The sequence below is a fragment of the Neobacillus sp. NPDC093182 genome, from assembly GCF_044754045.1.
Map to the genome: position 1 here is coordinate 283,027 of NZ_JBIVOI010000002.1, position 115,343 is coordinate 398,369.

Sequence of the window (115,343 nt, forward strand, 5' to 3'; positions counted from 1 at the left end):
CGCACCAGCTTTTCTTGCCTCGACTGTCTGAATAGATCCAAGATTCGGACTACCTAAGGCTTTTTCATTCTCGGCCTGTCCGAATCGTATATACTATTTTCCTAAAGAAAACCCTTGAAATAGCCGCCCGCCAAATGGCTGCAGAATATCATCAACCATTACGATAACCTTATTTTTATCTCCTGTTTTATAAAAAGTATCAAACGCGTCGACAAATTGATCTGCAAACTTTTCATCATGGTTTCTTAATGATCTTATTACCCATTTAGACGTGCCAATCCACTTTCGATTCGTCCTTAAGACAAATTCGCTAACTAATTCAGCAAGTGTATTGGCTATGAATATTTCTTCCGCCCGCAGTGTACAACCTATAAAATCATCAAACACATCGGTAATAAAATACCGCTTCATTCTTATCGTTTCGGCTGACCATTCTTCGGGACCCTTCTCTAATAAATCATTTGCTTCTTTTTTAATGTGCTCCATGATTCCACTATCTCGTAACACGATTCCTTCTGAAACCATTCTAGGCAAGGAAGGTCTTGCTCGTTCACAATCGCTTTTAAAAAACTCCTTATATGAGGTTAAGTTTTGTACAAAAACTTCTATATTCCAACCAAATTCATAGACTGACTCTCTATATGCAGATTTGAGATTACTGTCAAATATCACAATATCAAGGTCAGATGTTTCGGTGGCCTCACCTCGAACAATACTCCCTGCTAATAAAGCTCCATGACAATTCGGAAAATGATTCAAGGTAAACAGTTCCGCTGCTTCGTATGGACTGATTCTATTAATCTCCCTCACTCCAATTGCTTTATAGGTCTTTTTTAATAAAACTATATAAAATTCACAGATTCGAGATGAGTTATATCTCCTTCTAGTACAAGCTTAAAACCATTTTCATTCATTTCTACAATCGTAAGACTGGTATCATGTATATAGGGAGGGTCCCATAAGGCTTCGATTGGTGAATTCTTAAAAAATGAGTACAAACATTTAATTACTACAGAATGAGTAACAATTAATATATTTCCGGATTTATATTCTCTTCTTATTCGATTTAAAACCTGAATGGCTCTTGCACGTGTTTCTTCAAACGATTCGCCTCCATCAGTCGTAAATAGATGTGGGGTATTCCAGAATGACTCAAACTCTGATTGATACATTTCTTTAATGGATGAATGTGTTTTTCCTTCCCATTGCCCCAGTTTAATCTCCCTCAAATTCTCATCGTAAATGACAGGAATATCTCTTTCTCCCCGTATTAAGCTGGTAGTGGCCTTTGTCCTCCCGCTTGGACTTGAATAAATGGCAGTTAACTCTGTTTCTTTCAATCTTTCACCTAAACAAACCGCATTTTTTATACCGTTTTCTGTTAGATTTGAATCCAGCCAGCCTTGCATTCTTTTTTCAGTATTCCACTCTGTTTCACCGTGCCGTGTTATGTATAGCGTAATCATAGCAGTCTCCCTTTATTTGTTTAATTCACTAATTACTTCAATTAGTTTTCTCGTTGTCTCTTTTAACTTCATTTCATCCTCTATCATAATCTCATTATCTGAATAGAAATCGGCAAATGACTGACCTCTATATCTTGGTACCACGTGCATATGATAATGCGTTAATTCATTAAAAACCCCGCCATTTTGGCAGATGGTAATCCCATCCGGATTAAACAGTTTTTTAATTGCTTTTGATAGAAGAATAGAAGCCTTCATAATTGATTCCGCAGTATTTTCATCAAGTTCCTCAACATCATAAACATGCTTTTTTGGTAATATTAAAGTATGTCCTTCATTAAATGGCTCATGGTCTAGGAAACAACAAACATACTCATCTTCAAAGACAACATGAACAGGCAGATTTTTATTAGCCAAATTACATCCTAAGCATTCCATTTGAACACTACCTTTACATTCTAATAAGTTCACTTTAACAAAAAAAAGGCCGGCGCACTCGACCTTTATAAAATATTTTGAAGTGTTTCTAAAATATATAAAATAAATTGGTAAATCAGCGTGAATAGTTGTGACAAGAACTCAAACAAGGAATCAAACATAACATCCATCCTTCCATAACATCTTGTCTTATACTATGCATACAGGGACAAGTATGAAACGGATAAAAGTGTACTTTGTTACAATAGAAAAGAAATAATGCCCTGGCTGATACTAACAATAATAATACTTTGGCCGAAGCCGCTTACGATACCTGTTGTTAGCCTTAATCGATTATTACTCATTCGAACTTTCCTTTTTTGAGTCCAACCATCCAAAACCATCGGAAAATTTAATAATATCCCCAGCCATATTGGAAAATATAAATCCAAGACAAACAGTACAGGAAAGAATAAATACCCCAATAATATTCCCGTACACCTTGCGCATATTGGCATTGTATATCCTTTAATCGTTAGACTTCTAGACTTCATCCGGTGACAAGGCACAATGTCAATCAGCCGCTTTAGATTAATTACAATTTGGCCCACAATCACAATCCGGTCCCCCATCACAATCTGATTTACCGTTACAATCCGGTCCACAATCAAAAGTTGGACAGTCTGGCGTACAATCATATTTCTTTTTACGATATTTCTTTTTTCCATAATAAAACAGTATAAACAATAGTAATAAAATTCCTAGCACTGTGGTGATGATCCCAAAGACTAATTCGCCATTGATTAATAATGTGGTTCCGACCACAAATGAAATAAGCATTCCTGTCAATAAAAGAAAAAACATAATCCCACCTTTTTCTCTAGGAAGTTCTTTTATTCTTAAACATTATGAAACTAATAATAACTAATAGAAGTGGACCAATAACAAGATATTTAAAAACACCAGGGGTGGCTAAACAATATAAACTGAGTGGTAATGCCCCAATAGAACCAATCATAAGCAGTATCGGTTTCAAAGAAAGACTTGAGTAACATGTCAATAACATTGGCAGTAAGTACATGATCGTAAACGATGTAAATACATCTGTCTCCACGCTGGTATTGGTATATGGATTAAATAGCAATATAACACAGCAAAATAGAAAACTTCCAACCGATACAATAGTCCCTATTAACCTCAAAGACATCATCTATTCTCCCCCAAAAAACACAGCTAATTATTTATATTCCATTTATTTGTAAAAAAACCTTTTTCTAAGGAAAAGAAAAGAGAGCAGCAACGTTGTGCCACTCCCTTCGTTCATTAAAATTCGGGAAGTCGATCAAGATTGTTTTCTTTTATCCCATCCGGTTCGCTTCGAATAATATCTCTGCCGTATTTATGAAAAACATCAACGTGGGCAATCTGACCTGATTTAGCTTCCGTTAAAGCAGTGATATAATCCAGCTCTCTTCCTGAGCTTGTTTTGAAAGCGATGATGTCCCCATCATCATTTTTCCTCACAGCGACGAATTCCTCTTTTCCATCATGATTGCTTTGACTTGCCTCTACCTGGGCTTGCTGCTCACTTTGCTGCTTATATTCTTCATAGATTTTTTCATAATTCTTTTCTTCCATTTCATCCACCTCCGAACGTATGTTAGTATTTTGCTGTTAATGGTAAATAAATATTCAAAATACACAAAACTGACAAAAAAGGTCGTCCGTTTTCCTCTTTACTAGAGGTTTTCCTTCTAATCGGCAATAATAGTTTTATTAAAGTTTTTTCTTGGAGTGAAGAAGAATGATGAAACTCGATAAATTCCATGACCCGCGAAAAAACAGAGAACTGCTTTCAGCGATTACCGGGAAACATCTTAATATAGCAAAGGTCATAACAGAGACACAGCAACTTTTCCAGCAATGCATGAAGAATGAGCCTGTTCCTCAATTCAACAAGGCACCGATCACAGTTCCCTTTTCGAAAAAAATAATAGAGGGATTGTTTCGATTATTCGCCAAGCCCTATAGTATTTTGGAGCCTACACAGATTTACGTCGATTCTAAAGGAAACGTATACCCTGAGTGGAAACAGAATTTGGATGACGAGTACGAAAATTTATTGAGGAGGATTACTAGAGAGGTAAATATTGAAGATTATGGAGGGATTGGTGATGGAATAACAGATAACACAGCCGCTTTTCAAAGAGCCATTGGAAAGGGTTTAGTTAAAGTTAAAGTTCCTGAGGGCATTTTTATAACGAAAGGAATACACTTGCCATCTTGGACATATCTGGTTGGGGCTGGAAAAGGTAAAACCACAATTAAATTACATGTAACTGCTTCCAGAGGAACTCGATTAATTACCAATGCCAACCATTGGAAAGGAAACCATCATATAGTTATCGAGGGAATGAGTTTAGATTGGAATGTTGAAAGACTCAGCGTTGCGAAAAAAACAAGTACGTGGGGTAATCATTCCAGCTGTTTGACGTATGCGAATGTCACCTATGGGTGGGTAAAAGATGTTGAAGCAATTAATCCAGGTCTCCATTGCTTTGATATTTCCTCTACCTTATACAATTATGCCGGAGACGGATTTCGTGCCCAAGGTGGCAGCCAGTATGTTTGGCTCGATAATCTAAATGGGTATGGTTTTGGTGATGATGGAATTACTACCCATCATAGTGATTACATTTTTATTTCTAATTCTCATATGTGTGATCCTAGCGGCCGTGCCCATCAGAAGGGTTTTTCAAATTCAAATGGGTTCGAAATTGATGATGGTTCTAGGAATGTTCTATTAGTTAATAATTCATCAGCAAGGTGCTTTGGGGGCATAGAAATTAAGGGCCATCAAAACTCATCTGCTGCGTCTAATGTGCAAATAGTTGGACATATTTCTGTAAACGATAACCGTTCCTATAACTTCCGCCATATTGGACACCACAAAAGTACAGATACAGAGTCAAAGTCGGCATACAATATTACGGCTGTGAATCTTGCTGCGATTAGACCGATTTTTACAGATTTATATAAATACTCCACGCCTAGAGGCTTAGTGGTGTCAGCGTATAAAAATGTTGTTATCAACCACTTTACATTGATTGGCGACCCTGATTACGACTACAAAAGCAACCCTGTTATTGCGATACAATACCGTGCAAGGAATGTTGTCCTAAATAATCTTTCATTCAAAGGGTTTAAAAGTGCCAGTACAGATATTAAAATTTACGGAGGGGTAAATCGGGCTGATTCAGTTTTCATAAATAATGTTTCGGTGCATGATTCTGCACCGAAAATAATTGATATTGGTAAAGATGTTAAAGAAATACAGGTGAAAAAGTAATCAATCAAAAAAGCGTCAATTTATCTATGGCGCTTTCCTTCTTTATCCACTACAATTTCGTCCACCAGCTTTTCAGCCACTTTTCGATATAGGTTACTCATGTGTACGAGTGAAGAAATCATAAGTACCTGCTCGAGATAGGGCGAGTTCCGATCCTCCATTTTAGCTACTTCTTCATTTACATTTTTTACCCGTTCATTGATATCCTCATGGAAATCCGCAGCATTTTTTTGGGAGAGCGCTAAATAACTATTATAAAAAGAATCAATCTCTATATCCTCTTTCATAATCCTTTTATTCAGGCCATCCAGTGTTACCTGGATATCGTTAATGGAAAGAGCACCTTTTAGTTGGTAAATCAAACTGATTAAAATTAAATGCTCTTTGGAATACTTTTTATTTTTTATTGGGAAAATGAGCTTCCCCTTTGCATAATTATTGATCATGGTTTTTGTAAGAACCTTTTCCTCATCATTTCTCTTTGAGTCGGTAAATTTGTTTTCAAATAACTGAATCACCTGATCCATATACAAATCAATATTCGGTATTTCATCTAACGAAAGGTTTGTTTCCAGTCCAAGCTGTTCTAGTATTTCTTTCATTTTTTCCATCATAAAAACTCCGATCCAAGTGTTATCTGATTTACATTATATCGTAACAGTTATCAGTTGACTAGGTACTGTTTTACGAGTATTATTATAAGTAGTTATTAAAACTATATGTTGCGATAGGAGGGTTATACTTGAGTAATTACATTCGGGAACCAATTAATGGACTCACTCATTTAACAGGAGCACTTTTATCTTTTGTAGGACTTCTTGCGATGGTAATTAAGGTGTCGAGTACAGCCTCGTCCGCCATGGCGATTACGGCTGTGATTATTTTTGGCGTCAGCATGATTCTCCTTTATTCAGCTTCCGCCACCTACCATATGGTAATAGCTAAAGATCATGTTATTGCTTTTTTAAGACGACTTGACCACTCGATGATTTTTATTTTGATTGCAGGTACCTACACACCTTTTTGTTTTATCAGTTTAAATGGAACAACCGGTAATATCCTATTTTCAATCATTGCTGCCGTAGCATTAAGTGGCGTTGTATTTAAGATGGTCTGGTTTAATTGTCCCCGTTGGATTTCAACTGCATTATATCTTGTCATGGGCTGGATGATTGTATTTGTTTTCTCACCATTAGCAGGGAGCTTGGACCCGAAAGGTTTATTTTTATTAATACTAGGAGGAATTTTTTACACCATTGGCGGTGTCATATACGGAGCTAAGCCGAAATTCCTTCAATCCAAATACATGGGCTTTCATGAAATTTTCCACATCTTTATCATGCTTGGGAGTTTGTCTCACTTCTTATGTGTATTTTACTTTGTGATCTAAAATAGAAAAACGCCCCTGGAGGCGTTTTTTATTTTAGACTATGAGTTCTTCTTATTTTCTCTTGCAGCTTGTTTCCTTGCTTTTTTACTTAAACCTTGTTCTGCACCAAATTCCGTATCCGCTTTACTTCCACCCGTATGCGGCTGGTTACGATTGTTATTCTTATTGGTCACTGTTTTATTTCCTCCCTTTATGTAAAGTGGCTAGCAACAACATCTATATACTGCATAAAGTATCAGGAAATTATACCTAATTTTTCTTTATTTCTTTATCAGAAGAAAGCACAATATTGAGTCTGATGGACTATATCAACCTTTTTTAAAAAAAAGGTTATTTTTAAGAACCTAAGAAATTTGTTTGCAGTTCGGTTTCGATTACTTTATTCTCATAAGAAACTCGATATGCCTTGCTAGCTGGTCTTGAGCTGACAATGTTACTTATATCTTGTTCAATGAAATGAATAGCAACCCCATCATCTGCTGCAATTCCCGCCTGTATTTTCTTAGCTCCAATAAGATTATGATACGCTGGTCTTCTATCTGCTTCCCCGTCAAAATGAGGACAATTACTGCCTTTTAAGAAACCTAAGCAGTTCAGTGGCTCTAGACCTTCCCCGTAGGAGTCCGTTACACCTTCAATTTTTTTCCCTCCCGTTTTTCCTACTTCTCATTTATAAGATTGATAGATTGGAATTGTTTTAAAAATGGCAACTAAATCCATGTGGATTTAGTTGCCTTTATTACTCTTACCAATTTACGTTCGCGTCCGGTGCCTTGTCGGCTACAAGATTTAATTGAATGTTATACTCTAGATATGCCTTTAATCCAGAGAGTACCATTATGTACCCTCCCATAGAATCAATGGCTTGGGCGACCATTTCATCGCCGCTTCCAGAAAAGCCATAGTTTGTAATCGAAACAAAGGTTTCATTTTCTGTTCGAGAAGTAAATATCCACTCAACCTGGGTGCCATCGGTCCATTCTATCCTTATTACCTTGTTTTGCTCTAATTCCTTAACATATAATTCATCCCCCACACCATACATTTCCCAGTCCCACCTGACCGTTTTACCTTCTTCTAATCTTCCGCTGCTTTTGGTGAACCAAAATTTTGTAGTGATTTCAGGGTTGATGAAAGCTTCATATACTTCCTCAACTGGTTTGCGAATAAGCATTTCTGCTTTTACTATGGGTTTTTCGTTTAATGTTATCATGCTAAATACTCCTTTTTTCCCTTTATTCATGGCTTATTATCACCATGGTTTCTAATTCGATGGTTATTTAAAACTAATTTCTTTTATTACTTTTTCAGTTAATCGATTAGCAATTAATTTATATCCTGCAGGATTGGGATGTAAAGAATCACTGAAATAGGTACTTTTTGGTTTATCTTGAAATAGGTCAAGCGTGGCAACAAAGTAAGTTCTATCAAAATTACCTGCCACTTCGACGATCCCATTGTTCCAATCTTTTATGGTGTTTAGAATTTCCTTGCGATTCGAGTATTCTACATATGGCTGATATAAACCTAAAACAAAAATTGGAGCTGTGGAATTACCTTTTCTTATGTTTTCAAGGATGTTGTTAAGGTTTGTGGTGAATGTGACTTTACCCTCATTTATTTGTTTTAAATCAAGAGGATTAAATTGATAATTGGCACTCTTTCTAAAATCATTCGTACCGATATAAAGAATAATACAATTTGCCTTTTTTATTTGCTCGGTGATTTTTTTATTTTGCATTTGTTCGAGAACTTTTTCTGTAGAATACCTTGGTATGGCAAAGTTACTCACCTTGATAGGAGTCTTATGTACTTCTTTCAATTTCACTTTAACTCCTTCTATATATCCCTTTTTTGCAGGATCCCCTACTCCATGCGTGATGGAATCACCGAGGGCTACAAGGTTAATGACCTTTGTACTGGCTGAAGAACTACGAATACCGGTATAGGTGCCAAACAGGACCAAAATAATACAAAATAAAAAGATATAATTTTTCATAATAATACTCCCAGTTGTGTTGACTTATTTAGGAGTTTTCCCAGTGACACCGAGACTCATGTAGTATCCGTGAGTTTAACTCCAAGTAATGTTAATTCTTTAAAGGCATGTAGGCTGAAGGATTTAACTCTTCACTTTCAATCACTATAGCAGTTAATCCATTTTCTGATTTTGTTTCGTGCCATTCGTCTTTTTCCCAAAATACAGCGTCTCCAGGCTGTACCTTGAAATATTCTTTCTGATCAATAGAAACCAACCCTTCTCCCTTTAAGATTAACAATAGTTGAGGTCCTGCTGCCTGGTGATAACCTATTAAGCCATTTTCTCCTAAATGCATACAGCCTATGGAAGCAGCTTTATTTGTTTGAATGATTCTCGACATAATAAAATTTGAATTAAACATTGAAATGCTCTTACCACTTTCTTTATTAAAACTAAAAAATTTCATTGCGGTATGTACCCCCAAAAACAATTTATATCTCCTACAATATTCAAGAAATTTATGTAATAATCCTCTAGAAATAATGATATCAAAATAAAAAAGGAGCTCCTTTTTATCGCGGAGCACCTCTTCTATGCTTTTACTACATCTATAATTCTGTCCATTCCACATGGACACTGTCTACGGATGGTGAACTCCTTTTAGGTGTCACCTTGGTGACAGGCACCACATTATATTAATTATAAATTAGTCCTCGTCTTTTATGTCGAGGTCTTCGGGGATGGGTTCGTTTAGGATATCTTCGATTAGGTGTTTGTATTTTTCGATTTGTTTTAGATGAGTGTTGAATTGTTCTTTGTTAATGATCCAATTTTCGCCGTCATGGATGGCGCGGATTTTTTTTTGTTTGATTAGGTCTTCTATTGTTGATTCCGGCATTGCTAAATATTCTGCTGTTTCTTTAATGGTTAGATACATATTGTTCAATCCTCGTCCGTAAAGGTGATTTTATTAACTATTCTTCCCGCTCTTCCTTTTGTGGTGACTGCCTGCGACAGTGAGTTTAAGATCGCTTCCTCTGCTGCTTCTGCTGCACCCGTAAATAATTGATTCATCAGGGGATGATCTTCACGTAGCTGGAGCCTTTTTTCCGTCAGTTCATCGGTAAAATGTTCAGACTTGTGAGCTGTTGAAAAGGCGATGACGATATCACCGCTGCCGTGGCTAAAATGACTGCCTGTTCTGCCTAAACCAATGCCACAGCGTTTTGAAATACGCAGCAGCTGCCTATCGCTTAACGGGGCATCTGTTGCCAGCACAATGATAATAGAGCCATCTGCAGGATCCGAAAGCCCCTTCACTTTTGAATAGCGAAACTTCTGGTGCTCCTCCTTTTTACCAAAGTTGGTTAGGACTAAGCACCCGATTGTGTACTCCCCAATCATACGAGAGGAAGAGCCAATTCCGCCTTTATATCCAAAGCAGATCATCCCTTTTCCAGCCCCGACAGCACCTTCCTCTGCCTGGTGATCCGAAGCATTCCTAATTGCTTCAAAAGCATGCTCAGGTTTAACTGGAAATTTCCGTATCGAATTCAAATAACTATCATTACATTCTCCAACTACTATATTAATCGTACCTGTTGTTTCACCTATTTCAGGATTTTCAGCCAGCATATATTCTAAAGTCCCTTGAGTGACAGCAGGTACAGCAAACGTATTGGTTAACATAATCGGTGATTCAAGCTGGCCTAACTCATTTACTTGAACAAGCCCGGTTGTTTTTCCAAAACCATTTATGACATAACTTGCAGCGGTCACTTTTTGTCTAAAAACATTCCCACGATGAGGCAGCACCGCTGTAACACCCGTACAGGCATATTCTTGTCCGGCTCCATCAAGAGGATAATCAAGCGTTACATGACCTACCATTACACCCTCAACATCCGTAATACAATTTTTATGTCCAGTTGGCAGCACACCAACCGTTATTCCTGTCTGTCTAACCTTCATCCTAACACTCCCGGCCGATGGTTAAGAAAGTTTTGATAAGCAAAACCTCTCACCTCATCCTCTTTGAAATGCTTCAATAATTCGTTAATGAGATTCTGCGTTTTTGAGGCGTCCTCTAGATCAGTAATAAATGTCCCAATCCCATCAAAATCAGACCCTAATCCGATATGGTTTACACCGCCTAATGAGCAGAAATGATCAATATGCCTTATTAGATCAGCAATTGTTACCTCTCCTGCTTCTTTTACAAATGGAGGAAAATAAACAACATGGATCATGGCGTTCCTTTTAAACATTGCTTTTGCCTGTTCATCCGTTAAATTACGCAGGTGATGACAAAGAGTTCGTGAATTGGAGTGGCTTGCAATGGGATACTTGGCTAGTTCAATGACCTCCCAAATCCCTTTATCACTAAGATGAGATATATCAGTCAAAATTTGATGTTCATTATTAAACTTCACGATCTCTTTTCCAAGCAGCGTAAGCCCGCCTCCCCGCGGTTCCCCTGCACCATCAGCTGCTAAATTCGCATTGTTCCATGTCAATCCAACTGAACGAACACCCAGCTGATAAAGAATATGCAGCTTTGTTAAATCATTGCCGATGGCATCGACTCCCTCAAGAGTCAGCATCGCGCCAATTTGACCGATATTAATTTTTTCAAAATCTGACCAATCTTTGATATGGACCATATCAGGATTTTTCCCGAGCACTTCCTTATAAAAATAATCAATTTGTACAAGCGCCTCTTGAAATTTCTGGTCTGAGGAAAGATCCGGCTCAATGAAAATGGCAAAACATTGAACCTTGACTTGCCCTTTATGTAACCTTTTTTTATTCGTCTGTAATTCTTTTGCGTCAGCAAAACGCAGCGAACCTTTACCTTCGGACAGTTTAAGTAATGCGTCACAATGCAGATCAATTAATTTCATAGTTTGCCGACTCCTTTTTTAAAAATTTTATCATATATTATAATGCAAGGTTAACTAAGGAACCAGTAAAAATAACATTTAGAATATTAAAAATTACCTATGAATAATAGTAAATAAATAGTAGAATTTATGTATAAACTACATCAATGGAGGTGAATTTACCTATGATAAATGAACCAATTCATTATGATGGAAGTATTCAAAATAATGAAACTTCCGCTAGTAATTCTACAGTAAATGAGCAATTCACATTAACTGACGAAATGCGTGCAAATATTAGTGGAAACCCTTACTTTAGCGAAAATAATAACTAAAAAATAAAAGGAGTTTGCAAAAAAGCAAATTCCTTTTATTTTGGTTTATATCCGTTTTTGTATCTGCATATATTCCTATTCATTGCACAAACTAGAATGGAGGCTAGATACAGAAAGGATTGATACGAACGTGACAAAAGTATTGTACATAACAGCTCATCCTCATGATGATACTCAGTCTTATAGTATGGCAGTAGGAAAAGCATTTATTGACACTTACAAAGAAGTGAATCCTGATCATGAAATTATTAATGTGGATCTTTACAAAGTAGATGTTCCTCAGATTGATGTTGATGTCTTCAGCGGTTGGGGGAAACTTCGATCAGGTACGGAGTTTGAACAGCTATCAACCGAAGAAAAAACAAAGGTTGGCAGACTTTCTGAGATTTGTGAGCAATTTATTTCTGCAGATAAATATATTTTTGTAACACCATTATGGAATTTTTCCTTCCCTCCAGTTATGAAAGCTTACGTGGATGCCGTATCCGTTGCAGGTAAAACATTTAAATATACCGAAAAAGGTCCAGTTGGTCTGTTAACGGACAAGAAAGCTTTACATATCCAAGCACGTGGAGGCATTTATTCAGAAGGTCCAGCTGCTGCAATGGAAATGGGACACCGATATCTTGAGATCATTATGCAATTCTATGGAGTCCCATCTTTTGAAGGTTTATTTGTTGAGGGGCATAATGCAATGCCTGATAAAGCACAAGAAATCAAGGAAAACGCCATTGCGCGGGCTAAAGATTTAGCACATACCTTTTAATGACAAAGAGCCAACACCATACGTTGGCTCTTTGAACTTCCTAGGATTTTTTACGTGTTGTTTTCAAGTTTACGTGCCAACCGTTTTTTCCAGCTTAGTATTTTCGTAAAAAAACCGGTTCTTTCCCCAAGATTTTTTTCCTGATGAGTTCGTGGGTTACACTTTGAATACGTTCTATAGCCTGTGTAGAGTTTGCAAGTGCCCTCAGTGCAAATCCCGGAACCGCCAGCATGGAGACACCGATTCTGACTCCGGTCAGAGGCTCAAAAAGGGCATAGAGTTCTTCTAAAAATGCTTTATTCACCCGCTCATCAATAATAATCATCGTGCCGAAATGGGTATATCCCTCCATATACCCTATTCCTGTTATATCCTCATCTGGTTCTAGTTTGATATGATCAAATAAAACAAGCTGCTGTTCCAAATAGACTTCCATCCTCGATTGAAGTAAGTCATAGCGAAATAAAGTACCATCTGGGGACCAGCCCGGTGTAAAAATATCGCAGCTAACCAGGGAAGCACCTTTGTCCATTTGAACAATCGTTTTCTGCTTAAAGCATGCATGCTGATAGGCGATAACAGGGTCTGGGAGATATTCTAAGAGACTTCCCTTCTTCAAATGAATGTCCATCTCTTGGATAGCTGGTCTTGTCCTGGTTTTATAAATTTTCGTGGAGGATTGCGTTGTTAACAATACCTCCGCACCCTCTTCTAAAACAATAGAAATCTTATAAGTATCCCCGTCAACATAGCCTCCGCCAGGATTCATCATGTACCCATACGCCTCTCCGCTCGAAGTCAGATATACTGGCCTGGTTATTTTAAAAGCTCCCTCTGTATATGTTTCTTTAAAAATCGTTTTATCTTTTTTCCGCGCTGCTGCTAGTCTTAAATATCCTGTTGGAGTAATCACTTACCCCAATCCTGCCAATAAAGCATTTTTCTTGAGCCAATCTACGACGAGATCTAGCCCTGTATCTGTTTTCAAATTAGTAAAGATATACGGCTTCTTCCCCCTTGCTGCCTTTGTATCTTTCTCCATCACCTCGAGGCTTGCCCCGACATATGGTGCTAAATCGATCTTGTTGATAATAAATAAATCAGATTTGATCATTCCTTGTCCGCCTTTACGCGGTATTTTTTCTCCTTGGGCAACGTCAATGATATAAATTGAAAAATCAACAAGTTCCGGACTAAAGGTCGCAGCTAAGTTATCTCCACCGCTTTCAACAAAAATCATTGAAAGGTCTGGGTGATTTGCTTTTAGTTCCTCAATAGCAGCAAAATTCATCGATGCATCCTCTCGTATCGCAGTATGTGGACATCCGCCAGTCTCTACCCCAATAATTCGATCTGCTGAAAGAACACTATTTTTCATCAAAAACTGCGCATCTTCTTTTGTATAGATATCATTGGTTACCACTGCCATCTTAAATTCATCATTTAAGTATCTCGTTAATCGCTCGACCAGCATCGTTTTTCCTGCTCCAACTGGTCCGCCAATTCCAATCCGTACCGGCTCCATTGTCTTTACCTTCTTTCTTTCTAATAATTAGGACATAAACAAACGGACATGCAGCTTTTCATGGCGCATTTGTGCAATCTCAATTCCAGGCGCTACGGCTCCAAGATCGTCTATCTCTAAGGCTTGGATCCTCTTAACTGTCTTGAGTAACAATGGATGTATTTCTAATAGAATCCTTTGACCCGCAGTTTGACCAAGCGGGATTCCTCGAACACCATTCTGAACCAGAGTGCCAATTGTAGAATATAGGAAAGTTAAAATTGCTCGATTTCTATCAATCTTTAAAAAATCGCAGATAATCATAAAAGCAATGGCAGGATGTCCAAAAGCTTCTTTTTTTCGAATTTTTCTCAAATAGTCTTCTAATAAAGGGATGGAATAGAGATCAATTCCGATAACCACTAGCCTCTCTCCAATCCGACGGTTCGCCTGCCGGGTTTCTTCCGGCATATTCTGTACAAACAATTTTCGATCGAGGTTCCATATCTCAGGAGCATTTTGATTCATTAATGCCTCAAGGGTTAAGCGACAGGCTAACCCATCCGTATAGGCTAGTTGTTTTTCCAAATAAATCCTGATCCATTCAAAAAATGTTTCTTTATTATGGATCCTTTCATCCTGGATGTAGGTTTCTAATCCAAAGGAGTGAGAAAAAGCTCCCGAGGGAAAATTTGAATCCCCTAATTGGAGTATGCTTAAAAGCTGACTATCCATGACTGTGACCGATATGTCGAAATGCCTTTTTTACTTTTCTTTCTTCCCTTGTATAAGGAATCTCTAATTGAATGAGCAGTTCTTCAACAAGATAATCGTATTGAACGAGCATTACCTCTTCTTCAAACTGTGCCGGCAGATGACGATTCCCCAATTGATGAGCGATTTCACCCATTTGTTTCATGCTTGAAGGACGGAGCACAAGTAGATCATCACTTGTTACACTAACGATAATCATGTTTCGTTCGTCCATGTATAAAATATCCCCATCCACCAAATCCTTTGGATCCGCTAAGCGGATCCCCACTTCATTTCCATGGTCTGTTGTCACCCGCTGGATTCGTTTTACCAAGTCATCGCTTGATAAATAAACTCTTTCTATATGTCTGCCAGCTGACGAAATATCGTCGGCATTTCCAACGATTTCAGTAATAATCATAGCTTCAATCCCCCTAAAATAAGAAATAACGCTGTGCCATCGGCAGTACTTCTGCTGGTTCACAGGTCACCAGTTCTCCATCCACGATGACTTCATACGTTTGCGGATCCACTTCAATTTGCGGCATTTCAGCATTAAGCTTCATATCCTGTTTAGAAAGTTGACGGATTCCATGTGCGGGCTTGATTTGTTTTTGTAACTCCAATTTTTCATGAACACCAAGATCAATTGCCGCTTTTGACAAAAAGGTAATACATGTTGAATATTTTGCTTTTCCAAAGGATGCAAACATTGGACGGTACAAGACAGGCTGAGGAGTAGGAATTGAAGCATTTGGGTCTCCCATCAAACTGTGAGCGATCATGCCGCCTTTAATGACAATTTCAGGCTTAACTCCAAAAAAAGCTGGATTCCAAATCACCAAGTCAGCCAATTTTCCGACCTCAATGGAACCAACTTCATCGGCAATCCCATGGGTAATCGCTGGGTTAATCGTATACTTGGCGATATATCGTTTCACACGAAAGTTATCTCCTATACTTTTATCCTCCGGTAGCTTCCCTCTTTGCTTTCTCATTTTATCCGCAGTCTGCCAGGTCCTTGTAATCACCTCACCGACACGACCCATTGCCTGCGAATCTGAACTAATCATGCTGAATACACCCATGTCATGGAGAATATCCTCTGCCGCGATGGTTTCTTTACGGATACGCGAGTCAGCAAAAGCGATATCCTCTGGTACATCAGGGTCTAAATGATGACAAACCATAAGCATATCCAAATGCTCGTCTAATGTATTTTTTGTATAAGGACGTGTTGGATTGGTAGAGGAAGGAAGTATATAAGGGTAGCTGGCGACCTTAATAATATCAGGGGCATGTCCTCCCCCTGCCCCTTCAGTATGGTAGGTATGTATGACCCTGCCATTAATGGCAGCCAGCGTATCCTCCACAAACCCGCCTTCATTTAAAGTATCGGTATGGATGGCAACTTGGACATCGAATTGATCAGCAACCTGTAAGCAGTGATCAATGGCTGAGGCGGTCGTCCCCCAGTCTTCATGGAGCTTAAGCCCAATGACACCAGCATTTACCTGCTCGATTAACGGCGCTTCCGATGAGGAATTTCCCTTTCCTAAAAATCCAAGATTCATCGGAAACTCTTCTGCAGCTTCCAGCATTCGATGAATATTCCACTCACCTGGAGTACAAGTGGTCGCATTGGTACCCGTAGCAGGGCCAGTGCCTCCTCCAATCATAGTTGTGATCCCGGAGGATAGAGCTGTTTCAATTTGCTGAGGACTGATGAAATGGATATGGGCATCAATACCTCCAGCAGTGACAATCATTCCTTCACCTGCGATGACCTCTGTGGAAGCCCCAATGACCATATCCACCCCTTCCATAAGTAGTGGATTACCGCTTTTTCCAATACCCGCAATCCTTCCATCTCGAATCCCAATATCAGCTTTATAAATCCCTGAATAATCAACAATAATGGCATTGGTAATGACTACATCGAGTGCCCCGCCCGCTCTTGCAACAAGTGGATGCTGCCCCATCCCATCACGAATCACTTTACCGCCGCCAAATTTCACTTCATCCCCATAAGTGGTAAAATCCTTCTCAATTTCAATAAATAAATCGGTGTCCGCCAGACGAATGGCGTCCCCTATAGTGGGACCAAACATATCTGCGTATTGCTTTCTTGACATTCGGAAACTCATGCCGGGTCCCCCTTACTTTGGTCTAACGGGCCATCTGTTTTATTATTTAGACCATAAACTTCACGCTTACCCGCAAATGGAACCAACTCTACCTCTTTTGCATCCCCCGGTTCAAATCGGACAGCCGTGCCCGCCGGAATATTTAAGTGTTTTCCAAATGCTTCCGAGCGTTCTAATTGCAGAGAGCCATTCACTTCGAAAAAATGAAAATGGGACCCTACTTGTACAGGACGGTCCCCTTTATTTAGTACCCGCACCTTTGAAACTGGTCTACCCTGATTACATACAATGGGCTCTTGTTTTAGTACGTATTCTCCAGGAATCATTCCATTCTCCGCCTTTACTATTAAACTAGCATTTACCGAATCGGTTCATGGACGGTTATCAGCTTAGTCCCATCTGGAAATGTAGCCTCAACCTGAATATCCCGAATCATTTCCGGTATTCCTTCCATCACGTCCTCAGTGGATAAGATCGTTGTCCCTTCAGTCATTAACTGGGCGACGGTTTTACCATCTCTTGCGCCCTCCATAATTTCATAGGTAATAAGGGCAATCGCTTCAGGGTAATTTAATTTCAATCCACGTTCTTTTCTACGCCTTGCCAAGTCGGCAGCTACGACGATCATTAATTTTTCCTGCTCACGCTGGGTCAATTTCATGGATTTCCTCCCGCTAATAAATCATAAAGAGTACAGGCAATTATTTTGGTAGCAGCCTGTAAATCTGAAAGGCGGATGTTTTCATCTGCCCGATGCCCATTCGCCTCTTCTAACACTTTTGGCCCCACCCCAAACATAATCGTAGGAATTCCTGCAGCATAGAAGTGGCGGGCATCTGTATAGAGTGGTACTCCGTGAACAGGCAGCTCACCTTCCTCTTTCAAAATCGATTGCCAGTTTGTGGCCAAGACTTGAACTAGTGGCGTATTTTCTGGAGTTGGTCCAAAACTTTTAGCATGAAGGATTTTCTTAATTTCAATTTTGATACCTGGGATGTCTGATACAGCTTGCTGAACAAGTTTCCTAAACTCAGCCTCTACGGCAACAACGTCTTCTTCAGGAATTAATCGTCGATCCACCCTAATTGTACATTCATCTGGTACAACATTCGTATTGATTCCGCCTGAAATCAGCCCTACATTCAATGTCGGAAAGTCAATGCCTGGTATCGATGATTTTTTTTCTGCGAGTATTTTACGATAATCATACAAGACCTGTAAGATCTTAGTTGTCGCCTCAATCGCATCGATTCCGGTATGCGGAAGGGCCGCATGTGCTGACTTTCCTGTTGTTTTTATTTCAAAATGTAAACAGCCATTATGAGCGTTGACAGCCGAATAGGTGAATCCCGCAACAATTGCTTGATCAGGCTTGATATAACCTTGGTCCATTAACCGCTTTGGACCTATTTCTCCTCCGGTTTCTTCATCAAACGTAAATGCCAGGTCCACCCTGCCGGATAGACGTTCTTTGACCTGTTTTAAAGCAAGCACTGCATAGGTATAAGCAGCAATATCAGACTTTGACACAGCGACTCCTCGCCCATACATTTTCCCATCCACAATTTCTCCTCCGTATGGGTCGACACTCCACCCTAAACCTGGCGGAACCACATCTCCGTGCGCATTTAACACAATATTTGTCCCTTCATCAAAGAATGTGGGGGCAAGGACGTTAGCCATACTAATCATCCCATTTTCTATAACACTTTCTTCGTCTACTTCGAGAAGAGATACATTTTCAAACCCAAGCTCGGAAAGCTGTTTTTCTAAAACTCTGGCTATCGGTAAACAATCACCAGCGGGATTATCCGATGGAGTTTGCACTAATTTTTTCAAAAAAGCGATTAGTTCTTCCTCATGGTCCTGTATCCACTGCACAATCTTTGCTTTATCCTCATTCATCGTAATCACTCCTCATTGGTTGTGTACGCTAATTGATGTAATAATTGTATGAGTACCTCCAGACCCGTTTCTAAGTCCTTTGTTGAAGTATACTCGAGTGGAGAATGGCTAATTCCACCCTGGCTGGGAACGAATATGATTGTTGTAGGACAAATTCGTGCAAACAGCTGGGCGTCATGACCTGCACCGCTATTCATCCAATGGAAGGGAATATTGCTCTTAGTGCAAATACTTTGTACAACTTCATTAAGTGTTCGATCCATCTGGGCTGGCTGAACTTCGTGCCACATCTCAACCTTTATATCCAAATCGTGTTTTTTAGCATGGGTTTTAAACATTTCGGTCAATTGCTGACAAAAAGAACTTAAAACTGATTCGTTTGGATGCCGGGCGTCTACAGTAAACTGAACTTGATTAGGAATTACATTAGGTACATTGGGTTCGACAAAAAGCTGACCCACACTTGTTACAAGATCTTCATCGTATACCTTTACACTTTCGTATAAGTCATGAATCATGTTTACCGCCCCATGAAGAGCATCTCTTCTCCATTTCATTGATGTGGTACCAACATGATTCGATTCACCATTTACCGTAATACGAAACCGTTTTTGCCCGACAATGGCCTTGACAATGCCAATTGATTTTTCTACTTTTTCAAGGGTGGGTCCTTGTTCGATATGTAGTTCAATAAACGTTTGGATATCATCCCGGACCCTGTAGTCAGAAAGACCAAATCCTGCTGCCATCATAGCTGTCTCGAAGCTTATACCCTCTGAATCATTGATATCACTAATATCTTTAAATGAATAAATCCCCGTCATCATACCTGAACCCCAGAGAGCGAGCGGAAAGCGGCTTCCTTCCTCTTCGCAAAAAGAAACCACTTCAAGGTTTATGGCTGGGGCACCATATTTCTTTTTTAAAAAGTCTAATGCCATTATTCCTGCAATAATTCCATATGCACCATCGTATTTACCGCCTGATTTAACGGTGTCAACATGTGACCCAATTAAAATAGTCTGGGCATTTGGATTGGCTGAAGGCAATCTCCCAAATACGTTTCCAATAGAATCATAATTTGTTAATAGCCCAGCTTTCTCCATCCATCCCTTTAAGGCTTGCTGGGCTTCTTTCCAAGGCTGGGAATAAAGTGTTCGGGTTACACCTCCATCTGGCTCTCCCCCAAATGAAGCTAACCACTCAATTGCCTCTTCTAGATTAATGGGAAATTGACCCATAAACTCACTTCCTTGGCTGTATATACTGACCATACTTATCTCGGGTTACCCCTGTTTGATGATCATAAATTACTTTTCCTCGTAAAATCGTTTTCTTTACTTTTAACAGAAATATTCTATTTTCATAGGGGGAATATTGATTTCGAAAGGCAATCGATTGCTGATCCGCTATCGTTGTTTCATCTAATGAAATCAAGGCTAAATCCGCCTCCAATCCCGGTTGAATTCTTCCTTTCCTTCCCGATAATCCAAACCGATCAGCAACATTAGCAGTGCCTAGAGGAAGTATGTCTTTAAGTGGAATTTTCCTTTTCAATGCTTCATCGAGTAAGGCAAGCCAGGTAAATTGTACTCCTTGGATTCCACCCCATGCTTCCCAAATGGAATCAGTGTCTTTCATGGAATAGAGACAGGGCGAATGATCGGAACCAATGGTATCAATCCAGCCGTTAGAAATACATTCCCACAGTCCTTCTACTTCTTCCCTCGACCGAAGCGGCGGGGCACACTTAAGGATGGCACCAGCTTTAAGGAAATCTTCTTCATCAAAAATTAAATAATGAGGACAGGTTTCTACTGTAACGTTTATTCCACTTTTCTTTGCTTGTTGAATGAGTTTAATTACTCTCTCTGAACTAATATGAACGAAGTGGACCGATGTACCATATTTTGCAGCTGCCTCTAACGCGTAACTAACCGCCTGTTCTTCCGCTGATATCGGCCTGCTGGCTAGAAAGGCTTTACGCTCGTTGATACCAGTTTGTTTTTTATAAAAAGTAGTAAGGTTATTAATCTCTTCCTCCCATTCTGCATGCAAAGCGAGGATTTTATTTTGTTCTGCTGCTATTTTCATAGCAAGCTTTAATTGGCCGGGTGAAACAAAGGGAAAATCATCGATACCGCTCTCCGACATAAATGCCTTCCAAGCGATAATTCCTTCACTCATTTGGGATAATTCTCCCTGTTGACTTAATGAATTCCCTGTCATCCCTCCCCACAATGCATAATCAACATAAGATTTGGAGGTTAAATACTCTCTTTTATTGTGTAAATTTCTCACGGTTGTTACAGATGGAGAGCAATTGAGCGGCATATCGAAAATCGTTGTCGTTCCTCCAATAGCTGCAGCACAGCTCCCAGTTTCAATTCCTTCCCATTCTGTCCGGCCAGGATCATTAAAATGAACATGTGCGTCGATAAATCCAGGAACCACTAAGCACCCGCTTGCATCTATGAAATTGACATTGTTTTCTTTCATTGGTTCAGGTTCGCACTCGTAGAGAGTATCAATCTTGCCATCTTTAATTCTTATACTTGTATACCGAAACCCTTCTTCTGTATAAACATACCCGTTTTTCACCCAAAGTTCAGTTGTCATTTTCCCTCCTAACTCCCTCTGTAGGTACTGTACCCTCCTGGTGATATCAAAAGCGGCACATGATAATGGGAAGCCGGTTCAGAAATACCAAATCTTACGGGAACACAATCAAGGAACGAGGGATCTTCTACGACTGCTTCGCGACTTCGGTAATAGTCTCCTACATAAAAATGAAGTTCATAGATTCCTTTTTTCATATTGTCCCCTTCCAAAAGGGGTTGGTTTAATCTGCCATCTTCATTTGTATAAGTAGATTGGATGGCTTCTTTCTCTTTATTTCGGCCAACACGTAATAACTCCACTAACACACCGCTGGCTGGCTTTCCTATGCTAAGGTCAAGGACATGTGTTGTCAGCTTCCCTGTCATTTACTTGGTTCCTCTGCAGGATTTAGATCATCACGGTTCATTGAAAAACATTGGAAACCATAAGGGGGACGAGGTTCAGTAAATACTTTCCCTTCTTGTGAGGCAGGAATTTCATCTAAAATCGTTTCCCAGGTACGGTTATTCGATTCGAAACGTACCTCTACTAACTGTGGAAAACGTTCTAGGATTCTAATACCGATTCGGTAAATGAGATTTTGAATGGATGGAGAGTTTTCTTCATGAAAGACGGTGTACGCAATATCTCTTACCTGTTCTGCGGCCACATAGCCATCCGATGTATTTCCCCTGCCGTCCTCAAGATCGTTATATCGCCAATCAATATTTAAAAAGATAAACAGCGGGCGATCAAAGGATTCCGGCAATGTCGTATATTCATCCTTCACATAGCCGTAAAACGAACTGCCCTTTACCTTGATAAGCTTAAGACCCTTTAAACTGCTTAGCTGATTGGTGGTGATAATTTCATCTTTTTCACGTTTTACTTCAATGGCGGCTCCAGCCTGTTCGTTTAATGAATAGCGAAACACTAATGGGCTTGGTTCAAAGCTGCCATCTGTGGGGACAGGAAGCTCTTCAAAGGAAATCTGTTCACCTGAGATAGTAATGCCTGTCATGTGTGAATACGTCTCAAGAAAGCGGTGTGCGACAAATTCAAGAAACCCTTCCTGGGTGGCTCCCTGGTAATCTCCTGCATGCTTAAGGATGAAATTTTTCATTGAATCCGTTGCAACAACTAGAGTGTTATCACCATCTTTAAATGAGGAAAAAAACGCTTCACCTTCAACGGCCACTTTCACATTCATGCCAAAAAGAATGTTATTTCGACCTGAGAAGGTGGATTCGGGAATGTTTCGAATTCCGGTTAACGGCTTAGCGTAGGTCCGATAAACCCATACATCCGCTTTCCCGTAGCTCATCGATCTTTTCATATTGTATTAGCCTCCTTTTGTCATTTTAAAAGGCTTTAAATTAAGTCATGGTTACCACTTTTTTTAATTTTTTTGGATTTCGGTAATCATGAGTGCTTCATGGTTACCACTTTTTCAATTTTTATCGGATTTCGGTCATCATGAGCCCTTCATGGTTACCACTTTTTCAATTTTTCTCGGATTTCGGTCATCATGGATTCTTTACTCTCTGAAAATATCATTCAATCGAAACCCAGCGATTTTGTAAACTTCATGTAAGGCGATGTTATATTCTTCTTCGTACGAATTATGAACCCTCTGCTTCATGGCAGATAATATCGTTTCCTTGCTTTGCCCTTTTACGGCCATGATGAAAGGGAATTTGAATTTATTTACATAGCTTTGATTAAGAGAAACAAACTCCTCAAATTCCTCTTTTGAGAGCTTATCAAGCCCTGCTCCAGCTTGCTCCTTTTGGGAAACCTCGGACATTTGTAATCTTGTTCCTAAATCAGGATGTGCACGAAGCAATGCTAACTGCATAGATTCGTCGGCATTTTGGACAATGTTAATCATCGTTTGTAAGAGGGACTTATTTGACTCAAAGGGCCTATTCTCCCATGCCAAGGAAGCCACCCACGGAGAGTGTTCAAACACCCAGCCCACTTTTTCAATAAATTCCTCCTTGTTCATTTGATTTATTTCCTCCATAGCTTCACCTCTCTTCCTCCAGCTGGTCAACCATTCTGCTGGCTTGCTGTTAAAACTATATATATTTTTTAGACCCCCTAAAAATACCCACCTGTTCTATCTCTAATTTTATCCAGCTTCATAAATGGCTCGGCTGCTGTCAGCTATCGGTGGCATACAAACTCGTCCTGCCAATTTTTCACTATAATATCGAAATGTCGAAATAGTCTCTACAAAAGTGTCATATAATCTAACAAGTTTTTTTATCGTCCCAGCCAAAAATAGTGTGTAAACAAACCTGACATGAAGGAAGAAATTCTATGTATGTTATAGAATAATGAATTCCAAGTTAAATGGAACATTAACCATTTCGTGCTAATCACCAGCTTAATATGAATAAAAATATATCAAAGAATGGAGAGGTTACATGTCAGAAATTCATTTTATGCAAAAAGCAATTGAGGAAGCGCTCAATAATGTCCTAACCAATCACGGCGGGCCGTTTGGAGCCATCGTGGTGAAGGATGGAAAAATAATCGGGGTTGGCCGTAATGAAGTAACATCCTCCAATGATCCAACAGCACACGCAGAGGTCCAAGCTATTCGCGCAGCCTGCAGCTATTTAAAAGATTTTCAACTGACGGATTGCGAAATCTATACGAGCTGTGAACCTTGTCCTATGTGTATTGGTGCGATTTACTGGGCGAGACCAAAGGCCGTTTACTATGCATGCACGAAACAGGAGGCAGCCAAGATTGGGTTTGATGATCAGTTCATTTATGAACAGCTCGAACTTCCAGTGGAAAATCGAAAAATACCAATGAAAAAAATTTTCCCGCACGATGGTGACCTTCCTTTTCGTACATGGGAAAATTCTAAAAACAAAGTAGAATACTAATCTGATGGTAGAGGGTGTTGAGCTATGGAGAGAAATCCATTAACCCGTAGAATTTCTGTGGCTTCAGGAAAGGAGCCTGCGGATACCGTTGTAAAAAACGGCAGGATTATCGATGTGTTTAACGGAGAAATAATTGAAGGTGATATTGCCATTGTGGATGGTTATTTTGCAGGTGTAGGACAATACGATGGAAAAAATATTGTTGATGCCGAGGGGCGTTATGTACTTCCAGCCTTTATCGATGGTCATGTTCATATTGAATCGTCCTTGGTGTCGCCAAGTGAATTCGCTAAAGTCCTTCTTCCTCACGGAGTAACGACCGTTATCGCAGATCCCCATGAAATTGCGAATGTCCTAGGTACGGCTGGCATTCAATATATGCTTGATTCTTCCGAAAATCTTCCTTTTGATATTTATATTATGCTTCCTTCCTGTGTTCCTGCGACAAGCTTTGAAAACTCAGGTGCTATTTTAAAAGCAGAGAATTTATTCCCCTTTTATCAACATCCACGAGTCCTAGGATTAGCAGAAGTCATGAATTTTCTAGCAGTCCTAAATGCAGAGGACGATATGCTCAATAAAATATCTGACGCTCAACAGTTCGGAAAAAAAGTAGATGGTCATGCTGCTGGATTGTCTGGAAGTGATTTGAATGTATATATGGCTGCAGGCATTAAGACCGATCATGAAAGTACAACAGCGGAAGAAGCGAAAGAACGCCTTCGGAGCGGCATGTATTTAATGATTCGTGAAGGGACTGTAGCAAAAGATTTGCAGAATTTGATTCCGGTAGTAAATAAATATAATTCCCGGAGGTGCTTATTTGTTACGGACGATAAGCATTTAGATGACCTTGTGCTTGGGGGCAGCATAGATCATAATGTCAGGCTGGCTATCAACTTAGGAGTATCCCCGATAACCGCTATTCAAATGGCTACCATCAATGCTGCAGAATGTTTTGGGCTTAGTGATAAGGGAGCAATCGCGGCCGGTTACAAAGCGGATTTTTCCTTAGTAGAAGATCTGGATACTTTAAATATCGTCCATGTTTATAAAGACGGAAAAGCTGTTGTACAAGATGGCAAGCTGGTTACTGATTGTAGTGCCCTCCATAAGAACAGCAGTGACTCTTTAAAAAATTCAGTCCATTTTGATGACCTCATAAAAGCAAATCTCGATATCCCATTATCAATAAACAAGGCAAATATCATTGAAATCATCCCTAACAGTCTTGTGACACGGCATATCGTGGAAGAAGTAGATACATGCTATCAAGGGTTCTTCCAACCCTCGACTAGTGCAGATCAGTTAAAGCTTGCCGTAATCGAGCGCCATCATTTTACCAAGCAAATTGGCTTGGGCATTGTCAAAGGCTTAGGTTTAAAATATGGTGCGATTGCCACCACCATTTCCCATGATTCACATAATCTCATTATTGCTGGAACCAATGATGATGATATGGTTTTAGCTGCAAAAACGATTAAAGAAATGCAGGGCGGGCTGGTTGTCATAAAAGAAGGTCAGATCCTCGCTTCATTAGAACTGCCCATTGCAGGACTAATATCTGACCGCCCTTACCGGGAAGTATATACCTGTCTTAATAACCTTCACATTGCTCTTGAAAAACTTGGAGCCAACAATCATTTCAATCCCTTTTTAACACTGTCCTTTTTAGCTCTTCCTGTTATCCCTGAGTTAAAACTTACAGATAAAGGTTTATTTAAGGTTTCATCATTCGAGCATATTAACATCAGTTCTGATTAAAATTCGTGCTTTTTAGACAAACTATCATGCGAGAAACCGAAAAACGGTTGCTTTCAACACCATTACCTGTCAAACTATAAGGATAATGGCTGTTTTCGAAATGCTTGTTGTTTAGATCTAAAATGCAACAAAGTCTTAGAAAAGAGCCCTGATAATTGACTTCATAGAAAGTAAATGTAGGTGACGAACATGATAGAAGTAAAATCTTCAAAACTTAGTGATGGAGAGTTCAATAGAGGAGTTTTTGCAACACGTGATATAAAAAAAGGTGAACTTATCCATGAAGCACCTGTTATTGCTTATCCTAATGCAGAGCATGAACACATTGAAAAAACATTGCTTGCCGATTATGCATTTGAATACGGAATTAACCATACATGCATTCTCTTAGGTTATGGGATGCTATTTAATCATTCCTATCAGCCAAATGCCACGTATGAGATAAATTTCCCAAACCATACTTTTGACTTCTTTGCTTACAAAGACATTAAGGCAGGCGAAGAGATTCTTATCAACTATAATGGCGATGAAGAAGATCAAGAACTGCTTTGGTTCGATAAAGAAAAGCAAGAAAAATAACAGCCCATCATTTGGGCTGTTTTTTTTGTCTCCTTTCACCCCACTTAGGTAAAAAGGACCATTTTTGGTATATTTGTAAAAATTTCAAAGTTTGTTCAATATTTCACAAACTTTTATTAAAAAACGGTGTTATTATAAATTTATAAAGAGCACAAGGAGTGAGTTGACATGATGCTATGTGAATGGAAATCCTTTTCAACCGATTCTGAAACGTATACACAAGAAACCTTCGAAGAAACTGTTGGTGATGAATTTGAGGCAATGATGTTTAAAGATAATGAAAACATTCCATCTTATATTTGGACAGTGAATTTTGTCATCATTGTAAAAAAATATTCTAAAGTACTAAATGACATCTCCTTTGAAAAGATACCACGAAACCCAGTTTGCGAATAACAACGTAAATATATGTCTCTACCGTTTGTTGTTATTTTTTTACATTTTATTGTGAAGTATTTCACAAACTATTAAGTTATTGGAGGAATTAAAATGGCAGTGGCAGAAAAAACAGGCAAGGACATGCAAAGTGTAACTACAGTGGTTGATACCTTGGTAGCAAATGGTCTACAAGCGTTAGAAGAATTCCGCAGCTTTGACCAAGAAATGATTGATACGATTGTGAAGCAAATGGCCTTGGCCGGTCTTGATCAGCACATGCAGCTTGCAAAACTTGCTGTTGAAGAAACCAAACGAGGCGTTTATGAAGACAAAATCATTAAAAATATGTTTGCCACTGAATATGTCTATCATAATATCAAGTATGATAAAACCGTCGGTATTATAAACGAAAACGAACATGAAGGAATCATTGAAATTGCCGAACCGGTTGGAGTTATCGCTGGTGTTACACCTGTAACCAATCCAACATCCACAACGATGTTTAAAGCACTCATATCTATAAAAACGAGAAATTCAATTGTTTTTGCCTTCCATCCATCTGCACAAAAATGCAGCAGTGAGGCGGCAAGAATTCTTAGAGACGCAGCTATAAAGGCAGGAGCTCCTGAGAATTGCATTCAATGGATTGAAACACCATCTATTGAGGCTACACAAGCACTGATGAATCACTCGAAGGTATCGATGATTCTAGCAACTGGCGGCGCGGGAATGGTCAAATCTGCTTATAGCTCTGGTAAACCAGCCCTCGGTGTTGGACCCGGAAATGTCCCATGTTATATGGAAAAATCAGCTAACATCCATCAAGCTGTGAATGATTTAATCCTTTCAAAGACGTTTGACAATGGGATGATTTGTGCTTCTGAACAGGCCGTCATTATTGATCAAGAGATTTATTCAGCAGTCAAAAATGAGATGATGGCAAATAACTGTTATTTTTTAAATGAAGAAGAAAAAGAAAAGGTTGAAAAATTAGTTATTAATGAAAAGTCATGTGCTGTTAACCCGAATATTGTTGGGATGGCTGCAAGCAAAATTGCTGCTTTAGCAGGAGTGAATGTTCCAGAAAACACAAAAATTCTTGTCGCGGAATTAAATGGCGTCGGACCAGGATACCCGCTATCAAGAGAAAAACTAAGCCCTGTCCTAGCCTGTTACAAGGTCAGCAGTCTTGAAGAAGGCTTAAAAAGAGCGGAAGAAATGTTAGAATTCGGTGGTTTAGGACATTCTGCAGTCATCCATTCCAATGATCAAAATGTAATTAAGCAGTATGGCTGCCGGATGAAAGCTGGAAGAATCATTGTTAATGCCCCATCCTCACAGGGCGCCATCGGTGATATATACAATGCTTATATGCCTTCACTAACACTTGGCTGTGGTTCTTATGGAGGAAATTCTGTTTCCACTAACGTTGGTGCAATTCACTTAATCAATATTAAAAAAGTAGCCCAGAGGAATGTTAATATGCAATGGTTTAAAGTTCCATCCAAAATCTATTTTGAGAAAAATGCCACTCAGTATTTAGCTAAAATGCCGAAGATTTCGAAAGCATTCATTGTAACGGACCCTGGAATGGTGAAACTAGGCTATGTAGATAAGGTACTTTATTATTTAAGGAAACGTCCGGATTACGTACATTGTGAAATTTTTTCAGAGGTAGAACCAGATCCATCCATTGAAACTGTAATGAAAGGTACCGAAATGATGGCTAAATTTCAGCCAGATGTGATTATTGCCCTTGGCGGCGGCTCAGCCATGGATGCTGCTAAAGGGATGTGGCTGTTCTATGAAAATCCAGAATCTGAATTCTTTGGCTTAAAGCAGAAATTTCTCGATATCCGTAAACGAATTGTGAAATATCCTAAGTTAGGTGAAAAGGCGCAATTTGTAGCAATCCCAACCACCTCTGGAACAGGGTCGGAGGTAACTTCCTTCTCCGTTATAACTGATAAGGAAGCAAATATTAAATACCCGCTGGCCGATTATGAATTAACACCAGATGTTGCGATTATTGATCCGCAGTTTGTTATGACGGTTCCTAAACATATTACAGCAGATACTGGAATGGACGTATTGACCCATGCCATAGAAGCGTATGTATCTTGTATGGCAAATGACTATACAGATGGACTTGCAATGAAAGCAATTCAGCTTGTATTCGAATATCTGCCTAGAGCTTATCGAAATGGCAGTGATGAATTAGCCCGTGAAAAGGTGCATAATGCTTCAACCATTGCTGGAATGGCCTTTGCCAATGCATTTCTTGGTATCAACCATAGCCTTGCTCATAAACTTGGCTCAGAATTCCATATTGCTCATGGACGCGCAAATACAATCTTAATGCCGCATGTCATTCGTTATAACGCAGCCAAACCAAATAAATTTACAGCATTCCCGAAATATGCCCACTTTGTGGCAGATAAGCGTTATGCGGAAATCGCAAGAACCCTTGGACTGCCTGCGAATACAACGGAAGAAGGAGTGGAAAGCCTTGTTCAGGCAATCATTCGCCTTGCAAAAGAGCTTGACATTCCAATGAGCATTGAGGCAAATAATGTGGATGCTAACCTATTTGAAAGCAAGGTTGACTACCTCGCAGATAAAGCATTTGAAGACCAATGTACCACTGCTAACCCTAAGCTGCCTTTAGTAACAGAATTAGCTGAAATTTACCGTAAAGCTTATAAGGGAGTTTAAAAGAGTAATATAAGCAAATTGAAAAGGCCATCCAGAACAATGGATGGCCTTTTCTAGCGTTTCGCTTACTCACTCGTTATTTCCGTTAATCCTTCAACAGCTGCCTGTAAGGATGTTCTTGCAGCAACGACTTGCTCTAGTGTGACTTGTGGATTTTGTAATACCATTTTTGCTGTTTGATACTCCTTGTGGAAGGATATCCAGCTTTCCTTGGTGTAGTTCTTGTGTTCTTTGTCTTGGTTTGCATCGTACAATTCCAGCAATTTTGTTTTGTTTACTTCTACTTTATTTCTGCCTGTAACCACATCGATACCATCCAAGGTAAAAGTACCGCCTTTAATCACAACTTTAGCGGTGTGTTTCGAATCTTTTAGTCCGCGAATCACATAAGAGGTTTGTCTGTCACCTTTACCATAAATTCTATAATTTTCTTCAATTAATTGGTCATCGATATAAACGTCGATCAAAGCATCAGGAGTTGCTCCAAATAAATTGAAACCTGAACCTTCAAAATCAAAGATCATGCTGCTGTTAGGCGTATCAATTTTTGGTGTACTATAAATATTGACTCCGCGGTAATCCATAAAGGTATCTAGTTTTTCATTATCTTTCAGGGAAACTTTCAATGTATGAGGTTTCTCTTCAAGTCCTCTTACAGAATACCTAATGCCTGTGCTAGTATTTACAGCAAAATTACCCATATCTTCACCGTCAAGCTCGAAATTATAGAGTGATTTATCACCAGTTCCAGACAAGTAATCAATCCCACTGCCCGTAAAGTTAATCAAAATATACGGATCATCATTAAAGTTCGCCCAGGCGTTGGTGCTGTTTGAGCCCCAAACAGTATTTTTTCTAAATGCATAGACAGTATTTTCTTTATTCTCTATTAGCGATTCATCCGATATTTTTATAATATCTGCAGGACCAGACTTTTGAACCGCCAACACTGGGTCAGTCGTTTCGATTTCTGCTTTTGTAAAACTAATATACTTTTCTTTGGCGACAACTTTAAGCGTATGTTCTGTGTCTGCTAGATTCTCAGCAGACCATACCATCTGAGTAATTGAACTATTATTTACATAATTCGCTTCACCGATTAACTTTCCATCTAAATAAACATCACCTACACCGTTGGAAGGATTCGTTTCTCCATAAAGCCTAACTTCAGTACCCTTAAATTTAATTTCAAGAGAACCCCCAACAGATGCCCAAGCATTATTACTGTTCGATGACCATCCTTGAGAATAGAATACTTTGTTCAAAGACCCTTGTACCGAAGTTGTGTCCCTGTGTCCCACTGTTACTCCATTCCAAACCGGAACGTCAGTTTTTGCCGTCATTTGTGTCCGGTTAAAATGAGCATATCCTGCCTGGGTATAATCCCATTTACCCAAATACCCAATAGGATTGATAAGGTCATTATTATTCAAGGCCTCTGCTTCTGTTCCATATTTCTTACCTTGTGCACTGTCAATTTTTTCTGATGTATAAGTGTATCCTTTAATTGGCTCAATCACTAAGTTATCGATAAGAGTTTCGTAATATCCAGAACCCAATGCAACTCTTCCCGCCATTACAGTAGAATCTTTGTCTGTATATGAATCTATTTCTGCTCCATCAAGATATAACGTAAATACATTCTCTCTTGCCTCAAATGCTAGATTGTGCCAAACCTTATTATCGAAGCCTTCAATCGTACCACTTTTTTCAACCTTGCCTAGTTTAAGAATTTCATATTTTCCATCTGAATATACTCGTGCATTGTATGGTGCATGTGAATCTGCCCCACCAGCTTTCACCTGTCTTACGCCGATTAAGGCGTAGTTGCTTCTGCCTTCTGCCTCAGGAGTATGGTTATCTAGTAAAAAGTCATAGGAAGCTTTATAGTTCACCCAGCGATGGTCACCGATAGTGGCGATAGGATTGCCGCTGGATGCGGACCCATCTCTTCCGCCCCAAACTGCCCAATCCGCACCAATAATGTCATGACTGATTTTCTGCTGCAGCATATTTCCATGAACCTTTGCATCCGGAATTTCTAAATTTGCACGTTCCGAACTACCACTTGCTACTGGTTGAGTAGCTTCTTTCACAACTTCAAAAGCGCCGGTCTGATCTGTCGTATATCGCGGCGTTCCTCCGCGGCGTTCTACATAATCTCTTCCCTTTTCGTCGACAGGATACTTATCGTATTCAAAATCATCCTTATATGGCAGTGGCATAATTGTATCTTTCGATAAATCAACCGGTTGTGAATCATACTCAAAGCCTTCCACTTCGGATTCCTTATCTAACGTAGATATTGTCACGATGGAATATGGCTTTACTTCCACTTCATACTCACCATTTACCGGGGTAATTTTATTGATATTTTTAAACCAGTTGGCGTCAACTTCTTGTCCTTTATCTGCCCCTCGAGTTTCCCAGACATAAATCGGAGCATTCTCTTTGCCATTTAAATTTTGAGCTTTAATCTTATATTTACGTGTTTCTTTTGTGTTATTTGCAAATACAGTTGAATAATCATTGGTTTCTGGATCTTTTAATGTTAGGTAGTTATGTGTACTCGTATCAACATCCACACCGCCATCAAAGAAAGCTCCATCACTATACGTGGCGTCTTTTACATACATCCATCGTTCGTTTTCCGGTGTTGTGTGATCATCATAACCAACAAAGTTCATCACATGACGAACTCCCTGAAGACCGCCATCTACTTCATAAAATCCAGACCATGGATCCATGGCACTGATTAGGTGTTTTGGATTATAGGCGGAACCTTCATAGAACGCAGCGACGGATGGCTGAAAATCAAAGGAAACAGCGTTTAGTGGAGTGTTTCCTGCTCCTGTCCATGAATATACAGAAATGATACGCGAAGTGACATCGATAATCCCTGCTTTTCCTCCAAGTCCCTTATAATTCGGCTCCATATTTTCACGATAACGGGCATTGATCATCGGGGCAATTCCCTCAGATACCCAGCTTTCTTTTGGCTTCTTACCTTCAGCTATCAGCTTTTGTTGTAATTGATTTAACTCTGTTGAACCGGTCAGACCATAATGGGAACTGATGACATCTATTTCATCCATCAAATCTGGATGATCGAGCAGTACGCGGCTGATTGATTTTGTATCACGATAGCCGTCGGCTGCAACTAGTTTAATATGTTTGTAGTCTGATTCATAATTTGGCTCTTGTTTAATTTTCGTGGTGAAGTATTTCAACCACTCTGTTTCAATCCGATTATTGTTTTGTGCTCTTTCATTTTGAGAGATCCCAACATAATCCAATTTAAAACCATATTCATTATAAACAGCGTCTATTGTCTGTTTGTACCATTGATATCGGTTTTCATAACTATTGTTTGAAGCACCATCCCATGTAAAACGAGGTTCACCCCAACGCAAAATTTCAGTCGTGATATCCGGATTGATTGATTTAGCATCCGCTGCAAATTGGAAGCCTGCACCTCTCAGAACGTTAGCTGCTTCATCTGCATAACGCATGGTTGCCGGCTCTGTTCCCGATGATGAGTTAACATCGCCGCCTAATTCTATCTTGACGTGCGCCAGCCCCGCGCCGGTATCCTTGTTAAACAGCTTGTTCATAATTTCCCAATATTCTTCCGGGTGCTCTTCTTTGTAATCTAACATTAAGCGTGATGTATTATTAGCAGTTACTGTTCCAAACCCTTTAAATCTGTTATGTTGATCCACATTGTTTCCGTCAATTGTAATCGTTTTTGTGATGACTTCTGCTTTTGTTTCATTTGACCCTATTAAGCCAAAAGACCCAACTACCATGGAGGCCACACATAAATTCCCAATCAATTTCTTAATCTTTTTTGATTGTCTTCCCATTTTACTCTCATTCCTTCCCCTTCATTTCTTTAGGACGTGCTAGTATTTACTGGTTAATCTGATGGAATTTCTTAGTAGATATACTGTTTCTGAGGTTTATTCCTAGGAGATGTGATACGGTTATCAAGCAAAGCTAATGTTAAATTGAAATCCTCCTTTTTTCACAAGAATTGTCTGATTTTTCCGATAACAACTTGTTAGCGTTTTCATTATTTCATAATCTGTATTGATTTTTATACAACTATATCGACTACCTATAATGATTTTTTTACCTATTTTCGTTTGTTTACAATAATAGTAAAAGCCGCCTCACTTTAAAGTGAGAGCGGCTTTTGCCTGTTTTATCGTATTCAAATTATTATATAGGAAAATTCAACCAGGATTATTATACCATTATCTTGCAGATATCATTTGTAAATTCAACTGGGTCCTGGATTGGTAACCCCTCAATAAGCAGTGCTTGATTGTAAAGCAGCTTTGTATACAGATCTAGCTTTTCTTTATCATTTTCAAAAGCTTCCTTTAATGATTGGAACACTTCATGATTTTTATTTATCTCTAATACCTTATCTGCTTTGATATTTTGATTATCAGGCATCGCCGCAAGGATTTTTTCCATTTCAATAGAGATATCACCTTCAGTTGCGAGGCAGACAGGATGAGACTTTAAGCGTTTTGAAACCCGGACATCCTTGACTTTACCCTCTAAAATATTTTTCATATAGTCAAAGATTTCTTTGTATTCCTTCTCTTCTGATTCGGAATCGTCCTTGTTTTCTTCCCCTTCAATTCCTAAATCACCGCTGGAAATTGATTTGAATTCTTTCTCCTTGTAGATCATTAACATTTTAATGGCAAACTCATCGATATCCTCTGTAAAGTACAGAATCTCATACCCTTTTTCAGAAACGAATTCTGCTTGCGGCAGTTTATCGATTCGTTCAATGGATTCTCCAGACGCGTAATAAATATATTTTTGATTTTCTGGCATTCTTGATACATATTCATCTAATGTAACAAGCTTCTTCTCTTTAGAAGAGTAGAACATAATGAGGTCTTGTAATACTTCTTTATTCGCTCCGAATTCACTATAAACGCCGTATTTTAACTGACGTCCAAACGACTTATAAAACTCTTCATATTTTTCTCTTTCATTTTTTAACAAGCTTTGCAATTCACTCTTAATTTTCTTGTTAATATTTTTAGAGATAAGCTTAAGTTGGCGATCATGCTGCAGCATCTCTCTTGAAATGTTAAGTGATAGGTCCTCAGAGTCTACCATACCTTTTACAAAGCTAAAATGGTCTGGAAGCAGATCCGCACACTTGTCCATAATTAATACGCCATTAGAATAGAGCTCCAAGCCTTTTTCAAATTCTTTTGAATAAAAGTCAAATGGGATTTTCTCAGGGATATATAAAATCGCATTATAGCGAATGGTCCCATCGACACTGATATGGATATGTTTAAGCGGTTTATCAAAACCGTAACGTTTTTCTGCATAGAAATTCTCGTAATCTTCGTCTGTTAGTTCACTTTTATTTTTTCTCCAAATAGGAACCATGCTATTAACAATCTGTTCTTCAACATAGTCCTCAAACTCATTATCGCTGCCCTCAACCGGTCTTTTGCCTTTAACATCCATTTTGATTGGGTAGCGGATAAAGTCGGAGTATTTTTTAATAATGGATTTTAGACGGTACTCCTCTAAAAACTCATCATAGTTTTCATCTTCAGTATTTTCTTTGACTTTAAGAATAATCTCAGTACCAATAGAATCTTTTTCAGCGGTCTCAATTGTATACCCTTCGGCTCCATTTGATTCCCACTTGTAAGCTTCATCGCTTCCTAGCGCTTTACTGATAACAGTTACAACGTCTGCAATCATAAAGGCAGCATAGAAGCCGACACCAAATTGACCAATTATGTCATAGCCATCTTTTAATTCGGTTTCCTTTTTAAAGGCTAAAGATCCACTCTTGGCAATTGTCCCAAGATTTGTCTCAAGCTCGTCCTTCGTCATACCAATACCAGTATCAATAATTCTTAAGGTTCTATTTTCCTTGTCAGGGATTACTTTGATAAAGTAACTATCCTTGTCGAAGCTTAACGCGTCATCTGTTAATGCTTTGTAGTAAATTTTATCAATCGCGTCACTGGCATTCGAAATTAACTCTCTTAAAAATACCTCGCGGTGTGTATAAATAGAGTTAATCATCATTTCTAACAGCCTTTTAGATTCAGCCTTAAACTGCTTTTTTGCCATAAAGATATCTCCTTTCCATGCTTTTTAGCACCCCACTTATAGGAGTGCTAATTCAATTCAATTTAATTTTAAACCATATAATAATATTCGTGTCAATACTATAATAAAAATGGTTGCCGTAGCAACCATTTACGATTCAGATAATGTTAATAAATATTGTAAAAAATTATCTATGGGTCCGCTCAGATAATTTTAATGAGTAACTATCATTCTCCTAGACCCTCACTTAATAATGTTTCTTCAATTCCATCAAGTGCTAGATCTTCATCTGCTCCAGAAGCAATAATTTTAATATAAGACCCTTGAGGGATACCTAAAGACATAACACCCATAATAGACTTTAGATTAACTCTTTTACCGCTATACTCTAGGCTAACTTCTGCATTATATTTACTTGCTGATTGTACTAATACTGTTGCTGGACGGGCGTGAATTCCTGTTTCTGCAGTTACTGTATATATTTTTTCTACCATTCTTCAATCGATCTCCTTTAACATCTTAATTTCTATCTAAATCCTCTCCATTGGTAGATATCACTTTTTGATACCAGTAAAAACTTTTTTTCTTACTTCGCTCATATGTTCCACTGCCATCATCTTGTTTGTCTACGTAAATAAACCCATAACGTTTTTTCATTTCGCCAGTAGTAGCACTAACCAGATCGATCGGGCCCCACATTAAGTAACCAAAACAATCGACACCATCTTCTTCAACGGCAGCCTTTAATGCTTCTAGATGTTTTTTCAGATAATCGATGCGATAATCATCTTGGATGCTGCCATCGCTTTCCACTTTATCGACAGCACCTAAACCATTTTCGGTGACCATAATCGGAAGGCCATATCTATGAAACAAATAGTTCAGCATATACCTTAAACCCGTTGGATCAATGGACCAACCCCAGGATGACTTCTCCAAGTACTCATTTGGAATTCCACCAAACAAAGAAGATTCAGTGTTTTCATCACGTTCAGCCGAACTAACGTCACTGGAATAATAATTTAACCCAATAAAGTCTATTTTTCCTTCCTTAAAAGCATGGTGATCATTTTCACTAATTGGTAATGTGATACCTCTCCGCTGATACTCCTTCAGTTTATATAAAGGAAACGCACCATTGCACATCGCATCAACCTGGTATAAATCTCTTTCTGTATCCTTAAAGGCCTGCAATACATCAGCAGGTTTACTAGTCTTCGGATAACAAGGTGTGAGTCCAAAAACACAACCAACCTGATTATCGGGATCAATTTCATGTGCGACTTTAACTGCTTTAACACTCGCTAAAGTCATATGATATCCCATTGTCGCAAGTTGCAGCTCTCTATCTTGTAAATCAGAATACTGTAAACCAGTAATCATATAAGTAAAAGTATTAGAAAAATCACTCTGAATTTCTAAATGATTCATTTCATTGAACGTTACCCAATAACGTACCTTACCTTTATACTCCTTCATCACTTTTTCACAGAAACGAAGATATAACTCAACAGTATCCCTGCTTAGCCAGGAGTGGTATTTACGGACCAAGCCAATCGGCATCTCAAAATGACATAGAGTAATAATAGGTTCAATCTGATTTGCTCGAAGTTCATCGATGACATGATGATAGTAGGCCAGTCCCTTTTCATTTGGTAATTCATCATCCCCATGAGGAAAAATACGGGACCAGTCAATGGAAATACGGAGAGCTTTAAACCCCATCTCCCTAAACAACTGAATATCACTCTTATAGCGATTGTAGAAGTCAATTCCATCATGTGAAGGATATACATTTCCTTCCTCAATTATCTCCGTGATTTTACGCTCCTTGTTATAGCTTCCCGTTGTTACAAAGTCCATATGGCCTAGGCCCTTTCCATCAGCCTGGTAAGCACCCTCACATTGATGAGCGGCAATACTGCCCCCCCATAAAAACTCTTTTGGAAATTCTAGTTTATTCATGGTCTCAACCTCTCCTATACACATAACGAAATTTTTTGCACAGGGTTTCAGCCTTCAGATTGATTCGCAGCAAAGGCACCCTAAGAAAAGAAATTAATCTGATAATCTCCTAAAAAGGTAAATGCCAGATTGTACGAGCCACCTGGCATTTACTCATGATTATTTTCCTTCAAGCTTTCTTAATCGTTCATCGAACACTTCAAATAAACGAACGATATGATTGGCTGTATTCCACTCGCTCATAATGGTCATTAATGTGTCCTGTGCATGGGCAAACAAGAGGGAGAATGCAATTTTCTCTCCGCGAGCTTCACCTTGAATCGTTTCAGTCTGGGCAGCGTGTGCTGCGTTAATTTTCTTTTTCGCTTCACCAAGCTTTTGCTTTGCCGCGTCAAACTCACAAGTTGCCACACAGTCTAGTGCTTCTTTAATGATTAGTCTCGCATCACCAGCATTTAGGATGATTTTCATCGATACTTCATTGATATCATTCAAGCTGTTATCGTTCATTGTCTAAGCCTCCAATTACGTTTCTACTGTTCCTGTTCTTTTTTAAACTGCTGCATGTCATAAACTTTGAAAAACGGAAACCAAATCAACCATGATACAACCACAACTACAGCTACTAAAATCAACCCTCGGAAATCGGAATTAATGAGGATGGAAGAAATCCCGACTGGCATATACCATAGTTGGAAGAGTCTTTCAGGGATTGTGACCAATCCTAGATTCAATACAATATAAGTGATAGCTGGTAAAATGAGTCCATTTAGCCACATTGGCACCATTAGAATTGGATTGAATGCCACCGGAGCACCGAAAATGACAGGTTCGTTAATATTGAAAATAGAAGGTACAATGGTTACTTTTCCAATTGCTTTTAATTGACTGGACTTTGCCAAGAATAACATCATCAGTACCAATGGCAGTGTGGAACCCATACCTCCAATCCACACCCAAGCTGTGAGCGTTTCCATTGTATGGATATTTTGGGCTGCACCATCGATATTCTCTTGAATCGCCTCCAACCAAATCGGAAAAATAATCGGATACAGAATCCAGGCACTGATTCCAAAGGAATAAAAGAATATACCCAGAAAACTGATGAATACAAATCCGGTAAAACTTTGGGCAATCACGGTAACCGGTTCAAAAGCTTTTAAGATTAAATCATACAAATCAACATTCAATTGGAAGGTAAACAACCATCCGAACAACAGGAGAATGGTGATCGGAATAATCGTGTCAAACCAGATAATAATAAAATCCGGAAGCGAACTTGATCCTTTAAAGAAAGAAAACTTAGAAAAAATATACATGAATGCTCCAACCAAAAGACCGACAATCAAAGCCACAAACATGCCGTTGCCACCGAAACGTTCTAACGTGAAGGTGATGCCGCCGTCGTCTGTAAGCTTAGGGACAAGCAGCATTAGAAATAAGGAAACACCTGTTAATCCTGAGATTATTTTTCTATCATTCTTTTTCTTTTTTTCCATAATGAAATAAGGAACTAATAGTGCAACAAATATACTAATAAGACCAAATGAAAAGGTAGTGATGGGTGAAAAATTAGGCATTTTTGAAAAATAATTATTCAAAATTGAAATCAATGTAATCAGCGATCCTACAAGAATCAGCGGCAGTGTTGCCATAAGGGCTTCCTGGATCGATGAAACCCACACATTTCTCGTAATTTTATTCATTTTTGGCGTAAAGTTTTGATTCATCCAATTAATAAACGTGTTCACCCAGATAACCTCCGTTCTATTTTATTTTTCGCCAAGAAGGTCTAAAATAAGGTCCAGACCATTGTTTCCATCCAAAAGACCATAAATCGTTTGAGGGATCACCGCAGCCGGAATATTATGAGGTCTAACCTTCGATTGTAAATCCTCTTCCATATATTTCAAGTGTGGGCCAATGAGCAGGACATCGATTTCATTCAGATAATCGTCTACCTCTGACTCGCTTCTGGCAATTACATTTAGGTCAATATCTCTTTTTTTAGCAGCCTTTCGAATGTTTTGGGCCATAAATCCGCTGGAAGCACCACCGCCGCAAACTAAAAGAATTGTCTTTTCTGTCATCATAAATTCCTCCCAAGAAAAATTTGAATTAACTTTCTGAGGTCATTGTCCTATTTTTTTAGATCTGAGCTCAAGTTGAAAAAGTTCCGGGGGGTAGGAACTTTTTCAACCTATCATTTTATTATGTGTTTTTTTACAATATATAAGTGGAAAACTAACAATAAATAGACCTTTTGGGGGTTTTTGTAGCATGAAAAAAGAGAGAGAGCGGGAGATTATTCAATTCTTGTTAAATAAGAATGATTGGGTAAAAACAGACATATTCGCTAAACAATTCTCTGTATCTAGTCGGAGCATCCGTAAATATGTAAATGAAATAAATGAAACCACCTCTCCATCCGTATTGATTATGTCCTCCAACCTGGGTTATAAAATAAATGAAACCGTTTACCATGAAATGCAGCAGAAAGAGGATAAAGAAACAACGATAGGACTGACGCCACTTGAGCGGCTCTATTATCTATTAAAGCAATCGATTGCCCATTCTGAAGGTATGGATATATTTGACCTAAGTGAAGAAATTTATGTAAGTACATCCACGATCGAAGGCGATTTAAAAAAGGCCAAAAGCCTGTTGAAAAAATTTAATTTATCGTTCAAACGTGATGGAGACTTAATCATATTAAATGGACATGAACGAGATAAACGAAAGCTGATGAGCCATATCTTTTACGAAGAAACGCGGGACCAATTTTTGCATTTAGAAAATATTCAATCCGCTTTTGGTTATGATTTAAAAGATTTCAAGGAAGAGCTGGTCAAAGTATTGGCATCCTATAATCTCTATATAAATGAGTACACAATCGGGAACATCCTACTCCATATTGTGATTGCAACAGAACGGGTAAGCCAGCAGCGAACCATTTCCGAAGAAAACATAAAGGCATTGTCCAAAACAAAAGAATATAAGGCGGCATTGGATATCGCCAAATTAATAAAATCTGAATTTGGGGCTACGTTTGAAGGAGCAGAGCTTTCTTACTTAACGATTCTTTTAATTAGTAAGGCAACGATATTACGTTATGACAACCTAAACAACGAAAATCTTGGGGAATATATTGAGCAGCGGTATATTGACTTAGTAAATGAAATCATTCAAAAAGTGAAAGATTATTATCTCGTAGATATTTACGGTGATGAATTTCTAATAAAATTCACCTTGCACATACGAAATTTAATAAACCGGGCAAGGCATAATTATTTGTCAAAAAACCCATTAACCAAGCAGATAAAATCATCTTACCCACTCATTTATGACCTGGCAGTATTTATTTCAAATGAGATACAAAAAAAAGAAAATATTCAAATCAACGAAGACGAAATCGCCTATATCGCCTTCCATATTGGTGCCTTTCTAGAACGACAAAAAGCACTTGAATATAAAATCACCTGCACCGTTGTATGTCCGGAGTATTACAACATGCACATCCCGATGTTAAAAAGACTTGAGCAGTCCTTTGGAGAACAAATTGAGATCAGCAGAGTGATTACAAAGATTGATAGTGATTTCGGGCAAATAGATTCAGACTTGATTATCACAACGGTCCAGATTGCCAAAATAACAGAACATGAAATTGTCCATTTAAATCCATTTTTTTTAGAAGAGGACATGCAGAAGATACAGCACAGTATCACAAAGATAAATAAAAAACGCAGTCGTTTGAAGCTGAAAAATCATTTAATTAGCCTCTTCGACCCTCACTTGTTTCAACATAACATTTACTTAAAAGATGAATTTGAAATGATTAGGTTTATTGGAGATAAATTGGTTCAGTTGGGATTTATCGAAGAAGGGGGCATTGACGACATCATTGAAAGGGAAAAAATGTCCTCGACATCCTTTAATAATAATGTCGCAGTGCCACACTCGATGCAAATGAACGCATTAAAGTCCGCTATTTCGATTGTATTAAATGACAAACCTGTTAATTGGGGAAACAACTCTGTACAAATTATCGCACTAATTGCCCTAAATAAGGACGAACGAAGCATTTTTCGGGATATCTATGACAGTTTTATCAAAATATTATCAGAACCAGAAAATGTTTACCTGTTATTAAAATCCAACAATTATGATGAGTTTATAAATAACCTTTTATTATTAATGGAAGAGTGAGTTTAGCAAATAACACGCCTCAAGACAAGCACAATCTATTTTAGGCAAATATGCTGCATATTGATTTAGGTGAGTATTAAAAAATTTAATTTATAATGTTTGGATTATGAAAAAAGCCTAATTTTACCTCAACATTCTAAAAAGATTAGGCCTTTTTCTTATTCATACATAGGTAAGGTTTTGAAGTTATCACTGCTTTTCCATAATTGAAACTATATCCTCTGATACAAAAAGCACTTCAATTTTATCTAAATTTTTTGGTGTGACAATATCTAAATGGTTATCTATGAATATCTCTGTTATTTTTGACTTTGGAAGACCAATTGTAAACCTAATCCAATATAAATAGTTCCTACGACTTTTCCCTGCCAACGTGAAATCTTGCTATTTTTAGCGAAAAGCTTATTACCTAATGAACTTGCTAGAAAGGCTAATGACGATGTGTACAGAATACTCATAAATACAAAAACTAGACCTAGTAGTAGTAATTGATAGACAACTGGGGGACCATCTGTTTTAACAAATTGCGGAAGGAACGCAAGGAAAAATAACGCCGTTTTTGGGTTAAGTAATTCAATTAATAATGCTTGTCGGAAGGATACAGCAGTTTTCTCTTTTTTTGTATTTGGCTGTTCCTGTTTTTTTGTTTTTTCGAACAATGCCTTTATTCCTAGAAAGATTAAATAGGCTGCACCTAAATACTTCACCACTTCAAAGGCTAATGCTGATGTCATAAGAATGGCGGAGAGTCCAAGAACCGCCGCAAACGTATGAATTAGATCTCCAACAGCAATGCCAAAACCGGTAATGATTCCAGCTTTTAATCCGCCTTTTACGGTTTGAGTCAAAGTCAATAACACCGCCGGGCCTGGGATTAGAAAAAGCACCAGCACGACCAAAATAAAAGCCCACATATCCCTCTCTCCTATATTCGTGTTTACAAATATCTTATCACAATATTCTTGAAATTAGCTTTATAAAAATGATGAACCTGGAGAGTAAATGCTCTTCAGTCACTCCACGCCTCCTGCATTGACCCAAATGCTTTCTCTAAATACTCTTCAGTCACTATAAAACTACACATAAAAAAACCGACATTAATTTTTGTCGGTTTCTTCTGATTTTATTACCTGCAACCTATGATCTTCAGAGCTTTCAACAATATGTTTAAGGATCGAAAGCTTATTCTCCCAGAATTTTTCGTAGAACGAAAGCCATTGCTTGAGTTCTGTCAGCGGCTCAGGTTGAAGCCGGTAAATCTTCTCTCTCCCTACCTTTTGTCCATGAACTAATTCAGCTTCTGAAAGAACTTGAAGGTGTTTAGCAATCGCTGTCCTGCTCATTGGAAAGTGGGCTGTTATTTCTGAGATGGGGCGCTCTTTTTCCGCAAGTAATCTTAGTACTTCTCTTCGAGTGGGGTCAGCAATCGCTTGAAATACATCATGCTTTTGTGCGGAGGATGACACTTAGCTCTCCAAAAGGGTACGAAGTTTTTGAACGATACCAGCCCATCCCTGAGCCATATGATCTCTAATATCAGAAGCTTTTTGGTTAGCCTTGCCAATAATTACGTCAGATTGAGGCCAACCGCCATGAATAAGGGTGAACTCTGTTTTATCCCCCAAATCCTTTAAACTAAACGATAAAAACCATCCCTCTGTATCCCAAATGAACGAAAGGGAATGAGGAGGATTAAATTCCGTCACTTTACATGGAGATGGACCGAATGGGGATTGTAAATGAAACTCTGCTCCCACTTCAGGTTTGAAATCATTTGGCATAAACCATGCAGAAATACCTTCTGCAGACGATACCTGCTCCCATACCTTTTGTATTGGTGCGTTAATGACAACCGTTTGTTTAATATCTTGTAATGTATTTTCCACTGATTTCTCCCACTTTCACACGTTAATATAAAACCATTTGGTTTCACTTCCTGAATTATATAAAACCATTTGGTTTCATGTCAATAAAAATTTTCTCATTTACTTTTCCCGTTACCTCCATTTTAAATACAAAAAGACACTTCTCACTAAGGAAGTGTCAAAATGTTAAATCCTATGACTCTGTTCTAAGTAAATTGTTTTCTTATCATAATAACGGGCTAAAAAACTACCGGTTAAAGAAGCGAGGATTTGCTGGAATAGCATACCGACAACTACCGGTACAGCAACTGCCGGGGAAAAATAGGTAACAGCAATAACAGCCCCGGCACTTATATTTCTCATTCCACCTGAAAAAGTCAAAGAGACGATTGTATCTCGATTACTTCTGATTAGTTTACCTAGTAGAAACGAAAATAGATACCCCGTTAATGCAATAAAAAAGACCACTACTATGATACTAATTAGTTTTAGATTTATATTTTTTAAATAAGGAGCGATCACTGCGCCATTTAGCATGACAACAATGCCAAGGCAGATTTTTGAGAAAGGCGCCAATGTACTACTTAACTTTTTCGTAAAGTTCCCTTTTGAACTCTGATTTAACCACATTCCGAGAAGTGAAGGCAGCACAATCATTCCAACTAACCCTTGCATAATACTCATAAAGTCCATTTCAATTTTCTCACCTATTAAGAAAGACAGACAATAAGGAACAATTAGCGGGGAAAGAATGGTATCGATAAGGATAATGGATAAGGTCAATGGGATATTGCCTTTATAAATCGAAACCCAAATGAAGCTAGTAATTCCAGTTGGAATGGCCATGCCTAACACGATTCCTGTAATCGTAAAAATATCCTCTTGAAACGTTATATGACCCACACCCCAGGCCCAGATTGGCATCAGGATATGCAGTAACACCATCGCTGTAAGTATTGGAAGCGGATGCTTGACCACATCTGATAAAGATTTGAAATTAGAGGTCAAACTTCCTGCAAATGTCATAAACGCAAATATCCAAGGGATTAAATATGAAAAGTCTGTTATATACACAGAAAGTAAGACTCCTAATACTACACTAGTGGGCGTAATTAAAGGCATGATTTTTTCTAGTTGTTTATTTATCTTCTGCAGCATATTGTTTCTCTCCAAGCTTATTTTCTATATTCCTTCCAAGCCGTAAGACCACCTTCTAAGACTTCGACTTGATAGCCGAGACCGTCAAGAATAGCGGCACATTTCGTAGCGGAATTTCCAGTCGTGCAGGTAACAACCAATCGTTGTTCCTTCGATATTTGTGCTAGCTCATCCCCTTCTTCAAGATTGAAAATTACCGTTTTCGGGATGTTAAGACTCAAAACCTGTGAATCTTCAATATGGTAATCATTATATTTTTCTTCTGCCCGAACATCTAGAAGAAGTACTTTTTCTTCTCCTCGCATTCTTTCAAGAAGTTCTTTTGGACTAATTCTTTGCAATGCCAACACCTCCATACAAAGAATATCACATTTTTTATATTTCGGTATTCGTAATTTTTTATAGATTTTTACATGTTTTTTTGTACCTAAATACTTCTCAAGCCTTAGAAATAAATAAATCTCAGGTTCATTGGTAGTTTTTGAGAAATCCCTTATGATTAAGCTATAGAAGGGAAGGGATTTAAGATGAAGAGAATAGTGATTCTCCTATTGATTATCACGGGGTTATATATTGTTTTTAATCAGACATTCCAGTTTGATGCTTTTGCTTTTGGAGGAAGTAAAGATGGCAGGGCTACGTTATCAAAGACAATTGACACTATTGAGATAAATGTGGGAAGTGTTCGGACTACTATTATTCCTGAAGACCGAAATGATGTAGAAGCGGTGTTAACTGGCAAAGGCTCGCTAATCGTTAAAGAAACAGGCAATAGGTTAGTAGTTGAAACGAAAAGGAAAATGTTTAATTGGTTCACTTCTTCAGAAAAAAGACAGCTAAAAATCTATATTCCTGAAGACTATAACAGTAATATGAACATTCAAATTGGATCAGGCCGCTTGGATTTCTCGGGCGAATCAATGAAATTAAACAAACTTTCTTTGGATATTGGATCGGGGAATGTAAATCTCGGTCATTTAGAAGTGGATGAATTTACACATGATGGTTCCTCTGGCAATGTTAAAATAGACACTTTGATGACAAAAAAAGGTACCTTTGACCTTAGTTCTGGTAATTTAGATATTGAACACTATACTGGTGCCATACAAGCAGATGTTTCCTCTGGCAGGCTCTCCGTCCAAATGGATAAACTTAATGATTCGATTGATATTGACCTTAGCTCTGGAGATGTAATGCTTGATTTGCCCGATAATGCAGATTTCAATCTAAATGGCAAAGTCAGCAGTGGAAATATTTCGAGTGACTTCCCTTTAGCCAGCAATGGAACGGATAATAAAAGCATACAAGGAACGCATGGTTCCGGGAAGACTAAAATAAATGTCACCGTTTCAAGCGGGGACGTCAAATTATTCTAATACTAAGAGAACGCATGGATTTCTATCCATGCGTCTTTTTCATGTAACCAAAATAGTCCAAATCTCATATCGTATAATGCCTTGTGTACTCAATATGGAAGGAGCAATATGATGTATTTTTACCATTATCCTTACCCGCTGCACCCACAGCAGCCCCCCTATCCTGGTTATCATTACTACCCAATAGCCAGGCAATATCCACAGGTGGATGTAAATGTTTTCACGAAGTCCATTAAAGCCTATCGGTTATTAATGGACCAGGGCAGTATCCTGCTGGACCGGTTAGGCGATGCAGATTTTGACGTTAAGTTAATGTCAGCTGCTCAACAGGGGAACAAAACCGAAGTGGATAGGTTAATGAAAACGATTGGTCTAAAAGTGCCTGTGGAGACAAAATATACCCCAACCGGTGTGACCTTTGATCTCAAAACACAACCGGAACCAAGCAGTAACGTGAGCTGCTGTACCTTAACCGTACAGTTAAAATGGGGAAATTAAAAGACCTTCAACTGAAGGTCTCTTTTCCGTAAAAATATCGCTCTTCTTACATTCAACATTGAGTATGCCCCTTATCTTCTAATAGAAATTTTTCAAGTTTCTCAGCAGATAATGGTTTGCTGTAGTAATAGCCTTGTCCGATTTGACAGGCATTTCGTGTTAAGAACTTAACCTGTTCTTCTGTTTCGATTCCTTCTGCGATGACCGTGAATTTTAAATTCACACCCATATCAATAATCGTCTTCACCATCATTCCTTGATTAGAATGATAGATAATATCATCGACAAAGGATTTATCAATCTTAATTTTATCAATGGGAAGATGTTTCAAATAACTTAATGAGGAGTAGCCTGTCCCAAAATCATCTACTGATAACAGAACGCCTAGACTCTTTAATTGATTCAGAATGATGGTGGAGTTCTCAAGGTTTTGCATTAGACTTTCAGTAATTTCAAGTTCTAAATAATCTGCCTCTAGTCCAATTTCCTCGAGCATGTCCGAAATGAATGGAATGAAATGTTCATCCTGAAATTGCCTTACTGAAACGTTTACAGCAATAGGAAAATCACTAAATCCTGCATCCTTCCACGCCTTTCTCCGTTCACATGCCTCTCGTAATATCCATTTGCCCAGCGGAACAATGAGTCCAGTTTCTTCAGCTAATGGAATAAATTCAGACGGTGCAATATAGCCATATTCAGGATGGTTCCAACGGATTAATGCTTCGACACCAACAATTTTCCCTGTAACTAAATCAAACTGCGGTTGATAGTGGAGCGTCATTTGATTTTGCTCTATTGCTCTTCTTAACCAATTCTCTAACTTCATTTTCCAAGTCGAAATTCCACCCGAGATTATTGAGTAAAATTGATAGTTATTTTTCCCATGATCTTTTGCTTGGTACATAGCTGTGTCTGCATTTTTAATCAGTGTTTCTTCATCGATTCCATCTGTTGGATAAATACTGATTCCGATACTTGGCGTTACATAAAACTCTTCATTATTAACATCAATTGGGTGTGAAAATTCATTTAGAATCCGTTTAGCTACCTGTGAAGCATTTTCTTTATCAACATCTTCTAGAACGATAATAAATTCATCCCCGCCCTGGCGAGAGACTAGTCCTTCATTTTGAACGGCTTTCTCTAATCTGCCTGCTACTTTTTGAAGAATAATATCGCCAACTGAATGACCTTTAGTATCATTAATGATTTTAAAGCGATCTAAATCTAAGAATATAACTGCGTGCATTTTATTCTGCTGTTGGTGTAAAACTTCATTAAGATGGTTTCTAAACTGATTGCGATTTGGCAAACCAGTTAATGTATCATAAAAGGCCATGAATTTTATCGTTTGCTCCGATTTCTTCCTTTGGGTAATATCCCTGCCCACTACCTGAATGGCAAATCTGCCTTCGTAAAGAATCGACCTAGCCGCCATTTCCACATCAATACTTTCGCCATCAATGCGCCTAACCTGGAATTCAAAATTATATCTCTCATTTTCCACCTTATCAGTGGAGAATACTTTATTTTTAATTAAATCTCTGATTTGTGAAGGCACAAAATTCTTTGCAGATTGTCCAACCACCTGCTCCTGACTTTCAGCTCCAATTAATCTACAGCCGGCTTCATTTATGTATTCAATTTTCCCATTATAAACGACAGCAATAATATCAGGTGACATCTCCACTAAACTTTGATAAAGACCTTCACTTTCTTTACGGTCTGTAATATCGAATAACACGCTGCTAAAGTCAATAAAATCTCCTGTTTGGTCAAAGGTCGGTATCCCACTATCCTGGATCCAGCGAACTTCACCATCAGGGCGGATAATTCGATATTGGCTGGTCACATTTTCACCGACAGCAATTTTCTTTTCCCTTTCTTCTAAAACATACAAATCTTCTGGATAAATAACTTCCTTCCAAAGGTAGGTATTTTCGTAGAAATTTTCCAGCTTATATCCATATAGTTTTTCAATCCCAGGAGTAATTAATAGAGTGTCGGTCTTTAAATCATGTGACCATATAGCAACATCTAGCGTATCGAAAATATTTTTCATTTTTTGCTGATTTTTTTGAAGTTCTTTTGCCTTTTCATCGAATTCTTTTGTAAGAAGGAACAGGAAGAAGATCGCTGCCATATATATGCAGATGGTTACGTAGCCTGTTATTTTTATAGAATGAAAGAAATTAGGTAATAAAATATCAGCAGCCTCCAAAGAGACCAATAAACAAAAAATGAGGATTAACAAAAACCTATATAGATTTCCTTTTATAATCATGGTTGTCTCCCATTTTAATATTGTTATAGTTTTAAAATAGCAAATCCAAGGCTTTATAACAATCTTATTCTTTTTCCATTTTCCTATTTCTTATTTCAACAAAAAAAACTTAAGGAGCTCATGCCCCTTAAGTTTTTTACTTTACTATATATACTCTTGTTTCATAAGGCTTAAGAGTGAACTCTTTCCGCAGCTTTTTATCAGCACAGTCATAATTATGAAGGACAAGTTCTGACTTTAAATAAGAGACACTCTTCGGAACATGGAACCTCGTTGATTCATCACTAAAATTATTGATGACGAGAGCTTTTTTCCCTCCTAATTTACGGGTATAGACAAACAATTTCCGATGGTTCGCTAATAGTAATTCATACGTTCCATATACAAACAAGTGATGTTCTTTACGTAATTGGACCAATTTTTTATAGAAGGAAAGAATAGAATCCGGGTCGTTTAATTGGGCTTCAACATTAATCTCACGGTAATTTGGATTTACACCGAGCCATGTTTGGTCAGCTGTTGTAAAACCGCCCATATTACCGGCATTCCATTGCATTGGAGTTCGTGCGTTGTCACGGCACTGTTTCCAGATAATATCCATTATTTCATCATGAGGGCGGCCCTTTGCTGTTTCTACCTTATAGAAATTCACCATCCCAACATCATTGTAATCTTCAATTGAAGGAAATTGGACGTTGGTCATCCCTATCTCCTGGCCCTGATAGATGAACGGAGTACCTTTCATAAGGAAGTACATGGCACCAAGCATTTTTGCGCTTTCTTTCCAATACTTCTTGTCATTCCCCCAGCTTGAAACCCGGCGAGGCTGGTCATGATTTTCGATAAACAACGCATTCCAGCCCTTACCTTCTAATCCTTTTTGCCATTTGGTTAAATTCTTTTTCAACGCGGTAATGTTGACTTTCCCCTCTGCATTTTTATCCCAAAGGCCTAAAAACTCAAACTGAAAAATCATGTTGAAATAACCGTTTTCTTCGCCAACCCATTTATCGGCATCATCTAGTCCTACACCATTTGCTTCGCCTACAGTCATAATGTCATAGTTTTTAATGGTTTTCTGAGATAACTCCGTTAACCATTCATCAATTCCGTCCACATTCATCATGTAAGGAAAACACGGCACATAATCAAAATTTTCCGGATTTGGCATATCCGGAAAACCTGGTTCTTTTCTGATATGAGAAATTGCGTCAACACGGAAACCGTCGATTCCCTTGTTTAGCCACCAGTTCACCATATCGTATAAAGCATTCCGAACCTCAGGATTTTCCCAATTTAAATCAGGCTGCCTCTCAGAAAAAATATGCATGAAATATTCATCAGTGGCTTCATCATATTTCCATGCAGACCCGCTGAATATTGATTCCCAGTTATTCGGTTCTTTTCCATCCTTGCCCTCACTCCAAATGTACCAATCCCGTTTTGGATTGTTTTTTGAAGAGCGGGACTCAATAAACCAAGGATGCTCATCACTTGTGTGATTGATGACCAAATCAAGAATCAACTTCATTCCACGGCGATGAACTCCTTCAAGCAGCTCATCAAAATCCTCCATAGTTCCAAATTCATCCATAATATCCTGATAATCGGAAATATCGTAACCGTTATCATCATTAGGAGATTTGTACATGGGAGACAGCCAAATGACATCAATTCCTAATTCTTTCAGGTAGTCCAATTTGGAAGTAACTCCTTTTAAATCGCCAATCCCGTCGCCATCACTATCCATGAAACTTCGGGGGTATACCTGATAGGCCACACTTTCTTTCCACCATTTTTTATTCATTTAAGCACCTCATTCCTTGATTTTACACCCACCACATCTGTGAAACAGGCTCTTCAATCAAGATAGATTTCAAGTTGGATACTGCACGTGTGAACCCTTCTTCTATCGACATAATTGGGTCCTCATGTTCAATACTGACAACATAATCGTATCCATACGTACGAAGTGCACTCATCATGTCAGACCAATCTTTTAAACTATGTCCGCACCCAACTGACCGGAATGTCCAAGCCCGGGTTCTTACTTCCCCGTAGGGCTGCATATCCGTTAATCCATACATATTCACATTTTCTTGGTCAATGTATGTGTCTTTTGCATGGAAATGGTGAATCGCGTTTTCTTTAGCCAAAATTTTGATTGCAGCCACTGGGTCAATTCCCTGCCACCATAAATGGCTTGGGTCTAAGTTGGCACCAATCGCATCACACGTTTGCTCACGAAGTTTTAAAAGTGTGTAAGGTGTGTGGACTAAAAAGCCTCCATGAAGCTCCAGCCCAATTTTCACATTGTGCTCCTTCGCATACTGCCCGACTTCTTTCCAGTATGGGATTAATTTTTCTTCCCATTGCCATTTCAGCACATCACCATATTCATTCGGCCATGGTGTGACCGGCCAATTAGGATATTTAGCTCCCTCATGGTCACCTGCGGTACCAGAAAAACAGTTAACAACCGGTACGCCAAGAAGTGAAGCAAGCTTAATGGTTTTTAAAAGAGTTTCGTGAGAGTTTTTCGCAAATGCTTCTTCAGGAGAAATCGGATTTCCATGACAGCTAAATGCACTTATGATTAGATTACGTTCCTCGACTTTTTGAATGAATTGCTTTCGGGCTTTTTCACTCTCTAATAAACCGTCTAAGTCACAATGACTGTTCCCTGGGTAACAGCCTGTGCCGATTTCAACTGCATGAAGGCCAGCTTTTTTAACTGTATCGAGCATTTCCTCAAAAGACTTTTCCGCAAATAGGACGGTAAAAACCCCTAGTTTCATAAATGATTTCCCCCACTCTCATATATTCGATCAATAATTTGTGAAACCTGAAGTGCCTCTTCTGGCTTGACTACTAACTCTTCCCTGCCTAGACAAGTATGAATAAAATTCCTAGCCTGAGAGAGACCTGGTTCTTCCTCACCCGGAATCCAAGCAGCTTGACTATTTAATAGCATTCCATTCTTTGCGGTATAAAGTTCAAATGGAAAAACACTTAAGCCTCCGTCAACTCCGGAAATGCTAAGGTGCTCGGCGTCATCCTTTATATTGGCGGCCCATGATGTTTCAAACAACATCGACGCGCCGCTTTCAAATTGAATATAGGCTGTTACATGATCATCGACATTAAAGGTTTCATGGTTAAACGAACCCCATTGATTCACTTGGTTAGGAATTTTACTTAACGTGTTATAGGCGGTCCCTGTCACCGTTCGATGTTTTGGATTTCCGATCAGCCAAAGCGCTAAGTCTAGCAGATGACATCCGTAATCAATCAAACTGCCGCCGCCTTGCAGGTCTTTGTTTGTAAAAACCCCCCATCCAGGAACTTTACGGCGTCGTAATGCCTGAACCCGTACCACAAGTGGCTTACCTACTTCCTGCATTGCTTTTTTGGCAGCTTGTGCTTCCTTCATAAAACGGTAATGATAGGCAATCGCGAGAACTTTATCTGCTTTCTTAGAAGCCGCGACCATTAGTTCGCATTCCTCCGCAGTTAACGCCATCGGTTTCTCACATAATACATGTACTCCTGCCTCAAAAGCAGCAATTGTGATTTCTGCGTGAAATTTATTTGGAGTGCAAATACAAACCGCATCAACCTCCAGAAAAAGCTCATGATAATCTTCAAAAACATGAGGAATGTTATATTTTTCAGCAGTTTCCCTTGCTCGGTCTATGTTAACATCACTAAGTGCCGTAATTTCACAAATGTCATTCAACTGTAGAAAAGCGGGGATATGACGGCCTTGCGCAATACCCCCAACCCCGATAATTCCGATACGTAGTTTTTTCACTGTTCGCTCACTCTTACAATTTGTTTTGTTTGATTAGACTCAAGTGCTGCCAAAATGACTTCTAGTGATTTCTTCCCTTCTTCTCCTGGTACCGGTGGTTCCTGGTCATGAAGAATAGATTCCACAAATTTCTGAATCACACGTGAATTATTTTGTCCGCCCTCATCGTTTGACTGTATTTTTCCAAGTTGGTAATTCACTACATCTCCGTTAGCGTATTGAACCACTAATGAATTAACTGGGTCGTCTTCAAGACGAAGAATTGCTTTTTCTCCATAAATAATAGTAGAGTTATCTTCCTTGCTTACGTAAGCCCAGCTGGCCGCAAGGGTACCGATAATACCACTTTCGGTTTTAAGTACACATACCGCATTATCATCAACGTCAGCAAAATCTTTTGCACTTGTTTCAACAAAAGAACCCACTTCTATAATTTCTTCACCCAAAATATAGCGAAGTAAGTCAGCCTTATGAACGCCTAAATCACCCATTGCCCCAACAAATGCTTTTTCCTTTTGGAAAAACCAGCCCTCTTTCCCTTCTACACTCCAGCCTTCTGGCCCCCCATGGCCGAATGCCGTCCGGAAACTATAAATCTTTCCGATTTCACCACTTTGGATTAACGTGCGGGCTTTTTCGTGAGAAGGAACAAAACGCTGATTATGGCCAATCATTAACTTCTTGCCGCTTTCTTTTGCCGCAGCAATCATCGCTTCAGCTTCATCCTTGGATGTTGCCATTGGTTTTTCACATAATACGTGAATTCCAGCTTTTAAGGCCGCGATCGAAATTGGCGCATGTAGATAGTTGGGAGTACAAACGCTGACTGCATCCACTGAACCGCTGCTTAATAACTCTTCATAGTTCGTATAATCTTTTACATTATATTTTTCCGCTACGGCTGACGCACGTTCTTCATTGATATCACAAACCGCGATAATCTCAACATTTTTATTTGATTTATATTCAGGTAAATGACGGTGCTGGGCAATGCTGCCACAGCCAATTACAGCTACTCTTAATTTTTCCATGTTTACTTCCCTCCAATTACTTCAAGTGGTTTCGCATTCCCATAGACTGGACGTTCGCGCTTTACCGGCTCTGCCCATTTTACTGCATTGCTAATGACACGTTGAATGTCTTTGTTGTGGTAAGTAGGATATGTTTCATGACCTGGACGGAAGTAGAATACTTTCCCGTTCCCGCGTTTGTATGTACACCCGCTGCGAAACACTTCTCCTCCTTCAAACCAGCTTGTAAAGATCAGTTCATCTGGCTGCGGGATATCAAAATGCTCCCCATACATTTCTTCTTTTTCTAATTCAATATACTCGGAGATACCCTCTACAATCGGGTGGCTTGGGCTTACGACCCAAAGCCGCTCTTTCTCGTCTGCTTCCCGCCATTTTAAATCACAGCTTGTTCCCATTAAGGTTTTAAAGATTTTTGAGAAATGCCCGGAGTGAAGAACAATCAGTCCCATGCCATCGAGGACACGCTGTTGAACCTTTTGTACAATTTCATCCTTTACTTCACCATGTGCTAAATGCCCCCACCAAACTAATACATCTGTATTGGCTAGAACTTCATCCGTTAAGCCATGCTCATGTTCGTCTAGAGTAGCTGTCTTTACTTCATGACCGTTTTCCTTTAAAAATTCTGCTATTGTACCGTGAATCCCGTTAGGGTATATATCTCTTACTACTGGATTTTTTTGTTCATGACGGTTTTCATTCCATACAGTTACTTTAACCATAATAACCAACTCCATATCAGTTTACTTTATCTATTATTTTAAATGATAAGACAATTAATGAAACGGCTTACATTGACATATAGGGTGTAAAATATTGAACTCGATAACTTAATTAATCTTCATTGATTTTAAATAATTTATGCTGATTTCTATGCTTTCAAAGGGTGAACGGCGGCAAACATCCTGCTCGACCACCCACCACTCGACTCCGTTGTCCCTTCCTGTATGCAGCACGGCTTCAATATCTACCCCGCCTGTTCCAAGCTCAGCAAAAAATTGTTCATCATCTGTCGTCATGTCTTTCAAATGAACAAGCGGTGTTCGATTTTTGTATCGATTTATCCACTCAACAGGATTTTCACCCGCCTTTGTCAGCCAATAAACATCCAGCTCTGCCTTTACATTGATAGAGTGTGTTTTATCGAAAATGGCTTCGAGTATCGTTTGGCCATTGGACAAACGCTCCAGTTCAAAATCATGGTTATGGTAACAAAGGGAAATGCCTTCACTGCGGCACGTTTCACCAGCTTGATCTAAAAATGCAATAAGTGCTTTGTAATCCTCTATGCTGCGACGATCTGGAAGTAAGTACGGGCAGACCACATAGTTACATCCTAATATTTTCTGATCTTCAATAACTTGATACAGATTATTTTCCAATTCTTCCAGCGGCACATGACTGGATGCCGCTCGCAGACCAAACTCATCCAATAGTACTCTTACTTCTTTTGCAGTCATTCCGCCATACCCGGCCAATTCAACCCCATCAAAGCAAAGCTCAGCTACTTTTTTTAACGTTCCAGAAAAGTCTTGGGCACTTTCTTCCCGCAATGTAAACATTTGTACAGCTATTGGAATTTTTTTCATCCTTAACCCCCATTTCTTAAAACATTACTTATTTGATTACATCTTAAAGCGTGTATCTGCAAATAAATATAGATGATATAATTGAAACATGTACTATTTTGCTATTTTATAAAAAAAGAGGAATGTTTATGACAACGAACATATTTTTTTGCGGCTATTCGTATCACACAAACGGATATCATTCGCAGTATAAATCTGGATACCCCTCTTATCTTTTCCGCCTGCAGACAGAAGGACTTTGTGAAGTAGTAGTGAAGGGTAGAAAAATGGAGCTCGAGAAAGGGGACCTCCTGCTCATAAAACCAGGGGATCACTATGAACTACTAGTACATGCGGGCCAAAACAGCGGCGACTATCACTTAGTATGCGAAGGTGCATGGGTGGACGAATGGTGGAACCGTTCCGAAAAGCCGGATGTCGCCAGAATCAATTTGGACGATAAGCTGCTGGTTCTATGGCGCCATATCATGATTGAAAAACGCCGTCCAGCCTCCAGCCAAAACGAAGAGCTCACAAGCTATTTGCTGCGAGCTCTCTGTTTAACTCTAGAACGGACAATCAGCGAAACGGTTCCCTCTTTCAATCGCCCCTATACAGTAACACGGATGATGCGTTATATAGAAGAACATGCTACAACCGAATTTAAAGTCGAGGATGTTGCGCGGCACGCTGGACTCAGCGTCTCAAGGTCCGTTCATTTATTTAAAAGCAGCACCGGGAAAACAATGATGGAATACGCACAGGAAATTCGCTTGTCCGCAGCCATAGAGCGGATGAAATATACGAACATGACACTTGAGCTGATTGCGGAAACTTGCGGCTTTGGTACCTATCCTTATTTTCACAGGGTCTTTAAAAAGAAATACGGCGTAGCTCCTGGGACGTACAGACGACAGGAATAAAGATCTTCATTTCCGCTATCTTATCTAAGTTTTGGTTCCATGAACCCTTCATGTGACCAATTTGATTTGCCCTTATGATGAATCTAACACCTTTTGGTTACGATAGCCGTCCATGAAATACAAAATGACAATAAAGTCGGCAAAAAATATGTTGAGCCAAATCTTCAAATATTAGAACATCATCTCCAAACTGGCAATCGTTTAAGTTTAATTAATAAGTACTACCACTTCCTTACAAGCTTATTAAATAAAAATGAATTAAGTCACCAAATATTGTGTAGTTTTAGACTGGATTTAATATCTTTTGTCGACCTTTTGTAAAAAACGAGTGTAAGGTCCTAAAATTAAGTCAAAACATAAAAAGCCTTCCGAATAAGTCGGAAAGCCTTGAATGTTACCTTATGAACATCAGCCTTCATGTTTGTTTTCCTGCATATTAGCTCGATTATAAAATCTTTGAATATGCATGGAAATATACATTAATTCTGCATCTGGGTATTTTATATGATATTTCCCTTCAACAAATTGACCAACTTCTTGTGCACAGGAAAATGCATCTTTAAAATTTTCCTTGATCATCGAAGCCATTTTTGGATCATAGTCATGGTTCGTCTCGTTTGATAATAAACTTTTAAGTGAAAAACGTAAATGGGTAATTAATCGTTCATATGACATGGTATCTTCGACAATATTTATATTTAAACAACTTTCAATGATTCTCGTAATTTCTTGAATAGTCGTTGTAATATCAATCGTTTCCTGCATATCGCCTGCATTCATCCTCGCAGTATGCATATGCATCGCAATATTTCCTACTTCATCTTCAGGAATTTCTACTCCTAATTTCTTTTTTATTAACTCCTTTGCCCAAAGTCCTATTTGAAACTCTTTTACATAAAGAATTTTAATTTGATCAAGCAGCACATTTTTAATGGAAATACCGTTTGTTAATCGTTCAATTGCAAAAGATAGGTGATCACAAAAAGCAACATGAGTATGCTCGGTTATTGTGACGCACAATTCCTTTTCTGCATAAGTGATGATCTCTTCTGCTGCCTGAATATGTTTTTCTGGTAAAAATTGTAATATTTCTTCAAATTTTTTATGCTCATTTGGATCCTTCACGACAAAAACTTTATCAATTTTATCTTGATTCACCGGATCATTCTTTCTTTTCTGGAATCCTATTCCTTCTCCCATCACAATCTTTTCTCCGTCTGCATCTTTCACTACAACCGCACTATTATTTAAGATTTTTTTAATTCTCATATCTATCACCTTCCTCTTTTGCACTCACATTAGCTGTGATTTTAATCTTGCACTACCTTATTCGTTTTCTTCTTTCTTCCAAAGAATAAAAGTAGCTATGAACGCGGTAATGACAGAGATACCAAGACCAATAAGGTAATGGATTAAATTTGAAATCCCTAATGGAGCCACAATAGCGATCATTGGAATTCCTGTTAAGCCAAAGGAGTTTGCCACAACATGTGTAAGAACCACATAAGCTCCTCCAAAAGCACCACCTATTGCTGCACCTATAAATGGTTTAACAAGTTTTATATTAATCCCAAAAATAACTGGTTCAATAATACCTAAAAATGCTGAAAAAGCGGAAGGGATCGCAATTTTTTTGATTCGCTCGTCCCTTGTTTTAAAAAATACCGCTAAACCCGCTCCACCTTGAGCAATATTGGCCATTGACCAAATCGGTAATAAAAAATTCTCACCTATCTCTGGATTTGCGAGTAATTCCATTTCGACTGCATGTAAAGTATGATGTAACCCAGTTATCACAATAAGAGAATATAAGCCGCCAAATAAAAACCCGGCTATTACTCCAGCTTTATAGAAAAGCTCAAATGTATTTGTCATCATGTCACCGATAAATAATGAGATCGGCCCTATAATTAAAAGGGAGATAAAACCAATAAATATAATGACTAAAAACGGAATAAGGAACAAATCTAATGAACTTGGTACCATTTTCCTTAAGCGCAATTCGAGCTTGCTCATCATAAAGACAGAAATTAATATCGGTATTACTGTTCCCTGATACCCTATTAAAGGAATATCACTCCCTATAACCTCGATATATTCCGGTACTCTATACCCAAGCGCAGAAGGATTTAACAGGGAAGGGTGAGTTAAAATTCCGCCTATCACCGCACCCAGGAATTGATTGCCTCCAAATTCCTTAGCAGCACTAAAACCAATCAAAATTGGCAAAATAATAAAGGCGGCGCTTGAAAAGATATCCAACATTTTCATTAAGGAACTTTCCGGTGGTGCCCACTGAAACACCTTGATCATTCCTATAAGTCCCATTAATAAACCACTTGCAACAATAGCCGGAATAATAGGAACAAAAATATTAGACAAAGTCCTAGCAAATTTAATAAAAGGATTCCTTTTTACCTTTGACAGTTCAATATTGGACGTATTCGAAACAGGGGCTGGCTTTGTTTCAAGAATTGCCCTGTATATCTTATTGACAACACCAGGGGCCAAAATAATTTGGAAAAGTCCCATTCGAGAAAAGGTCCCATGTACACCATTCATTTCATCGATTGCAGCTTTATTAACCTTGCTCTCATCTTGAAGCTCAAAACGTAATCGGGTCGTACAATGGGTCATCTTTTTAATATTTTCTTTGCCGCCTATTAACGGTAATAATTCTTGAGCTATATCTTGAGGTTCTTTCGGTTTGTCTTGTATGTTCATCTTCCACCTTGAATTTATTAACTAATAGGAGATTGATCCAGTTTCGCTTATTGTTGTACCTTGATTGTTAGGTAAATAATGACAAATACCTTAACAATGTACAGTGGCGCTCAGTTATAAACTGAACGCCTCTCCCGTATCCTAATCGATTATTTAAAAACCCCTTGCTTCTTCTCATGAACAATCTTTGTTTCATCACGTGTTATCGATATTTTTAAGGAAGGCGCCAGCATTCCGCCAAAATGTTCCCTTTGATACTCTGGTGATTGTTCGCCAATTTCATAAATATCTTTACCGTCAACATTAACATAATTTACAAAACTAATGACAGTGCCATTCGGCATAACCATCCAAGAATACGCTTGATACGGATTTTCCGTTGGATTAGCAATGACTAGTCCACTTTTATTCAACGGTCTATAGCCTCCAAAGAGTGAGTCTGAAGTAAATCCATATAATCCTTCCGGCGCATGAAGGCCAGATGCGAATTTCTCAGCATGAGTTTTTGTAAAAAGATAATAGTTGTTTCCTTTTACGATTACACTTGGCCGTTCAAGTTCGTCATTAACATAATTTGCTTCTAGTAAAGGCGGCAGCAATTCAAATTTAGCCAAACCTTCATCAGATGCTTTTGCGATACCGATGCTGCCATTAAAAGCTTTTGAACTTTCAGGGCTGACATGGTTCCGGCGAAATTCTTCTGAACCAATATATTCATGTTTATATGGACGGTCTTCAAGCTTTCCTGCAGAGTTTGCTTCAAATAAAAGATATTCTTCCCCAGTCTTCGGATCCTGGAAAAAATACGGGTCGCGGAACGCATAAGAAGATTCCTCGTGTCCTGTTTGTTCCTTTGATTGATAGTATTCACCATCTGGTTCCAGAATAATTTCATGTTCTGACCAATTTGTAAATGTCACATTGTTATTTGTTGTCCGAATATCTGCAGTTGCAGAGGCAATCCGCTGATCATAGCTCAGTTGAGTTTCATTGTTTTGTCCTGCAGCCGTGTAAAAAATTTGCAGCTTCCCATTTCGATTAACGATAGAAGAACCAGCCCATTGTCTGGAGCCCAATGCTTCTCCATCTTTAAAAACTGGGCCGCCCGGCACCCAGCTTTTTCCATCCTTCGAGTAGAAATAGTGTATTTCTGCTGTATCATGGCGTTTTCCAGGAAGTACATCTTTTGGAACGGATAAGGCGAAAATAATTTTATAGCCGTTAACAACAGCTGGATGACCATTTAAATCCTGTAAATGCCATGTATCCCAAATATAAGAGTCTGAAGAAATCTCAACAAGCTCGTCTTTATTAATTTCCGGTGCTGTATTTTGTTCATTTATTGTAAGATTACTAACATTCTCTCGTGACCAGTTGAATGGATCTGCATGTTCTTGAGCAGAAGCGCTTGAGCTGACACTTAGTATAAAAATAGTAAAAAGTATAATAGCTGCTATAATAGATTTGCTCTTTTTGATTTTGTTCCCTTTCATCCCCTAAATACCTTCCTTGTCTTAACGATATTTATAGAAAGATCAGCCAATATTTTAAACATCGACTGACCTTTCTCATTATTCTAAAATCATTTCCTTATTGTTTAATCCAGCCAGAGCTTAACTCTTTTGCTATTTTTGTCGTGTCACCTTTGATTGACAGCTGGATCGTTGGAGCCAACGTGCCTCCAAAATGGCTAAATTGGAATTCTGGTGATTGGTTGCCAACATCACCAATTGACATACCGCCTAAATCTCCAAAATGAGCAAACCCGACCACATTTAAATTCGGAAGGACAAGCCATGAATACGCTTGGTATGGATTTTCAGGAGGATTGGCCAAAACCAACCCACTTTCATTCAGCGGCTCATAACCACCGATCAATGTATCAGAAACAAATCCATACAACCCTTCAGGTCCTTGCAGCCCTTCAGCATATTTATTGATATGGCTGTCAGTAAATAGATAATATTTTTTATCCTTTACAACAATATGCGGGCGTTCCAATTCTTCATTTACATAATTTGCTTCCAAAAGTGGAGGCAGCATTTTAAGATTGGAAGGATCACCATCAACTACCTCTGCAATACCAATGTTTGCATTTGTATGAACGGCTCCAGCAGGTACAGGGTGATTGCCGGCATACTCGGAACTTCCTGCATATTCTTGTTTAAATGTGCGCTCGCCTACAGTACCCCCTGAATTTCCTTCAAATAAAATATATTCCTTATTCGTTTTTGGGTCTTTAAACCACATCGGATCACGGAAAGCATAACCGCCGCCTTCACCCTTCTGAGCCTGTTCTTTCGTCTGATAATATTTACCGTCCGGCTCTAAAATGATCTTGTGTTTGCCCCAATTTTCAAAATGAACTCCATTATGATCTGCAATAATATCACCTGTCGCCGCGGCAAGGCGCTGCTCAAATGTCAAGCGCTCCTCACCTCTATGCCCAGTTGCCGTATAGAATGCGTGAATTTTTCCATTATCCATCATGGCAGATCCAGCCCATTCACGAGAACCTAATGAAGCTCCTTCTGGGAAAAGTGTCCCGCCAAGAGTCCAATCTTTACCGTTTTTTGAGTAAAAATAGCGGATTGTTGCGATATCATGTACTTTACCCGGCAGCACATCATTTGGAGCGGATAGTGCAAACATCACTTTCCAGCCTTTCACGTTAGCGATATTTCCATCGCGATCAGTCAACGGCCATGTGTCCCAAATATGATAACCTGGTGCTAATTTCTCCAGCTTACTTATATCTGTATAAGGTAAGGTATTGTCTTGATTAAGTTCAATTTTTGACACCTGTTCTCGTGTCCAATTTGTCGTTTGCTCTGTGTTTTCTGCTTTTACGGTTAGTCCAGAAAAAGTCGAGGCAACAACACACGCTGCTAAAACGATTGCAGATACGGCTTTCTTATTATTGAGAATCATCCTGGTTTCTCCTCCTCCTATTTAATTTAACGATTTGCCCCAAATGGTTTAATTTCACCATGTTTACCTTCATGTGTAATTTCAGATGTAGCTCCATCCAGTTTCACTTTTAAAGTTGGTGCGAAGGTACCTCCAAATTTCACATTACCGTTCTCATCCTTCGGCTCGTTAATAAAGCTGATAACCTGTTGGTCTGGAAGGACCATCCAAGAATAGGCTTGATAAGGGTTTACCTTCGGATTCGCAATCACAAGACCACTTTCGTTCATTGGTTTATAATCGCCGAACAACCCTTTACCAACAAAACCATAGACACCATCAGGACCCGTTAAGCCTGGTGCATAAGTAAATGTATGGCTGATGGTAAATAGATAATAATTATCTCCATTTACTACAACATGTGGACGTTCAAGCTGGTGATTTGTTCCAACGGACTCAAGCAATGGAGGCAGAAGCTTCAATTTGGTTACATCCTCATCAAGTACTTCTGCGATTCCGATATTACCGTTATACAATTCGGCTCCTTCAGGAACTGAATGGGTTTTGCGGTATTCTTCATCACCGATATTTTCAGGTTTGATAAAATCTCTGTTGCTTCCAGCTTGTCCTTCGAAGATAATATACTCTTTTCCTGTGTTCGGATCCTGTAAGAAGAATGGATCACGGAAAGCCGTAATGATAGGACTATTTGCTTGTTCGATTGTTTCATAATGTTTGCCGTCTGCTTCAAGAATGATTTGATGTTTCCCTTCATTCGTCAGATGGACACCGTTTTTATCAGCACTGATGTCAAAGGTAGTTTTAGCAAGACGCTGTACGGCTCTTTTATCCCAGCCATTGTAATCCCAATTATCTCTATCACCAGTTGCTGTATAGAATAAATGCACTTTACCATTCTCATCTATCATAGATGTACCAGCCCATTGCATATAACCTAAGGCTTTATCATAGTCATAAGGGATCCCTGCGTAAGTCCAATCTTTACCGTTTTTAGAGTAGAACATTCCAATTCTTGCTTCCGTATGGCGTTCACCCCAACCTAGAGAACGCGGTGCTACCAATGCAAAAGCAACTCGGTAGCCATTAACAGTCGCCAGTGAACCGTCTCTATTCTGAAGCGGCCAAGTATCCCATACCCATTGATCAGGTGCTACAAGATCAAATTCAAGATCAATTTTTGGCGCTGTTGTTTTGTCTGTCAGCGTTACTTTTTCAGCTTGCTGACGTGACCAGATTGATGTGTAATCTGAACTGATATCCTCTGCAAATGCTGGTGTTGCGGCTAGGCAATTGGCAGCAACAAGTGCGGTCAAAACTAGCTTTTTCAATTTTGATTTGTTACGAGTTTTCATTTCCATTTCCTTAAATCCTCCATTTTCTGCGGGGACATGGTGTCTGTTTAGAATTTTCAAACTTTTCAAACTAGTTAAATTCCTTTTCCAAGCAACAAAAAAAGACCTAAAATGTTTAAGGGGATATCTACCAAAAGGTACACTTCGCCCTTAACACACTTTAGGTCTTGCCTGCTATCCAGTCACAATCCCACATAATTTTGTTTATAGGGAAGAGTATATGCTGTTCGACAGTTTATATCAATAGGACAAAATACTCTTAATACAAAAAAAGAATTTATAGTTAAATTTTCACAAAAACAAATTTATGAGAGTTAAACCAATAGGTTAATCTTCCTCTCCTTTAATGGGTATACCTAAACTCCATACTCTCATCAAGCGTACAAACGGCTCCCCATCAATCCCATATACTTCGAGTCCTTTTGCTTGATCCAGTGTTGGAAATACTCGGGAAGAAATACTTTTTTCATTATTCACATATGCTTCAACAACGGATTTATCAATAAATAGTCTTATCCTTAAAATATGGTCTTCAACGTTCAGCTCACCGCCTTGGATACCCTTTTCAATATCGGGATTTTTGCTGGAACGACTGCGGTCAATATGAATGGTTTTCCTTTCAGTATTATAAAAAATAATGGTTTCTTCCTGACTATTTGTATCTTTTAATAGTTTTAAACCAGCCTCTTTCAGATTTGAAACATCTAATTCTAACTCGATTTCTATTTGGTCACTTTGGATTTTTTCAAGCTGTTTATTTGCTTCCTCCATTGAAACATTCTCAACGGATATTAGTTCTTCTCTTCGAAGTGACTGAACCTCTTCAATCGGACGAATACCAAGATCTAGTTTATGATTTAAATAGATTTCAAGCGGCAGTCCAGCTCCATGCGCCCACCCTGAGTGATATTTTTCACTTTCCGAACGCCTGTCTTGTAAAATACTTGTTACGATAGTACGGCCATTCCCATCTATAAAACCTTGTGCTCCTGTAAAATGTTCACCATAATCAAACATTTTAGGATCCTCGTGTTCAGGGATAAACTCCAACCGTTCTGGGTCCCAGGTCCCAATCCAATAAAACGTAAAGCGGGCAGCATCTGGACTAGGGGACATAAAATAAGGACTGATCATAAATACAAATTTTTGTTCACCAGTCTCCTTGTTTTTAATCGGTACTAAAAATGGAAGTTCCCATACATCGCCTGTACGTGGGTATTTCACTTTATCACCAATCATAAGTGGTTTTTCATACTTCCATTGTTCAAGATCTTCGGAACTATAGAGTAAAGCTGTTCCACCAGACTTTTCCACTCCTGACCCAACAAGCTGAAACCACTTTTCTCCATCTCTCCATACATATGGATCCCGAAATTGTCCAAACATCACCTTTCCCATTGGTGTATCGATATTTTCCTCTTGTATGGTTACAGGGTTAGGATTCATGTTCCAATGCTTTAAGTTGATATCCTTTGAATCTGCTGGACGCGCCATTCCAGTCATTTGGTTCGGTTTCATTTCGTCGTGTCCTGCTGTGTAAAATAACACGGGTACCCCATTTTCGTCATATGTTGCACTTCCAGACCACACGCCATCCCTGGCTGCTGTTCCCTCTGTTGGACTTAAAGCAATGGGACTATCTTCCCAATGAATCATGTCGTTACTTACAGCATGTCCCCAGTGAATCTGATGCCAAAAAGGACCGGCTGGATTAAACTGATAAAATAAATGATATTTTCCGTTATAGTAAATAGGTGCATGTGGTTCATTCATCCAATGCTGTGGAGCAGTAAAATGATAATTAGGGCGATAGCGGTCTCCTTTATAAACGGTTCGATCAAATGAAGTATCTGGTATCGGCAGTTTATTGTTCCATTTGTTTATAACCTCTTCATATTGCTGTTTAATAGCTTCATAGCTAAATGCTTTACTGTACAAAGAAACATTGTCCATTAATCCATTAAACATGTTAACTTGGAATACATCAGACACAGCAGCTGCCTGATTATGTTTTCCAACTAGTAACGGGAGATGAGCCGCTGGTGTAAACTCACTATTATTAGGCACTTCTTTTTCTTGTATGAGTTCACCGTTTAAATACAGTGAAATTTTATTTGCTTCTTTTTCAAATTGTGCAACAACATAAGACCACTTATCTTTCGGTAAAATTTTTCCTTCCGGTGACCAAATTTCATGCCATTCACCGTTTAGTGCAAGGTGAAATGTAATATAGCCATGCCGCCCCATTCCCACAATAAATCCTTGTTTTTTTTCTTTATCATGTTGATTTATAATAACCGAGGGTTGTCCATTGTCTCCCCATTCATAGGCTCGGGGTGCAACCCATGCCTCAACGGAAAACGATTCAGCTGGTTTATTAACCTCTTCCGAAGCAATTTCCAGCCAATTTGAATATCCATCAAATAATAATGCTTTCCCGCTAATGCCGTTTTTCCATTCAGGATTTGATTTTAATGCATAATGAATAGCAGACAACTTAGATTGAGCACGATCACGAGTGACTTTTCCAGCCCCTTCGTCAAAGCCCCATTGATGGAGAGAATCATTGCCGCTAAGTGCAAGGTCTAAAGTTCTATTATTCTGTTGAGTTGTATTGGTTGTTTCGATTCTAGATTTCTCTTGTTTTTCTATGAAAATCCCTGTAATCGTAATCAAGCATAATACGAAAACAAGTAACCCTATCCATATAAGCCTCTTCATTTTCATCTAAAAAACTCCCTTTCTAATAACGATGATTTAAAGGTAACAAGCAAATAAAAAGACCTAAAATGGCAAGGACTTATACCCAAAGGTACATGCTTTCCTCAACTCATTTTAGGTCTTGCCTGATAACCAGTCACAATCCTGCGATTTAGAATTTTACCTATCATTCTAGTTCATTTGATCATATCTATCAAGGGTAGGATTGAACCATTTCGTTTTTGATATAATCAGGATCACTAGCATCGTCCCCATTAGGTTCAGGCCAATAGCCAGGAACTGATTTCCCATATGCGGAACCCATTTCCCATACCTTCATTGACTTGACAATGGCATTGCCGCCGCTGCTCCATAATTCCAGACCCAGTGCATCAGAAAGAGTTGGATATACACGTGAGGTGATACATACTAAGGGGCCAATGGTCCTCACAATATATATTATTTTTAATTGTTAAAGATATGAATACACGAATACGTATAATTAAAATAAATTAAGGATTCGGATAAAAATGTTGTTCCTTATTGTCTTTGCACCGGTAACCATAAATAAAGACTCCGTTCCAAAAACGGAGTCTTTTATAATTTATTTTTAATCTTTCATTTCTGGAGATTTGACGGTAAGCCCTGTGCGGACGATGGAAACATGGGGATGTATGCTCACCTCGAGGTCGGGGAATTCCTCCATCCACTGTTTTTTATACTGTTCTTTCCATACTTTCGGATAGGTGCGGTAAAGAGCATTGCCAAAGCCAAATATATCGGAATGAAGCTGTTTTTGCCCCTTATCGAGGGCTAATTGGCATTTTTTCTTTACATCCTTTTCTAGCAATGTTTGAACATAGTGCAACTCTTTAGGGTTGCCTAAATCTAATTTCGAGCCATTTTCAAAGAGTTCAACTTCCGCATTAATATTCACGTTCATCTTTACCTTACGCTGCTCAAGAATCGGTTTCACCTTTGACTGTCCTCTCATAAGCTGAACACTGATTTTTCCCCCTCCCTTTTCCTTTGGTACCGACACCGTGATGTTAGCTTTTTCTATCTCATTACGAATCCATAGAACCCCTTTTGTATCCTGATCATTCATCCATCCTGCCAATTTATCTCCAAGAAAAACTGCCGTTCCAACGATGGCGGGAGACTGCTCGGAATTTTCCCCGCCGTTTTCTTCAGGCATAATGGCGACTTGAGCCCCAAGAGGAGAAATCCCTTCAGTTGTGAGCATATCGATAAAATCCTTAATTCTGATCCGAACTCCCACCCCCAGTTTCTGCTCTTCCCTAATAGTTTCTGAAGTGTATCGCTCGATAGAAGGAGTCAGTTTCAAAAGAGGTGCTGCTTCTCCCTTTGTAAACAATATAAAACTACGTATACGTGCTTCCCTTACTCTCGAAACGAAATCTAGAATCGGAAAAATACCATCCCTCGCTGCCCTTTCCCCAATGATTAGATTCCGGTTATGAGAAAAGAAAATACGACGAGGCAATTTTACTTGAAGTCTCTGGATGGCGTCCATCACCGATTCTCCTGTCTCTGAAATAAGAACGGTAGTTCCATCTCCGGATCCAGTACCACCGGCACCAACTGGTCCAAGCTGCTTTGGGATCGCTACCTGAACCGAGACACGGAATTTCCCGTTATTCATCTTATCGATGGCTGTAGCCATTACGATTGAAAGATCATTGACCTCTATTCTGCTCCAACAGCCAGTCAATAAGACTATTAAGATGCAGTTGATGATCAGGACTCCTCGTTTTCTCATTGCGTTTCCCTCCAAACCAAGACTCTTCTAGTTCCTTCGACGGGGCGGCCGTGGACGCATGAAATGATTCATCCGTTCTTGATTCTTTTTCCCGGTTTGATCGGAACGATTAATCATTCCCCACCATGGTGTACGAACATAAATATCTTTGAGACTCGTTAAATTCAAAGGTGCCACTGGTGACAAATAAGGGACACCGAAAGAGCGAAGCCGTGCCATATGGGTCAAAAGAATCAAAGTTGCCACTAAGATGCCATACAAACCCAATGTCGCTGCACAGATCATCATGGGAAATCGAAGTAAACGAATGGCAATCCCTTGACTGAAGGCAGGAAAAATAAAGGAAGATATACCGGTAATCGAAACAATAATGACCATCGATGCAGATACAATTCCGGCTTGCACGGCCGCCTGCCCAATCACAAGGGCTCCAACAATACTCACGGCCTGTCCAACGGGCCGCGGCAGACGAACCCCAGCTTCCCGCAAGCCCTCAAAGGATATTTCCATAATTAAGGCTTCGACAAAGGCTGGGAAGGGAACGGTTTCCCTCCCGGAAGAGACACTTAGTAATAAAGTAGTTGGAAGCATTTCTTGATGAAAGGCGGTTATCGCAATATAAAGAGAGGGCAAATGCAAGGCGCCTGCCAACATAAAAAAGCGAAGCCATCGGATTACCGTAGCAACCATAAAATGCTGATAGTAATCCTCACTCGATTGGAGCATTTCATAAAAAGAAACAGGTACAAGGAGAGCAAATGGCGTATTATCAACCAGAACCCCTATTTTCCCTTCCAATAAATAAGCCGCTACTTTATCCGGTCGTTCGGTATTGTTCACTTGGGGGAAAACAGAATAGGGGTTGTCCTGAATGAGTTCTTCGATATAATTACTTTCTAAAATGGCATCTATGTCAATTTTCCCTATCCTTTCCTTTACCTCTGCGACAAGAGCTTGCTCTGCAATTCCCTCTAGATAAGTAATGGCGATTTTCGTATTAGATAACCGTCCGACCGTCATCTCTTCCATTTTAAGCTGAGGGGTTTTTAATCTCCTGCGAATCAAACTGGTGTTGGTTCTAAGGTTCTCTGTAAATCCTTCTCTAGGACCTCGAATCACCGCTTCCGTCGAGGGTTCTTCAACCGATCTCATTTCCCATGCTTGGGCACTAATAAATAGGGCTTGTTTTACTCCCTCCACTAATAAAACCGTTCCCCCATTCAAAATATGATCCACGACTTCCTTCATCGTCTGTCCTATACTCACCTGTGAAACATAGATGACTTGATCCCGGAGAAAAGTCTCCATTTCTTTTAGAGGTATGGTGGTGGAATGAGATACCCTCTTCCCAAAATCCAATAAGGGTTTCATCACGTCTGAATCAATCATCTGGTTGTCCACCATGCCATCTAAAAAAATAAGCCCTCCTTTTTGTATTCCACCTAACTGAAATTCACGGAACACAATATCGGAAGATCGTTCAAAAATCATTTTCAACTGCTTTATTTCATCGTGAAAATGACCTTTAAGCTGGTTCGAATGTAAATCATCCGCCTGGTAAAATAATCGATGATCATCATTTTGATTCGATTTTAAGATTTTCTTTCCTATCCATCGCAGCATCTTCATCTCTTCACCCCTTTTTCTAAAAAATTTTTCTTATTTTAACCATTTATTAAATAAATTACTAAATTTTGTTTATGTTAATACTTGTTGGGATAATATAGAAAACTCGTGGACTGGCGAGCCCTAAAGGCGAAGACAGAGGCGTAGTTCGTCGAAAAGCACCCCTTTTCGACTGCGATGCTTATGCTTACAAGGTTTTCCTTAGTGCACTTATGCCTGATAGGAAAGTTATACTTTCCTATCAGCCCCAAAAAATGGGATAGGAGGTGGCGAAACGATGGAGAGAGTATCAACCGGCCAATTATTTATGCTTACCTTATTGTTTCAGATTGGTACTTCGGTGATATTTGGATTTGCATCTACAGCCGGGAGAGATGCTTGGCTGTCTACCTTACTATCTACTGTCATTGGGACATGTCTCATCTTAATGTATCTGATCTTAATGCGTCTTCAGCCGGGACTGACTCTGGTCGAATGGTTTCCTGCCCAATTTGGATTTTGGCTGGGAACCCCCATTGCTTGGTTTTATTGCCTTCATTTTTTATATAACGCGGGTCGTACACTGGGTGATATAAAGGATCTCATCCCAACGACCATTTTGCCTGGTACGCCTAATTGGGTCATACTTGGCATATTTATGATTGCCATCACATATGCGTTGTTTAGTGGAATTGAGGTTCTAGCCCGACTGGCAGAAATCATATTACCTGTCATTTTAGTGTTGTTTTTGATTGAGATCATCTTAATATATGCCTCTGATATGACCGATATCAAGCGATTGCAGCCGGTTTTGGGAGAAGGATGGGGGCGCGTTTGGAAGGCTGTATGGCCGGTCGGTATCCACCAATCATTTGGGGAGACCCTTGAGTTTGCGATGATCTGGACATTATGTGCACCTTCAAAACGTATAGTTAAAACGACTCTTTTCGCATCCATTGTATACGGAATTCTCCTTTCCAGTTTCGATGCACTGGCGGTTCTTGTCTTTGGCGAAGGCACTTTTTCAACGAGCAGGTACCCCTTATACCGATTAGTCAAGGTCATCTCTGTTGCGGATTTTCTTGAAAACCTGGATGCATTGGGGATTTTGTATTTTATGGGAACCGCTTTTTTTAAAGTGACAATACAAGTGTATGGAGCCATTCGGGGAATACAGCAATTGTTGTATCTTCGTAACAGCAGGGTACTCGTTTTTCCTATTGCGACCGCTGTCCTCTTTTTAGGATTAACCATGTCCAATAGCACATCAGAACATTGGTTTTCGACAAGATACCTTGGGCAACCTGGATTAATCATTTATCTGATCATTCCTGGTCTGCTATTGATCATGGTACTCATTCGCAGGAAAATATCGAACATTAAACTAGAGAAAAGCAGTTAATGGGATGAATAGGGGTTGAAATTTGAAAATGGAAAAATTTCTTTGGCCGTGGGAGTCCGAAGTAATTATTAATTATCCTTGGTTATTGTATGCATTCCTTTTTTCACTGTCTATTATTTTCTCCTTCATAACATGGATAAGAAAGAAAAGTAGATAAACCCAAGCAATATATATAAAGCAAGAATTAAGTGTGTGGAGTTTTCCCCGTTTTCCAGCACTTCGTGAAATTTGTGGTAATAAAAGAGCACCAAAAGTCTAAAGTTTTGAGTTAGGTAAGTTCAAAAAAAAAGAGATTGATGAACTACTGGTAAATGCAGGCCAAAGCAGCGGCAACTATCACTTAGTATGCGAAGGTGCATGGGTGGACGAATGGTGGAACCGTTCCGAAAAGCCAGATGTCGCCAGAATCGATATGGATGATAAGCTGCTGGTTCTATTGCGCCATATCATGATTGAAAAACGCCGTCCAGCCCCCAGCCAAAACGAAGAGCTCACAAGCTATTTGCTGCGAGCTCTCTGCTTAACTTTAGAACGGGCTATTAATGAAACAGTGCCTTCTTTCAACGTTCCCTATACTGTGACAAGGATGCTGCGATACATAGAAGAACATGCTACAACTCCATTTAAAGTCGAGGATGTGGCTAGGCATGCTGGTCTTAGCGTCTCCCGTTCCGTTCATCTTTTCAAGAGCAGCGTTGGAAAAACGATAATTGAATATGCCCTTGAAATCCGTTTATCCGTTGCAATTGAGAGAATGAAATACACATCCTTGACACTAGAGCAAATTGCCAAGGAGTGCGGCTTCGGCAGCTATCCTTATTTTCATAGAGTATTTCATAAGAGGTATGGAGTAGCTCCAGGTGTATACAGACGTCTGGAACACTAGAAAAAAAAGGGATGAAAGCTTTCCCTCTTTTAGTGATAGTTTGTCCTATTTTCTTGGATCTACGTAATCAGGATAATCGGTAATAATGCCATCTACGTTCATTTCTAAAAGGAAGTCAGCTGCCTCTTGGCTGCGAACCGTCCAGGATTGAATTTTCATTCCAAGTGCGTGCACTTGATCAACCAATTCTTTTGATACGATTCCGTAGCTTGGGTTAAAGTAATCCGCATACGTTGCAAATTCTTTCAAAGCTTGTTCTGTTGTGTGTGCTCTATTGGATGTAAGGACACCAATCGGCACCTTTGGAAGCAAGTTGTTTGTTATTTTCATAGATTCAAAATTAAATGATTGAATAATAATCTTTTCATTTTGTGGTTTATCGAGGTTTCGCTCTATTAATTTCTGTGCAACCTGTGCCTCAATTCCAGGATAAAGCTCAGGTGCTTTTAATTCTATTAAAATACCAACTTTTCCATGGTAACGGTCAAGAATTTCATCGAAGGTTGGAATTTTTTCTCCCTTGAATTCTTCACCCTTCCAGCTACCAGCATCAAGGCTTCTCATTTGTTCAAAGGTTAAATCCTTCACACTTCCTGTCCCATCTGTTGTTCTGTCAACCGTTGTATCATGAATGATGACCAATTCCCCATCCTTGCTTCTTTGGACATCAATTTCAATATAATCAGCTTTCATTTCGACGCCTTTATCAAAAGCCGCTATCGTATTTTCCGGTGCATAACCCGTTGCACCACGGTGAGCAACATTATCCACTTTTCGTAACTCCCCAGTTGTTTCTGCTGCAAAAGCCTGTTGAAAAGGACTAAATAATAAACTAAACGCCAGGCCAGCTCCAATCACAAATGATTTTTTCATTTTTCTCCATCTCCCTTTTTTATGGCTGTTACTACAATTAAAATTGTAAGGGAGAATTGTTTAGTACATATGTAGTTACCATTTAGACTTGATTAAAGTCATGTAAATAAACATAGTGAAATATTCATAGATTAATTTACAAAAAATCCGTTCTTTTTCCCATTGAAAAAAGCAGAGAAATGTTGCCATCTCTGCTTATCACTGTTTCACATATTCTGCACGATATTCATTTGGAGTAATTCCCACGACTTTTTTAAATACCTTTCGAAAATACTTGTCATCCTGATAGCCAATCATATTAGCAATTTCATAAATTTTTAACTGACTATTCTTCAATAAGGATTTTGCCTTATCCATTCTGATTCTTACAATGTAATCGGAAATGTTCTCGTTAAATTCCTGTTTAAATTTCCTGGAGATATATTCTCTGCTGATATAAAAATGATCTGAAATCTCCTGTAATTTCACATCCCGATCAAAATTTTCCTGGAGGTACTTTTCAATATCCGTGATGATATAATTACTTTTTTGCATTGTGCGTTTCTTTACCTTTTTCAAAAAGATGGTAATTTCACGCTTTTTTCTCTTTTTAAACTCATCTAGACTAAACGTGCCGTTTGAATCGAAAAATAAATCAATTCGCTCTTCAATATCTTCTGGTGTCTTAAATAAAATATTGTAATGCTTAAACCATTTATTGCTAATGACCATATATTCATTTTCTAAATTTATCACCTGTCTTACAGATAAATATTTCTTTTCTGTAATGTCCTTTTCGATTCGATCCATTAATTCTTCAAAAGCTCCAATTTCTCCCGTTTGGATAGCCATTTCTATATCTGATGAATATACAATCAAACTCTTTAACGATGGAACTGTCTCTATTTCCGACATAGAGACTCTTACTTCACTATCAGTCAATATATTTCTATTTAATAAAACTTTTCTGGCATGGTGATAAGAATCTATCAACTTGGAACTACTTTTTACCGTTTTCCCGGCCGCAATTGGACAAGAGATATCTAACATATTTTTTAGTGTCCTATAGATATCGACTAAAATCTCTTCTACTAACTCGAACTTGTCCCAAAAAATCAGTACAATTTCACCCTTTTTAGATAAGTAACGAAAACCAATTCCACACCCATGTTCCTTAATAATCTCATTAATAATATTCAAAACTGTAAAGTACGTTAAATCTCGATCTCCTTGAAAAGCCGCGATTGTTTTTCCATTCACTCGCACAAGAGCGGCTATATAATCTCGGGACTGCTTTAACCAGCCGAATTCTTCGAATAAATCTTTTTGTAAATAATCGCTATTCACTAGCTGAGTTAGTTTCCGATCCCGGTAAACAGGAGTCATTTCATTAATCAGCTGTGAGCTAGTTTCTTTTCTCTGTCTGTCACCCTCTTCTTTCTTCCATTCATTTACCGCTTTTTCCAATGTTTGATTTAAAATTTCCGGTTCGATAGGCTTTAAGAGATAGTCTGAACTGCCGAAATGGATCGCTTTTCTCATATAATGATAGTCATCGTAACCTGTCACCACAATCGTCTTACTGTTTGGATGATTTTCTTTAATCCACTCTAAAAGTTGCGTTCCATCCATTTTTGGCATTTTCATATCAGAAAAAATTATCTCTGGACGGATGGTTTGGATAAGCTGAATAGCTTCTTCACCGTTTCCTGCCTCATATATTTCGCGAATTCCATTTTTCTCCCAATCAGCTAGTATCTTAATTCCTTCTCGCACATGTTTTTCATCATCAACGATTAACGCCTTCATGAATGTTCCACCTCTTTCGGCATGACCTTTGGGATTTGGATGGTAACCGTAAAACCACCTTCTTCATTCCGGTTAACTGATAGGTTTGCCTGATTATGATAATAAATCTGCAATCGGTCATAAATATTTTTTAACCCTATGGCTTCTCTTTGCGTGTCTGCTTTTGAAATGCCATGAAACAGCTCCAGGCGAATTTTTTCAAGGTGATCATCGCTAGGACCAATTCCATTATCCTTTATATTGATTAAGACCATATTGTCATTCTCAAGGAATGCTTCAATTTGAATCCGTGCTTTTTCTATGTGCTGATCAAAGCCATGCTTAAAACAATTCTCCACAACCGGCTGTAAAATCATTTTTGGTACGGATATCGCTTTGACTTCTTCTTTGATATTCAGTTCAAATTCAAACTGCTCTTCAAACCGCTGTTTTTGCAATAATAAGTATGATTTCACATGATTCAACTCGGATGTAAATGGAACTATATCATCCTTCATATTCATACTGTATCTCATAATCGTTGATAATGATGTCAGTAATGAATACACTGGAACCGCATTTAATTTTAGTGCCAATGTACCAATAGACTGAAAGGCGTTATAAAGGAAATGCGGATTAATTTGTGATTGTAGTACTCGGAGCTGTGATGCTTTATTTTCTATCTCCAATTTATATTCACTCTCAATCAACTCATCTATTTTAGCAATCATTAGTTTAAAATGTCTTCCTAACATGCCAATTTCATCGGTACCTAATGATTCGAAATCAGCCTTGAATTCACCTTTCTCGACTTTTTTCATATTGCCGATTAACACTTTTATAGGGGCTGTAAGCTTAAAGGAAACAAACATTGTCCCTAGTAAAGCAAATACAAGTGTAGCCAATCCAATCAAAATGTTAATGATGGCCGTTTCTCTAGCACCTTTATAAAGGACATCATAAGGGATCCGTTTCACGATTGACCATTCCTTAAACGAATCTGTAAACTTTTCATGGACGATGACACCCGAAAACTGCTCATCCTTCCACTCAAGACTTTTCCCTCCTTCCGGTTCCCTCTTCACTTGCTCAAACCACTTTTCTTTATTTTCCTTTCCAATCTCATTTTCATTGGAAGAGTAAATAATCATTCCCTTTTCATTCATAATATAAAGATCTTCGACGTCTTTCGTATATAATCGTTCGGAAATTGCACTAATTCTAGAAAGATTAATATCTATCGATAAAAAGCCTAAAACATCCGCTAACGGGACATCCCGAATTACATTATGGAAGCTTAATACATTCACCTTCTGCGAATTAGGAATAACGGAAATATTGTTATAGCTATATATCTCGTGCGGAGGTTCAATAAGGGAATAGCCATCTATGGCTGTTAACCGCCCATAGTAGGGGTGTGAAAATATATTCTCATACTTTGCCCTTCCGCTGATTCTAGAATGATAGTTGGTGAATGATTCCTTTTCTTCATGAATGTAGAGGTGCATTTGTTCAATTTCTGGGCGTGTATTAAATAAATATGCAAGCACTCTGCGCACTTCTTCTTGATTAACAGCCAAGTTGGAAGAGACCCCATTTCGCATTACATTCATAAAAGGGGTATATCGATAAGGGACCGATGACATTTGGGCAACATCGTTCAAATAAACCGTGAGCTCTTCTTTACCTTTTAAAATCAAATCATGATTCGTTGAAACAGATTGTTCATTAAGTGACTTGGTCGTATAAAAATAAGTAACGGTGATCGCTGTCCCAAAAGGGAGAACGGTTACAAGCATTAAAAAGATAATAAGCTTTTTTCGAATACCCCATCGCATATAATCTTGGTTAGTCTTGTTTTATTCAAAGGCTCTTTTCTTACACTTTGTTGCTATTGAAAACAAATTTAAGATTGTGGCTAAAGATTACAGAAAAAAACACCTAAATAAGAAAAGAGCCAGCAAACTAAATTCAAAAGCGCAAAATAACTATTTCCACGTTAAAATCGGCTTTAAGATTTTAACAACAATATTTACGAATACAGCCTTATCGAAAACTAACCTGTCCTCCCTTGCAGCATTTTTAGAACATTGTAGCACAACTTTAAGCAGCCTTTAATAGTTCATTATTTTGACTGTTCAATATTTTCCACCCTAGTGGTCAATGTAAGCCGTTTCATAATTTTCTATAATCACTAAAATAAGGTTATGGAGGTGCAGGGAATGAATAACGAAAGTAAGCTGGATACAGTTAAGGGGTCACCCCTCACAAATCAGAAAAGCACGAAAGTTTCTCCGTCTGTTTCTTTTCTGAATAAGAAGAAATGGAAAGAAGCTGGGTTATTTACCCTATTTGTCGGGCCAGTCTTATTAGCTTTTATCCTTATTGTTTTAATCCCCTTCTTTACAGGTATTTATTATGCATTTACCGATTGGAACGGGGTAACAGGATCGGTCAAATGGGTGGGACTTGATAATTTCAAATACTTATTTACAGAGGACAAGCAATTTCAACAGTCCTTCATTCTTACAACAAAATACACAGTTGTAGCCATCATCTTCACAAACCTAATTGGATTTGGATTAGCCTTATTGGTTGCTCAGAAGTTGAAAACTAAAAATATCTTACGGACCGTTTTCTTCATGCCTAACTTAATCGGCGGATTAATCCTAGGATTTATCTGGCAGTTTATTTTTGTAAAAGGATTTGCTTCCATCGGTCAGTTAACTGGAATTCCTCTTTTTGAGCTGGCATGGTTAGGAGATGCCAAGACAGCGTTTTGGGGAATCGTCATTGTCAGTGTTTGGCAGGGTGCAGGTTACATTATGATTATCTATATTGCTGCCCTTCAAAACGTGCCGCAGGAATTAATTGAAGCAGCAAGAATTGATGGAGCGAACCGATTCCAAGTCCTTCGTCATATCACAATGCCGCTTGTTGCACCAGCCGTAACGATTTGTTTATTTTTAACAACCGCTTCATCCTTTAAAGTCTTTGATGCAAACCTGTCATTGACAAACGGTGGTCCATTTAAATCAACAGAAATGCTGGCGCTTAACATTTATACCGAAGCATTCGTTAATAACCGATATGGTATCGGTGAAGCAAAAGCATTAATTTTCTTCATTGTCGTAGCAGCGATTACCGTCCTTCAAGTTACGATTTCAAAGAAAAAGGAGGTTGAATCCTAATGGGCAACAGGTATACATGGAGAACATCTATTGTTGAAATCCTTGCAATCCTGCTCGGTCTAGTCTTTTTAGTCCCATTCTATTATGTATTTTCAAACTCCTTGAAACCATTTGCCGAGATTCTAACCAACACATCGGCCCTGCCAAAAGTGTTGATGTTTGATAACTATGTTAACGCATTCGAAAAATTAGATTTTTTAACTGTATTTAAAAACTCGTTAATCATTACCATTGGCAGTAATATCGTTCTCGTTATCTTCTGTTCGATGGCTGCGTACATGTTAGTTCGAACCAAAAAGAAAATCAGCAATATCATTTTCATGACATTCGTGGCTGCGATGATCATTCCGTTCCAATCTCTCATGATTCCGCTTATTAAAACGGCTGGTAACCTGGGACTATTAAACAGCATGTGGGGACTTGTCTTCATGTATCTAGGCTTTGGATCAGGTATGACCATCTTCTTATATCACGGTTTTATCAAAGGAATCCCATTAGAGCTTGAAGAAGCAGCGATTATCGATGGCTGTTCACGGTTTGGCGTGTTCTGGAGAATTGTTTTTCCGCTACTAAAACCAATTACAGTCACCATCGTCATCTTAAACAGCTTATGGATATGGAACGACTTCCTATTACCTTCTTTAGTGCTTCAAGACCCAGAATTAAGAACGATTCCATTGGCAACGTTCTTCTTCTTTGGGCAGTATACAAAGCAATGGGATTTAGCGCTTGCAGCATTAGTAATCGGAATTATTCCATTATTAATCTTCTTCTTCACTATGCAAAAACACATTATCCAAGGAATTACCAGCGGTTCTATCAAGTAATTTTTAGGGGAACACACTCTGCTGTCTTAAATACAGACAGCAGAGATTTAAAAATATATAATTATCATACTAGGGGGAAAAAACAAATGGCATTCAAAAAGTATTCATTGGCTGCAGGTGTACTATCCGCTTCACTTCTTTTAGGCGCATGTTCTAGCGACAGTACTTCTGGAGATAAAAAAAGTAGTGGTGGTAAGGACGATAAAATAGTTGTTGATATCTTCCAAGGGAAAGTTGAAATCGCCGACCAATTGAAAGCGTTAACAGATGAATATACAAAACAAAATCCAAATGTTACATTTAACATTGAAACAGTAGGCGGCGGTGCAGATGGTGCTGCAGCTCTTAAAGCAAAATTCGCATCTAACCAAGCACCTGATATTTTCACAAATGGTGGTGACCAGGAAGCTCTAGTGTGGAAAGATAAATTTGAAGATTTATCTGATCAGCCTTGGATCAAGGATGCCTTTGAAGGTACTTTAGACGGAATGACAATCGATGGAAAAGTATACGGAATGCCTTTTAATATGGAAGGGTACGGATTTGCCTACAATAAAAAATTATTTGAAAAAGCTGGGATTAAGGAACTTCCAACCACATATTCTGAGTTAGAAGAAGCAGCGAAAAAGCTAGATGCTGCCGGCATTACACCATTCTCAATCGGTTATGCTGAATGGTGGGTATTAGCAAACCACGGCATGAATGTACCGTTTGCATATCAAGAAGACCCAGATGCTTTTATTAAAGGTTTAAATGAAGGTACAGCGAAATTCGAAGGCAATAAAGAATTCGATAATTTCTTTAAGCTTTTAGATCTTACAATGAAATACGGCAACAAGAATCCTTTAACAACTGACTACAATACACAAGTAACATTATTTGCTACAGGTGAAGCAGCTATGATCCAGCAAGGTAACTGGATTCAGCCAATGCTTGATAAATTAGATCCAAACTTAGAAGTTGGTTTCATTCCGTTAGCACTTAGCGATGATCCGGCTCAATCTGATAAATTAATGATTGACGTTCCTAGTAACTGGGTTCTCTACAATAAAGCACCAGAAGCTGACAAAGAAGCGGCAAAAGATTTCTTAAATTGGATGGTTACATCTGAAGAAGGGAAAACAGCATTAACAAAGGAATTCAAATACATTCCAGCCTTTAAAACGATTGACGCCAATCCTGAAGATATCGGTGCTCTAGGTGCGGACCTTCTTAAATATTCAAAAGAAGGAAAAGCATATCAATGGCAGTTCATGAAATATCCTGATGGAGCAGGTCAAGAGTTTGGCGCTACTCTTCAAGCATATGTAGGCGGTCAAAAATCAAAAGAAGAAGCCATGAAAGCACTTGACGCAACATGGGCAAAATTGAAAAAATAAAATAAACAATAAAAGCACATTGGAATTCGTCTAATGTGCTTTTTATACGACTAGTGAATGGGGGTTATGTTATTTATCATTTAAATGGCAGTGTGGCATTAATTACTGGTGTCAGTCATGAAAATGGAATTGGGGCAGCTATCTGCAAAAAATTAGCTTCAGAAGGTGTAGATATTTTCTTTACCCATTGGGGTGCCAATACCGATTGGGTTAAACAGTTTGCTAACAGCATCAGAGAATATGGAGTTCGTTGTGGTAACTTAGTGATTGATTTGGCAGTGGCGGATGCACCATTTACTGTACTGGAGACTGTTACTTCTGAAATGGGTATGCCTGCCATCCTAGTTAATAATGCAGCTCATTCTTCAAGAGATGGATATATGAATTTAGATGTAAAAACTTTAGATGACCATTATGCAGTTAATATGAGAGCTACTTTCTTATTATCTGTAGAATTTGCCCGTCGGTTTAGACAATCCCCAATGCCCGCGGGCAGAATAATTAACCTTACATCCGGTCAAGCACTTGGTCCAATGCCCGGTGAATTAGCTTATGCGGCGACGAAGGGCGCTATTTCTGCATTTACCCTATCCTTATCTGCAGAGCTTGCTCCTCTTGGAATCACCGTTAATGCAGTAAACCCAGGACCTACAGATACTGGTTGGATGAACGAAGAAATAAGGCAATCGATACTGCCAAAGTTTCCGTTAGGACGTATTGGAATGCCTGAAGATGCAGCACGCCTCGTTGGATTCCTTGCCAGTGAAGAAGCAGAGTGGATTACAGGACAGATATTCAATTCTGAAGGCGGCTTCCTAAGAGGCTAGTGGGTTTTATCAAAAGGGTGTCCAAGTTTTCGTTAGCTTAAGCACATTCTTTATGTTATCTTAATTTAAATATCCATTATTATAGGCTCAGAGTCTGGATTCAAGAATGGATTTTTAGTACCTGTTATATCTTACATGCCAAAATGATTCCTTCAATAAAATCAACGCACCGAATCTCAACAAAGAAAAAGCCAGGGTCCTGCCTGGCTCAGGTATTTCAATTACCTATATATGGAAAACGCATGCGAAATTAGACTCAGTTTCTGGATTCAAGTGTGGATTTAATTACCTTTTTTATCTTACCTTCCAAAATGTTTCCTTCTCCTGCGGATTTCATTCGCTTATCTGCATAATTCTCCTTTTTACCTGCATTTTTGCCTTGTTTATCTGCCTAACAAATTCAAGCACCAAACTCAACACTCAAAAAGCCAGGTGCTGCCTGATTCAGGTGTTTTAAATTGCTATTAATGGAAATTACATTTGAAATTAGACTCAGATTCTGGCTTCAAGTGTGGATTTTTATTCCCTTTTTTATCTTACCTGCCAAAATGATTCCTTCACCTGCGGATTTCATTCGCTTATCTGCATACTTCGCCTTCTTACCTGCATTTTTCCTTTGTTTATCTGCCTAACAAATTCAACGCACATAAACTCAACACTCAAAAAGAAGATTTTTATTCGCCAAAAAAGGGTGCCCAAGTTTTTTGTGGACACCCTTTTGATCTTTTACTCTCTATCTGGACTATTAACCATAATCCCAGCAACTTGTGTTAACCGATTATAAAAAGCAAGCCCCGCTGGTTTATCATAAAGGCCAATCTCTAGAAAAGCCTCCTTCATACATCTAAGCCAGCACTGCGCTCTCCTTGGTGTCACTTCGAAAGGAAGATGACGTTCTCTCATCGCCGGAGGTCCAAATTCCTGACTGTAAAGAGCAGGGCCTCCTAAAAATTGAGGAAGAAACATTCTTTGCTTTCTCATAATTTCTTCCATATCCCCTTCAAACAGCGGCCTTAATTCAGGATCAGCATAAACTCTAGGATAAAATGCAGCTACGAGCTTATCTATCGTTTCCTGCCCGCCAATTTCACTATAAATTGTTTTAAATTTATATTCCATGTCATACACCCCTTTTACTTACTTTCGATTATAAAGATAAAAGTGATGACGTTTCGTGATTTAAATCACACTTTTTGAAATACTCTAGTTCAAACTTGGTGCGACTAGTTCTACTTTAATTCGGTTTGGATCCTCAAAAAATACCGCATAATATTCTGAACCTCCAGCATATGGGTGCTTCTCCCTGTATAAGATGGGGATTTCTTTCTTTAGTAGTGTCTCCGTTATTTCATCAACATGTTCCCTAGACCTTGCATGAAAGGCAAGATGATTTAATCCTACTCGGCAACGGTGGTAAGGAACATCCAAAAACCTTTCTTCAGCCTGAACAAATACGAGATAGGTCTCTTGATATTTCCAGCTAATCCCTAAATCCCATTTTTGATACTGTTCGTATCCTAATTCAGTTAGCAGCCAGTTCCAAAATTCAACACTCTTATCAAGATTCGAAACATATATCTCAACATGATGCAGCATACTATTCCCTCATTTTCTTTGATTACAATATTGACCTTTAATTCACCAAACCAGTCTGAAAACTGATTATGACCAAAAGAACCCAGAACATGGCTCTCCTATCTAATTTTTCCTAACTCATCTAAAAAGGCAGGACGTTTTTGATATTGTTGTTTCAATTCTCCAATTAATTTGTGTGAATGAATGGTACCAAAGGCTTTTTTGTAGGTTTTTATTAGCTTACAAACATTTCGGTAACCTCTTCTGTCCGAGGTTCCCTCTGCAGAAAGTTCAATATATTTAATAAACAGATCATTCGCTTCTTCAAAATGACTCTCCATTAGGTATGGATACAAATCCATTATTAACGATTTATGCTTTTTACAATATTCTATTATTTGTTTCGTTAGTTTTTCTTCTTTCAGTATCTCAATATAGACAGTTGATTGGTATCGCTCTTTTTCAAAAGCTTCAATTAATCGGCCTAAAACTTCTGTCCATTCATCTTGCTCATATAACTCTTTCAATTTCACATAATAAGAGTATTTATTTTTAAAAAGAAAATCATAGGCCAATTTCCGTTGATTTTCTAAGTCACCAAGTCCTTCATAGGCATGGTAACGGTACTCCCTCCACTGAAGCACCAGCCCGCGATAGCTTTTATCTACTTCTTCCCCCAAAATACTAAGCTCGAGAACTTTCTCATAATCCCCATTTTCCAATGCCCTTGTAATTGCTTTTTCACGAAAATCGCTTATTTTAATATTCTTATAAATAAACTTTTCTGCTGCTGACGTTCCATCACATTTTTCTATTATTTCAAATTGGAGAAGCTTAACCTGTTTCTTTTCATATTCCTCACTCCATGAAGTACCGGCTTTTTGTTCTAACATTTCCAGCTGCTTTTCTAGCTTTTTCCGTAAATCCTTTTTATGAGAAAATATTGCGCAAACATTTAATAGCCCAAAGCGCCAATCACTCCAGCCATCATATTGTTTTTTCAGAGCCTCTTTTAAAATCACTTCAAAAAGCTTCTTTTGCTCTTTTTCATCTAAATGCTCCAATGCTGTAGTTACCGCTTGCTCAATGGTAGAAATAGCTCGATTCATAATAAAACTAACCCCGCCATTGGAGTCATCGCAATATTGGATCATTTTTACAACAGGAGATAAGACTTCTAGTGCTAGTAAAACAGCTGTCTCACTATCACCCATTTCTATCTTTTCCTGGGCTTTTTTTAGCGTCATCTCTGCCCCTTGCAGTGCAGAATCAACATGTCGCCAATCTATAAACCCATTACGTTTTGCATTATTGATATATTCTCTGATAAGTTTCTTACTTGCAGTAATTCCATCTTCATTGTTTGCAAACTTAAAAAGCAAACGTTTTTCTATATCAGGATAATCATTTGAAATTTCAAATAAAATACGAACCAATTCATCCTTGTTTTGTTCTGCTAAAACCTTTTTTAAATCATTTTCTGCCACTACAGCAGGTTCCCCTAAAGTCTTCATATTTTTCAATGCAAATAGAACCGCGGCCTCATGCTTGCAAAACTCCCCTAAGTCATATGGGCAATCACAATATGATTCTACTATTTCATCGTTTATATCTAATGATATCTCTACTCGATAAACTTCAGATCCCTCTACACTGGCCTTGTATCTTTTTTTATCCTTTGTTTCAAGACTTACGACATGTCCATGTTGAAAATAATCAAACCCGCGCTTTAGAATACGATCGTCGATTGATTGTTCAAAATTCACCAGTTTCACATCTCTCAACTCCCAATTGTATCAAGAAACCCATTGCTGCCTAAGCCACAATGGGTTCTTTTTTAAGGATTATTAATCCTCTGAAATCCTAGATTTTTTCCCTTTTCCTATTTGCTTCCAGGCTAAAACGACTGCTAGTGTAACAATCGTACCGACGACTGCTTCAGGAATTCCACTTGTTAAAGCAACTGTCCACGCTACTTCAGCGCCCATGTAACCTCTAACTACTGCCATGGTTAACACAAGAACTGTATTGGTTAAGGTCCCTAAGAATGCTGCAGTTCCAATAGCTAGATATTCACTCTTTCTGCGAATCCCTACATACACCAGCCACGCGACCACTCCAATAAAAATTCTAGGTAGAATAGCAACTAATGGATCCTTAAATAGTGGAACTGTAGCATTTAAGAAAGAAGAAACACCAAAAATAATTCCGACGATTGCTCCTACAATGGGACCCTGCATAATTCCCCCAATAATCGCAGGAATATGCATGATTGTTGCATTACCAGCCGCTGTAGGTACGGGAATATAGCCTAACCGGGTTACTCCTAATAGAATCGCAACCGCACCAAGCACACCAGCAATAACAATATTTCGAACCGTTAATGAACCTTTCATTCTATATCTCCCCCTTTATTTTTTATCTAAAACGGAAACGGATAAAAAAGTAATAGTAACGATAATAATAGCCCTATAATTAATACTAAGTAATCACGCCCGAGTGCCTTATAAACCGAATAGGCACTTCTCTCATTTCCAGGAGTATAGCAGCGAGATTCCATGGCTAAGATAAGATCCTCTGCTCTCGATAACGCGATATTAAATAAGGGGATAATAATTGGAAGCATATCCTTCGTCCTCTGAATGATTCTCCACCATTCCCCCGATCCGAAATCTGCCCCTCTTGATGCCTGCGCCTTCATCATTTTCTCCATTTCAATCGCAAAGGTTGGAACAAAGCGAATGGCAATAGTAATAATCAAGGAAAATTCATGGACAGGAAATTTTATTTTTTTTAAAGGACTTAATAGACTTTGGATGGCATGGGTTAATTCAGTTGTGGATGTAGATAGCGTCAATACGCTGCTTAATAAAATTATTTCCACAAACCGTACGGCCGAAACAATTACGAGTCGAATACTCTCACTGGTAATCAAGATAAACCCATATTCAAAAAATACAGTCCCGCCCGAAAAGACATTGCCTTGGAAGATCAGCTGCAGAACAGCTAAAATAATAATAAAGGGAATAGCCGGTTTTATGCCCGATAACCCATAACTGACAGGTATTTTGGAAGCCCAGAATAAATAAATTGATAATAGCAGACCAAACGCATTTCCTACATAACTAGTATTTAGGGCTATCGCTAAAACAAGAATAGTGAACACTAACAGCTTTATTCTCGGGTCCAGCCGATGAATAAAGGAACCGGTCGGTACGTACTGACCAATCGTAATATTCCTAGACAGTTCAAATTCACTTGCCATGATTTTCCACCTCTCCATCGGTAAGAACCTTTATGATTTCGTCAGCTGCCTCTGAAATCGTAAAAGCAGAAGTATTTACATTGTATCCAAGGTCTTTTAGCCGGTACAGCGCCTGCACCGTTTCTGGTGTTCCAATTTGGTAACGCTGCAATTGATCCTTGTCAGTAAAAATCTCTTCTGGAGTACCGGATAACACATCCTTACCATTTGCCATTACATAAACTCTATCTGCTAAATAAGCTACTTCTTCCATATTGTGCGATACGAAAATAACCGTTAAGTTTTCCAGTTTATTTAAGGCTTTTATCTTATCCAACAACTCATTTCTTGACCTCGGATCGAGCCCGGCTGTGGGTTCATCAAGAACTAATATCTTTGGCTTTAACGCCAGGATACCAGCAAGTGCCACTTTACGCTTCTGCCCTCCGCTTAAGGCAAACGTCTGGCGGTCCTTCATTTCATCAAAGCTCAGGCCGACCATCTCCATCGCCCATTTAACCCGTTCCCTCACTTCCTTCAAGGGCAGGCCCAGTTTAAAAGGACCATACGCGATATCATCGCCAATTAATTTTTCAAAAATTTGATCCTCCGGGTTTTGAAAAACCAATCCTACATTTCTCCTCAAGGCTTTAATATCAATTCGTTTCTTCGATAAATCTACTCCATCGATGATAACTTTGCCTGAATCCGGACGAATTAGGCCATTAAAATGCTGAATAAGGGTGGACTTCCCTGAACCGGTGTGACCAATAATGGCAATACATTCCCCCTCATTGACCAACATGCTTGTCCCCTTTAAAGCATCATGCTCCATAGGGGTTCCTTTCATATATGTATGAGATAAGTCTTCTATTTCAACGATCGGTTTTCCACGCATTAAACCACTTCCCCGCTCCTTGCTTTTGAAACTCTCTTTACTTCGTTAATCAGTTCTTCCTCTTGGATTAACTCTTTTGAAAAAGTTGGAATCTGCTTATGGACCAACTCAGCTATCTGACTAACAGCTGGAATGTCTAATTGGAGTTCCATTAAAATCTCTTTATGTTTAAAAATATCACGAGGTTTCCCATCCATAACAATCTTCCCATCTTCAACCACAATAATGCGGTCTGCTTCTGCTGCCTCAGACATACGATGGGTAACCGTTATAATCGTCATTCCCATATTATTCATTTTTCTCATGACCTGAAGGACTTCGTTTCTTCCAAAGGTATCCAGCATGCTGGTCGACTCATCGAATACGATACAGTCTGGCTGCATGGCCAGTACTCCAGCAATTGCCACTCTTTGCTTTTGTCCGCCAGATAGGTGGTGTGGAGGTCTTTTCCGAAACTCCGACATCCTCACTACCTCTAAAGCTTCATCAATCCTTTGCTTCATCTCGGCTCTCGGTACGCCAATATTCTCTAAACCAAAAGCTACGTCCTCCTCGACAATGGTCGCAACAATTTGATTATCAGGATGCTGAAAAACCATTCCAACTGCTTTGCGGATGTCTAACTTCCTGCTGTCGTCCTTTGTATTGTGCCCACGTACCCAAACATCCCCTGAGCCAGGTGTTAAGAGTCCATTTAAATGCTTGGATAATGTTGATTTCCCCGAACCGTTATGGCCAATAATGGCAACATATTCACCTGGAAAAATGGAAAAAGAGACATCCTTAAGAACAGACACTGAATGAGTCTCATTAATTTTATATGAAAATGATACATTTTCTAAAGCAATAATCGGTTCCATCTAGATCCCCCTCTCCTTCTGTTTTATTAATATTCTGAATATTATTCAATCATAGTAAATGATTCACACAAATATAATAGCACGAAGTCTTAAAAGGGGATATCTTGAAGCATCAATCTATCTTTTTATGATGCAAATATTTATCATTATAATGTGCAAAAAGGGAAATATTATCCAGAATAAACGCATACTATACCTTGTTGAAAGATTATCTCAAACTTTATATTGACTAGTAAATACATTTATACTAGTCTATTACTTTGTCAATAAAACGTGGTTCGAGAACCTCCCACGTAAAAAAACTAAGGAGATAACTAAATATGAAAATAAAAACACTTGTCGTAAATGCGATATTAGCGGCTTTATATATTGCTGTATCTGGCTTAATCGCTCCCTTTGGCTTTACGAATATTCAATTCCGTGTTTCAGAGATGTTTAATCATCTTGTTGTTTTCAATAAGAAGTATATATTCGGAATTATCGTTGGGGTATTTTTGAGCAATCTATTCTTTTCCCCGATGGTCGCCTATGACCTCGTTTTTGGTGTCGGTCAATCATTATTAGCCTTGTCTATTACAATTGTATCTGCACGTTTCATTAAAGGAATCTGGGCTCGTATGATTGTAAATACCGTGGTCTTCACCTTCACTATGTTCTTGATTGCTTGGGAATTAAACCTAGCATTCGAATTGCCATTCTTATTTACTTGGTTAACAGTGGCAATAGGAGAATTTGTTGTGATGGCAGTAGGCATGCCGATTATTTATTTCATTAACAAACGAGTTAATTTCGAAAAAAGAGTATAGATAAAAGAGATGCTGCTTCGTGGAATGAAGCAGCATCTCTTTTCATAGAGCTAATTTTTATTCTTTCGATTATTTTTCGGCATGAGCGGGTTTTCCTGTTTCAGTGGCGTGAGTAGGCTTTCCTGTTTCACCGGCATGGGCAGGTACTTTTCCCTGGTTGTAAGAAAGACCAAATCCGAATTCGTACTTGTCACCAGTTTTAGTCTTATAAGTGAAATGTTTATATTCTTCAGGAGCAAAACTTGGAACATCCCCGACTTCTCTTTCTACCGCTTTAGCACTGGCTGGAATAGCAAATGGAAGTTTTCCAACAGGATTGAATTCTCCAGTGATCACATCGAATGCTGCCTCTTGAAGCGTACCAAATGTACCAATTAATGCTGCAGCATTTGGTTCAAGCTCGTTAATTAGCCATTGGTTAGTAAAGTTTAAAGCTGTGATTGTTGGAACCGTTTTTTGGATTTCAACAATTCGGTCTAGATCAGATACTCCAGTTGTTTCATTAATATCAATACGTGGATTATTATCCCAGTTAGATTGAGTTGGTTTCACGTATACATAAGCGTGTGTTGCTTCTTCGACGCTATCAACTAATTCAATGTTAGGGAATTTTTCTTTTAGTGTATTCTTTAAGTCTGCACTAAATCCAGCAGACTGTTTTTGAGATTCAACATTAATGTATTCTTGAGGATTTGCATGGCCTCTTGGTGCTGCAACTCCAACAAAACCTTCAACATATAGCTTAACATTTTCTAACTTTTCTTCAGTTAATGGTAATAGTTTTTCACCTTTGATCTTATCATTACGCATTAGAACAACTGACTTTTGATGTGCTTCATAAGCTAATGCTCGGTGATCTTCATTGTTTGCAGCAGCAATAGCTTCTGCAGGATTTACATACGGATCTTCAAATAGACCTAATGTCATCATTTCTGAAAGGGTATAAGTTATGGATTCGTTAACTTTTGATACATCTACTAAACCACTGTTAACTGCCTCGATTACTAACTCTGGTGTTGCACCACCTGAAATAATATTGGTTCCTGCATTTAATGCTTTGGCAACTTTTTGTGCGCCTGAAATTGTATTTCCATTTTCATCTACATGGTAACCCCATGCACTGCCAGCAACTGCACCTGAGTCAGAGTTAATATATCCTTTGAAACCAAGACCTTCACGCAAGTAATCGATGATTCCTTTATTTAGAGTCATACCAACTTCTTCAAATTGCTGAGTTTCACTATATGGTTCTAAACCTTGATCAGCACTATCATTACTTGGATATGCGTAATAAGGCATTACGGATGCTACACCAGCTTCAATCGCTTTCTGGAAAGGAGGGATATGATACTTCTCTAAACTTCCTTCAGTAGGATAAATATTAAAGCTGCCGTTTGCAAAGTGAGGATCTTGTCCATCATCACGCGCACCACCTCCAGGGAAGTGTTTTACAGTGATGGCTACACTATCTGCACCAAGAGTTTCACCTTGGAAGCCTCTGACGATTTCATAATTCATGTCTCCAACTACTTTTGGATCTTCGCCAAATGTCTCCTCAATTCTTGCCCAAAGTGGATCTGTTGCAACGTCAGCCATATATCCATAAACCTTACGAATACCAGCAGCTCTCCATTCCTGTCGGGCAATATCCGCAAATTCACCAACAGCTTCTACATCCCCAGCCGCTGCTAAACCTAATGTTCCTGGCCAGAAAGTATGTTGATCCTGAACGTTCGTAATGTTTGTATAATCGGTTGAGGCAGAATTTCTTGGATTGGAAGTAATAACAACCGGAATACCTAACTCAAGACCTTCTGCTAATTGCTGCATTTGGTTATTATAATTAGCAATATCCCCCAGGTTCTGAGATAGACGGTAAATAACGTGGCGCAATTTCTTGTTAATAACAATATTAGCATTAGCATCGGTTACAAATTTTCCATCTGTTGGATCAGCTACAGGAGTGTGAGTATTGATATACATCAATCCAGCTTTTTGCTCAAGACTCATTTTACTAATCAAATCCGCTACACGCTCCGAAACTGACTTTCTCCAGTCTTCGTAACCATCTAAGCTTTTATCTCCATCTGCATCTCTATAATATTTGCCATCTAGTACAAGAATTCTATCTTGAGTTGCTGTTTCAATTTCTGGTTGTCCTTCAGCTTTTTCAACTTTATAAGTTGTTATTGCACCTCGGCCAATATACGGAGTTGCTTCCCCTTCTTCACCTGTATACCCTTGGTCATCTGCAAAACCAACCTGTGGTCCAATAACTGGCGCAGCTAATGATAGAGTAAGTGCGACTGCGAGAAGTTTTTTTCTCAGTTTTGAAGATTTTCTAATCTGTTTTGATATTGAAGCCATTTTTCTTCCTCCCTTTTTAAGTTGAATGCGTTTACAAAACTAGGTTAGCTTTCTATGTATAATGATATAGTTCAAAATTGCCTGACAAATAGTGAGTATTTTTAGGTATTTTTGTGATATTTTAATATTTCAAATTTTTAGTTATTAATACCTATGACTATATTCCTTCATAAAAAAAAAGAATCAGAAATATCCGTTTCTGACTCACCTAATCTTTTATTTAAATTTACCATCGGCGGTGTTGCTGTTGATATTCCGATACTCTGACGGAGAACTTCCTACTATCCTCTTGAAATTGTTACTAAAGTAAGCTAAATCAGAATATCCCACTCTTTCGGCTATCTCAGACATTCTTAAGGTTGTATTTTGCAATAATCGCTTACTTTCTTCAATTCGTAGTTCCGTAATATAATCAACAAACTTTTTATTAAGCTGTTGTTTAAACAATTGACTGAGGTAACTGGGATTGATATGAATACTTTCTGCTGCTTCTTTTAAAGTGATTTGGTCTAAAGGTGTTTTTTCTATATAATCCAAGATTCGATCGATCGTCGATAAAGGAAGATTTTCTTTCTCAGCCAGCATCTGCTTACTTGTATTATCTTTGTTACTTTTTTTATTTAGCCATTTCTCTAGACAAACCTTTATTTCATTCTCCTCGATTGGTTTAAGAAGGTAATCCGTGACACCACTTCTTATTGCTTGCTGAACAAACTGAAACTCATCATGGACAGAGATCACAATCACTTCATACGCCCCGTTTAAGGTACTAAGTTCCTTAACCAAAGCAAGACCGTCCATCACCGGCATTCGGATATCCGTTAAGATTAGGTCCACTTCATTCATCTTTATCCAATCTAATGCTTCTAGTCCATTTTGACATTCATGGATCACCTGCAATGGAAGATTCAATTTATTTATCGTCCACTTAAGAGCGGTACGTACCCATCTCTCATCGTCAACTAACAAGATCTTTTTCATCCAATCTCCCTTTCCTCTGTATTTTCCCTCATTGGCAGCTCCATCTCGACCACCGTGCCGGCTCCTAACTGACTTCTAACACTCAGTCCATAATCCGCGCCAAACACATAATGAATCCTTTGTTGGACATTTAATAAGCCGATATGTTTCCCATCTGAGTTTGTCGTTTTCTGTTCAAGCTTTCTAGTAAGTTCTTCTAAAATGTGATTCGGAATTCCCGCTCCTGTATCTTCTATTCGAATAGTAAATGAAGATTCAGAATGGGAAACTGCTGATATGGTAATTCTAAACTTTTGTAAGCTTCGACCGTAGGCGTGAACAAAGCAATTTTCAACTAACGGCTGAAGTGAGAATTTTACGACCTGAAGCTCCATTGCCCATTCAGGAATATCCAGCTCATACTCAAATCGTTCTTCGAATCGAAACTTCTGAATCTGAAGATACGTCCTGCAAAACCTAATTTCTTCTCCTAGACTAACAGTGGAAGAATCATTTTTAAGATTATACCGAAGCAGCTTCGCTAGGGAAAAGGACATGATTGCAATATTTTCCTGACCTTCTTCTAATGCCATCCCTCTAATGGTTTCAAGAGAGTTATATAAAAAATGTGGGTTCATTTGAGACTGAAGCATTTTTATTTCAATCTCTTTCTGTTTCAGGGACATTTCTGTTTCTTTCAATTTGGAGACGTATACTTCTTCAAGTAAATCTGATAGTTTTTCAACGGTATGGTTGAATCCTGCAGATAACTGTCCAATTTCATCGTTTGATTCCACTGGGACTCGACCGCTAAGGTTTCCAATTTCAACTTCCTTCATAAACCTCTTCAGGCGCCGAATCGGGCGGATTAAACTTGTTGCAAATCCAAATCCTATCGTGTAGGCAATAATTAACGAGATGATAATTGTCAAAACAATGGTTCTTCCAATTTGAATAATTCCACCCGTTAAATCTTTATAGGGTACGGCGGTAAAAAAACTCCAGCCTATATTTGAAGAATAAGTATAAGTAACAAAATCCTCCCTCTCGTTCTGTAAGATTTGTGTGCTGCTTTCATTATTTTGGAGTTGAGCGAGCTGGCTAAATTCTACTTTTTTTCCAAGCTTTGAATAATCAGGATGATATACGTAATGCCCTTTTGCATCCAATATAAAAAAATAACCGTTCTTACTAATCGTTACTTTGTTTGAGATTTCCTCAATTCTTCTAAAATTAATATCAATAACGAGCATTCCCACTGGCCGAAGAGTATCAGGGTTGTATAATCTCCTAACAAGAGAAATAACCGGCTGCTCTTTATTTCTTAGTTTTAAGGTTCTAGTTACCAACATAGTCATACCGTTCATAGGAACAGATGAATACCAATATTCTTCTTTTATTTTGGTGGAAGGATAGAAATTATTTACCCCAAGGGTATCGATGACAATATCGTCATCCACTAAAACCGTGATGTTAGAAATATCTGCTCGAGAATAAGCAGCATACTTAAGTGTGTTCCTGGCCGCTGCCACTATGTGATCACTTTTTTCATGTTTAAATAAGCTGGATAATTCCGGAGAGTTAATAATTTTTAAGCTTGTAATCTCAAATTCTTGTAAATAATATTCAATATGAGATTCTACCTGACCTATTACTTGACCGCTATATTGCCGGAGTTCGTTTTCCAATTCGGCTGAAGATCGATTATAGGAGATAATCCCCACTGAAAGAACAGGCAATATAACAAGAAAGCTAGAAAAAATGCAAAGCTTCATCATTAATGATTGATTCTTTAAGAGAATATACTTTTTAATAAATTCTGCTATTTTTCCCCCATGCTGCTGCATTCTTTCACTTCCTAATGAATTTTCTAAACCTTAGCTATAATCAAAACAGAAAAGACCCAGCTGGTAAATGGTGCAACTTACCAGCTAGGCATTTTGTTAGTACAGATTATGGACGTGCTTCTTCAATCGCATCCATTACTTCTTTATACTCTTTTGCATACTCAGCATTCATAGACTTTACAGCTTCTGTCCAAGGTTTAATATCTTTGACTTCGGTGAATGTAACACCTGCATCTTTTAATTTCTTTTCAGAACGTTCTTCATATTTATCCCACTCTGCTCTTTGTGTTTCAACAGAATCAAGCGCTGCTTGTTTAATGATCTTTTGGTCTTCGGAATCAAGCTTATCCCAAGCTACTTTACTAATTAAAAGAACTTCAGGTATACGTTGGTGATGATCAAGGATCAAGTTTTTAGCTTCTTGATAATGGTTAGATGAATCTAAACTTGGCAGGTTGTTTTCTGCTCCATCAATAATTCCTGTTTGAAGGGCACTGAATACTTCTCCATAAGGCATTGGAGTAGCACTTGCCCCTAATGCATCCATGAAATCAATATTGATTTTACTTTGTTGAACACGAATCTTTTGTCCTTTTAAATCCTCTACACCTTTAAGTGGTTTGGTTGAGTAAAAACTACGTGAACCAGAATCGTAGTAAGCTAAACCTTTCATCTTAGACTGCTCAAGTCCATCTAGTAACTTTGTTCCCATGTCTCCATTTAAGAAGTTCCAAAGATGATCTTCACTCTCAAATACGTAAGGAAGTCCCAGCGGAGTAAACTGATTATTGAATTCAGCAAGTGGACTAGAATTGATTCGAGTAAACTCAATTGCTCCAAGCTGAACCTGTTCAAGAACTGATTTTTCATCGCCTAATTGCGCAGATGGATAGACTTCAATTTTGATACGTCCTTCTGTTCTTTCCTCTACTAATTCAGCGAACTTTTTGTCACCAAGGACAGTTGGATAATCTGGCGGCTGATTGTCCGCTAAGCGGAACGTATAGGATGGTTTTTCCTCTTCCTTGTTTCCTTCGCTCTTTGTGTTAGTTGTTTCTTTCCCGCCGCATGCAGCAAGGATTGAGCCCATTAAAAGTGTTGCGGCTAAAATACCTGTAAACTTTTTACTGATCAAAATCTACACCCCTTTTAATTTTTTATATAATCTTCACACTTTACCCAAGGCTACTTGACTAGCATGTTTGGCAGCCACATAACAACCTCTGGAATATAGGTGATAATTAACAGAACAACTAGTAAAGCATAGAAAAATGGCATCATCGCTTTTGTACCTTGCTGGATGGAGACCTTCCCTATCGCACATCCGACAAATAAAACGGTTCCAACTGGCGGTGTCAATAATCCTATTCCAGCGTTTAAGATTAGGACTATACCGAAATGTACAGGGTCCATACCAAAGCTCGTTACTACCGGAAGTAGAATCGGTGTCATGATTAGAATCATCGGTGCCATGTCCATTGGCGCACCAAGCAAAAGTAATAAAATATTGATAATCAATAAAATGATAAGTGGATTATCTGAAATACTTAAGAACAGGTCGGTTACCATAGCAGGAATTTGCAAATAGGCGAGTATCCAGCCAAAGGATGCAGATGCTGCAATTAAGAAAAACACCATCGAAACCGTTCTCATTGTTCTTGTGAGTATTTTCCAAATACTTGAGATAGGTGCTTCTCTATAAACAACAAATGCTAGAATAAAAGAATATAAACACGCTAACGCACCAGACTCAGTAGCCGTAAACCAGCCACTCATGATTCCCCCTAGGATAATAACAGCGGGACTTAACGATAAGAGACCGTGAAGGAGAATACCCCCAATTTGTGATTTAGGCACTGGGTCTGCTTTCTGATAGCCTCGTTTTCTAGCAATAATATAGCCTGTGATCATGAGCGAAATTAACATAATAAATCCAGGCACGATACCTGCCATAAATAGACTGGCGATTGATACGCCGCCGGCTGCTAAAGAGTAGAGAACGAGATTATGGCTCGGTGGTACTACAACCCCTTGGATAGCTGAAGCAATGGTAACACCCACCGCATAATCTGCTTCGTAACCTTTCTTTTTCATCATTGGAATCATGACAGAGCCAACGGATGAAACGTCTGCGACTGCTGACCCCGAGATGTTTCCAAAAAACAAGGCTGCCACACTATTTACCATTGCAAGTCCACCGCGTATTCTTCCTACTAGTAAACTCGCAAAATTTACGATCCTTGTTGCCAGTCCCCCTTCACTCATTATTTGTCCTGTTAGGATAAAGAATGGGATGGCTAGCAGGGAAAAGGAGTTCATTCCTTGAACCATTTGCTGGCCAATGACCGGAAGCGGAATTTTCATATAGATTACTGTTAGCAAGGACGATGCCACAAGCGTAAGAGCAATTGGAAAACGAAGCAGGACTAGAATAACAAAGCTTGAAAGTAAGATAATAATTCCGATTGTGTTCGTGTCCATTTTACAAACCCTCCTCCAAATCCTTATGTCTTGTTGTGTTAATATTGAAGAATTGCAGGAGCGAGTAACCGCAAATCATAACACCTGTGATTGGCATCGCTACATATGTGATACTACTAGGAAGTTTTGTTGCTGGAAGAGTCGATGCCGACGTCAACAATGTAAATTCCCACCCCTGGACTACGAGGTAAAAACCAAAAGCAAAAATAGAAGCACTAATGATTTTATCTAAGACTTTATTAAATGATTTAGGAAATAAGTTGGTAAATGAATCAATACCTAAATGAATATATTCCCGAAAGCCTATCGCAATGGCCATAAAGGCGAACCATGCAAGCAGTAACAGTGTAATTTCTTCGGACCAAAAGAATACAAAATTAAATAATTTCCGTGTCATGACCTGTGTTGTTACGACAAAAATCAGTGCTGTTAAAAATAGTAAAGTGAATTTTTCGAAAATAGAGTCAATAACTTTAAACACCTTTTTAATATAATCCAAGTGAATCCCCCCTTCTCTTTGAAAACGTTTACTTCTTACTTAACATTTTACGAATCGAGGGGGTGATTTAAAATATTGTTTTTTTAGATAAATTTGTGATTTTTTTAGGTTTAGGTTAATTCGAAAACCCTTTCAATATTTTGTTAGTTTAATAAACTAATTAACTAAATTAAGTTTAACATTCACCTACAATAGCGTCAATATGGCCGGAGAGGGGGGAAATTCAGTAGAAAGTGACAAAGCTAAAAATATACAGGCTGCCCCAATATTTTGAGGCAGCCTGTATATTTGGTTAGCTATCGATTTTCTTCCAAACCTGTTCATAGACCTTTTTTAGAGGAATATCATGGAGTTGCGCAAGGCTTTTACACTCCTCATACTCCGGTGCCCTCTGCACGACTTTTCCATTCATAATCCCTTCTTTTACAGTCACAGGTCCCCACTCAGTTTCCGCTTTTTTGAATACTCTTTCTAACCGGTGAACAGTTAAAGGATAATAACGTACACCGAGTGTGGTTGTTTCTTTAAAAAGAATTTCCTTCATTTTGTCTACATTTCCAACAGAACAAAGCAGCTGAAGCAGGATTCCAGGTCTGTTTTTTTTCATATAAATCGGGGTATAAAAAACATCATTCGCCCCGGCATCAAAGAGCAAATCCATGACATACCCTAGCCATTCTCCAGGAATATTGTCTAAATTAACTTCCATTTTAATCATTTGATCATCTAGGTGTTCATAATTAGGAGGATGAGAACTCATCTAGTATACTCCTCTCACTAAAAGGCGGGGGAAACCCCAAATATTTCACTGTTTTTATCGAGTTACTGCTGGCATATCTGCGTTAAGGCACTACTCGCCAATGATGACTCGAACTACATTAGGATGGTCTTTAAACGTCTTTGTCCCCGCTCCATAACCTATTGAGCTAACTTTCATTGAAGGAATAGCGCAAAATTCCTCGGCCAGAACAGCGACAATTGCAGCTCCAGTTGGTGTGGTAAGCTCAAATCTCACCTCTGAATGTTCAATCGGGATTCCTTTTAAAATCTCCAGTGTTGCGGGTGCAGGGACTGGATAGATTCCATGATCGATAAGAATTTTCCCAGTGCCCACAGGGACGGGTGAAGATTTAATTACGGTTATTTCTAATTGATCAACCAGGATGGCAGCCCCAATAATATCAATAATTGAATCTACAGCACCCACCTCATGGAAATGAACCTTATCCAAAGGAACTCCGTGTATAAGCCCTTCTGCTTCAGCAATTTTTTTAAATATCCTTAAAGAAATATCCTTCACTTGCTGCGAAAAATCAGCTTCTTCAATTAATCGCACAATATCTTTATATGATCGATGGTCATGATGGTGGTGGTGATCATGGGTATGAGTATGTCCATGGTCATGAGTATGATCGTGGCTATGAGTATGTCCTTCGTCATGAGCGTGGTCATGGCTATGAGTATGCCCATGGTCATGAGCGTGATCGTGGCTATGTGTATGTCCATGGTCATGAGCGTGATCGTGGCTATGTGTATGCCCGTGATCATGATGATGATGATGGTTATGTTGGTTTTTCAGCACCACATCAAACTTTGTACTCGTAATCCCGTTCTTAACGACCTTTTTCCATGTCAATTCATATTCATCTTCAATATTCAGCTTTTTTAATTCTTCTACTAATTTGACCGGGTCAGCACCTGCGTCTATGAGTGCTCCAATCACCATATCTCCGCTTACTCCTGAAAAACAATCAAAATAAAGTGTCTTCATTTCTTTCCCCTTTTTGTGCAAGTTGATGAATTAATACGGCGTTATACCCTCCGCCAAAACCATTATCAATATTAACAACACTAATTCCCGAAGCACATGAGTTCAGCATCGTCAATAAAGCCGATAACCCATTAAAGTTAGCCCCATAGCCGACACTTGTAGGGACGGCAATTACGGGGTGAGAAACAAGTCCCCCAACCACACTCGGTAGTGCCCCTTCCATACCGGCTACCACTACAGAGACCGTTGCCTTTTGAATTTCTTCAGCATGATTTAACAGACGATGGATTCCAGCTACTCCAACGTCATAAATACGATGGACCTTACTTCCTAGTATTTCTGCAGTAACCGCTGCTTCTTCAGCGACCCGTAAATCAGAGGTTCCGGCAGCTACAACGGCAATATAACCTTGTGTATATTCTATCGCTTCTTGTTGATTCTTCCAAAATAGAATCTGAGCAACTTCATGATACGTAAATTCAGGGCAAGCCTGCTTAACGATTGCAGCTTTTTCTTCGGAAATTCTTGTTACCATTACTTGATTGTTTCTTGCCCTTAATGCTGTGATGATAGAGATAATTTGTTCTGCCGTTTTCCCTTCGCCATAGACCACTTCTGGAAAGCCCTGTCGTTTCTTTCTGTGGTGGTCAACCTTTGCAAATCCCAAATTTTCAAACGTCGCTAATTGATCTTTTGCTTCCGCAATACTGAGGGTTCCTTTTTGAACTTGTTCTAGTATTTCTTCAAGCACTTGTTTTCCCCCCTTATTTATGTTCCTTCATTCTCCAAGAAGACCTTTTGCACTCGATTTCGGCATGAAATTACCCAGAGATTTTCTTTGATTACCTTCAATTCTAATTTTTCCCGTTAAAGGGAATCAAAGACCTTCTTTGGTGACCTCTAACCCTCTTTTCCCCCTTTAAAGGGAATCAAAGACCTTTTTTGGTTACCTCTAGCCTTCTTTTTCCTCTTTAAAGGGAATCAAAGACCTTCTTTGGTGACCTCTAGCCCTCTTTTTCCTCCTTAAAGGGAATTATTGGCCTACTATTGTTTTTTTTCAAACCTTTATCTAAAAGAACTTCACCATTTCCTTAGCAAGCTTCTCATAATTTTCATAAAACGCCTTATACACTTTACTATTTTCTTTATTTGGCAGAACTGGGTCACTCATTGGTATATTCTTTTTGATGTCTTCAAAAGAATCTACTTTTCCAATGCCTACTAAAGCGGTCCAGGCTGCTCCCCAGGCGGCACTGTGATGGCTTTCAGATACATAAATCTCCGCTTCAAAGATGTCAGCCATCATTTGCAGCCAAAGTGGTGACCTCGCCAATCCGCCGTTAACGTAGATTTTTTCCGGCTCGCCCGCTAATCTTTCCAGCGCCTTGCCGATTTGATAGAGATTAAAGGTAATCCCTTCAAGGACAGCGCGGATAAAATGTTCCTTTTTATGGGTAATCGAAACTCCATAAAAGTTGCCTTTCGCCCGTTGATTCCAGACCGGTGCTCTTTCCCCATTTAAATAAGGCAGAAACAGAATACCCTCTGCACCAGGAGTTACCTTTTCTGCGTCCCCTAAGAAATCAGAAAAATCCCTTTGGTCATTCAGAAGATCTTTTAACCATTGTAAGACGATACCGCCATTATTAGTCGGTCCACCTACAATCGTAGAATCGGCTGTAAAGGAATAACAAAAGGTTTCTTGATTTTCATCAATTTTTACCCCTTTATTGATTTGCCTGATCGCGCCGCTTGTCCCAACGGAAACCGCCACTTCACCAGGCAAAATAGCGCCAATTCCTAAGTTGGCCAATTGCCCATCTGCAGCACCCATTACAAATGACATTTCTGGATTAATTCCCATTTCATCAGCAATACCTCTATTAAGACCCGTCAACACTTTTGTAGGGGGGACAATTTCAGAAAGCTGTTCCCTAGTAATCCCTGTCATTTCTAGTAATTCAGGCTCCCAATCCAGCGCAGCCGGATTAAATAATCCTGTTGCTGAAGCCATTGAATAATCGATGACTCTTTGACCAAACCAGCATTGTAGTAAATATTCCTTTATGGACATAAAATACGCAGCTTCTTTATAAGGCTGATAGTTTGTTTCTTTCATCCACAAAAGCTTACTAAATGGAGTCATAGGGTGTATAGGTGTGCCTGTTTTTGAATAAACACTGCTCCCAATTGTCCCTTTGATTGCTTCTGCCTGGGAAAAGCTTCTTCCATCCGCCCAAATTAACGCAGGAGAAATCGGACTGCCCTTTTCATTCAAACAAAGAAGGGAATGCATGGCAGCTGAAAACCCAAGTGCAATTAACTCATCTTTACTAATGGCAGCTTTTTCAATCGCTTCTTTAATTGCTAGCACGGCTGAGCGTTCGATTTCAATTGGATCTTGTTCAGACCATCCTGGCTCTGGATAATGAAAGCTGTTCATTTTCTCAGTTTCCGCTATTAGTTTTCCTTTGATATCAAATATACACGCTTTTACACTGGTTGTACCGATATCTAGTCCCATTACGAACTCTCTTGACATACGTTTCATCTTCCTTTTCAACTTTCGGTTGTCATTTATGTTAGAAAAGGCTTTGGAAATTTCCAAAGCCTTCTTCTGTTATTACGATAACACCTTGTTCATACTGCCGCTCTGATATCCTAGCAAATCTAAAGTTATATATTTATATCCATACTCTTGGAGCTCCCGGACAATAGAATCATGATTTTCTAGAACAATTTTCATATCATTTGGTTCTACTTCGATTCTAGCGATTTCATCATGAGTCCGAACTCGTACTTGGCGAATACGGAGACTTTTTAAAAAGCTTTCTGCGCGCTCGACCTTTGTCAGCTTTTCTTTTGTAATATATTCACCATAAGCGATCCTTGAAGATAGACAGGCAAAGGATGGTTTATCCCATGTGGGCAAATCAAACTGCTGTGAAAGCTCTCTGATTTCCTGTTTAAATAAATTTGCCTCTAGCAGAGGGCCACGTATCCCCTTCTCCTTAGCTGCCTGCATCCCTGGCCGGTGCTCATTCATATCATCAGCGATGACCCCATAAATTACATTTTGAAATCCCTTTTCTTCCATTACCGGAATGAGATGATCGAATAAGCTGCTTTTACAAAAGTAACAACGATTTTTGTTATTCTCAGCATAACCAGGAATGGCTAATTCAGAAGTTTCAATGACTTGGTGCTTAACACCAATTTTTTTTGCAAGTACCCTAGCCTCTTCAAGCTCGCTTGATGGGTAGGTTTCCGAGTCAGCTGTGACAGCTAAGACACGATCTTCCCCTAATGTGTCAACCGCCGCTTTAAGTAAAAATGTACTATCTACACCACCTGAAAATGCTACAACGACTGATCCCATGTCACGGAGAATAGACTGTAATTTATTATATTTCTCTGATAGCAAGGTCTCATCTCCCCACGTACTTTCTGAATAATCCACTATTAAACATATTAAATGGACATTCACCTTATGTCCAAGAATTAAATTGTCATCGCTCCAAATCCGCCGTCAACACGAATTAATGCACCTGTAACAAAACTGGAAGCTTTATCTGACGCAAGGAAAACGGTAGCACCTTGAAGTTCTTCTGCTTCGCCAAAGCGTTTCATTGGGGTATGGCCCATGATGGATTCAATTCTTTCTTTGTCTAAAATTTTACGATTTTGTTCCGCTGGGAAGAATCCTGGGATAATGGCATTTACACGAATTCCGCTGGTAGCAAATTCGCGGGCTAAGAATTGAGTTACACTATTAAGTCCAGCTTTTGAAACAGAATACGTAAATACTCTTGATAATGGTGTTGTAGAAGAAACAGATGAAATATTAATAATACTTCCTTGTCTTTCTTGTTCAATCATGCGTTTCGCGAAGATTTGACAAGTCATCACGATTCCTTTTAAATTAATATCCATGATTTTATCGTACTCGTCCATGTCTAATTCAAAAAACGGTGTTGGGCTGTTTGTTCCTGGTGCATTCAATAGAATATCCCAGCCGCCAGACCACTGTTCAATTTCATTTGCAACTTTTACTAAAGAATCCTTTGAGCTTACGTCTGCTGAGAATGCTTTTGCTTCTCCGCCATTTTCAACGATCTCCTTAACAACCTGTTCAGCAGTTTCTAAGTTACGGCCAACGATTGCAACTTTAGCCCCGTGTTCAGCCAAGCCTATCGCCATAGCTGAACCTAATACGCCATTTCCTCCAATTGCTACCGCGGTTTTACCTGTTAAATCGAATAAATTTGTCATGTTTCAACTCTCCCTAGTTTTAATATAAGTTTCCTTTTTCATTAAATGGAAGTTCATAAAGCTCTGAAACCAGCTCCATATTTGGATGCTGTTTCACATAATCAACTAAAGCTTCTGAAACTTCAATTTCACTCAACTCTAACGTATTTTTAATACGGACCATTTTTACTTTTGTAAAATCTAAAATATTACTTGTTTTAACGGCAGCTTGTATCGCTTCACGATCATTTGGCAAGGTAGTAGCAATTTTGGTTGGTGCTACAACAGTTGAAGTTAACCCGTTTGCATAGGTCACTTCCAGGTCCATACGGTCAACTAAACGCTGTGTTGTAAAATCAGCTGTTCCAACTCCATTGGCATTTCCTTCTGTTTGCGGCGTTAAACCGAGAACGACCATTTTGTTAACATCTGGGCCTCCGTGAGCATATGGAGTAGGGTATCGGCCTGTAATATTCGGGTCCATCCCATCACCAGAGATATTTTTACCAATTTGATCAATGACAAGAACCTCTAATTGTTCAAAGAATAGCTTCGGTAATAATTCCTTCGCCTTAGCCTGCAAGTCTGCTTCTCTCTCAATAATTTCTTCAGGAGAAAGGACATCAACCACAGCCACTTTATCAAATGCGTTTTCGATCGTTGCCACACCAAAAAGAAATGGTTTTTTCTCCATAATCATCTTTGCCATCGCAGGTACGTTTTCAGCCATATACTTAAAGCCTAGTTGGTGACAAGCCTCTGCACCCCGCTGCTTCCCTAACCCAATACTAATCATTTTCATAATGCCGCTTTCAACCGGACCCCTAAAAGCCGTATGGGGTTTCACACGATTGATCACAACTATGCCATCTGCCTCTGAAGCATATTTATCAACATAAACAGGCAGCCCATTTGGCAGCTCGCCAATTTTCACAACTTCCATTGAGGAGCGAATTTCACAGCCAGCACTCTCTTCTGTTACGCCAAGGTGAGCTAGAACCTCCCGCTGCCCTTCTGCAGTTGCGCCGCCATGACTTCCCATGCTCGGTACGATAAATGGCTTGGCTCCTAAATCTTTTAAAAATTTCACGGTTACAGCAGTTAATTCTACCAGGCGGTCAAGGCCTCGGCTTCCAACTGCTACCGCAATTTCCATTCCAGGCTGGATTTTTGATTTTATATGTTCTTGCTGTAATTTTCCCATCAAAACTGGCTCTAAATCATCAATCTTACTATCATCAAACTTAACTTTGACTTTTGCCATCTTTGGTACCGGAATGTCTTTCAATAAATCTTGAAGAATGCCCATACAATACTCACTCCTTTTATATACTAAGTATTTCACAGGGAATTATATTCCATGTATGGAAATAAACCAAATCAAGTTTGATCACTCACTTGTAATCCCTTTCAAATCCCCTTATGTAAAAAAATATAATGAAATCAAATTTAATTTGTTTACCAAACAAACTAATTACCTGTATAATATCATTATGGATGGTTTACGTCAATGAAAATACAGCTCTGCTTACTTAAAAATATTTATCTTTTTACAAGAAATTTAAAGGAAGTGATTATTTGGTCACGGGAGATGCATCATTTATTAAAAAGATAAATCGATCGTTAATTATTAGTAAAATAATTGAACATGGCATGATTTCCAGAGCAGACATAGCGAAGATTACCGGCTTAAACAAAGCTACTATTTCTGTACAGGCAGCAGATTTACTTGCGGAAGAGTTAATTATAGAAACCCAGCAAGAACATAAAAATCTAGGACGTAGACCTATTATGCTATCAATTAACCGTCAAGCTGGTTACTCTTTAGGAATTGACCTGGATAAAAGAGTGATAACCTTCACCTTATCAGATTTAAGTGGTTCACCGCTGGACACCCAATCTATTGAAATAGCAGCCTCTGATTACAATCTAATCGTAGAATTGGTAGCGAAACAAATTAATCACTATAAACAGAGGTGTTCTCATGCACCCTATGGGCTCATTGGTGTTGTAATTGGCATTCATGGTATCGTTAATAACGATGAAAGTATCTATTTTGTTCCACACCATCGATGGCATAATAAAAATTTGAAGGCTGATCTTCAAAATGAAACCGGTATCAACATCTATATAGAAAATAACGCTAACCTTTGTTCATTTGCTGAGATCGTCTATAAACATTATCAAAGCGAAAACCTATTATCTGTTAGTTTGTATTCAGGGATTGGGCTTGGAATTATGGTAAATAGTAAATTACTAAAAGGGTGCGATGGCTATGCAGGTGAGATTGGCCACATGATAATCGTTCCTGATGGTCTTCCCTGCCGTTGCGGAAATCTAGGCTGTTGGGAACAATATGCATCGGAATCAAGTTTTATGAAGCAATTGTCAAAAAGTCACCATAAAGAAAATGTCACCTATGATGAAATTAATCATTGGTTTGTGGAACAAGATGCCGTTACGGGTGCTTTAATGAAAGATTATATTAAGTTTTTATCATATGGACTTAACAATATTATCAACCTCTATAATCCAGAGATTTTAGTGATTAATAGTGAATTGCTCCGATTGTATCCGAATGCATTAGAAGAAATTAAAGCACATCTTACCTCTACTGTCGGTCAATATCGAAAACTACAGATCTCGGAATTTGGTAAAAATGCATGTAGTATGGGTGCTTGTGCCTTAGCCATTAAGAACTTTTTAGAAATTAAAGAATTAAGTTTGGCTTTTGATGAATCTAAGATGCAAAAAGAGTTTAGCCCTCAGTAACGGAGGGCTATTTATCTTGTAAATGCTTTCTAAATATGCAAATGAAATACGAGAAAAATGGAGAAATATTAAGGAAATAGTAGTGATACACGCTTTCACTAACATTGTTCTCGTTTTCATTGTCTTTGTTTCCGTGTTCAGCAGCATTGTGATAAATTCCCAAATATTTGATAATAAGAGTATCAAATCACGGGGGGTTAAACACATGAAAAAAATCTTATTAACATTAATTGAGAAGCTTGAAAAGAACGGAAATTACTTACCATTTGATACACACGAACCAATCGTAACCAATTCACGTAAATAAGATGTGAATTGGTTTTTTATGCAAAAAAACCCTAGCATTCGCCAGGGTTACAGAAAGGTTTTCACTCTTTAAATTGCAGCTTTATTGTCTTTTTTTCCATTTGCTTTAATCTCAGCAATACCAGATTGAATTTTTTCCATTTCTTTTGCATCGAGTTTATAAAACTTCATTGCGATAAGTGATATTACCAATCCAATTGCTGGTAAACCGAATGCCAATATTAATGTCACGGTAAATAAAGGAGTTGTTAATGCGTCTCCTACTTCGGGAAATTTGTCTTTAAAACCAATAATACCTACCATTGCACCAACAATCGTCGGAGCAAGGGATGAAACTAATTGGTCAATAAATGAGAATATTGTGCCCATCATTCCAGGTACATAACGTCCTGATTTATTTGTTTCATAATCTGAAACGTCTGCAATCATCGGAATAACCAAAACCGAAGGAACTCCGCCAAAGCTTGATGCACACATATAAAGAACAAGAAACGCTATTGTAGCGAACCCAATATTGTCTAGTGAAATAGATGTAGGGTCATCTATTAACAAGAATAACGCAATCAGACCAATGAAAGAGAATAATCCAACCCAAGTTGATCTGACTAATGACTTTTTCATACCGTGTTTTCTTGCCATTGCAACTACCAAAAATGTTATCAATAACGCTGGTATCATTGTAATCATTCCGATTGTTCCACTTAGAGAATAATCTCCTAGCAAAATCCCAAATAACATTACTCCTACTACAGAGTAGCGGGCGATACTAAGGGCTAGTTTATCAGTCGCAGCAGATAGAGAGAGCATTTGCAATGGTCTGTTTCCTTTGATAACTCCCCAATACTCGCGGAAAGTTGTGTTTGTTCCTTCCTCAGCCAATCCATAATATTCCTTACGATCCTTTGGTGCAATTCCAACGATAGCTAGGATACAGAATATTAACGAAATAATAAGTCCAACAGAATTTAATTCAGTAAACAATCCCATATTAAAACCGCCGTGTTTACCCATTAAATAAGAAGATACATAAATTTGGCCGCCACCAAACAATATGGTATTGAAAGCACCGTCAAAAATAGAATAAAGTGGTCTTTGCTTTGGATCATTCGTTAAAACGGTTTGCCCTGCTTTGGTAACACTCGTTTGTAAGGAATAACCAATCTTATTAATCACTAACATCGCAACAAAGAAAATAAATTGCATAGACTCCGGTAAATGATGAGTGACCCCAAATATAATTAGCATGGAACCGGATGTAATGATATTTCCAATAATCATTAATGGCCTAAACTTACCGAATTTACCCTCTGTTTTATCAATAATATAACCGATAAGCGGGTCGATTGCACCATCAAATAAACGCGCTGCCATTAGAATCGTACTTACTAACATAACTGCAAGTCCGGCTATTCCTGTGGCATAATAAGTAACAAACCCCAAGATAAATATTTGTATATTTGTTGATGTGTTATTTAATGTAAATAAACAAATTTCCCATAATTTCGCTCTGTTATACTGCTGACCGCTGTCTACTTTTACATTTGACATAATTTCGCCCCCCTTATAGTTAAACGCTTTCATTTCTTAAAATATTAAGAAAAATCCTTAACTAATAATCCCCCTGCTTATACCAACAACAACAGATCACCTAAAAAACAATACCCCTTTACTTGTCGCCCCCTTATATGAAACCCCTTTCATTCCCGAATAAAAAAATATAAATTGCTAGTAAACTATTATTGTATTTTTTAATTAGTTTAATGAACTAATTATTATCTAAAGAATATCATCTCTACTATCGCTAGTCAATGGATTTTTAATTTTCTAAAAATTTTGTTGATAGAATGCCTTTTTATCTTGACAACTTAATATAAAAACCCTTTCATATTATATACCTTAGTGAGATTTTCCCAATACAAAAAGGCAGTAGACACCCTCTGCCTTCTTGTATTTTACTTTTTCAATATATTAAAACCAGTCAGCATATCCTAGCTCTCTCAAGTGATTAGCAGAGTCTCTTAGACAATCAAATGGATCGCGTCCATATAAATCATCTTGCTCTACTAAGAAGTACTGTGAACCGCTTTCTAGACCTGCTTCAATAATTGCTTTAAGATCCAGGCTGCCTGCACCTAGTTCGGCAAATTGCACTACATTATTAAAGGCTTGGAAGAATTTACCCGGTTCAAATCCGCCCTCTAGTACACTTACGTCAAATTGTCCGATACGGTAGTCTTTTAAGTGTATTAGAGAGATGCGGCCAGCATAATTCTTTAATACTTCAACAGGATTTAGACCGCCGCGGTGAATCCAGTGGACATCCATTTCAAAGCCAATTTTAGAAGTATTGTTCTTGATAATATCTAATAAGTATTCGCCATCATATTTTTGGAACTCAACATGGTGGTTATGGTAGTACAATTCAATGCCATGCTCAGCTAACTTTTGCGCAACCTCATCACATTTTTGTACAAACTCCATAATCTTGTCTTTATGTCCGATTGTTGTAAAAGGAAGCATACCGATACGCAGGAAATTACAATTTAACGTCTTACAATCGCTTACAATTTTGTCGAAATCGTTCGCTAAAGTCTCTCCTGGCATACCTGGCATCATTGGCTCTAGAGCCGCAGAAAGGGCAGCGATTTTAATATCAAAGTCTTCACTTGCTCTTTTTAACTCTGCCACATTTTCAGCTGTCATTGGAATTTGTGATACTTCTACAGCACCAAAGCCAAGCTCTCTTACTTTCCTTAAAGTCTCATAAACACCAAGTTCTTCTACTTTGCCTTTTAGCATCATCATTTGAACGCCGATTTTACCTTTTTTCATGGTTATCCCTCCATCTTAATACTTTGTTTTTTCTCTGAGGAAAGTCGAATGGCATCAATCATTTGTATCGATACAAGCGCATCCTTTGCATGCACATAATCGTGAGTGCCCTGTAATATACAGCTATAGAATTGATTGATCGTTTTCGCATGGCTGGCACCGTAATAGAATTTTGAGCCTGGCAGCTTAGCGTCCTCTACCAATTCTTCCTTTTTCCCCTCTTCATTTACTCTTGAAAGAATGCTGTCTTTAATGATGCATTTACCTTTTTCAAGATACACTTCGAGCTCTACACTGGAGTTCTCAGCATTCGCATTAGTTGAAAAAAATAATCCTCTTGCACCGTTTTGGAAAAGAATATGTGCTGAAGCAGTGTCTTCCACTTCAATCCCATAATCCAATAATTGGTCCACTGAACCTCTAATGGATTCCATTTTTCCGCCAACAAGCTGCATTAAATCCAGGGTGTGAAGAGATTGATTGATCATGGAACCGCCGCCGGCATACTCCATTTTTCCCCGCCAAGGTTTCACATCATAATAAGCCTTCGGCCGATACCAAGCCACCAATCCTTTTACGCCTGTGACCTTGCCATAATCGCCGCTTTTGACGATGTCCATCAGCATTTCAAACGACTCATTATAACGATTTTGTAAACACACACCGATTTTAACATCCCTGTGTTCTTCCTCTAGTTTTGCAAGTGCCTGTCCCTCATTAGTGTTCAAACCAAGCGGCTTTTCTTGAAAAACATTTACTCCCTTTTCTATACAGGTTTTCGTTACAGGATAGTGTAGATAGTGGGGGAGACAATTATGGACAACATCAAGGTTTTCTTTTTCAAGCATCTCGTGATAATCACTATAAAAGTTTACCCCTGGTACGGTATCTTTTAATGATTCATCAAGATCACATACTGCCACTAACTCAGCATTTGGGTTAGCTTGTATAGCTGGAATATGAATTTTTGAGATATCTCCAAGCCCTATTATTGCTACTTTTAGCATCAGCTTATCCCCTTTTTTGAAACGAACTCAAAGCTGTTTAGCGATGAGTTCGTTTAATGTCATTGATTACTTTCTAACTGGATATTTACCTTCTTCGGTAATCCGTTTATTTAATTCTTCTAGGAATAAATCTTCATCAAATGGTACTTCTATTTCCTTGCCTAACCAGCTTGACAAGTGCATGGCATTTGCAAGTCTAACACCATTAATCCCATCGCTTCCTGGAGCTAATAATGGTGTACCTTCAACAATCGCAGAAGCAAAGTCTTCTAATACTGCAATGTGCTGTTCGCCCCAAACATTGCCAAAATCAAGGACTTCCTCAGTGAAAATATCACCAGTACCGCCGCCCATAAACAGCTTCATGACATCTGACATATCCATGGTAGAGCTCATTTCATTTTCGGATTTATTCAGGCGTTTGATGGTTACTTTACTACTGTTATCGACGACAATTTTTCCTTTGTCGCCTAATATTTCTAAACGGTCTGTCCCCACAACATCGTGTGTACGAGTTACAAATACACCAGTAGCACCATTTCCATAATCAAATACTGCAGTCACATCATCTTCAACCACAATATCTCTTTGAGAGCCATAGTTTACTTTTGCATAAACCTTTTTCGGCATACCACAAATCCATTGAAGCAAGTCAATTTGGTGTGGCGCTTGGTTTACAAGGACACCGCCGCCTTCTCCGCCCCAAGTTGCTCTCCATTCACTTTGATTGTAGTATCCCTGAGGTCTCCACCAGGTAGTGATAATCCAGTTGGTACTGCGGATGCTGCCAATCTCACCATTATCGATAATTTCTTTTACCTTTTTATAAAGTGGATTTGTACGCTGGTTAAAGAAGATTGCAAATTTAAGTTCAGGCTTTGTTGCTGCAAAGTCATTTAGCTCTTTAACTTGTTTTGTATAAACACCAGCTGGTTTTTCCACTAATGCATGGATATTTCTTTTTAGTGATTCGATTCCCATTTCAGGATGGAGATAATGCGGAACAGTTGTAACAACTGCATCAACTTCACCACTTTCAAGCATATCGATATAATTTTCGTAGAAAGGAATACCAGGATACTTCTCTTCTGCTACTTGTTTTTTAGCAGGATCATTATCACAGATCGCACCAATCACCATGTTTTTAACTTTGCCTTCAGAAATGAAATTAGCGTACATACCACCTTCTGCACCTAATCCGATAATCCCTAATCTTACATCAGCCATAATTAAATTCCCTCGCTTTCAATTTTGTTAAGAATTTCTAATAATGCTTCATATTGAAGCTTGTAGCCGCCGGCACCATCCAGCCCTTTGTTGTCCTTAATGATCTCGGTCGCATCCTCAAGCTCTAAATCCTTTAGAGAATCAAAGAGAACGAGATGTGGCTCAAGAGTTAAAAATCCTTTGTAGCCGCTCTTAATAAACTGGGCTAAAATTTCCGGAATTTTACCTTCGCCAGTTCCACAGACAACGTTTTGGCTATCCGATGTTACAGCATCTTTTATGTGTATATAAACAATCTCATCCTTTAAGAGATCGTAACACTCCTGCGTGTCTTCACCGCACTGAACGAAATTCGCAAAGTCGAAAATCCCTTTAAAGTACGGAGAACCAACTTCTGTTAAAATCTCGTGGCAGCGTCTTGCGATATCACCAAAGATATCCTTTTCATTTTCATGCAGTAAAATCACATTGTATTTTTCCGCAATCACTGCAAAATCCTTTAGCTTGCTAACAACTTCACTGCGATATTGGTCTGCATCCTCACCCTTAGGAATATAGAAGCTGAAGATTCGCATATATTTGCAATCGAGCAAGTTGCTAATTTGGCATAATGTGTCCAACATAAGCTTCTGTTTAGCAAAGCCCTCTTCATCATTGATAAAGACTTTACCAATTGGTGAGCCGATAGAAGAAACTCCAATCCCAGCTTTTTGCAGTCTTGGAAGAACTGTTTCTTTGATTTCATCGACAGTAAAATCACCAATATTCTTCCCATCAATGCCACGTAACGAAATATATTTCATCCCTAAATTTGAGACAACTTCAAGCTGGGTATCAAAATTAGATGAGATTTCATCTGAAAATCCCGAAATCAATAAATCTTGATTCATTTATTATTTTCCTCCTTATTCCTAGGAATATGGCTACCTGCGTTTCGTTTTACGATACTGTGAAGGGGTGGTGCCTACCTTCTCTTTAAAAAAGCGGCTGAAATGCGCAACGCTCTCAAAGCCTGTGGAGCGGGCCACATCCGTTAGTGATTGATCAGGCTCCATTTCCAGCAAATACTTCACCTGGTTCAGCCGGCAGGCCATTACATATTCCATCACCGTAAAGCCGGTAACTTCCTTAAAAATATGTGAAGCATAATACTTACTTAAACTTAACTCTTCTGCAATTCTGTCTAAACTGACTTTTTCAGCATAATGATCATTAATCCAAGAGGCAATGGACTCGGCATGAAGTTCCTTTTCTGACCTTTTACTCGTCACTTGAGACAATTCTTTTTGACTCATTTTATAAATTCCCATCAATAATTGAATTAACTCAAGTTTTACTTCAGCTTCTAGCAACTCATTTTTCTTACCTGTCCGCTGCATTTCTTCCTCAATATGAGTAAGCGAGCTGGCTATTTCCTTTATACGGCTGTCAACAAATTGTCCAAATTCATCGTAACCTGTACGGAGCAAGCAATTATTGAGTTTTTTAAACGGGTCTAACAGATTAGGGATCCCAAGTCCAATTAATGATTCCTGCAGCCAAATAGGTGAAAAATGAAGCATACTTCTTGTATACGTACTGTCTGTTCCAGGATTTGCTTTATGCAAAGTCATACCATCTAACAGGATGATATCACCTGGCTGCAACTCGTAAATCCGATTGTTTATTAAATACTTACAATCACCCGAGTGAAAAAAATAAATCTCATATTCTTGATGTGAGTGAAAATTAAAGTTGTGAAAGTCAACACCTTGAATTCGGTAGAAACCGTATATCCACTCGTCCATTATTCTTTTTCTCAATGAAGAGCTTGTTAACTTTTCCACTGCTTTCACACCCTTAGAAGTAAGCGTTAACATATAAGTTTGTTAACTGAACATATTTATATTATATTGCAGATAGAAACAAAAAACATTCTCTAAAACTGCTCAATAATATTTATTATTTGACTGATATTGCTTTTTTACTATGGTTTTCAGACAAACAAAAAAGGAGACAATTACAGCGTTTAGGGCTAGTTTTTGTCTCCTTTTGCAGTTAGTTCATTAATAACTTTTTATGAAGCGATTATTCCATCCAATTTGTGTGGAATACTCCTTCTTTATCAATACGTTGATACGTATGCGCCCCAAAATAGTCGCGTTGCGCTTGAAGCAGGTTCGCTGGAAGTGTTTCAGTACGATAGCTGTCATAGTAAGCAATTGCGCTTGCAAATGATGGTACTGGGATTCCACGTTCAATTGCTACAGCAAGAACCTGACGTAATGGCTGCTGATAGTTCTCAACAATTTCCTTAAAGTAAGGATCTAATAATAGGTTTCTTAATTCTGGATCACGGTCATAAGCGTCTTTAATTTTTTGTAAGAATTGCGCACGAATGATACAACCGCCACGGAAAATCATCGCGATATCGCCGTAACGAAGATTCCAATCATATTCTTCAGACGCAGCACGCATTTGTGCAAAACCTTGTGCATAAGAAACGATTTTGCTCATATACAATGCTTTACGTACTGCTTCAATTAATTCTTCTTTATTGCCTTCAAACGCCTTTACTTCAGGTCCATTAAGAACCTTGCTTGCCTTAATACGCTCATCCTTCATTGCAGAAATAAAGCGGGCAAATACGGATTCCGTGATGATTGGAAGCGGAACGCCCAAATCAAGTGCGTTTTGGCTTGTCCATTTACCAGTACCCTTTTGGCCAGCAGTATCGAGGATCAAGTCAACCATCGGCTTACCAGTTTCTTCGTCCACTTTTGTAAAGATATCTGCAGTGATTTCTATTAAATAGCTGTCTAATTCGCCTTTGTTCCATTCAGCAAAGACTTCGTGAAGTTCCTTCGCATCTAAACCAAGGACATTTTTCAAAATAAAATAAGCTTCACAGATTAACTGCATATCTCCATATTCGATTCCGTTATGAACCATTTTCACATAGTGACCTGCACCGTTTGGACCAATATATGTACAGCAAGGGTCGCCTTCTACTTTTGCGGAGATGGCTTCAAGTATTGGTCTTACAAGATTATAAGCTTCTTCCTTACCGCCAGGCATGATAGAAGGACCTTTTAACGCGCCTTCCTCTCCACCTGAAACTCCCGTTCCAATGAAATGGAATCCTGCTGTTTCTAATTCCTTATTACGACGGATTGTATCCTGGAAGAATGTATTCCCACCATCAATTAGGATATCGCCTTCTTCAAGAAATGGCTTTAAAGAGTCGATTGTTGCATCCGTTGCAGTACCTGCTTTAACCATTAATAAAATTTTGCGAGGTTTTTCTAAAGAATTAACAAATTCTTCAACTGTACGTGCACCAACAAAGTTCTTTCCTTCAGCTTCGTTCTTTAGAAATTCTTCTGTTTTGTCATAAGAACGGTTGAAAACAGCAACAGAGTAACCGCGGCTTTCAATATTTAAAGCAAGATTCTTACCCATAACTGCCAACCCTACGACACCAATTTGTTGTTTAGACATTGTTATCCCTCTTTCTCCTTGATCTTGTTAGAAAATTTTTTACTTTATTCCTTAGTTGAAGTCTGGAGTTGCCGTCCGGCACTTCCTATACTCATACCATCCATAATAACGATTAACAATTAGAACATCAATTATTTCGGCTAATTTGTCATGCTAAGTTTGCTCAAATAAATAGAATTAACACTTTATTCTATGTATTAAAGGGGTAACCCCTTTTAAAGGCGCCCCTTAATCCAACTCAATCCTTAGCGTTGTAAAAAGTATTTTTCTGCGTTATTGTAGCCAATATTTCTAACCATTTGCTCAAGGTATTCCAAATCATTAGGCGCTAGTCCTCTTTCTACCCAATCACCTAATAGGTTGCAAAGAATACGGCGGAAGTATTCATGACGTGCATAGGAAAGGAAGCTGCGTGAATCTGTCAGCATACCAATAAAATGGCTCAACAGTCCTACGTTAGCAAGATCTTTCATTTGTCTTTCCATTCCATCGATATGGTCATTAAACCACCAGCCAGAACCAAATTGGATTTTACCAGGAACGCCTTCTTCATAAAAGTTCCCCATCATACCAGCAAGGACAGGATTATCTTTAGAATTCAGGTTGAATAATACCGTTCTTGGTAAAGCATTTTGTTGTTCAAGAGTATCAAGGAATCTAGATACACCCTCAGCAAAATTAGATTCACCTACTGAATCAAAGCCTGTGTCTGGACCAATAAGCTCTTTCATTTTTGTATTGTTATTTCTTAATGCACCCATATGAAGCTGCATGACCCACTGTTTTCCAGCATACATTTTTCCAAGCTCTGTTAATAGGAACCAACGGTAAGCAATCAGTTCTTCGTTAGAAAGCTGTTCACCATTCAACCCTTTTTTGAAAATAACTTCAATCTCTTCCTTTGTTGTTTCTACATATTCCATTTTTTGAATATCATGGTCAGATGCACGGCCGCCATTTTCGTGAAAGTAATCAACACGTTGCTGAAGGGCATTCAAGAAACCTTCTAGTGAATCTACTTTAATCCCAGAAACCTCTTCTAATTTTTCAATCCAGCTGACAAATGTAGGACGCTCGATGAACAAAGCTCCATCTGGACGGAATGTTGGTGCAATAATAGGAGCAAAGGTTTCATCATTCTTTAATAAACGATGGTATTCCAAAGTTGAATTAGGATCATCCGTTGTCCCAATAAACTTAACATTTGATTTAGCAATAAAAGCTCTCGCGGTGTAATCTGGTGATTTTAGCTTTTCATTACATTCATCATAAA

At 38.7% G+C, this 115,343-nt stretch carries 105 protein-coding genes, 2 pseudogenes and 1 riboswitch (1 of these 108 running past the window's edge); of the genes and pseudogenes, 21 read left to right on the plus strand and 86 right to left on the minus strand.

What is annotated here, in order from left to right; all coding sequences use genetic code 11:
* Positions 1–93: 93 nt before the first annotated feature.
* The 6 genes from ACIQAA_RS06005 to ACIQAA_RS06030 form a co-directional block, all read right to left on the minus strand.
* Positions 94–810, minus strand: coding sequence for a nucleotidyltransferase domain-containing protein (locus ACIQAA_RS06005; protein WP_402616305.1), 717 nt, complete (start codon positions 808–810; stop codon positions 94–96).
* A gap of 32 nt (positions 811–842) precedes the next feature.
* On the minus strand, positions 843–1,466 hold the full coding sequence (locus ACIQAA_RS06010; RefSeq protein ID WP_402616308.1) for a histidine phosphatase family protein: 624 nt from the start codon (positions 1,464–1,466) through the stop codon (positions 843–845).
* Between the two features lie 12 nt (positions 1,467–1,478).
* Complete coding sequence (locus ACIQAA_RS06015; protein ID WP_402616311.1) at positions 1,479–1,904, minus strand: HIT family protein; 426 nt, start codon at positions 1,902–1,904, stop codon at positions 1,479–1,481.
* Positions 1,905–2,143: 239 nt separating this feature from the next.
* Positions 2,144–2,611, minus strand: a complete 468-nt coding sequence (locus ACIQAA_RS06020) for a DUF2085 domain-containing protein (protein ID WP_402616314.1) — start codon at positions 2,609–2,611, stop codon at positions 2,144–2,146.
* A 152-nt stretch (positions 2,612–2,763) separates the two neighbouring features.
* Positions 2,764–3,093, minus strand: coding sequence for a hypothetical protein (locus ACIQAA_RS06025; protein ID WP_402616317.1), 330 nt, complete (start codon positions 3,091–3,093; stop codon positions 2,764–2,766).
* Between the two features lie 113 nt (positions 3,094–3,206).
* Entirely contained in the window at positions 3,207–3,521 is a 315-nt protein-coding gene (locus ACIQAA_RS06030) for a DUF3892 domain-containing protein (RefSeq protein WP_402616320.1), read from the minus strand.
* Positions 3,522–3,687: 166 nt separating this feature from the next.
* Between ACIQAA_RS06030 and ACIQAA_RS06035 the strand changes: the two genes are divergently transcribed.
* Positions 3,688–5,232, plus strand: a complete 1,545-nt coding sequence (locus tag ACIQAA_RS06035) for a glycosyl hydrolase family 28-related protein (RefSeq protein WP_402616322.1) — start codon at positions 3,688–3,690, stop codon at positions 5,230–5,232.
* 20 nt (positions 5,233–5,252) lie between these two features.
* Here ACIQAA_RS06035 and ACIQAA_RS06040 read toward each other — a convergent pair whose 3' ends face one another.
* Positions 5,253–5,843 (minus strand): DUF1836 domain-containing protein, encoded by a 591-nt coding sequence (locus ACIQAA_RS06040; RefSeq protein ID WP_402616325.1) that lies wholly within the window; start codon positions 5,841–5,843, stop codon positions 5,253–5,255.
* Between the two features lie 131 nt (positions 5,844–5,974).
* Here ACIQAA_RS06040 and trhA point away from each other — a divergent pair, with 131 nt between their 5' ends.
* On the plus strand, positions 5,975–6,622 hold the full coding sequence (trhA, locus tag ACIQAA_RS06045) for a PAQR family membrane homeostasis protein TrhA (protein ID WP_402616328.1): 648 nt from the start codon (positions 5,975–5,977) through the stop codon (positions 6,620–6,622).
* Positions 6,623–6,660: 38 nt separating this feature from the next.
* On the opposite strand, the gene ACIQAA_RS06050 is transcribed toward trhA, so the two are convergent.
* The 8 genes and pseudogenes from ACIQAA_RS06050 to ACIQAA_RS06085 all read right to left on the minus strand — a co-directional run bounded on the left by ACIQAA_RS06050 (position 6,661) and on the right by ACIQAA_RS06085 (position 11,506).
* Positions 6,661–6,795, minus strand: coding sequence for a hypothetical protein (locus ACIQAA_RS06050; protein WP_257009464.1), 135 nt, complete (start codon positions 6,793–6,795; stop codon positions 6,661–6,663).
* A 163-nt stretch (positions 6,796–6,958) separates the two neighbouring features.
* Positions 6,959–7,258 (minus strand): annotated as a pseudogene (locus tag ACIQAA_RS06055) (Type 1 glutamine amidotransferase-like domain-containing protein); the annotation flags it as partial.
* Positions 7,259–7,367: 109 nt separating this feature from the next.
* Positions 7,368–7,835 (minus strand): SRPBCC family protein, encoded by a 468-nt coding sequence (locus ACIQAA_RS06060; RefSeq protein ID WP_402616331.1) that lies wholly within the window; start codon positions 7,833–7,835, stop codon positions 7,368–7,370.
* A 63-nt stretch (positions 7,836–7,898) separates the two neighbouring features.
* Entirely contained in the window at positions 7,899–8,621 is a 723-nt protein-coding gene (locus tag ACIQAA_RS06065; protein WP_402616334.1) for a GDSL-type esterase/lipase family protein, read from the minus strand.
* A 91-nt stretch (positions 8,622–8,712) separates the two neighbouring features.
* Positions 8,713–9,069 (minus strand): cupin domain-containing protein, encoded by a 357-nt coding sequence (locus tag ACIQAA_RS06070; RefSeq protein WP_402616337.1) that lies wholly within the window; start codon positions 9,067–9,069, stop codon positions 8,713–8,715.
* Between the two features lie 240 nt (positions 9,070–9,309).
* Positions 9,310–9,540 (minus strand): excisionase family DNA-binding protein, encoded by a 231-nt coding sequence (locus tag ACIQAA_RS06075; protein ID WP_402616340.1) that lies wholly within the window; start codon positions 9,538–9,540, stop codon positions 9,310–9,312.
* Between the two features lie 5 nt (positions 9,541–9,545).
* Complete coding sequence (locus tag ACIQAA_RS06080) at positions 9,546–10,574, minus strand: DmpA family aminopeptidase (protein WP_402616342.1); 1,029 nt, start codon at positions 10,572–10,574, stop codon at positions 9,546–9,548.
* On the minus strand, positions 10,571–11,506 hold the full coding sequence (locus ACIQAA_RS06085; protein WP_402616345.1) for a dipeptidase: 936 nt from the start codon (positions 11,504–11,506) through the stop codon (positions 10,571–10,573). Before ACIQAA_RS06085 ends, ACIQAA_RS06080 begins: the two co-directional genes overlap by 4 nt.
* A 164-nt stretch (positions 11,507–11,670) precedes the next feature.
* On the opposite strand from ACIQAA_RS06085, the gene ACIQAA_RS06090 reads away from it, so the two are divergent.
* Both ACIQAA_RS06090 and ACIQAA_RS06095 read left to right on the plus strand, forming a co-directional pair.
* The gene (locus ACIQAA_RS06090) at positions 11,671–11,820 is read left to right on the plus strand and encodes a hypothetical protein (RefSeq protein ID WP_402616347.1); all 150 of its coding nucleotides are present in this window, start codon (positions 11,671–11,673) and stop codon (positions 11,818–11,820) included.
* A 130-nt stretch (positions 11,821–11,950) separates the two neighbouring features.
* Positions 11,951–12,586 (plus strand): FMN-dependent NADH-azoreductase, encoded by a 636-nt coding sequence (locus tag ACIQAA_RS06095; protein WP_402616350.1) that lies wholly within the window; start codon positions 11,951–11,953, stop codon positions 12,584–12,586.
* A 94-nt stretch (positions 12,587–12,680) separates the two neighbouring features.
* On the opposite strand, the gene ACIQAA_RS06100 is transcribed toward ACIQAA_RS06095, so the two are convergent.
* From ACIQAA_RS06100 to uraD, 13 genes are all read right to left on the minus strand, one after another.
* Positions 12,681–13,499, minus strand: coding sequence for an urease accessory protein UreD (locus tag ACIQAA_RS06100; RefSeq protein ID WP_402616353.1), 819 nt, complete (start codon positions 13,497–13,499; stop codon positions 12,681–12,683).
* Positions 13,500–14,111: an urease accessory protein UreG gene (ureG, locus tag ACIQAA_RS06105; RefSeq protein WP_402616356.1), complete on the minus strand. Its 612-nt coding sequence runs from the start codon at positions 14,109–14,111 to the stop codon at positions 13,500–13,502.
* A 27-nt stretch (positions 14,112–14,138) separates the two neighbouring features.
* Positions 14,139–14,825: an urease accessory protein UreF gene (locus tag ACIQAA_RS06110; protein ID WP_402616358.1), complete on the minus strand. Its 687-nt coding sequence runs from the start codon at positions 14,823–14,825 to the stop codon at positions 14,139–14,141.
* Positions 14,818–15,264, minus strand: a complete 447-nt coding sequence (ureE, locus tag ACIQAA_RS06115; RefSeq protein ID WP_402616361.1) for an urease accessory protein UreE — start codon at positions 15,262–15,264, stop codon at positions 14,818–14,820. Before ureE ends, ACIQAA_RS06110 begins: the two co-directional genes overlap by 8 nt.
* A 13-nt stretch (positions 15,265–15,277) precedes the next feature.
* Positions 15,278–16,990, minus strand: a complete 1,713-nt coding sequence (gene ureC / locus ACIQAA_RS06120) for an urease subunit alpha (protein ID WP_402616364.1) — start codon at positions 16,988–16,990, stop codon at positions 15,278–15,280.
* On the minus strand, positions 16,987–17,316 hold the full coding sequence (locus ACIQAA_RS06125; protein ID WP_402616366.1) for an urease subunit beta: 330 nt from the start codon (positions 17,314–17,316) through the stop codon (positions 16,987–16,989). Before ACIQAA_RS06125 ends, ureC begins: the two co-directional genes overlap by 4 nt.
* Before the next feature lie 32 nt (positions 17,317–17,348).
* Positions 17,349–17,651: an urease subunit gamma gene (locus ACIQAA_RS06130; RefSeq protein ID WP_402616369.1), complete on the minus strand. Its 303-nt coding sequence runs from the start codon at positions 17,649–17,651 to the stop codon at positions 17,349–17,351.
* Positions 17,648–18,895 (minus strand): ArgE/DapE family deacylase, encoded by a 1,248-nt coding sequence (locus ACIQAA_RS06135; protein ID WP_402616372.1) that lies wholly within the window; start codon positions 18,893–18,895, stop codon positions 17,648–17,650. Before ACIQAA_RS06135 ends, ACIQAA_RS06130 begins: the two co-directional genes overlap by 4 nt.
* A 5-nt stretch (positions 18,896–18,900) precedes the next feature.
* On the minus strand, positions 18,901–20,136 hold the full coding sequence (locus tag ACIQAA_RS06140; protein WP_402616375.1) for a M20 family metallo-hydrolase: 1,236 nt from the start codon (positions 20,134–20,136) through the stop codon (positions 18,901–18,903).
* A 4-nt stretch (positions 20,137–20,140) separates the two neighbouring features.
* Positions 20,141–21,514, minus strand: coding sequence for an allantoinase AllB (gene allB, locus ACIQAA_RS06145; RefSeq protein ID WP_402616378.1), 1,374 nt, complete (start codon positions 21,512–21,514; stop codon positions 20,141–20,143).
* Positions 21,515–21,522: 8 nt separating this feature from the next.
* Positions 21,523–21,882 (minus strand): hydroxyisourate hydrolase, encoded by a 360-nt coding sequence (gene uraH, locus ACIQAA_RS06150; RefSeq protein WP_402616381.1) that lies wholly within the window; start codon positions 21,880–21,882, stop codon positions 21,523–21,525.
* Complete coding sequence (gene pucL, locus ACIQAA_RS06155; RefSeq protein ID WP_402616384.1) at positions 21,879–22,832, minus strand: factor-independent urate hydroxylase; 954 nt, start codon at positions 22,830–22,832, stop codon at positions 21,879–21,881. Before pucL ends, uraH begins: the two co-directional genes overlap by 4 nt.
* 201 nt (positions 22,833–23,033) lie before the next feature.
* Entirely contained in the window at positions 23,034–23,522 is a 489-nt protein-coding gene (gene uraD / locus ACIQAA_RS06160; protein ID WP_402616387.1) for a 2-oxo-4-hydroxy-4-carboxy-5-ureidoimidazoline decarboxylase, read from the minus strand.
* Positions 23,523–23,928: 406 nt separating this feature from the next.
* Here uraD and ACIQAA_RS06165 point away from each other — a divergent pair, with 406 nt between their 5' ends.
* The 5 genes from ACIQAA_RS06165 (at position 23,929) to adhE (ending at position 29,835) form a co-directional block, all read left to right on the plus strand.
* Entirely contained in the window at positions 23,929–24,399 is a 471-nt protein-coding gene (locus ACIQAA_RS06165; protein ID WP_402616390.1) for a nucleoside deaminase, read from the plus strand.
* A 24-nt stretch (positions 24,400–24,423) separates the two neighbouring features.
* Entirely contained in the window at positions 24,424–26,163 is a 1,740-nt protein-coding gene (gene ade, locus ACIQAA_RS06170) for an adenine deaminase (protein ID WP_402616393.1), read from the plus strand.
* A 189-nt stretch (positions 26,164–26,352) separates the two neighbouring features.
* The gene (locus tag ACIQAA_RS06175) at positions 26,353–26,742 is read left to right on the plus strand and encodes an SET domain-containing protein (RefSeq protein ID WP_307197519.1); all 390 of its coding nucleotides are present in this window, start codon (positions 26,353–26,355) and stop codon (positions 26,740–26,742) included.
* Between the two features lie 168 nt (positions 26,743–26,910).
* The gene (locus ACIQAA_RS06180) at positions 26,911–27,138 is read left to right on the plus strand and encodes a hypothetical protein (RefSeq protein WP_402616396.1); all 228 of its coding nucleotides are present in this window, start codon (positions 26,911–26,913) and stop codon (positions 27,136–27,138) included.
* A gap of 93 nt (positions 27,139–27,231) precedes the next feature.
* A complete protein-coding gene (gene adhE / locus ACIQAA_RS06185) occupies positions 27,232–29,835 on the plus strand; it encodes a bifunctional acetaldehyde-CoA/alcohol dehydrogenase (RefSeq protein WP_402616399.1) in 2,604 nt (867 codons plus the stop codon).
* A gap of 65 nt (positions 29,836–29,900) precedes the next feature.
* On the opposite strand, the gene ACIQAA_RS06190 is transcribed toward adhE, so the two are convergent.
* The 7 genes from ACIQAA_RS06190 to ACIQAA_RS06220 all read right to left on the minus strand — a co-directional run bounded on the left by ACIQAA_RS06190 (position 29,901) and on the right by ACIQAA_RS06220 (position 40,001).
* Positions 29,901–33,701 (minus strand): S-layer protein, encoded by a 3,801-nt coding sequence (locus tag ACIQAA_RS06190; protein WP_402616401.1) that lies wholly within the window; start codon positions 33,699–33,701, stop codon positions 29,901–29,903.
* Between the two features lie 385 nt (positions 33,702–34,086).
* Entirely contained in the window at positions 34,087–35,967 is a 1,881-nt protein-coding gene (gene htpG, locus ACIQAA_RS06195) for a molecular chaperone HtpG (RefSeq protein ID WP_402616404.1), read from the minus strand.
* A 206-nt stretch (positions 35,968–36,173) separates the two neighbouring features.
* Positions 36,174–36,440, minus strand: coding sequence for a phosphocarrier protein HPr (locus ACIQAA_RS06200; RefSeq protein ID WP_402616407.1), 267 nt, complete (start codon positions 36,438–36,440; stop codon positions 36,174–36,176).
* Between the two features lie 25 nt (positions 36,441–36,465).
* Positions 36,466–37,911 (minus strand): glycoside hydrolase family 1 protein, encoded by a 1,446-nt coding sequence (locus ACIQAA_RS06205; protein ID WP_402616410.1) that lies wholly within the window; start codon positions 37,909–37,911, stop codon positions 36,466–36,468.
* A 159-nt stretch (positions 37,912–38,070) separates the two neighbouring features.
* Positions 38,071–38,421 (minus strand): PTS sugar transporter subunit IIA, encoded by a 351-nt coding sequence (locus ACIQAA_RS06210; protein WP_402616412.1) that lies wholly within the window; start codon positions 38,419–38,421, stop codon positions 38,071–38,073.
* Between the two features lie 23 nt (positions 38,422–38,444).
* On the minus strand, positions 38,445–39,662 hold the full coding sequence (locus ACIQAA_RS06215; RefSeq protein ID WP_402616415.1) for a PTS sugar transporter subunit IIC: 1,218 nt from the start codon (positions 39,660–39,662) through the stop codon (positions 38,445–38,447).
* Between the two features lie 21 nt (positions 39,663–39,683).
* Positions 39,684–40,001, minus strand: a complete 318-nt coding sequence (locus tag ACIQAA_RS06220) for a PTS sugar transporter subunit IIB (RefSeq protein ID WP_402616418.1) — start codon at positions 39,999–40,001, stop codon at positions 39,684–39,686.
* A gap of 190 nt (positions 40,002–40,191) precedes the next feature.
* Here ACIQAA_RS06220 and ACIQAA_RS06225 point away from each other — a divergent pair, with 190 nt between their 5' ends.
* Positions 40,192–42,117 carry a BglG family transcription antiterminator gene (locus ACIQAA_RS06225; protein WP_402616421.1) on the plus strand — a complete coding sequence of 642 codons (1,926 nt, stop codon included), beginning with the start codon at positions 40,192–40,194 and terminating at the stop codon, positions 42,115–42,117.
* A 299-nt stretch (positions 42,118–42,416) separates the two neighbouring features.
* On the opposite strand, the gene ACIQAA_RS06230 is transcribed toward ACIQAA_RS06225, so the two are convergent.
* From ACIQAA_RS06230 to ACIQAA_RS06250, 5 genes are all read right to left on the minus strand, one after another.
* Positions 42,417–43,031 (minus strand): LysE family translocator, encoded by a 615-nt coding sequence (locus ACIQAA_RS06230; protein ID WP_402616424.1) that lies wholly within the window; start codon positions 43,029–43,031, stop codon positions 42,417–42,419.
* A gap of 183 nt (positions 43,032–43,214) precedes the next feature.
* Entirely contained in the window at positions 43,215–43,583 is a 369-nt protein-coding gene (locus ACIQAA_RS06235) for an ArsR/SmtB family transcription factor (RefSeq protein ID WP_402616427.1), read from the minus strand.
* The gene (locus ACIQAA_RS06240; protein ID WP_402616429.1) at positions 43,584–44,003 is read right to left on the minus strand and encodes an SRPBCC family protein; all 420 of its coding nucleotides are present in this window, start codon (positions 44,001–44,003) and stop codon (positions 43,584–43,586) included. It lies immediately after the preceding gene.
* A 165-nt stretch (positions 44,004–44,168) separates the two neighbouring features.
* On the minus strand, positions 44,169–45,140 hold the full coding sequence (locus ACIQAA_RS06245) for a bile acid:sodium symporter family protein (protein ID WP_402616432.1): 972 nt from the start codon (positions 45,138–45,140) through the stop codon (positions 44,169–44,171).
* Positions 45,141–45,157: 17 nt separating this feature from the next.
* Positions 45,158–45,490, minus strand: a complete 333-nt coding sequence (locus ACIQAA_RS06250) for a rhodanese-like domain-containing protein (protein ID WP_402617096.1) — start codon at positions 45,488–45,490, stop codon at positions 45,158–45,160.
* Between the two features lie 177 nt (positions 45,491–45,667).
* Here ACIQAA_RS06250 and liaG point away from each other — a divergent pair, with 177 nt between their 5' ends.
* The gene (gene liaG / locus ACIQAA_RS06255) at positions 45,668–46,516 is read left to right on the plus strand and encodes a LiaG family protein (RefSeq protein ID WP_402616434.1); all 849 of its coding nucleotides are present in this window, start codon (positions 45,668–45,670) and stop codon (positions 46,514–46,516) included.
* A 111-nt stretch (positions 46,517–46,627) separates the two neighbouring features.
* Positions 46,628–47,014 carry a YuzC family spore coat inner layer protein gene (locus ACIQAA_RS06260; RefSeq protein WP_402616436.1) on the plus strand — a complete coding sequence of 129 codons (387 nt, stop codon included), beginning with the start codon at positions 46,628–46,630 and terminating at the stop codon, positions 47,012–47,014.
* 52 nt (positions 47,015–47,066) lie between these two features.
* Here ACIQAA_RS06260 and ACIQAA_RS06265 read toward each other — a convergent pair whose 3' ends face one another.
* From ACIQAA_RS06265 to ACIQAA_RS06295, 7 genes are all read right to left on the minus strand, one after another.
* A complete protein-coding gene (locus ACIQAA_RS06265; RefSeq protein WP_402616439.1) occupies positions 47,067–49,301 on the minus strand; it encodes a sensor domain-containing protein in 2,235 nt (744 codons plus the stop codon).
* A 136-nt stretch (positions 49,302–49,437) separates the two neighbouring features.
* Positions 49,438–51,108, minus strand: a complete 1,671-nt coding sequence (locus ACIQAA_RS06270) for a glycoside hydrolase family 13 protein (protein WP_402616442.1) — start codon at positions 51,106–51,108, stop codon at positions 49,438–49,440.
* Positions 51,109–51,130: 22 nt separating this feature from the next.
* A complete protein-coding gene (locus tag ACIQAA_RS06275) occupies positions 51,131–52,099 on the minus strand; it encodes a sugar phosphate isomerase/epimerase family protein (RefSeq protein WP_402616445.1) in 969 nt (322 codons plus the stop codon).
* Positions 52,096–53,115, minus strand: coding sequence for a Gfo/Idh/MocA family protein (locus tag ACIQAA_RS06280; RefSeq protein ID WP_402616448.1), 1,020 nt, complete (start codon positions 53,113–53,115; stop codon positions 52,096–52,098). The genes ACIQAA_RS06275 and ACIQAA_RS06280 overlap by 4 nt, the downstream gene beginning before the upstream one ends.
* Positions 53,112–54,146 carry a Gfo/Idh/MocA family protein gene (locus ACIQAA_RS06285; protein WP_402616451.1) on the minus strand — a complete coding sequence of 345 codons (1,035 nt, stop codon included), beginning with the start codon at positions 54,144–54,146 and terminating at the stop codon, positions 53,112–53,114. The genes ACIQAA_RS06280 and ACIQAA_RS06285 overlap by 4 nt, the downstream gene beginning before the upstream one ends.
* A gap of 2 nt (positions 54,147–54,148) precedes the next feature.
* Positions 54,149–54,871, minus strand: coding sequence for a ThuA domain-containing protein (locus ACIQAA_RS06290; RefSeq protein WP_402616454.1), 723 nt, complete (start codon positions 54,869–54,871; stop codon positions 54,149–54,151).
* Between the two features lie 108 nt (positions 54,872–54,979).
* Positions 54,980–55,738: a sugar phosphate isomerase/epimerase family protein gene (locus tag ACIQAA_RS06295; RefSeq protein ID WP_402616457.1), complete on the minus strand. Its 759-nt coding sequence runs from the start codon at positions 55,736–55,738 to the stop codon at positions 54,980–54,982.
* A gap of 128 nt (positions 55,739–55,866) precedes the next feature.
* On the opposite strand from ACIQAA_RS06295, the gene ACIQAA_RS06300 reads away from it, so the two are divergent.
* A complete protein-coding gene (locus tag ACIQAA_RS06300) occupies positions 55,867–56,640 on the plus strand; it encodes a helix-turn-helix domain-containing protein (protein ID WP_402616460.1) in 774 nt (257 codons plus the stop codon).
* A gap of 408 nt (positions 56,641–57,048) precedes the next feature.
* Here the strand turns inward: ACIQAA_RS06300 and ACIQAA_RS06305 are convergent, their stop codons facing one another.
* The 9 genes from ACIQAA_RS06305 to ACIQAA_RS06345 form a co-directional block, all read right to left on the minus strand.
* Complete coding sequence (locus ACIQAA_RS06305; RefSeq protein WP_402616463.1) at positions 57,049–57,909, minus strand: PRD domain-containing protein; 861 nt, start codon at positions 57,907–57,909, stop codon at positions 57,049–57,051.
* 57 nt (positions 57,910–57,966) lie between these two features.
* The gene (locus tag ACIQAA_RS06310; RefSeq protein ID WP_402616465.1) at positions 57,967–59,364 is read right to left on the minus strand and encodes a sucrose-specific PTS transporter subunit IIBC; all 1,398 of its coding nucleotides are present in this window, start codon (positions 59,362–59,364) and stop codon (positions 57,967–57,969) included.
* A gap of 149 nt (positions 59,365–59,513) precedes the next feature.
* Positions 59,514–60,857 (minus strand): glycoside hydrolase family 68 protein, encoded by a 1,344-nt coding sequence (locus tag ACIQAA_RS06315; protein WP_402616468.1) that lies wholly within the window; start codon positions 60,855–60,857, stop codon positions 59,514–59,516.
* 97 nt (positions 60,858–60,954) lie between these two features.
* On the minus strand, positions 60,955–62,295 hold the full coding sequence (locus tag ACIQAA_RS06320; protein WP_402616471.1) for a glycoside hydrolase family 68 protein: 1,341 nt from the start codon (positions 62,293–62,295) through the stop codon (positions 60,955–60,957).
* Positions 62,296–62,321: 26 nt separating this feature from the next.
* Complete coding sequence (locus ACIQAA_RS06325) at positions 62,322–63,653, minus strand: glycoside hydrolase family 68 protein (RefSeq protein WP_402616474.1); 1,332 nt, start codon at positions 63,651–63,653, stop codon at positions 62,322–62,324.
* A 321-nt stretch (positions 63,654–63,974) separates the two neighbouring features.
* Positions 63,975–66,374: a GH32 C-terminal domain-containing protein gene (locus ACIQAA_RS06330; RefSeq protein WP_402616477.1), complete on the minus strand. Its 2,400-nt coding sequence runs from the start codon at positions 66,372–66,374 to the stop codon at positions 63,975–63,977.
* Between the two features lie 187 nt (positions 66,375–66,561).
* Positions 66,562–66,798, minus strand: a complete 237-nt coding sequence (locus ACIQAA_RS06335; RefSeq protein ID WP_402616480.1) for a GH32 C-terminal domain-containing protein — start codon at positions 66,796–66,798, stop codon at positions 66,562–66,564.
* 159 nt (positions 66,799–66,957) lie between these two features.
* On the minus strand, positions 66,958–68,130 hold the full coding sequence (locus ACIQAA_RS06340; RefSeq protein WP_402616483.1) for a Ger(x)C family spore germination protein: 1,173 nt from the start codon (positions 68,128–68,130) through the stop codon (positions 66,958–66,960).
* A gap of 27 nt (positions 68,131–68,157) precedes the next feature.
* Positions 68,158–69,759: a spore germination protein gene (locus ACIQAA_RS06345; RefSeq protein ID WP_402616486.1), complete on the minus strand. Its 1,602-nt coding sequence runs from the start codon at positions 69,757–69,759 to the stop codon at positions 68,158–68,160.
* A 274-nt stretch (positions 69,760–70,033) separates the two neighbouring features.
* On the opposite strand from ACIQAA_RS06345, the gene ACIQAA_RS06350 reads away from it, so the two are divergent.
* Together ACIQAA_RS06350 and ACIQAA_RS06355 are read left to right on the plus strand one after the other, a co-directional pair.
* Positions 70,034–71,137, plus strand: a complete 1,104-nt coding sequence (locus tag ACIQAA_RS06350) for a GerAB/ArcD/ProY family transporter (protein ID WP_402616489.1) — start codon at positions 70,034–70,036, stop codon at positions 71,135–71,137.
* Between the two features lie 361 nt (positions 71,138–71,498).
* Positions 71,499–72,023 carry an AraC family transcriptional regulator gene (locus tag ACIQAA_RS06355; RefSeq protein WP_402616492.1) on the plus strand — a complete coding sequence of 175 codons (525 nt, stop codon included), beginning with the start codon at positions 71,499–71,501 and terminating at the stop codon, positions 72,021–72,023.
* Positions 72,024–72,068: 45 nt separating this feature from the next.
* Here ACIQAA_RS06355 and ACIQAA_RS06360 read toward each other — a convergent pair whose 3' ends face one another.
* The 3 genes from ACIQAA_RS06360 to ACIQAA_RS06370 form a co-directional block, all read right to left on the minus strand.
* Entirely contained in the window at positions 72,069–72,896 is an 828-nt protein-coding gene (locus tag ACIQAA_RS06360; RefSeq protein WP_402616496.1) for a glycerophosphodiester phosphodiesterase, read from the minus strand.
* A gap of 198 nt (positions 72,897–73,094) precedes the next feature.
* Positions 73,095–74,684: a response regulator transcription factor gene (locus tag ACIQAA_RS06365; RefSeq protein WP_402616499.1), complete on the minus strand. Its 1,590-nt coding sequence runs from the start codon at positions 74,682–74,684 to the stop codon at positions 73,095–73,097.
* On the minus strand, positions 74,681–76,501 hold the full coding sequence (locus tag ACIQAA_RS06370; protein ID WP_402616502.1) for a sensor histidine kinase: 1,821 nt from the start codon (positions 76,499–76,501) through the stop codon (positions 74,681–74,683). Before ACIQAA_RS06370 ends, ACIQAA_RS06365 begins: the two co-directional genes overlap by 4 nt.
* A 384-nt stretch (positions 76,502–76,885) precedes the next feature.
* Between ACIQAA_RS06370 and ACIQAA_RS06375 the strand changes: the two genes are divergently transcribed.
* From ACIQAA_RS06375 to ACIQAA_RS06390, 4 genes are all read left to right on the plus strand, one after another.
* Entirely contained in the window at positions 76,886–77,854 is a 969-nt protein-coding gene (locus tag ACIQAA_RS06375) for a carbohydrate ABC transporter permease (protein WP_402616505.1), read from the plus strand.
* Positions 77,854–78,681, plus strand: coding sequence for a carbohydrate ABC transporter permease (locus ACIQAA_RS06380; protein WP_402616508.1), 828 nt, complete (start codon positions 77,854–77,856; stop codon positions 78,679–78,681). Before ACIQAA_RS06375 ends, ACIQAA_RS06380 begins: the two co-directional genes overlap by 1 nt.
* An 86-nt stretch (positions 78,682–78,767) precedes the next feature.
* Positions 78,768–80,060, plus strand: coding sequence for an ABC transporter substrate-binding protein (locus ACIQAA_RS06385; protein ID WP_402616511.1), 1,293 nt, complete (start codon positions 78,768–78,770; stop codon positions 80,058–80,060).
* A 71-nt stretch (positions 80,061–80,131) separates the two neighbouring features.
* A complete protein-coding gene (locus ACIQAA_RS06390) occupies positions 80,132–80,887 on the plus strand; it encodes an SDR family oxidoreductase (RefSeq protein WP_402617099.1) in 756 nt (251 codons plus the stop codon).
* 726 nt (positions 80,888–81,613) lie between these two features.
* Here ACIQAA_RS06390 and ACIQAA_RS06395 read toward each other — a convergent pair.
* The 7 genes from ACIQAA_RS06395 to ACIQAA_RS06425 all read right to left on the minus strand — a co-directional run bounded on the left by ACIQAA_RS06395 (position 81,614) and on the right by ACIQAA_RS06425 (position 87,464).
* Complete coding sequence (locus ACIQAA_RS06395; RefSeq protein ID WP_402616514.1) at positions 81,614–82,006, minus strand: globin domain-containing protein; 393 nt, start codon at positions 82,004–82,006, stop codon at positions 81,614–81,616.
* Between the two features lie 84 nt (positions 82,007–82,090).
* Entirely contained in the window at positions 82,091–82,483 is a 393-nt protein-coding gene (locus tag ACIQAA_RS06400) for a VOC family protein (protein ID WP_402616517.1), read from the minus strand.
* 98 nt (positions 82,484–82,581) lie between these two features.
* Positions 82,582–84,237 carry an SWIM zinc finger family protein gene (locus ACIQAA_RS06405; RefSeq protein ID WP_402616520.1) on the minus strand — a complete coding sequence of 552 codons (1,656 nt, stop codon included), beginning with the start codon at positions 84,235–84,237 and terminating at the stop codon, positions 82,582–82,584.
* 72 nt (positions 84,238–84,309) lie between these two features.
* The gene (locus tag ACIQAA_RS06410) at positions 84,310–84,858 is read right to left on the minus strand and encodes an ECF transporter S component (protein WP_402616523.1); all 549 of its coding nucleotides are present in this window, start codon (positions 84,856–84,858) and stop codon (positions 84,310–84,312) included.
* A gap of 26 nt (positions 84,859–84,884) precedes the next feature.
* On the minus strand, positions 84,885–85,727 hold the full coding sequence (locus tag ACIQAA_RS06415) for an energy-coupling factor transporter transmembrane component T family protein (RefSeq protein WP_402616526.1): 843 nt from the start codon (positions 85,725–85,727) through the stop codon (positions 84,885–84,887).
* Positions 85,717–86,604, minus strand: a complete 888-nt coding sequence (locus ACIQAA_RS06420) for an energy-coupling factor transporter ATPase (protein ID WP_402616529.1) — start codon at positions 86,602–86,604, stop codon at positions 85,717–85,719. Before ACIQAA_RS06420 ends, ACIQAA_RS06415 begins: the two co-directional genes overlap by 11 nt.
* On the minus strand, positions 86,604–87,464 hold the full coding sequence (locus ACIQAA_RS06425) for an energy-coupling factor transporter ATPase (protein WP_402616532.1): 861 nt from the start codon (positions 87,462–87,464) through the stop codon (positions 86,604–86,606). The genes ACIQAA_RS06420 and ACIQAA_RS06425 overlap by 1 nt, the downstream gene beginning before the upstream one ends.
* Positions 87,465–87,731: 267 nt before the next feature.
* Positions 87,732–87,776: riboswitch (PreQ1 riboswitch) on the plus strand.
* Between the two features lie 8 nt (positions 87,777–87,784).
* On the opposite strand from ACIQAA_RS06425, the gene ACIQAA_RS06430 reads away from it, so the two are divergent.
* Entirely contained in the window at positions 87,785–88,270 is a 486-nt protein-coding gene (locus ACIQAA_RS06430; RefSeq protein ID WP_402616534.1) for a QueT transporter family protein, read from the plus strand.
* Between the two features lie 69 nt (positions 88,271–88,339).
* Here ACIQAA_RS06430 and ACIQAA_RS06435 read toward each other — a convergent pair whose 3' ends face one another.
* The 12 genes and pseudogenes from ACIQAA_RS06435 to ACIQAA_RS06490 form a co-directional block, all read right to left on the minus strand.
* The gene (locus ACIQAA_RS06435) at positions 88,340–90,637 is read right to left on the minus strand and encodes a glycoside hydrolase family 3 protein (RefSeq protein ID WP_402616538.1); all 2,298 of its coding nucleotides are present in this window, start codon (positions 90,635–90,637) and stop codon (positions 88,340–88,342) included.
* Positions 90,638–90,853: 216 nt separating this feature from the next.
* Positions 90,854–91,618 (minus strand): response regulator transcription factor, encoded by a 765-nt coding sequence (locus tag ACIQAA_RS06440; RefSeq protein ID WP_402616541.1) that lies wholly within the window; start codon positions 91,616–91,618, stop codon positions 90,854–90,856.
* Entirely contained in the window at positions 91,615–93,444 is a 1,830-nt protein-coding gene (locus ACIQAA_RS06445; RefSeq protein WP_402616544.1) for a sensor histidine kinase, read from the minus strand. Before ACIQAA_RS06445 ends, ACIQAA_RS06440 begins: the two co-directional genes overlap by 4 nt.
* Before the next feature lie 106 nt (positions 93,445–93,550).
* On the minus strand, positions 93,551–94,579 hold the full coding sequence (locus ACIQAA_RS06450) for a TRAP transporter substrate-binding protein (protein WP_402616547.1): 1,029 nt from the start codon (positions 94,577–94,579) through the stop codon (positions 93,551–93,553).
* Positions 94,580–94,629: 50 nt separating this feature from the next.
* Complete coding sequence (locus ACIQAA_RS06455; RefSeq protein ID WP_402616550.1) at positions 94,630–95,925, minus strand: TRAP transporter large permease; 1,296 nt, start codon at positions 95,923–95,925, stop codon at positions 94,630–94,632.
* Position 95,926: 1 nt separating this feature from the next.
* The gene (locus tag ACIQAA_RS06460) at positions 95,927–96,424 is read right to left on the minus strand and encodes a TRAP transporter small permease (protein ID WP_402616553.1); all 498 of its coding nucleotides are present in this window, start codon (positions 96,422–96,424) and stop codon (positions 95,927–95,929) included.
* Between the two features lie 292 nt (positions 96,425–96,716).
* Positions 96,717–98,195: pseudogene (larC, locus tag ACIQAA_RS06465) on the minus strand (nickel pincer cofactor biosynthesis protein LarC).
* Positions 98,176–98,946, minus strand: coding sequence for a nickel pincer cofactor biosynthesis protein LarB (larB, locus tag ACIQAA_RS06470; protein ID WP_402616556.1), 771 nt, complete (start codon positions 98,944–98,946; stop codon positions 98,176–98,178). Before larB ends, larC begins: the two are co-directional and overlap by 20 nt.
* A 318-nt stretch (positions 98,947–99,264) precedes the next feature.
* Positions 99,265–100,737, minus strand: a complete 1,473-nt coding sequence (locus ACIQAA_RS06475) for a gluconokinase (RefSeq protein ID WP_402616559.1) — start codon at positions 100,735–100,737, stop codon at positions 99,265–99,267.
* Between the two features lie 81 nt (positions 100,738–100,818).
* On the minus strand, positions 100,819–101,619 hold the full coding sequence (larE, locus tag ACIQAA_RS06480; RefSeq protein WP_402616562.1) for an ATP-dependent sacrificial sulfur transferase LarE: 801 nt from the start codon (positions 101,617–101,619) through the stop codon (positions 100,819–100,821).
* Positions 101,620–101,696: 77 nt separating this feature from the next.
* The gene (locus ACIQAA_RS06485) at positions 101,697–102,467 is read right to left on the minus strand and encodes an SDR family oxidoreductase (RefSeq protein WP_402616565.1); all 771 of its coding nucleotides are present in this window, start codon (positions 102,465–102,467) and stop codon (positions 101,697–101,699) included.
* Between the two features lie 19 nt (positions 102,468–102,486).
* Positions 102,487–103,755 (minus strand): nickel pincer cofactor-dependent isomerase, group 22, encoded by a 1,269-nt coding sequence (locus ACIQAA_RS06490; protein WP_402616567.1) that lies wholly within the window; start codon positions 103,753–103,755, stop codon positions 102,487–102,489.
* Positions 103,756–104,024: 269 nt separating this feature from the next.
* Between ACIQAA_RS06490 and ACIQAA_RS06495 the strand changes: the two genes are divergently transcribed.
* The gene (locus tag ACIQAA_RS06495) at positions 104,025–105,218 is read left to right on the plus strand and encodes an ROK family transcriptional regulator (protein ID WP_402616570.1); all 1,194 of its coding nucleotides are present in this window, start codon (positions 104,025–104,027) and stop codon (positions 105,216–105,218) included.
* Positions 105,219–105,593: 375 nt separating this feature from the next.
* Here the strand turns inward: ACIQAA_RS06495 and ACIQAA_RS06500 are convergent, their stop codons facing one another.
* From ACIQAA_RS06500 to uxaC, 8 genes are all read right to left on the minus strand, one after another.
* Positions 105,594–107,072 (minus strand): MFS transporter, encoded by a 1,479-nt coding sequence (locus tag ACIQAA_RS06500; RefSeq protein ID WP_402616572.1) that lies wholly within the window; start codon positions 107,070–107,072, stop codon positions 105,594–105,596.
* Positions 107,073–107,492: 420 nt separating this feature from the next.
* A complete protein-coding gene (locus tag ACIQAA_RS06505; protein WP_402616575.1) occupies positions 107,493–108,356 on the minus strand; it encodes a sugar phosphate isomerase/epimerase family protein in 864 nt (287 codons plus the stop codon).
* 2 nt (positions 108,357–108,358) lie between these two features.
* Positions 108,359–109,363, minus strand: a complete 1,005-nt coding sequence (locus ACIQAA_RS06510; RefSeq protein WP_402616578.1) for a Gfo/Idh/MocA family protein — start codon at positions 109,361–109,363, stop codon at positions 108,359–108,361.
* A 66-nt stretch (positions 109,364–109,429) separates the two neighbouring features.
* Positions 109,430–110,590 (minus strand): Gfo/Idh/MocA family protein, encoded by a 1,161-nt coding sequence (locus ACIQAA_RS06515; protein ID WP_402616581.1) that lies wholly within the window; start codon positions 110,588–110,590, stop codon positions 109,430–109,432.
* 2 nt (positions 110,591–110,592) lie between these two features.
* Positions 110,593–111,480, minus strand: coding sequence for a sugar phosphate isomerase/epimerase family protein (locus tag ACIQAA_RS06520; RefSeq protein ID WP_402616584.1), 888 nt, complete (start codon positions 111,478–111,480; stop codon positions 110,593–110,595).
* Positions 111,481–111,513: 33 nt separating this feature from the next.
* Positions 111,514–112,416: an AraC family transcriptional regulator gene (locus tag ACIQAA_RS06525; RefSeq protein WP_402616587.1), complete on the minus strand. Its 903-nt coding sequence runs from the start codon at positions 112,414–112,416 to the stop codon at positions 111,514–111,516.
* A 241-nt stretch (positions 112,417–112,657) separates the two neighbouring features.
* The gene (gene gndA / locus ACIQAA_RS06530) at positions 112,658–114,070 is read right to left on the minus strand and encodes an NADP-dependent phosphogluconate dehydrogenase (RefSeq protein WP_402616590.1); all 1,413 of its coding nucleotides are present in this window, start codon (positions 114,068–114,070) and stop codon (positions 112,658–112,660) included.
* Between the two features lie 245 nt (positions 114,071–114,315).
* Positions 114,316–115,343, minus strand: the 3' portion of a protein-coding gene (gene uxaC / locus ACIQAA_RS06535) for a glucuronate isomerase (protein ID WP_402616592.1). It continues 376 nt past the right edge of the window; only the last 1,028 of its 1,404 coding nucleotides appear in the window; its start codon lies off the right edge, out of view; its stop codon occupies positions 114,316–114,318.

Coding starts and splice junctions, on each gene's coding strand:
- ACIQAA_RS06075 (WP_402616340.1), bottom strand. CDS start 9,540: ATGTATCTAACCATTAAAGAAACAGCAGAATATTTAGCAATGCCGGAA.
- ACIQAA_RS06190 (WP_402616401.1), bottom strand. CDS start 33,701: ATGGGAAGACAATCAAAAAAGATTAAGAAATTGATTGGGAATTTATGT.
- ACIQAA_RS06485 (WP_402616565.1), bottom strand. CDS start 102,467: ATGACAAATTTATTCGATTTAACAGGTAAAACCGCGGTAGCAATTGGA.
- ACIQAA_RS06285 (WP_402616451.1), bottom strand. CDS start 54,146: ATGGAAAAATTAAGAGTAGCTGTAATTGGCTGTGGCAGCATTGCCCAG.
- ACIQAA_RS06300 (WP_402616460.1), top strand. CDS start 55,867: ATGACAACGAACATATTTTTTTGCGGCTATTCGTATCACACAAACGGA.
- ACIQAA_RS06210 (WP_402616412.1), bottom strand. CDS start 38,421: ATGAACGATAACAGCTTGAATGATATCAATGAAGTATCGATGAAAATC.
- ACIQAA_RS06165 (WP_402616390.1), top strand. CDS start 23,929: ATGTCAGAAATTCATTTTATGCAAAAAGCAATTGAGGAAGCGCTCAAT.
- ACIQAA_RS06380 (WP_402616508.1), top strand. CDS start 77,854: ATGGGCAACAGGTATACATGGAGAACATCTATTGTTGAAATCCTTGCA.
- ACIQAA_RS06320 (WP_402616471.1), bottom strand. CDS start 62,295: ATGATTCTCAATAATAAGAAAGCCGTATCTGCAATCGTTTTAGCAGCG.
- ACIQAA_RS06020 (WP_402616314.1), bottom strand. CDS start 2,611: ATGGAAAAAAGAAATATCGTAAAAAGAAATATGATTGTACGCCAGACT.
- ACIQAA_RS06350 (WP_402616489.1), top strand. CDS start 70,034: ATGGAGAGAGTATCAACCGGCCAATTATTTATGCTTACCTTATTGTTT.
- liaG (WP_402616434.1), top strand. CDS start 45,668: ATGAAGAGAATAGTGATTCTCCTATTGATTATCACGGGGTTATATATT.
- ACIQAA_RS06245 (WP_402616432.1), bottom strand. CDS start 45,140: ATGCTGCAGAAGATAAATAAACAACTAGAAAAAATCATGCCTTTAATT.
- ACIQAA_RS06060 (WP_402616331.1), bottom strand. CDS start 7,835: ATGATAACATTAAACGAAAAACCCATAGTAAAAGCAGAAATGCTTATT.
- ACIQAA_RS06260 (WP_402616436.1), top strand. CDS start 46,628: ATGTATTTTTACCATTATCCTTACCCGCTGCACCCACAGCAGCCCCCC.
- ACIQAA_RS06200 (WP_402616407.1), bottom strand. CDS start 36,440: ATGGTAGAAAAAATATATACAGTAACTGCAGAAACAGGAATTCACGCC.
- ACIQAA_RS06415 (WP_402616526.1), bottom strand. CDS start 85,727: ATGGCAAGTGAATTTGAACTGTCTAGGAATATTACGATTGGTCAGTAC.
- ACIQAA_RS06290 (WP_402616454.1), bottom strand. CDS start 54,871: ATGGTTAAAGTAACTGTATGGAATGAAAACCGTCATGAACAAAAAAAT.
- ACIQAA_RS06445 (WP_402616544.1), bottom strand. CDS start 93,444: ATGCAGCAGCATGGGGGAAAAATAGCAGAATTTATTAAAAAGTATATT.
- ACIQAA_RS06305 (WP_402616463.1), bottom strand. CDS start 57,909: ATGAGAATTAAAAAAATCTTAAATAATAGTGCGGTTGTAGTGAAAGAT.
- ACIQAA_RS06330 (WP_402616477.1), bottom strand. CDS start 66,374: ATGAAAATGAAGAGGCTTATATGGATAGGGTTACTTGTTTTCGTATTA.
- ACIQAA_RS06135 (WP_402616372.1), bottom strand. CDS start 18,895: ATGAATGAGGATAAAGCAAAGATTGTGCAGTGGATACAGGACCATGAG.
- ACIQAA_RS06340 (WP_402616483.1), bottom strand. CDS start 68,130: ATGAGAAAACGAGGAGTCCTGATCATCAACTGCATCTTAATAGTCTTA.
- ACIQAA_RS06505 (WP_402616575.1), bottom strand. CDS start 108,356: ATGAAAAAAGGTAAAATCGGCGTTCAAATGATGATGCTAAAAGGCAAA.
- ACIQAA_RS06345 (WP_402616486.1), bottom strand. CDS start 69,759: ATGAAGATGCTGCGATGGATAGGAAAGAAAATCTTAAAATCGAATCAA.
- ACIQAA_RS06265 (WP_402616439.1), bottom strand. CDS start 49,301: ATGATTATAAAAGGAAATCTATATAGGTTTTTGTTAATCCTCATTTTT.
- ACIQAA_RS06110 (WP_402616358.1), bottom strand. CDS start 14,825: ATGGATAGTCAGCTTTTAAGCATACTCCAATTAGGGGATTCAAATTTT.
- ACIQAA_RS06370 (WP_402616502.1), bottom strand. CDS start 76,501: ATGCGATGGGGTATTCGAAAAAAGCTTATTATCTTTTTAATGCTTGTA.
- ACIQAA_RS06230 (WP_402616424.1), bottom strand. CDS start 43,031: ATGTGGGCTTTTATTTTGGTCGTGCTGGTGCTTTTTCTAATCCCAGGC.
- ACIQAA_RS06510 (WP_402616578.1), bottom strand. CDS start 109,363: ATGCTAAAAGTAGCAATAATAGGGCTTGGAGATATCTCAAAAATTCAT.
- ACIQAA_RS06220 (WP_402616418.1), bottom strand. CDS start 40,001: ATGACAGAAAAGACAATTCTTTTAGTTTGCGGCGGTGGTGCTTCCAGC.
- ACIQAA_RS06430 (WP_402616534.1), top strand. CDS start 87,785: ATGAAAATAAAAACACTTGTCGTAAATGCGATATTAGCGGCTTTATAT.
- ACIQAA_RS06310 (WP_402616465.1), bottom strand. CDS start 59,364: ATGAACATACAAGACAAACCGAAAGAACCTCAAGATATAGCTCAAGAA.
- ACIQAA_RS06455 (WP_402616550.1), bottom strand. CDS start 95,925: ATGGACACGAACACAATCGGAATTATTATCTTACTTTCAAGCTTTGTT.
- ureC (WP_402616364.1), bottom strand. CDS start 16,990: ATGAGTTTCCGAATGTCAAGAAAGCAATACGCAGATATGTTTGGTCCC.
- ACIQAA_RS06225 (WP_402616421.1), top strand. CDS start 40,192: ATGAAAAAAGAGAGAGAGCGGGAGATTATTCAATTCTTGTTAAATAAG.
- ACIQAA_RS06515 (WP_402616581.1), bottom strand. CDS start 110,590: ATGGCTGATGTAAGATTAGGGATTATCGGATTAGGTGCAGAAGGTGGT.
- ACIQAA_RS06270 (WP_402616442.1), bottom strand. CDS start 51,108: ATGAATAAAAAATGGTGGAAAGAAAGTGTGGCCTATCAGGTATACCCC.
- ACIQAA_RS06395 (WP_402616514.1), bottom strand. CDS start 82,006: ATGGAATATAAATTTAAAACAATTTATAGTGAAATTGGCGGGCAGGAA.
- pucL (WP_402616384.1), bottom strand. CDS start 22,832: ATGAAAAGATCGATGAGCTACGGGAAAGCGGATGTATGGGTTTATCGG.
- allB (WP_402616378.1), bottom strand. CDS start 21,514: ATGACAACTGAACTTTGGGTGAAAAACGGGTATGTTTATACAGAAGAA.
- ACIQAA_RS06130 (WP_402616369.1), bottom strand. CDS start 17,651: ATGAAATTGACCCAGCGTGAGCAGGAAAAATTAATGATCGTCGTAGCT.
- uraH (WP_402616381.1), bottom strand. CDS start 21,882: ATGACAGGGAAGCTGACAACACATGTCCTTGACCTTAGCATAGGAAAG.
- adhE (WP_402616399.1), top strand. CDS start 27,232: ATGGCAGTGGCAGAAAAAACAGGCAAGGACATGCAAAGTGTAACTACA.
- ACIQAA_RS06295 (WP_402616457.1), bottom strand. CDS start 55,738: ATGAAAAAAATTCCAATAGCTGTACAAATGTTTACATTGCGGGAAGAA.
- ACIQAA_RS06410 (WP_402616523.1), bottom strand. CDS start 84,858: ATGAAAGGTTCATTAACGGTTCGAAATATTGTTATTGCTGGTGTGCTT.
- gndA (WP_402616590.1), bottom strand. CDS start 114,070: ATGTCTAAACAACAAATTGGTGTCGTAGGGTTGGCAGTTATGGGTAAG.
- ACIQAA_RS06125 (WP_402616366.1), bottom strand. CDS start 17,316: ATGATTCCTGGAGAATACGTACTAAAACAAGAGCCCATTGTATGTAAT.
- ACIQAA_RS06315 (WP_402616468.1), bottom strand. CDS start 60,857: ATGAAAGGGAACAAAATCAAAAAGAGCAAATCTATTATAGCAGCTATT.
- ACIQAA_RS06425 (WP_402616532.1), bottom strand. CDS start 87,464: ATGGAACCGATTATTGCTTTAGAAAATGTATCATTTTCATATAAAATT.
- htpG (WP_402616404.1), bottom strand. CDS start 35,967: ATGGCAAAAAAGCAGTTTAAGGCTGAATCTAAAAGGCTGTTAGAAATG.
- ACIQAA_RS06275 (WP_402616445.1), bottom strand. CDS start 52,099: ATGAAACTAGGGGTTTTTACCGTCCTATTTGCGGAAAAGTCTTTTGAG.
- ACIQAA_RS06475 (WP_402616559.1), bottom strand. CDS start 100,737: ATGTCAAGAGAGTTCGTAATGGGACTAGATATCGGTACAACCAGTGTA.
- ACIQAA_RS06080 (WP_402616342.1), bottom strand. CDS start 10,574: ATGAAGGTTAGACAGACAGGAATAACGGTTGGTGTGCTGCCAACTGGA.
- ACIQAA_RS06385 (WP_402616511.1), top strand. CDS start 78,768: ATGGCATTCAAAAAGTATTCATTGGCTGCAGGTGTACTATCCGCTTCA.
- ureG (WP_402616356.1), bottom strand. CDS start 14,111: ATGGAGCCGGTACGGATTGGAATTGGCGGACCAGTTGGAGCAGGAAAA.
- ACIQAA_RS06520 (WP_402616584.1), bottom strand. CDS start 111,480: ATGAATCAAGATTTATTGATTTCGGGATTTTCAGATGAAATCTCATCT.
- ACIQAA_RS06070 (WP_402616337.1), bottom strand. CDS start 9,069: ATGAAATTTTTTAGTTTTAATAAAGAAAGTGGTAAGAGCATTTCAATG.
- ACIQAA_RS06325 (WP_402616474.1), bottom strand. CDS start 63,653: ATGGAAATGAAAACTCGTAACAAATCAAAATTGAAAAAGCTAGTTTTG.
- uraD (WP_402616387.1), bottom strand. CDS start 23,522: ATGGAGGAAATAAATCAAATGAACAAGGAGGAATTTATTGAAAAAGTG.
- ACIQAA_RS06440 (WP_402616541.1), bottom strand. CDS start 91,618: ATGAAAAAGATCTTGTTAGTTGACGATGAGAGATGGGTACGTACCGCT.
- ACIQAA_RS06180 (WP_402616396.1), top strand. CDS start 26,911: ATGATGCTATGTGAATGGAAATCCTTTTCAACCGATTCTGAAACGTAT.
- ACIQAA_RS06025 (WP_402616317.1), bottom strand. CDS start 3,093: ATGATGTCTTTGAGGTTAATAGGGACTATTGTATCGGTTGGAAGTTTT.
- ade (WP_402616393.1), top strand. CDS start 24,424: ATGGAGAGAAATCCATTAACCCGTAGAATTTCTGTGGCTTCAGGAAAG.
- ACIQAA_RS06375 (WP_402616505.1), top strand. CDS start 76,886: ATGAATAACGAAAGTAAGCTGGATACAGTTAAGGGGTCACCCCTCACA.
- ACIQAA_RS06140 (WP_402616375.1), bottom strand. CDS start 20,136: ATGGGTCAATTTCCCATTAATCTAGAAGAGGCAATTGAGTGGTTAGCT.
- ACIQAA_RS06040 (WP_402616325.1), bottom strand. CDS start 5,843: ATGGAAAAAATGAAAGAAATACTAGAACAGCTTGGACTGGAAACAAAC.
- ureE (WP_402616361.1), bottom strand. CDS start 15,264: ATGATTATTACTGAAATCGTTGGAAATGCCGACGATATTTCGTCAGCT.
- ACIQAA_RS06500 (WP_402616572.1), bottom strand. CDS start 107,072: ATGTCAAATGTAAAAGTAGACAGCGGTCAGCAGTATAACAGAGCGAAA.
- ACIQAA_RS06090 (WP_402616347.1), top strand. CDS start 11,671: ATGATAAATGAACCAATTCATTATGATGGAAGTATTCAAAATAATGAA.
- ACIQAA_RS06365 (WP_402616499.1), bottom strand. CDS start 74,684: ATGAAGGCGTTAATCGTTGATGATGAAAAACATGTGCGAGAAGGAATT.
- ACIQAA_RS06010 (WP_402616308.1), bottom strand. CDS start 1,466: ATGATTACGCTATACATAACACGGCACGGTGAAACAGAGTGGAATACT.
- ACIQAA_RS06035 (WP_402616322.1), top strand. CDS start 3,688: ATGATGAAACTCGATAAATTCCATGACCCGCGAAAAAACAGAGAACTG.
- ACIQAA_RS06360 (WP_402616496.1), bottom strand. CDS start 72,896: ATGAAAAAATCATTTGTGATTGGAGCTGGCCTGGCGTTTAGTTTATTA.
- ACIQAA_RS06175 (WP_307197519.1), top strand. CDS start 26,353: ATGATAGAAGTAAAATCTTCAAAACTTAGTGATGGAGAGTTCAATAGA.
- ACIQAA_RS06065 (WP_402616334.1), bottom strand. CDS start 8,621: ATGAAAAATTATATCTTTTTATTTTGTATTATTTTGGTCCTGTTTGGC.
- ACIQAA_RS06420 (WP_402616529.1), bottom strand. CDS start 86,604: ATGCGTGGAAAACCGATCGTTGAAATAGAAGACTTATCTCATACATAT.
- ACIQAA_RS06205 (WP_402616410.1), bottom strand. CDS start 37,911: ATGAATAAACTAGAATTTCCAAAAGAGTTTTTATGGGGGGGCAGTATT.
- ACIQAA_RS06085 (WP_402616345.1), bottom strand. CDS start 11,506: ATGAAATTAATTGATCTGCATTGTGACGCATTACTTAAACTGTCCGAA.
- ACIQAA_RS06015 (WP_402616311.1), bottom strand. CDS start 1,904: ATGGAATGCTTAGGATGTAATTTGGCTAATAAAAATCTGCCTGTTCAT.
- ACIQAA_RS06400 (WP_402616517.1), bottom strand. CDS start 82,483: ATGCTGCATCATGTTGAGATATATGTTTCGAATCTTGATAAGAGTGTT.
- ACIQAA_RS06435 (WP_402616538.1), bottom strand. CDS start 90,637: ATGGCTTCAATATCAAAACAGATTAGAAAATCTTCAAAACTGAGAAAA.
- ACIQAA_RS06030 (WP_402616320.1), bottom strand. CDS start 3,521: ATGGAAGAAAAGAATTATGAAAAAATCTATGAAGAATATAAGCAGCAA.
- ACIQAA_RS06490 (WP_402616567.1), bottom strand. CDS start 103,755: ATGGGCATTCTTCAAGATTTATTGAAAGACATTCCGGTACCAAAGATG.